Source organism: Streptomyces sp. NPDC103540 (assembly GCF_055584445.1).
Window position 1 is genome coordinate 508,702 of sequence record NZ_JBVJMA010000002.1, and the last position, 111,137, is coordinate 619,838.

Below are 111,137 nucleotides of genomic sequence, written 5' to 3' on the forward strand. Positions count from 1 at the left end.
CGTGCCGCGCCCATGGGGACGACGGGGTACGAGAAGCCGATCACGTACACGCCGCGTTCCAGGAGCAGCTCGGCCATGCGGGCGGCCTCGGCGGCGTCGCCGATCATGACGGGGGCGATGGCGTGGTCGCCGGGCAGGATCTCGAAGCCGGCCTCGGTCATCTTGGTGCGGAACAGCTTGGTGTTCTCGGCGAGGCGGTCGCGCAGGTCGCCGGCGGACTCCAGGAGGTCGAGGACCTTGAGGGAGGCGGCGGCGATGACGGGGGCGAGGGAGTTGGAGAAGAGGTACGGGCGGGAGCGCTGGCGCAGCAGGGCGACGATCTCGGCGCGGGCGGCGACGTAGCCGCCGGAGGCTCCGCCGAGGGCCTTGCCGAGGGTGCCGGTGATGATGTCGACGCGGTCCATGACGCCGTGCAGTTCGGGGGTGCCGCGGCCGCCGGGGCCGACGAAGCCGACGGCGTGGGAGTCGTCGACCATGACCATGGCGTCGTAGCGGTCGGCGAGGTCGCAGATCTCGGTGAGGGGGGCGACGTAGCCGTCCATGGAGAAGACGCCGTCGGTGACGATGAGCTTGCGGCGGGCGCCGCCGTCGGTGGCCTCCTTGAGGCGGGCCTCCAGCTCGGCCATGTCGCGGTTCGCGTAGCGGAAGCGGCGGGCCTTCGACAGGCGGATGCCGTCGATGATCGAGGCGTGGTTGAGGGCGTCGGAGATCACCGCGTCCTCGGCGCCGAGGAGGGTCTCGAAGACGCCGCCGTTGGCGTCGAAGCAGGAGGAGTAGAGGATCGTGTCCTCCTGGCCGAGGAAGGAGGACAGGCGGGCCTCCAGTTCCTTGTGGACCTCCTGGGTGCCGCAGATGAAGCGGACGGAGGCCATGCCGTAGCCCCAGCGGTCCAGGGCTTCCTTGGCGGCGGTGACGACCTCGGGGTGGTCGGCGAGTCCGAGGTAGTTGTTGGCGCAGAAGTTGAGGACCTCGCCGGGGGCGCCGCCCGCGGTGACGGCGACGGCGGCGTTCTGCGGGGTGCCGATGACGCGCTCGGGCTTGTGCAGGCCCGCGGCGCGGATCTCGTCGAGGGTGGTGCGGAGGTCTTCGCGTACGGACTCGAACATGGGCTTCGGCGTCTCCTTGTGCGGCGGAAGAGGAAGGGGGCCGGGCCCCGCGGAGGGGGGAGGGTGTGCGGGGCCCGGCCGGGGGGAGATGGTCTGTCGGTCCTTGCCGGACCTGTCGGATCCGGGGCGGTTACGCCGTCCAGTCCAGGATGATCTTGCCGCTGCGGGCGGTGGCGGCCTCGTCGAAGGCGGCCTCGAAGTCGCGGTGGGAGTAGCGGCCGGTGATGACCGGGGACAGGTCGAGCCCGCCTTCCAGGAGCACCGTCATCGCGTACCAGGTCTCGAACATCTCGCGGCCGTAGATGCCCTTGATGGTGATCATCGAGGTGACGACCTTCGCCCAGTCGACGGGGAACTCCTGGGCGGGCAGGCCCAGCATGGCGATGCGGCCGCCGTGCGTCATGTTGTCGATCATGTCGCGCATGGCCTCGGCGCGGCCGGACATCTCCAGGCCGACGTCGAAGCCCTCGCGCAGGCCGAGGCGGGCCTGCGCGTCGGCGATGGAGGTCTCGGCGACGTTGACCGCGAGGGTGGCGCCGGCCTTGCGGGCGATCTCCAGGCGCTCGGGGCTGACGTCGGTGATGACCACGTTGCGCGCGCCGGCGTGCTTGGCGACGGCGGCGGCCATGATGCCGATCGGGCCGGCGCCGGTGATCAGCACGTCCTCGCCGACGAGCGGGAAGGACAGCGCGGTGTGCACGGCGTTGCCGAAGGGGTCGAAGATGGCGGCGACGTCGAGGTTGACGGCCGTGCGGTGCACCCAGACGTTCTGCGCGGGCAGGACGACGTACTCGGCGAAGGCGCCGTCGCGGCCCACGCCGAGGCCGATGGTGCTGCGGCACAGGTGGCGGCGGCCGGCGAGGCAGTTGCGGCACTTGCCGCACACGAGGTGACCCTCACCGCTGACCAGGGCGCCGACCTCGATGTCCTGGACGTCCGTGCCGACCGCGGCGACCTCCCCGACGAACTCGTGGCCGAGGACGAGGGGGGTCTTGACGGCTCCCTGGGCCCATCCGTCCCACGAACGGATGTGCAGGTCGGTGCCGCAGATGCCGGTGCGCAGCACCTTGATCAGCACGTCGCCGGCGCCGTACTCGGGCTCGGGGACGTCCATGAGCCACAGCCCGGGCTCGGCCTTGTGCTTGACGAGTGCCTTCATGGCGGTGGCTCCAGGCGTGCGGGAGGGAGGCGTCGCGCGCGGGGGCGCGCGACGTGGTGTGTCGGGCACCAATCTGCCGAGCGGCAGGGTGATCGGTCCATCGAGACTTTCTTAAGCGGGTCGACAGCCCAGCTTCACGCCTATGCTCCTCAGGTGACGGGGCAGGGGCCTGCGGGCGGAGGCCCGGGGGCGGGTAAAAGGGGAGGTGAGGGGCGTGCCGAGTCTGCGCAGCAGGGCGCTTTCGGCCGCGCTGACGGCGGCGGGGCGGCGAAGACGGTTCGCCACGGCGGAGGCGGTACGGGCCCGGGTGGCCGAGTCCGCGCGGCGGCCGGCGTCGCATCTGCCGCCGCGGTCGTTGGGACGGGTCGCGGAGGTGTCGAGGACCTTCGTCGGGGCCTGGCCGGTGTACGACGCGGCGCCGCGCGGGCAGGAGCCGGTGGCGCGGGTGTTGTACGTGCACGGTGGCGCGTACATCAACGAGTTGGTGCGCCCGCACTGGTCGTTGATCCGGACGTTGGTGACGCGGGCCCGTGCCCGGGTGGTGGTGCCGGCGTACGTGCTGGCGCCGCGCGGGACGGCGGATCGTACGGTTCCGGTGGCGGCGGACCTGTTGAGCGGGTTGATCGAGAGCGGGGGCGCCGGCGGAACGGTGCTGATCGGTGATTCGGCGGGCGCCGGGTTGGCGCTGGCGGCCGCGCAGCGGTTGCGGGAGCGTACGGGGGCCCAGCCCTCGCGGATCGTGCTGATCTCCCCGTGGCTGGACGTGAGCATGACCCATCCGGGGCAGGCGGAGATCGAGCCCGCGGATCCGATGCTGGCCCGGCCGGGTCTGGCCGAGGCGGGTCGTCTGTACGCGGGCACGCTGGACGTGGCCGATCCCCGGGTGAGCCCGTTGCACGGTTCCTTCGCGGGCTTGGCCCCGTTGACCGTCTTCACGGGTACGCGTGACGTGCTGAGCACCGACAGCCGGGAGCTGTTGCTGCGGGCGCGGGCGGCGGGGGCCCAGGTGGAGTGGCACGAGGCGGCGGGGTTGCCGCACGCCTACCCGCTGATGCCGGTGCCGGAGGGGCGCGCGGCGCGGGAGCGGATCGTGGAGCTGATCGGGGAGACCGCGGACGACCAGTGACGGGCGCCGCCGCTTCGGGGCGGCCCCCCGGGTCACCGGTCCCGGTGTCCGCGCCCGCCCTGCCCGGCCCGCCCTGCCCGCCCGGCCCCGTCGTGGCACGCGCGCGGTCACGGCCGGGTCAGGCCGTACAGGTCATCAGCGTGCTGACCGGCCAGGCGCGGTACGCCGTCCAGTACGCCTCGTCACGGTGCGCGTCCGCCGGCGGGGTGCGGCTGGGCTGCCATCCGACGGTGCTGAAGCCCGCGTCGACGGCGGCTTCGGCGAAGTCGGCGTGCGCCCATTCGCGGTACTCGAAGTGGACCGGGGGCTCGGTGAGGAACTGGGCCCTCAGCAGGGGCGCGTCACCCTCCGGTACCCGGTCGAGGATCCGCATCCCGTACGGCGACCAGTCCACGTGCGGGTAGGCGCCGGGGTTGCGGACCAACGACAGCAGGCGTCCGCCGGGGCGCAGGTTCGCCCGGATCCCCCGGAACATGGCGTGCAGGGAGTCCCGGTCGGGGGCGTGGCTGAACAGGTACACGGCGGTGGCCAGGTCGAACGGGCCCAGCTGGGGCATGGCCGCGGCGTCGGCGACGACGTACTCGACGGAGGTGGTGCCGGCGGCGGCCGTGGCGCGGCCGTGTCGTTCGCGGGCCCGGCGGACGCGGTCGGGGCAGCTGTCGACGCCGACGGTGCGGCGGGCCCCGCCGTCGGCGAGGAAGGCGGCGGTGGCGCCGTGCCCGCAGGCCACGTCCAGGGTGTCGAGGTCACGGACCCCGCCGAGGGCGTCGAGGGCGGTGCGCAGGGTGTAGGCGTCGGCCGCGGTGAAGGCCGCCCGGGGCGCGGGGTGCGTGGACGTGTCGTGCTGCTGTCGCATGCCGGAAGCCTCCCCGGCACGGGACGGCGGGAGGACCGGGCGGGCGGTGCGTCCCCCGCACGGGGGAGGCGTTCGGGTCAGCGCGTACGGCGTACGGCGTACGACGTACGGGGCGCGGGCGGCGGGGGCCGGGGAGCGGCGGCCGGGGTGCGGTGGGCGACCCGGCCGGGGCATGCTGACTGTGTGACGGCGAGACCGGACGGCGGCGGCCCGGAGTCCGATGCCACGGCCCGGGTGTCGGCCCGCGCGGCGGTACGCGCCGTGGAGGCCGTCGGCGGCTACGCGGGCGGGGTGTACCTGCGCAGCGGCACCCGGGGGCTGCTGCTGATGGCGTCGATCACGGGGCTGCCGGACACGTTGTTCCGGCCGTGGTGGCGGATGCACGTGAACCGCCCCTACCCGGTCGCGGAGGCGTACCGGTCGGGCCAGGCGGTGCACCTGCCCGACGGCGAGGCGGCGATGCGGCGGTTCCCGCAGCTGATGGCCGGTCTGCCCTTCCCGTTCGGGTCGCTGTACGAGCCGGTGACGGCCGGGTCGGAGCGGTTCGGGGTGCTGCTGGTGCTGCGCGCGGCCACGCCGGGCGTGGCGGTCGACGCCGCCGATCGGGAACGGATGCGGGCGGCCGCCGACGAGCTGGCCGGGGAGTTGGCGGCGCTGGCGGCCGTCGGGGAGCCGGTGTCCTGGGACCGGGATCCGGTGTCGGTGCCCCTGACCGCGCCGGCCGGTGACGCGGTGGAGGCGGTGGACCGGCTGGAGGAGGTGGTGCTGTCGCTGGACCGGCAGGGCCGGATCGGCTTCGTCAACGCCGCCGCCGAGGAGCTGCTCGGGGTGGGCGCGGACGCCTTGCGGGGGCGGGTGCTGTGGGAGGCGCTGCCCTGGCTGGGGCATCCGGGGTACGAGGACCACTTCCGGGGCGTGTACCTGTCCACGGAGCCCGTGCACTTCACCGCCCGCAGGGACGCGCCGCCGGACGGCCGGGGCGCGCGCGACGGGGACGGCCGGGGCGCGCGCGACGGGCGGGACTGGGTGTCCGTCGGCCTGTACCCGGGGCCGGCCGGGCTGACGGTCACGCTCGGGCCGGCCGAGAGACCGGCGTACGTGCCCGAGTCGGTGGGGCGTCCCGGCGCGGGGCTCGGATCGCCCGCCGACCGGGCGTCGGCCCTGTACCGGCCGGTGGCGTTGGCCATCGCGCTGACGGAGGCGGTCACCGCGCGCCAGGTGTCGGCGGTGGTCACCGAGGAGCTGTTGCCGGCCTTCGGGGGACGTCAGCTGGCGATCTACCTGCTCGACGAGCGCCACCTGCACCTGGCCTGGGAGACGGGCTTCCCCCAGGGCTTCCTGAACCGCTTCGACGGGGTGGCGCTGGACGTGCGGCTGCCGGGCGTGGAGACGCTGACGACGGGGCGGCCGATCTTCTTCGAGTCGATGCAGCACCTGGCCGCCGCCTATCCGGGGATCCCGTTGGACGCCGACGTCGGCGCCCGCGCCTTCCTGCCGTTGATCGCCTCCGGTCGGCCGGTGGGGTCGTGCATCCTCGGCTTCGACCAACCGCGCGGCTTCAGCCCGGAGGAGCGTACGGTGCTCACCGCGCTGGCCGGGCTGATCGCGCAGGCGTTGGCCCGGGCCCGGCGCTACGACAGCGAGGCGGCGTTGGCCCGGGGGCTCCAGGCGGCGTTGTTGCCGCACCGGCTGCCGGTGTCGCGGGACGTGGCGACCGTCGGCCGGTACCTGCCCGGGACGGTGGGCATGGACGTGGGCGGCGACTGGTACGACGTGATCGCGACGCCCGCCGGGCCGCTGGCGCTGGTCATCGGGGACGTCCAGGGGCACGGGGTGGCCGCCGCCGCGACGATGGGTCAACTGCGCAGCGCCGTACGGGCCTTCGCGCTGACCGGCCTGACGCCCGACCAGGTCATGGGGGGTACGAACCGGCTGCTGATCGACCTGGACCCGGGCCAGTTCGCCAGTTGCTGTTACGTCCTGCTCGACCCGGTCACGGGCCGCGCCCTGGCCGTACGGGCCGGGCATCCGCAGCCGTTGTTGCGTCACGTCGACGGGCGGACCGAGGTGCTGGACCTGCCGGGCGGGGTGGTGCTCGGGGTGGACCCGGGGGCGCGGTATCCGGTGACGGAGCTGTGGCCGGAGCCGGGAGAGGTGCTCGCGCTGTACACCGACGGGCTGGTGGAGAGCCCGCACGCCGACATCGACGAGGGGGTCGAGCGGGTGCGGGCGGTGCTGTCCGAGGCACGGCCGTCCCCGCTGACGGAGACCGCCGACCGGCTGATCGCGGAGGCGGTCGCCATCACGGACCGGCCGGACGACATCGCCCTGCTGCTGGCGTCACGCACGCCGCCGGCCCCGTAGCCGCAGGGGCGGCGGGGCGGGCGGGGGCGGGGGCGACGGCGGGCGGGGCCGGTCAGGGCACGGGCGGGGCGGGCGGTCGGGGCCGGCGGGGCGGTCAGGCGGAGAGGGACGCGCCGCTGAGGACGAGGGCGGTGTTGACGAGGCCGATGTGGCTGAAGGCCTGCGGGAAGTTGCCCAGTTGGCGGCCGGCGACGGGGTCGTACTCCTCCGCGAGCAGGCCCACGTCGCTGCGTACCGCCAGCAGCTTCTCGAACAGGTCCCGCGCCTCCTTCTCCCGCCCGGTCAGGTGGAGGGCGTCCGCCAGCCAGAACGAGCAGGCCAGGAAGGCGCCCTCGTCCCCCGGCAGGCCGTCCACGGAGGCGCCTTCGGTGCTGTAGCGGCGGACGAGCCCGCTGCTGCCGAGTTCCGCCCGGACGGCGTCGACCGTGCCGATCACGCGGGGATCGTCGGGCGGCAGGAAACCGACCCTGGGGATCAGCAGGGTGGCCGCGTCCAGTTCGCGCGAGCCGTAGTACTGGGTGAAGGTGCCGCGCTCGCGGTCGTAGGCGTTCTCGCAGACCTCTCGGTGGACGGCGTCCCGCATGGTGCGCCAGCGCTCCACTTCCCCCGGCATGGACGGGTCGCGCTCCAGGGTGCGCACGGCGCGGTCGGCGGCGACCCAGGCCATCACCTTGGAGTGGGTGAAGTGGCGGCGGGGCCCGCGCACCTCCCACAGGCCCTCGTCGGGCCGGTGCCAGTTGCGTTCCAGGAAGTCGAGGAGGGCCAGCTGGATCCGCCAGGAGTGCAGCTCGGTCGGCAGCCCGTTGGTGCGGGCCAGGAAGAGGGAGTCGAGCACCTCCCCGTACACGTCGAGCTGGAGCTGGTCGACGGCCGCGTTGCCGATGCGTACGGGTGCGGAGCCGGCGTACCCGCGCAGCCAGGGCAGGTCGGTCTCGGGGATCCGGCGCTCGCCGGCGATCCCGTACATGATCTGGAGGTCGGCCGGGTCGCCGGCGACGGCGCGCAGGAGCCAGCGCCGCCAGGCGTGGGCCTCCTCCAGGTAGCCGGTGGCGAGGAGCGCGTCCAGGGTCAGGGTGGAGTCGCGCAGCCAGCAGTAGCGGTAGTCCCAGTTGCGGACGCCGCCGATCTCCTCGGGGAGCGAGGTGGTGGCGGCGGCGCAGATCCCGCCGGTGGGGGCGTAGGTGAGGGCCTTGAGGGTGATGAGGGAGCGGATCACGGCTTCCCGGTAGGGGCCGTCGTAGCGGCACCGTCCGCTCCACTCGCGCCAGTCGGCGAGGCTCTGCTCCAGCGCCTCGAACGGGTCGCAGGGCTCGGGGCGCGGCTCGTGGGAGGGGTGCCAGGTCAGGATGAACGCCACCCTCTCCCCGGGGCCGACGGTGAACTCCGAGCGGGTGCTGTTGCCCACGCCCCACGTGCGGACGCTCGGCACGCTGCGCAGCCACGCGGAGTCGGGCCCGGCGACGGCCACCCGGTCCCCGTCGCTGCGCCGGACCCAGGGGACGACGTGGCCGTAGTCGAAGCGCAGGCGCAACGTGCTGCGGACGGCGACCTGCCCGGAGATCCCCTCGACGACGCGCACGACGTCGGGCGCTTCGTCGCGTTGCGGCATGAAGTCGATGACCTTGAAGGCTCCGTCCTCGGTCTCCCAGTGGGACTCCAGGACGAGGGTGTCGTCGACGTAGGCGCGGCTCGTGCAGTGGCCCCCGTCGGGGCTGCCGACGGGGGCGATGCGCCAGTGGCCGTTCTCCTTGTCGCCGAGGAGCGAGGCGAAGCAGGCGGCCGAGTCGAAGCGGGGCAGGCACAGCCAGTCGATGGACCCGTCACGACCGACCAGGGCGCTGGTCATGAGGTCGCCGATGAGTGCGTAGTCTTCGATCGGCTGGGTGATATGCGTCATTCATCCGCTGTTCCCCCAATTTCCCGGCATCAATCAGGGCGCGGGGAGAGGGGGTGCGAGAAGGCGCGGATGCCCTCGCGCGACGGTTCGAAACCGGCTTCGAAACCGGCTTCGGAACAGGTGACGCAACCGGGCTCGGAACCGGCTTCGGAACCGGTACGCCGCCGCCCCGCGCGGGATCCCGTGTGCGGAGGGGATCCCTGGCGGGGCGGTCGGGCCGGGTGGGGTGGGGTGGGGTGGGGTCAGTTGCGGATCAGGAGGGTGAGCGCCGCCACGACGACGCCGAGGGCGAGGGCCTGGGCACCGAGGGCGAGGCGGTGGTCGCGCAGGGCCGGGACGGGCAGGAAGCGGTCGGCGGCGAGGCGGCCCGGACCGGAGAGGGTGAGGGCGGCGGCGCCGACGGTCAGCAGGAGTTCGTACTCGATGCCGGCGGGGGCGAAGAAGGAGCCCGCCCCGTGCACGGCGATGGCGTTGATCATCGTGCCGACGACCGCCGCGCCGGCGAGCGGCGTGAGGAGTCCGGCCGCGAGGCCGAGCCCGCCCAGGGTCTCCGTGAGTCCGGCGACGACGGCGAAGGTCTCGCCGGCCGGGTATCCGCTGGCCGTGAAGAACTGGCCCGTTCCGCCGATCCCGCCGCCGCCGAACCAGCCGAAGAGCTTCTGCGAGCCGTGGGCGGCCATGGTCAGGCCGAGGACGAGGCGCAGGAGCAGCAGGCCGGCGTCGTGCGCGGCCAGGGTGGTGAGGGGGGAGCCGGTGGCCGGGGTGGTGGCCGGAGCCTTCGTCTGTGTGGCGGAGGCGCTGGTCATGAGGGGGGTTCCTTCCGGTCGGCGCGGCCCGAGGGGACTGTTCAAATTCGAACCGCTCGCCACGACCCTAGCCATTCATTCAAATTCGAACAACCCCGTGTACCCTGGACGCCATGGGTGACACGAGATGGCTGGACGACCGCGAGATGCGGGCATGGAGCGGGTTTCTGGCCGCCTCCTCCCTGGTGAACCGGCGTGTCGACCAACAGCTCAAGGACGACTCCGGACTCTCGCACCCCCAGTACGAAATCCTCGTCAGGCTGGCCGCCGCGCCCGACAACGAGCTGCGGATGACCGAGCTGGCCAACGGGCTGGTGAACTCCAAGAGCGGGCTGACCTACCAGGTCACCCAGATGGAGAAGGCCGGGCTCGTCCGGCGCCGCAGCTGCCCCTCCGACGTGCGCGGCGTCTTCGCCGTCCTCACCGACGCCGGCCGCGCGCGGCTGGAGGAGGCCGCGCCCGGGCACGTGGCCGTCGTCCGGGAGATCCTCGTCGACGTGCTCACCCCGGAGCAGCTGGACGTCCTGGCCGCCGGTCTGGGCGAGGTCAGCCGCCGACTGCGGGATCAGGGCGCGTGACGGGGTAGAAACCCTTCATGGACGGAACGGTCTGGCTGATCATCATCGCGGTCCTCGCCCTCGCGGCGGCCGCGGCGGCGGCGGTGCTGCTGGTGCGGGTGTTCGCGGCGCGCAGGCTGCTGCTGGACGCGGGGATCCCGCTGCGCGACAAGGCCCTGTTCTGGGTGGCGGTCGCCTACACCGTGTCCCCCGTGGACCTGGTACCGGATCCCGTGTACCTGGACGACATCGGCGTCCTGCTGCTCGCGCTGCGATCCCTGCAGGCCGCGGCCACGGCCGCGACGGGGCGCGGCCTCGACCGGGGCGCGGACCGGGGCGCGGGTCCGTCCGCGGGTCCGTCCGCGGACCGGATCGCGTGACGGGCTCCCTTCCGGAGTGACGGCGGGGCTGCCGCCCGGGCGGCCCCGTTACACGAGTTACAGGCCGGCGAGCCCAGGCGCTGGGTGTACCGGCGGACGTGTCGGCGGGCGGTGGCAGCATGGGCGCATGGCTCATGACGATCTTGATGTGTTGTTCTCCTCCCCCGCCGCCCTGCTGACCGCCGGGCCCACCCGGGCGCGCGGGGAGGTCGCGCTCGCCGGTGGCGTCGGCCGCGAGGTGTTCTCCCAGGCCGAGGCCGTGTTCGGGCGGACGGGCGCGGAGCGCGCCGAGTTCGCCTCGCGGCTGCACTTCGCCGCGAAGGTGCTCGGGCGCGACGAGTACGCCGCCGCCGTGGAGGCGGCCGAGCCCGGCCTGCCGTGGCGGACGGTGTGGGCCTGGTGGCGCCCGGTGGGCGCACACCGGGCCGAGCCGAACCTCAGCGGGGACCGGAGCGCGGAGGTGCACGACCACGTGTCGGATCCGGCGGCGCGGCCACTGCTGAAGGTGTGGTCGCTGTGGACACCGGACCGCTGGTTCGACCTGGACACCGGCGCTCCCTGCGAGGCCCCCGCCGAGGGCTCCTACGCGGAACGCGCGGACGAGGCCGACGAAGAGGGGCCGATCCTCTTCGAGGGCGAGGAGGAGGCCTGGGCGTCGTGCTGCCCGGAGGCGTGGGAGGAGCCCGTGCCGCTGGGCGGCGGCCGGTTCCTGCTCGTCGAGGCGCGGGGGGTGTTCGTCGCCGAGCGCAACCCGACGCCGGCGGCCGGATCCCGCCCCGCCGACGACGCGGACACGGATGCGGACGCGGAGGGCGAGGCCGGCAAGGGCTCCGGGGGCGATCCGTGGTTCGTGGCGCCGGACCCGGCCGTGGCCGCCCTGGACGCGGCCCGCGTGGACGAGGTGTTCGGCGCGCGACACGTGCGGCGGACAGCCGACTCCGCGCTCCCGCGGGCCCTGACCCACGCGCCCACCCGCGCGTTGCTTACACGTGTGGGCCTGCCGGTCCACTGGGGGGCGGGGGTGACCTCCTTCGCCCTGGCCTACGACGACGCCGGTCCCCGTGAGGACGCTTCGTACGGGGCCGGCCTGCTGCACCTGGGCGACTTCGACCTCGGGTACGCCGACACGGGCCGGGTGCTGCTGCGACCGGATACGGGCGAGCTCGTCATGTCCCGGCAGGAGGGGCCGACGTTCCGCCTCGCCCGCGACGCGGAGACCTTCGTCCGCCTGCTGGAGTCCGTACGGCGGCACATGGGCTCGTGCTGGGACCCGTATCCGGGCGAGGACGGGCACGGCCACTTCCTGCGCGAGGTCACTGCCCTGGAGCCGGCCTCCGTCGCTCCCGAGGGGCCCGCGCGGGAGTTGTGGGAGCACGTGTTCGCCTCGATCACCGAGATCGGCGTCGACGGCTACTGAGTCCCGGCGCGGAAGCCGGAGCCGGACCCGGAGCCGGAGCCGTCGCGGCGGCTTCGGGTCCGGCTTCAGGTCCGGTTTCGGGTCCGGTTTCGACTCAGCGGTGTTGATCCACCAGGATCGGGTTGCCGTCCGGGTCGAGGACCAGGAAGCTGCCCGGGCCCGAAGGGGTGGACGGGTCGACCTCGGTGACGAACTCGACGCCCTGCTCCTTCAGTTCCCGCTGGAGCTCCCGCACGTCGGTGAAGGACGCGAGCGGCTGGGCGGCGCTGTCCCAGCCGGGGTTGAAGGTGAGCATGTTCTTCTCGAACATGCCCTGGAACAGGCCGATGACGTGGTCGCCGTTCTTGAGGATCAGCCAGTTGTCCGCGGGGTCCCCACCCAGGGCGACGAATCCGAGTTTCGCGTAGAACCGCCGGGACGCCTCGATGTCGCGCACGGTGAGACTGAGGGAGAACGCGCCGAGTTCCATGCCTGCTCCGTTCGCCGGCCACGCGGGGACGCCCGGTGCGGAAACACGAGTAACGCACCGACCGGACCAGTCTCCGCGCCGCCTCCGCGTTCTGCCACCCGACGGCCGCGCCCTCGCCTACCGTCGGCGGGGACGAAGCCCTCGCACCAGCGCACCGGGAGACCGCCGTGACCGAGAAGACGAAGATGCTGATCAACACCCCGGAGACCGTGGTCGCCGACGCCCTGCGCGGCATGGCCGCCGCCCACCCCGACCTGGACGTGGACGTGGCGGCCCGGATCGTCGTCCGGCGCGACGCCCGCTCCGGCGGTCGCGTCGGCGTCGTGTCCGGGGGCGGTTCGGGGCACGAGCCGCTGCACGCCGGGTTCGTGGGCCACGGCATGCTGTCGGCGGCCTGCGCCGGCGAGGTGTTCACCTCGCCCGTGCCCGACCAGATGCTGAAGGCGGCGACCGCCGTCGACGCGGGCCGGGGGGTGCTGTTCGTCGTCAAGAACTACACCGGCGACGTGCTGAACTTCGACATGGCCGCAGAACTGGCCGAGGACGAGGGCCTGCGGATCGAACAGGTGCTCGTCGACGACGACGTGGCCGTCGCCGACAGCCTCTACACGGCAGGGCGGCGCGGCACCGGCGCCACGTTGTTCGTGGAGAAGATCGCCGGGGCGGCCGCCGAGGAGGGCGCGCCGCTGGAGCACGTCTCGGCACTCGCCCGACAGGTGGTGGAGTCCTCGCGGAGCTTCGGCGTGGCGCTCGCCCCCTGCACCACCCCCGCGAAGGGCACGCCGACCTTCGACCTCCCGGCCGGCGAAATGGAGTTGGGGGTGGGCATCCACGGCGAGCCGGGACGCGAGCGCCGGCCCATGATGACCTCCCGCGAGATCGCGGAGGCGGCGGTTGCGGCCGTGCTCGACGACCTCGCGCAGTCGGGCCCGGCGGCGGGGCCGGTGCTGGCCCTGGTGAACGGGATGGGTGCGACCCCGCTCCTGGAGCTGTACGGGTTCCACGCGGAGGTGGCGCGGATCCTGGCCGAACGGGGCGTTCCGGTGGCCCGGGCCCTCGTCGGGAACTACGTCACCTCGCTCGACATGGCGGGCTGTTCGGTGAGCCTGTGCCGGGTCGACGACGAGCTGCTGCGTCTGTGGGACGCCCCGGTGCAGACCGCCGCGCTGCGCTGGGGCAGGTGACACGTTTGTCCACCGTAGGGTGGTCGCGGGACGGCCGACGGTGCGAGGCGAGGAGATCCGGTGCGTGACGCAGACTTCTTCCGGGACTGGATGGACGCCGCGACCGCGGCCGTGGAACGGGACGCCGACCGGCTGACCGAGCTCGACTCCCCCATCGGCGACGCCGACCACGGGAGCAACCTGCTGCGCGGATTCGTCGCCGTACGGGCGGCCCTGGCTGCCGCGGACCTCGCGGCCACCCCGCCCGGCAAGGTCCTCCAGCTCGCCGGCCGGACCCTGATCTCCACGGTCGGCGGCGCCTCGGGCCCCCTCTACGGGACGCTGCTGCGCCGCGCCGGCAAGGAACTCGGGGACGCCCCCGAGGTCTCCGACGAGCAGCTGCGCGCGGCCCTGGACGCGGGGGTGGAGGCGGTGGCCCGCCTGGGCGGCGCGGCGCCCGGCGACAAGACCATGCTGGACGCGCTGCTGCCCGCGGTGACGGCGCCGGCTGGCTCCTCGTACGGCGCCGCCGCGGACGCGGCCGAGGAGGGCGCGCTGGCGACCGTTCCGCTGGTCGCCCGTAAAGGTCGCGCGAGTTACCTCGGGGAGCGCAGCGTCGGGCACCAGGATCCCGGGGCGACGTCGTCCGCGTTGTTGCTGCGGGCGCTCGCGGACGTGGCCGACCGCGCGGACGGGGCCGGGGCGTGAGCGCGGCGGCCGGGCCCGGCGCCGAGGCGCGGGCGGTGGGCATCGTGCTGGTGTCCCACAGCGCGGAGGTCGCCCGGTCCGTGGCGAAGCTGGCCCGGGGGTTGGCGGCCGGGGGCGCCGTGGCTCCGGTGGCCCCGGCGGGCGGCGGGCCCGACGGCGGGCTGGGCACGAACGCGGAGGAGATCCTGACGGCCGTGGCGGCGGTGGACCGGGGCGCCGGTGTGGCGCTGCTCGCGGACCTGGGCAGTTCGGTGTTGACGGTGAAGGCGCTGCTGGAGGACGGGGACCTGCCGGCGGGGTGCCGGCTGGTGGACGCGCCGTTCCTGGAGGGGGCGGTGGCGGCGGTGGTCGCCGCGTCGGCGGGCGCCGACCTGGAGGCGGTCGCGGCGGCGGCCGGGGAGGCGTACGCCTACCGCAAGGCCTGACGGCGCTCCCCGAAGGGAACCCGCCCCCGGCCCCCGCGCGCGATACGCGCGGGGGTCGGGAGGGTTCCGTCGGGGCGTCAGCCGCGCCCGCGCAGGGTCTCGATCTCGCGGCGTTCCCGCTTGGTCGGCCGGCCCGCGCCCCTGTCGCGGATGCCGACCACGCCCGCCTCGACGACGGTGGGGGGCGGCGGGCTGTTGTCGACGTAACACTCGACGGCCACGGGCGCGCCGACCCGCTTGGTCACCGGGCGCCGGACCACGACGATCCGTTCCCGACCCGCGTGGAAGAGGCGCACCTCGTCGCCCGCCCGTACCGGTTGCGCGGGCTTGGCCCGATCGCCGTTGACCTTCACGTGGCCCGCCCGGCAAGCGGTCGCGGCCACGGAACGGGTCTTCGTGAGGCGGACGGACCAGATCCACGCGTCCACGCGTGCGGTTCCGGCCTCCGTCGCCGCCTTCTGCGTCTCTGCTTCTGCCATGCCAGGACCCTACCGATTCGGCGCGCTCGCAGCGGAACGGATTTTGGCGGATGACACAAGTCGCATGGCATCTGCAATGGAGATGCTCCCAAACGAATTGCAAATGCCGGATCAGTGCCCCTACCTTGTCGCACATGCAGTCCTACACCATCGGACAGGCGGCGCGTCTGCTGGGCGTCAGCCCGGACACGGCACGCCGCTGGGCCGACGCCGGCCGGGTCGCGACCCATCGCGACGAGGGCGGCCGTCGCCTGATCAACGGCCGCGATCTGGCCGCCTTCTCCGTCGAGGTGGGCCAAGGCGCCCACACCGAGGACGGAGAGCCCTACACCTCCGCGCGCAACGCCTTCCCCGGCATCGTCACGGCCGTCAAGCTCGGCGACGTCGCCGCCCAGGTCGAGATCCAGGCCGGTCCGCACCGGCTGGTCTCCCTGCTCACCCGCGAGGCCGTCGAGGAACTCGGCCTGGAGGTCGGCATGCAGGCCACCGCCCGCGTGAAGTCGACCAGCGTGCACATCGACCGCACCTGACCCCGGCTCGCGACCGACGGCCCGACCGACGGCCCGACCGACCGATCGCCGCCGACGCCACCGACCGCGCCGAGGCCCGACCGGCCCCCCGGCCGGCCCGGCCCCGCCCCGCCCGTACCCCGGGCGCCCCGGGCAACCACCACACGTACCGCTCGTACCGCTCGCCCCCACCCGCTCCGCCCGTCACCGGCGCGGGTCACCACCGCGCGGTCGGCACCCGCCGACCGCCGACCCGACCGAGGAGCACCCACCATGTCCATCTCCCCGAACCGCCGCCGCGCGGCAGCCGCCGTCCTCACCGCCGCGCTGCTCGTCCCGCTGTCGGCCTGCGGCAACGACGACGCCAAGAAGGACGGGGCCGCCGCCTCCCCCTCCGCCGCGAACTCCTCCTCGGCCTCCGCCGAGCCCAAGGCCGCCAACCTCACCGTCCTGGCCGCCTCCTCCCTCACCGACGTGTTCAAGACGGCCGGCGCCGCGTACGAGAAGGCCCACCCCGGCACGAAGGTCACCTTCTCCTTCGCCGGTTCGCAGGAGCTCGCCGCCCAGGTCAAGCAGGGCGCCCCCGCCGACGCGCTGGTCACCGCCGACACCAAGACCATGGACGGCCTCAAGGGCGAGACCAACGACGCCACGGTCATCGCGAAGAACCGCCTCGTGATCGCCGCCGGCAAGGACAACCCGTTCAAGATCGACGAGCTGAAGGACCTCGCCGACTCCAAGATCAAGGTCGTCCTGGCGGCGCCCGAGGTCCCGGTCGGCCGCTACAGCAAGCAGATCCTCGACGCCCAGAAGATCGAGGTGAAGCCGGTCTCGCAGGAGCCGAACGTCCGCGCCGTCCTGTCCAAGGTCGAGCTCGGCGAGGCCGACGCCGGCCTCGTCTACAAGACCGACTCCGCCAAGTCCGGCGACAAGGTCGTCACGGTCGACATCCCGGACGACCAGAACGCCGTCGCCTCCTACCCGGCCGCCACGCTCAAGCAGTCCAAGAACGCCGACGCCGCCGCCACGTTCGTGGCCTGGCTGAGCACCCCCGAGGCCCAGAAGATCCTTCAGGACGCCGGTTTCCAGAAGGCGTAGGCACGCCCGAAGGGCCCGTGGCTCGACGCGCAGGGGGACCGCCCGGTCCGGGGGGACGGGCGGTCCCCTTCCGCGCGTACGAGGTCCGGGACGGTACGCCGCCCCGCGCGGGCTCCCACCGCCCCGTACGCTCCGGTGCCGGGGCACCCGTACCGCGCACACGCCCGGACACCGCCCCGGACCGGGCCCACCCGAACGCCTCCCCGCCACGACCGACTCGCCCGCCACACCCGCCCCGTCCGCCCGCCCGCCCGCCCGCCCCGACGACACCGGCAGCCCCGGCCAGGAACCCTCATGAGCAGACCCCGCACCCGCACCCGGCCCCCCGTGACCCTGGCGCTGCCCGCGCTGCTCGCCGTCGGGTTCCTGCTGCTGCCCCTCATCGGCATCCTCACCCGCACCCAGTGGAGCGAACTGGGCGCGCACCTGACCAGCCCAGGCGTCGTCGAGGCCCTGAAGCTCTCACTGGTGGTCTCCCTCTGGGCGCTCGGCCTGTCCCTCCTCCTCGGCGTACCGCTGGCCTGGCTGCTGGCACGTGTCGACTTCAAGGGCAAGGCCCTCGTCCGCTCGCTGGTGCTGCTGCCGATGGTGCTGCCGCCGACCGTGGGCGGTGTCGCGCTGCTGCTGGGCTTCGGACGGCGAGGGCTGCTCGGGCCGTGGCTGGAGGACACCTTCGGCCTCACCCTGCCCTTCCACACCTCCGGGGCGGTGGTGGCGGCCACGTTCGTGGCGATGCCGTTCCTCGTGATCAGCCTGGAGGGTGCCCTCGGCGGCCTCAAACAGAGCTACGAGGAGACCGCCGCCTCCCTCGGCGCCTCGCCGGTCCGCGTGTTCTTCACAGTGACGCTGCCCATGGTGGGCCCCGGCCTCATCGCCGGCGCGGCCCTCACCTGGGCCCGCGCCCTGGGCGAATTCGGCGCGACCATCACCTTCGCCGGCAACCTGCCGGGCACCACCCAGACCCTGCCGCTCCAGGTGTACCTGCTGCTCCAGGACCAGCCCGAGGCCGCGACCTCGGTCTCCCTGCTGCTGCTCGCCATCGCCATGGGCGTCCTCATCGCCCTGCGCGGACGCTGGACCGGAACCCCCGTGGACCGCAGGACGGTCGCGGCGCCCCCCGTGATCGCCGAACCCCCGGTGACGTCGGAGCCCGACGCCGCCTCCCCCGACACCACGCGACGGCCGGCGGCAGGCGCGGACGCCCCGGACCCGAAGGCGTCGGCCGCCCCGAAGGCGTCGAGCGCCCCGGAGGCCGGCCGCTGGCCGCTGCACGCCGAGGTCACCGGCTTCAACGAGCTGACCCTCGACGCCGAACCCGGCACCACCATCGCCGTGGTCGGCGAGAACGGCGCGGGCAAGACCACCCTGCTGCGAGCCCTGCTGGGCCTGACCCCCCGGGCCCACGCCGTGCTCCGGCTCGGCGACACCGAGGTCACCTCCCTGCCCCCGCACAAGCGGCAGGTCGCCTGGGTGCCGCAGGACGGGGCGCTGTTCCCGCACCTCACCGCCCTCGCGAACACCGCGTACGGGTTGCGCGCCCGCCGGGTGGCACGTGCCGACGCCCGCCGCGAGGCGCAGGCCTGGCTGGACCGGCTCGGCGTCGGGCACCTCGCCGGGCGCAAGCCCGGCCAGCTCTCCGGCGGGCAGGCGCAGCGGGTGGCGCTGGCCCGGGCGCTCGCGGCGCGGCCCAGGTTGCTGCTGCTCGACGAGCCGCTGGCCGCCCTCGACCAGACGACCCGGGCGCGGGTGCGGCACACGCTGCGGACGCACCTCGCGGACTTCGGCGGGGTGTGCCTGATCGTCACGCACGACCCCGTGGAGGCGGTGTCGCTGGCGGACCGGGTGCTCGTGCTCGCCGACGGGCGGACGCTCCAGGACGCCCCGCCCGGTGAGGTGACCCGGCATCCGCGTTCGCCGTGGGTGGCACGGATGCTCGGCCGAAACGCCTGGCCGGGCACGGCCTCCGCCGAGGGCCTCGCGCTCACGGGCGGCGGGCGGCTGGTGGTGGCCGAAGCGCTGCCCGAGGGGGCGCCGGCGCTGGCGATCATCTCTCCGGAGGCGGTGTCGGTGCACCGGGAACGGCCGGGCGGCAGCCCTCGCAACGTCTGGCCCGGAACCGTACGGGAGATCACGGCGGTCGGCAGCAGGTTGCGCGTGTTGATCGGCTCCGCGGAGGCCCCCGACCTGGTCGCGGAGATCACCCCGCAGGCCGCCGCCGAACTGGGCGTTGCCGACGGCGCGGCGGTGTGGACGAGCGTGAAGGCCACCGAGGTCACCCTCGTCCGGCTGTAACACGTGTCAGGCGGGCGGAGACCACGGGCGCGCCCCGTGGCCGCCACCGGGAGACGGTCGACCGGTAACACGTGTTAAACGGCGAGGGACCCGGGCGAGAGCGTGCCCGCTGCGGCGCGTTAGTCGGCCGGTAACTCGTGTCAGACGATGGGAGGCTCCGGGGCACGCGCAACCAAGCCGCCACGGCGAGGGGTCGATTAGCAACTCGTGTCAGGCGATAAGGGCCTCGGCGCGAGGCCGTGGCCGCTGGGGAGACCCGCGCACAGGTAACACGTGTCGCCCCGGGCCGTCCGATCATCCGCCCACCTCACAGGCCTGCCCTCCGCGGCCGTCGGGGCGCGTTACTCGTGTTGCTCGGCCGGCGGATGCGGTATCGCGAACTCGCACCACACGCGTTTGCCGCCGCCCCGGGGTTCCACACCCCAGGCGTCCGCAAGGTTCTCCACCAGCATCAGGCCCCGCCCCGAGACGGCCCAGTCGCCCGCCTCGCGGCGGCGCGGCAGGGCGCTGCTGGTGTCCTCGACCTCGACGCGGATCCGACCCTCGGCGGTGAGCCGCATGCCGACGTGACCGCCGCCCTCCGTGTGGACGAGGGCGTTGGTCATCAGCTCGTCGGCGGCCAACTCGATCTCGTCGGCCCGTTCTGCGGCGCCCCAGGCCGCAGCCGCAGCCCTGATCAGGTGACGGGCCAGCGCCGGGCCCTGGGGGTCGCCGGGGCTGAGGCGTTGGCGCAGCGGGCCTCCGCCGCGCGGGGCGGGGGTGCCGCGCCGGCGCAGCACGAGCAGGGCCATGTCGTCCCCGCCGCCCGAGTCGCCGACCAGGTCGCACAGCACGTCGGCGAGTTCCTCCACGTCGAGCGGACCGTCCCGCACCGCGTCCAGGAGCTCCCGCATGCCCGTCTCGGGGTCGCCGCCGGGCCGGTCGACGAGGCCGTCGGTGCACAGGAGCAGGGTGTCGCCGGGGTGCAGCTCCAGGGTGGCGACGGGATAGCCGGGCACCGCCTCCGACCACAGCCCGGGCCACGATCCGGGCCCGTCCTGCGGTCGCGTTCCGGACGCGGCGTCCGGCCCCGGCTCGCCTGCGGCGCCGTGCGGCCCCCCTGCGTCGCCGTGCGGCTCGCCCGGGGGCAGTCCGAGCGGGAGCCCGCCCGCGACCCGTACCCGGTGGCAGCTGCCGTCGCCGCGCCGCACCACGGGGTCGAGGTGGCCGGCGCGTACCAGGAGGAGGGTGCCGGTGTTGAGGTCCAGTTCGGCGTAGGTGCAGGTGGCGAAGCGTTCGGTGGCCAGGTCCCGGAGGAAGGCGTTGGCCCGTGCCATCGCCGTGCCGGGGGTGTGGCCCTCCAGGATGTACGCGCGGAGCACGATCCGCAGCTGGCCCATGACGGCGGCGGCGTCCGTGTCGTGCCCCTCCACGTCGCCGATCATGACGCCGACCCGGCCCTCGCCGAGCGGGATCACGTCGTACCAGTCGCCGCCGATGTCCCGGCCCATGCGGGCGGCCCGGTAGCGTACGGCGATCAGTGCCCCGGGCACCTCGGGGATCCTGCGCGGCAGCATGGCGCGCTGGAGGCCCTCGGCGAGGTCGTGCTCCTGCTCGAAGAGGATCGCCCGCTGGAGGCTCTGGGCGATGCCGCTGCCGAGGGCGACGAGGACGTTGCGCTCCTCGTCGGTGAAGTCCCCGTCGCGGGTGTAGAGCAGGCCGAGGGCGCCGATGGCCCTGCCCTGGGCGATGAGGGGCAGGTAGACCCCGCTGCGCACGGACAGCGGTTCGATGTAGGGCCACAGCTGCGGGTAGCGCCGCTGGAACTCCTCCCGCGAGGCGAGGAAGACGGGCTGGAGGGTGCGTACGGCCTCGCTCATCGGCAGGCGGGCGTCGATGCGGGTGTACTCGATCTCGGGCACGTACGAACCGAGGCGGCCCTCCGCGACCAGGTGGACCCGGGCTCCGTCGACGATGCCGAGCATCACGCTGACGGCTCCGAGGTGCCCCAGCGCGTCCGGGTCCTTGAGGATGTCGGTGACGTCGTTGACGGTGCGGGCGTGCGCGAGGATCGCGGCGGTCCGCTCTACGACCCCCGTCATGCGGCGGCGCCCCTCGTCGCGCTCGCCGGTGGCTCCGGGCTCGCCCGGGTCGTGGTCGGCGTCGCGGAGGATCCCGATGACGCGGTACGCGCGGCCCTGCGGGTCCCGCAGGATGTGGCCCTGTACGTGGGTCCAGGCGGTGGAACCGTCGGGGCGGCGGGTGCGGAAGTAGGCGCCGTAGTGGCTGCGCCCGTCGGCCAGGGCCTGGGCGACGCGCCGGTCGAAGCGGGTCTCGTCGGAGGGCAGGACGCGCTCGCGCAACCCGGCGGCGGTTCCGTCGAACTCCTCCGGGCGCAGTGCGACGACCTCGAGGGCGGTCGCGTCCAGGTGCATGCGTCCGCTGTCGAGGTCCCAGTCGAAGGTGCCCATGCGGTTGAGCGCGAGGCTCAGGTCGGGCCGCGCGGGCCAGTCGACCTCGGGGGTGCGTCCCCGCTGGTCCATGAAGCCAGGGTCTCACCGTTCACCCGACTCCGGCACGCGCACCGGCCGCCGGCCCGGACCCGTCGTCCGCCCGGGGGCGCGGGACCGGGGGCACGGACCGGGACGCGCATGCCGCTCGCGGACGCGCCACGAGGCCGGTCACGAGCCTGGCGGCGAGCCGTCCTGCGGGGTGGCGTCGTGGACCAACAGGGCGATCTGCACGCGGTTGTTGAGGTCGAGGCGCGTCAGGATCCGCGAGACGTGCGTCTTCACGGTGGGCAGTGCCAGGTGGAGGCTGCGGGCGATCTCGGCGTTCGAGAGTCCGCGTCCCACCGCCAGCGCCACGTCCCGCTCGCGGGGTCCGAGCAGGTCCAGGCGGGCCCGGGCGGCCGCCTCCCGGGACCCCTGCCCGCCGTCGCCCGCCACCTGGTCCATGAGACGACGGGTGACGGCCGGCGACAGCACCGGGTCGCCGGACGCGACCGTGCGCAGCGCCGCGACGATCTCCCGGGGCGGGGTGTCCTTGAGGAGGAAACCGGCCGCGCCGGCGCGCAGGGCGCGCGCCACGTGCGCGTCGGTGTGGAAGGTGGTCAACACCAGCACTTCCGGGGCGCCTTGACGGGCGCGCAGCTCCTGCGTGGCGGTCAGTCCGTCGACGCCAGGCATCCGGATGTCCATCAGGACGACGTCGGGGCGGTGCTCGGCGACGAGCGCGGGCACCTGCGCCCCGTCGGCGGCCTCCGCGACGACGTCGATGTCGTCCGCCCCGCCCAGCATGAGGCGCAGTCCGGCGCGGACGATGGCGTCGTCGTCGACCAGCAGGACACGGATCACGCGGGTTCCTCCCCCTCGGGGCCGGTCGCCGGCCGTGGATCGGGCCAGGGTAGCCGGGCGTGCACGCGGAAGTCCGTCCCGTCGGGTCCGGCCGTCAGGTCTCCGCCCGCGAGGCGGGCCCGTTCGGCGAGGCCGATGAGTCCGTGGCCCCCGCCGGTGGCCGCGATGGCCTCGACGTCGGCGGCGGTGGCGTGGGCGGCGGGTTGTGCGGTGGGCCGGGTGGTGGTGCGGGTGTTGCGGACCTCGATGTCGAGGCCGTCTCCCGGCCCACCGGTGATCCGGATGCGGGCGGTGGCGTCGGGCGCGTGTTTGCGTACGTTCGTCAGCGCCTCCTGCACGATCCGGTACGCGGTACGCCCCACCTCGGGCGGCGGTTCCTGTCCCCGGGGCGGTCCGGTGAGCTCGACGGCCGTGCCCGCCGCCGCGGTCTCGGCCACCAGCCTTTCCAGGTCGGCCAGTTCGGGCTGGGGGCGCTCGGCGTCGGCGGGGGCGGCCCCCGCCGACGCCGGGTCCTCGCGCAGGACCCCGATGACCTGGCGCAGGTCGTCCAGCGCGAGGTGGGCGCTCTCGCGGATCACGGCGGCGGCGCGGGCGATGTCCTCCCGTGGGGCTCCCGGGTTGAACTCCAGGGCACCCGCGTGCAGGGCGAGCAGGGACAGCCGGTGTCCGAGCACGTCGTGCATCTCGCGGGCGATCTCCTCGCGGACGTCCCTGCGGGCCTGGGTTTCGGCGAGTTCGGCGCGTGCGCGCAGGGAGGTGACGAGCTGGCGGCGGGAGCGACGGAACAGGCCCCAGCCGACGGCTCCGGCCAGGAGCGCGAAGTACGTGGCGGCCGGGCCGACCCGGTCCTCGGACATGCCGGGCAGCTGCCACAGGAAGACGGGCAGCGGGGCGAAGGCCAGCGCCGCCACCCATGCGGTGGCCCGCCACGGGCGGGTCGCGGCCACGGTGAACACCGCCACCATCGCGGGGCCGGTCAGGTAGTGGGCCTGGCTGCCGGCGAGGAGGAGGACGACCGCCAGCGCCACCGGCCACCGGCGCCGCAGCAGCAGCGCTGCGCAGCCGAGGCCTCCGACGGCCTGGTCGGCGGCCCGCCAGGCGGGGCCGAGGTCCTCGGGCAGGGGGATGGACTGCGAGCTGACGGCGGCGAAGCAGGCCGCGAAGAGGATCAGGGCCAGGTCGGCGGCCCAGTCGCGGGGGGTGCGGGTGATGCGGGTAGTGCGGGTGATGCGGCGCATGGGTCCGGAATCTACGCGCGCCGGGCGCGCGGTTCGTGCTGTGGCTCCGGAACGGATACTTAAGTACGAGCGGCGGCTACCGAGGGCCGATCCGGCCGTCGGCGCCGCGCGCCTACCGTCGGGGCCATGACTTCCTCTGCTTCCAAGTCCCCCGGAGCGGCCCTGGCGGGGCTGCTCTCCTTCGTCCTCGTCGTGGGTGGCGCGAGCGGGTTGCTCCACGAGTGGCTCGGCTGGATCCACTTCATGGGCTTCGTCCGCTTCGTGGTCCCGGACGGCTACGAGGTCTTCGGCTATGTCGTCATGGTCGCGGTCGGTCTGGCGGTGGGCGCTGCGGGCGACGCCCTCACCGGGCGAGGGCGCCGCCGCTGAGCCGTGGGTCGCGCGTGCGTGCGGTGGTGACGAAGTGCGGTGGTTACTCGTGTTGCGACGGGGGGTCGGTCACCGCTCCGGCCGTGGTTTCCCGTGCGACCGTCAGCACTTGAGGGTGGTGGAGGAGGCCGCGACCGTCTCCTCCAGCGTCTTGACCTGAGGCTGGATCGCCGTCATCACGTTCTGGCCGGTGGTGTCGCCCGGCAGGTCCTCGTAGGCCTTCTTGAGGTTGTCGCCGGCGCTCTTGAGGGCGTCGCGCTTGGCCTGCTCCAGGGACTGGAGGTTGTCGCCCATCGCGTCGATGTCCTTCTTGACCGCTTCGTAGGCGTCCTTGATCTGGTCCTTCGTCGCGTTCGCGGGGTCGAGGGCGCGGAGCTTGGCGGTGTCGCCCTTGAGGCTGGAGAGGTTCGTGCACAGGGCCTGGGCAGCCTGGGTCGCCTCCTCCTTGGGGGTGGTGCTGTCGTCGGAGCAGGCGCTGAGACCGAGGGCCGCGGTGGCGCAGATCAGGGTGGTCGCCGCGAAACGCTTCATGGGGTCGTGCCTTTCTCAACTCTCAACAGGTTCCGGTGACGGGAGCCCATCGCGGGGCGAGATCATTTCTGATCAGTTCCGGACAAACTTCGCATACAGCCTCTGGTCCCGCATCTATTGATCCGCCGACTCACCCGTCAGGCCCTCCTGGGGGTGCGCCGGGCGCCCGACCCCCGTTGACTGGGCCGGACGAGCGAACGAGGAGGCGGCAGTGACACGTGTTGGCCGGGTACGAAGCATCCGCGGAGCGGTGTTCGGGGTGCTCGCGGTCGTGGTGGCCGCGGGCCTGACCGGATGCGGGGGCGATGCCCAGGAGAAGGTCACGGGCGTCGCCTCCCAGGCGGCCTCGGCGGCCTCACAGGCGGCGGACGCCCTCGATTCGGCCTCCGACACCGCACGCCGCAAGCTGAACGAGGTCAAGGACGGTGTGGACGCCAAGGACGCCGTGACGCTGGGGCAGCCGGCGACGCAGACGGACGGCCATCCCACCGTCCCCGTCACCGCCCGCAACACCACCGACTCCCCGAAGTCCTTCGCCGTCCAGGTCAACTTCCGCGACCCCGGCGGGAACCTCCTCGACACGGTCGTCGTGACCGTCACGGACGTCCCGGCCGGCCAGTCGAAGGAGGCGACCGCGCGCAGCACCCGGGGGCTGTCCGGCACGGTGAAGGCCGACGTGGGCACAGCCCTGCGCTACTGACCCCCACCCTGCCCACCCCCCTCCCCCAACCCGGTCGACACCCCGTCCCCCACCCCGGTCGACACCCGCGCCGGCCCGGAGGACGATGGAGAGGACGGGCGCCTTCCGATCAACCCCAGACCGCCGCTTCCCTGCGACGGCCGGAGGGAGAAATCCCGAGGCGGTGCGTACGGCCCTTCGAGCCGAACGGACCCTCGCGGGCCGCGACTCGCCCGTACGGAGCGGCCGTCCGTGCGCCGTCCTCCCCCGTCGCGCGGCCGTTCGCGTTCCTCCTCTCCCTCCGCCACCCCGTGAGGGAGAAGACCACCATGAACCGGTTCACCCGCAGGCAGGTCGGACGTACCACCGTCACCTCCCTGATCACGGCGTCCTTCCTCTCCGGAGGCCTGGTGGCGCTGTCACCGGCGGCCTCGGCGGCAGCGCCGAGGGCCGTCCCGACCATCGGCACCTGTACGGTCACGCCCGCCGCCGACGGGCTCAGCATCACCATCGCCGGCAGCGGCTGGGGCCCGAAAGAAGCGCTCAGGCTCAACGACGGCGAGTCCACGTTCCCCATCGACGTCCTCGCCGACGGCTCCTTCTCGCTCAAGCGCTTCCAGAAGAGCACCGACTTCACCGTGCTGCCCGACAGTGGCGGGTTCAAGAACTGCGTGGTGGCCAAGCCGGACAAGACCCAGTCGCAGAAGGACAAGGAAGAGATCCGCAAGGCCCGCGCCGACGGCTTCAAGGCGGGCGTCGCGGCCGGCAAGGAAGCGGCCCAGGAGAACTGCAAGCAGGCCAAGCCGAAGCCCCCCAAGAAGCACCCCGGACTCGTCGCCCAGGACGAAGCGGTCGAGAAGGCCTTCAACGACGCCTTCCTCGCCGGCGCCACCAGCGCCTTCGACAAGTTCTGCCACAGCGGCAGCAACCGCCACTAGGCCGGGGACGAGTGCCATGCGTACCCGAGCCGGAACGGCCCTCGTGTGTCCCCTGGCCGTCGCCTCCCTCCTCGCCCTGGGCCCGCCGGCCCTCGCCCAGACCCCGGGCTCGGGCCCTTCCGTCACCTCCGCCGTCCCGACGGGAACCTGTGTGGTGAAGCCCTCGGACGACGGCAAGACCGTGACCGTCACCGGCACCGGCTTCATCGGTACCGGCGGCGCGGCCCTGCGGGGCAACGCCCCCGGCGCCACCGTCGGCCTCGGCAACCTCGACGGCCTGAACCCGCCCGGCGTCTTCAACCTGACCGGGCTGCCCGTCACGGACTACGCCGTCCACCAGCAGAAGGGCGGAGTGATCGCCTGCCGCGAGATCCCCTCCGACAAGTCGACCAACAAGGAACTCGTCCGGGCCGCACAGGACCGCGGCTTCAAGGCGGGCGTCGCGGCCGGCAAGGAAGCGGCCCAGGAGAACTGCGAAGGGGCCAAGCCCAAACCGCCCAAGAAGCACCCCGGACTCGTCGCCCAGGACGAGGCCGTCGAGAAGGCCTTCAACGACGCCTTCCTCGCCGGCGCCACCACCGCCTTCAACGCGTTCTGCCGCAGCGGGCGGTGAACGCCCGCGCGTCCGCAGCGCCGGACCCGGTCTACGGGTTGTCACCGCCGCCGGAAGGCGGTGCGGACGACGGCCCGGACGGCGGCGCCGAAGCCGGTTCGGAGGCCGGTTCGGAGGCCGGATCCGAAGCGGGGTCGGACGCGGGATCGGAAGCGGGGTCGGAGGGCGGAGCCGACGAGGAGTCCGCGTCCGACGGGGTGTCGGAAGGAGGAGCGTCCGAGCCGCCGTCGGAAGGGCTCCCGCTGTCGTCGGGCGACGGACGATCGACGTCGCGGTCGCCGTCCTCGGCGGACGGTGAGGTGCTCACCGGCGGCGGGCTGCTCTTCCCGGGCAGCCGGGACGGCGGGGGCGACGGCGGAGGGGGGATCACGGGAGGGACGACGGGCGGTTCCACGGGCTTGTCGCGCTCCGGCTTCGCCCCCTTCTCCCGTTCGTACCAACGGTCGTCCTGGTGGTCGTAGATCATGATCTTGTTGATGACGGTCACGGACGGGGCGATCACGACCACGCGCGCGGGCTGGTACGAGGCCCAGGGCCGCCCCTGGCGCTTCGGGTCGGGCGGCAGCGCCACCGGGGCACCGAGCGGGTTCCCGCACGCGCACCGCACCCTCGGCACGCCCCGGTCATCCACGAGCACGGCCGTACCGGCCTGGAGGACGGCCTGGTAGGCGGTGGGCCGGCCGTCGCGGAATCCGTGGTTGGTTACACGCGTGTCCACGCGCAGTTGGACCGGCGTCAGCGAACGCAGGTAGCCGGGGACGGAGGCCACCCTGATGCCGAGGGCCTCGGCGAAGGCCGTGTTCTTGGCGGGCTGCGCCGTCAGGACGGTGATCTGCTTTTCCACGTCGCAGCTGGCGACGTCCTTCGTGCCGCCGTAGAGGCCGGGAGAGGAGCCGCTGACGCTGCGCGTGCCGGCCGGGGTGGAGGTGGGCGTCGGCCCCGGCGGGGCCTCGGGCACGGGGGTGGCCTGCCGGGTGGCGGTGGACTCGGTGAAGGGGTCCGGACCGGCGTCGGAAGCGGGCTGGAGGAACACCTCGGCCCCGGCCCGCCGCGTGCCCCCGCCGTCGGGCCGGGTCAGTACGACGACGAGGGCCACGACGGCCGCGAGGGCCACCGCCACCGTCGCCAGTCGTGGCACCGAACGCCACCAGGGCCCGGGCGAACCCCCGCCGGCTCCTCCGGGCGGCCCGGCGGGCGGTGGCGGGGGCGGGGGGCCGCCCGGGGTGCCCTGCCCGCCGCCGGAGAGGGGACCGGAGGGGGGCCCGCTGGGCCGTCCGGGGGTACCGGGTCCCCCGGACCCCGAAGGCCGCGCGGAACCCGAGGAACCCGAGGAGTCCCCGGGGCCCGAAGAGCCCGTGGGGCCCGGGGGTCCGGGGGGCTGTTCGCCGGAGGGTTGCGTGGTCACGTCACTGCCCTTCCTCCCGGGCGCCGCGGGGGCCCGATGGAACGTACTCGGCGGGATGCACTCGGCGGGGCGCCCGGGTCTCCCGGGAGCGACGGACGGCGGGGGCGGGCGGCCGGCCACCGGTCGGCCTGACGACGGTCGGTCCGGCCGTCGTCCGGCCGTCGCCCGTCCGGCCGTCGCCCGTCGTCCGGTCGTCCGGCCGTCGCCCGTCCGCCGTCCGGCCGTCGCCCGTCGTCAGGCCGACCGGTGGCCGGCCGCCCGGCGCTTACACGTGTGACGTACTCCGACGGACCACCCGTCCCGCACCCTGGCGACCATTGAGCGCCGTCCGGGTGGTGACCGCAAGCCGAGGATGCCTACGGTTGACGGGTGAGCCCTACCTCTCCGAAGGCCTGGGGCGACGCCCTGGTGGCCGTCGTCGCCGGCTTCGCGGTGATGACCGCGGTGGCCGCCGCGGGCCTGGCCTTCGCCGGCTCGGGCGAACTGCCGGCCGGAGCCTTCCCCCGCGTCGTGGCGGCGGTCGTCGTGATGGCCGCCGGCGGCGCGATCGAGGTCACCGGCGACGCCGGCCCCCTGGCCGGGGCGGATGTGAGCCTCTCCGTGCTGCCGCTGTCGGTGAGTCTGGCGGGCGCGCTCGTCACCGGCTGCCTGTTCCTGCGCCCGATGCGTCACCACGCGGTGGTCCGACCCGGTGAACTCCTGGCCCGCGTCGCCCGTACGGTCGCGCTCTGGGCGGTCCTGCTCGTCGTCTTCGCGCTCCTGGCCCGCCGGACCTTCGGGCTCACCGGCGGCGACTCCCCGATCGGCGAGATCGGCGAGATCATCGACGCCACCCCCACGGTCGGCTTCCGCGCGGACGTGCCCGCCACCCTCGGCTTCGGGCTGCTGTGGATCCTCGGCCTGCTGCTGATCGCCCTCTTGGTGTCCCGCCGCGCGCCGCTCCCCGCCGGACTGCTGCGCTTCCACACCGCCGTCCGCCCGGCCGCCTTCGCGACGGCCGTGCTGCTCCTGGCGTACGTGGTCGTCGGCGCGGTCGCCGGGCTGGTGGTGGCCCTCACCCAGGGGCACGCCGCCCGCACCCTGGCCGTGGTCCTGCTCGGCCTGCCGAACCTCGCCTGGCTCGCCCTCACCGTCGGCTTCGGCGGTGCCTGGCAGGGCCGGGTGGAGGGGCCGTTCGGATTGCCGATGCCGCAGCTGCTGGACCGCGTCGTGCGCGGCCCGGAGCTGTCCACGGTCGACGTGGCCGGCCTCGCCCGGCAGGACGCCCGGGCGTGGTGGCTGGTCGTGTCGGCCGCCGTGCTGTTGCTCGGCGCGGGTGTCCTCGCCGCCGTACGCTCCCCCGCGCGGGTCCCCGCCTGGCGGCACGCGCTGCACCTGGCGGTGGCCCTCGCCCTGGCCACGCTCACGGTCTGTCTGCTGGCCCGCGTCCAGGCCCAGTTCGGCCTGTCCGTCCTCGGCATCGGGGACGTCGGCGGTCTCGGCGGCTCCGTCGAACTGACGCCGCTCCTGTGGCGCACCACCGCGCTCGCCCTCCTGTGGGGGGCGGTGGCGGGATTCCTCGGAGCCCTGCTCGCACGCCCCCTGCGCCACCGCGGCCGGGTCGCACCGCCCTCCGCCCCGGACCGAACCTGACGTACGGACCCCGAACGGACCCTGACACCGGACCGCACCCGACACCGAACCGGACCCCGCCCGCCACCCCACCCTCTACCCCGCCCCGCGCCCCCGGAAGAGCGGCAGCGCCCAACCCGGCGGCTCCGGCGGCGCTCCCCCGACCGCCACACCCGCCGCACCCGCCGCGCCCGCCGCTCCCCCGACCGCCGTACCGGCCCGGCGCAGGGCGGCGGTGAACTCCAGGCAGCTCGCCCACCGCTCCTCCGGCGCCTTCGCCAGGGCCTTGGCCAGCACCGCGTCGACCGCCCCCGCGAGTTCCGGCCGCCGGGCGCCGACCGGGGGCGGCGGGTCGTACTGGTGCGCCCAGAGCAGGGCCAGGTCGTCGTCGCGCCGGAACGGCGGTCCGCCGGCCAGCATCTCGTGGACCACGCACCCGAGGCTGTAGACGTCGCAGCGGCCGTCCACGGGCTTGCCGGCGATCTGCTCGGGCGCCACGTAGTCCAGGGTGCCGACGAACTGCCCGACGCTGGTGAACCCCGTCAGCGACAGGGACTTCTTCGTCAGTCCGAAGTCCGTCAGGTACACGTGCTCGGGGTGTTCGCTGTCGGTGCCCTCCGCCACGAGGATGTTGCCCGGTTTGACGTCCCGGTGCACGAGGTCGTGGTCGTGGGCGGCGTCGAGGGCCGAGGCGACCTGTCCGGCGATGCGGGCGGCGGTGTCCACCGGCAGGGGCCCGGTCCGGTCCAGCAGGGCGCGCAGGTCCTGGCCGGGGACGTAGCGCATGGCGATGTAGAGCAGGCCCTCCGCCTCGCCCGCCTCGAAGACGGGGACGATGTGCGGGTGGTCGATGGCGGCGGCCACCTTCGACTCGTGGGCGAAACGCCGGCGGAAGTCGTCGTTGCGGGCGAGTTCGGGCGCCAGCACCTTCAGCGCCACCGTACGGTCCAGGCGCAGGTCACGGGCCCGGTAGACGACGGCCATGCCGCCGCGGCCGATCTCGCCCTCGACGAGGTAGCCGGCGATCCGGCGTCCCGCGGGGTCCGCGGGACGCCCGCCGAGCGGGTCGGCGGCGCCCATCAGCGTCCTCCCGGCTCGGGCCGCCGCGCGACGCGGGTCGGCTCGTGGGGCACGTCCCGTCCGCCCCGGGGCGTCTCCCCGACGCCCGTGTCGCCCCGCGCGCCGGAATCGACCCCGCCCGGCCCCTGCCCCTGCCCCGACCACTGACCCTGACCCGGCCCCGGCTCGGGCCCCGCCTCCGCCGGGTCCGCGAGGACGGCGTAGGTCTGCGGTCGGCCGCCGCCGTCCGCGTACAGCCAGCGCCCCGTCGTGTCGTCGTAGACCCATACGGATTCCCCGTCGATGACGATGCCGGCGCGCAGGCCCGTCACGGCCGCCCGGAAGGCCCCGCCCTCGCCGCGCGCGGCCGTGCGGTAGCGCTCCAGCACGTCCGCGGTGCGGGTGAGGAGCGGTGCGGGGTCCTCGGCGCGCGCGAGGGGCCGTCCGGTGGTCGGCGGGGGCTGCGGTACCGCCACCAGGAGGCGACCGTCGACCCAGGCGGACCACCCGTTGGCGCAGAGGACCTCCCCCCAGTCGCCGCGTCGCGCCAGCAGCCGTACGGGCAGGAAGGGGTCCAGGGAGGCGGTGGGTCGCGAGACGTCGGGGCCCTCCCAGGCGGGGAGCCCGTCCCCGGGTACGACGTGGGTGGGGCGGAAGTCGGTGCCGGGGTCCGCCGGGTCGCTCATCGGGGCGGCCTACTTGCGCATGATCGCGGGCTCGTGCCGCCGCAGCAGCCACGCGACCAGCAGTCCGAACAGCACGGACAGGGCGACGAGCATGCCCATGTTCAGCAGCCAGACGCCGCCGGAGTGGGCGAAGAGGGGGTCGTCGGTGAGGGGGCCGGGGACGATCCGGGCGAGGTCGATGGTTCCGGCCATCGCGCCGAGTGCCCAGCGCGCGGGGACGAACCAGGCCAGTTGTTCGATGACGGGGACGCCCGCGAGCTGGAGGAGGGCTCCGCAGAAGACCACCTGCACGATGGCGAGGAGGACCAGCAGGGGCATGGTGACCTCCTCCTTCGTGACGAGGGCGGAGACCAGCAGTCCGAGCATCATGGCCGTGAAGGAGAGCAGGGCGACGGCCAGGGTGATCTCGACGAGCGGTGGGAGGAAGACCCCCGAGGCCTGCGGGAGGCTCGATCTCACGCCGAAGAGGCCGACGAGGGTGAGGACCACGGCCTGGGCGACGGTGATGGTTCCGAGGACCACGACCTTGGACATCAGGTAGGCGGATCTGGACAGTCCCACGGCGCGCTCGCGCCGGTAGATGACGCGTTCCTTGACGAGTTCGCGCACGGCGTTGGCCGCGCCCGTCAGTACGCCGCCCACGCACAGGATGAGCAGGGCGTTCATCGCGGTCTCCCGCGTGAGGGTGCCGCCGGCCAGGGCGCGGGCCATGGCTCCCATCACGAACGGCAGCGCGATCATGATGGCGAGGAAGGTCCGGTCGGCGCCGAGGGCGGCGGCGTAGCGGCGGACCAGGGTGGACAGTTGGGAGCCCCAGCTCTGTGCCTTGGGCGGGGCGGGGGCGAAGCCGGCGGGGCCGGGCGGGGTGGCGTCGGCGCGGCGGCGGGCGGCGGCGCCCGCCACGTAGGCGCGGTACTGGGGGGAGGCTGCGTACTGGCCGGCCCAGTCGCGGTCCTGTTGGTTCTCGAAGGCCTCGAAGGCCTCGGGCCACTGGGTGAAGCCGAAGAAGTCGAGGGTCTCGTCGGGGGGGCCGAACCAGGCGATGCGGCCTCCGGGGGCCAGGACCAGCAGGCGGTCGCAGACCTCGAGGCTCAGCACGCTGTGGGTGACGACGATGACGGTGCGGCCGTCGTCGGCGAGGCCGCGCAGCATGTGCATGACGGAGCGGTCCATGCCGGGGTCGAGTCCGGAGGTCGGTTCGTCGAGGAAGAGCAGGGAGGGCTTGGTGAGCAGTTCGAGGGCCACGGATACGCGTTTGCGCTGGCCTCCGGAGAGGCTGTGGATGGGCTGGTCGACTCGTTGCAGGAGGCCGAGTTCGGCGATGACCTCGTCGACGCGGGCCTGGCGTTCGGCCTTGGCGGTGTCCTGGGGGAAGCGCAGTTCGGCGGCGTAGGTCAGGGCGCGGCGGACGGTGAGCTGGGAGTGCAGGATGTCGTCCTGGGGGACGAGGCCGATGCGGCTGCGCAGTTCGGCGTAGTCGCGGTAGAGGTCGCGGCCGTCGTAGAGGACGGTGCCGTGGTCGGCGGGTCGCAGGCCGGTGAGGGCGCCGAGGAGGGTGGACTTGCCGGCGCCGCTGGGTCCGACGACGGCGAGCAGGCATTTCGCGCCGACGGGGAAGGAGACGTGGTCGAGGAGGGTCTTGCGGCCGTGGTCGACGGCGACGGCGAGGTCCTGGACGTCGAGGGAGACCTCGCCGGTGTCCACGTACTCCTGGAGCTGGTCGCCGACCAGGCAGAAGGCGGAGCGGCCGATGCCGACGATGTCCCCCTCGCCGATGCGGGCCCGTTCGACGGGGGCGCCGTTGAGGTAGGTGCCGTTGTGGCTGCCGACGTCGACGATCTCGAAGGTGCCGTCGGTGAGGGCGTACAGCTCGGCGTGCCGGCGGGAGACGACGAGGTCGTCGATGACGAGGTCGTTGCCGGGGTCGCGGCCGATGCGCAGGGCGGTCCGGGCCGGCAAGGGTCGGATGTGGGTGGGGTCGCGGAAGGTGCCGGTGAGGGAGGGATGGGAGACGCGGGAGGGGCGGGAGGTACGGGAGGCGGAGGCCGGGGTGGCCGGGGCGGCCGGGGCGGCCGCCGAAGGCGAGGCGGAGGCCGGGGCGGCCGGGGTGGCCGCCGAAGGCGAGGCGGAGGCCGGGGCGGCGGGGGCGGCCGAGGTGCGGGAAGTCGAGGCACGGCCGACGAGGAGGGCGCGCGGGCCGTCCTCGACGCTGCCGAAGCGCAGTTCGCTGCCGGGGCCGACGGTCCACGCGTGGACGCGGTGTCCGTCGGCCCAGGTGCCGTTGGTGCTGTTCTCGTCCTCGACGGTCCAGTGGTCGCCCTCGGGGCGCAGGACCGCGTGGTGCCAGGAGACGCGGGCGTCGTCGAGGCAGATCTCGCAGAGGGGGTCTCTGCCGACGTGATAGGTGCGTCCCGGACTCATCTCGGTGGAGCCGCCGGCGGTCTCCAGGACGAGTTCGGGCGCGGTCGGCACACCGGGGCGCTGGACCATGCACAGATTTTCCCACGATCCGCCCACGCCGGCATAACAGCAGGTCAGAGCGCTCTTATAGGTAATGACAACGGTCCCCGTTGCAGCCTTTGCCGTTCCGCTCGCGGTGCGCTTCACTTCACGCGTCGGAACCGAACAGACGGGGGATGGATGCGATGAGCGGGTACGGGCACGGGACGCGGGACCACGACGGGTCCCACGACCACGAGGGGTCCCAGAACCACGACGGGCACGACCACGACGGGCACGGCCACGACGGCCACGACGGCGGTCGCGGTCACGACGGCCACGGGCACGCCGGGCACAGCCACGGCGTGGATCCGGACGCCGACCGCCGGTGGCTCGCGATCGCGCTCGGCCTCATCGGGGGCTTCATGGCCATCGAGGTGGTCATCGGCGTGATGGCCCATTCGCTGGCGCTGATCTCCGACGCCGCGCACATGCTCACCGACGCCGTCTCGATCGTCCTGGCCCTGATCGCGATGCGGCTGGCGGCCCGTCCGGCGCGCGGCGGCTTCACCTTCGGGCTCAAGCGCGCGGAGATACTCTCGGCCCAGGCGAACGGGCTGACACTGTTGCTGCTGGCGGTGTGGCTGGCGTACGAGGCGGTACGACGGTTGCTGGATCCCCCTCCGGTCGAGGGCGGGCTGGTCCTGGTCACCGCGCTGGCGGGAATCGTCGTGAACGTGGCGGCGGCCTGGTGCATCTCGCGGGCGAACCGTTCCTCGCTGGCCGTCGAGGGCGCCTACCAGCACATCCTCAACGACCTGTTCGCGTTCATCGGGACGGCCGTATCCGGTCTGATCGTGGTGACCACCGGCTTCGTCCAGGCCGACGCGATCGCCACCCTCGTGGTGGTGGTGCTGATGGTGAAGGCCGGCTACGGGCTCGTGCGGGAGTCCGGACGGATCTTCCTGGAGGCCGCTCCGGCGCACCTGGACCCGGACGCGGTCGGTGACCGGCTCGTGCACCACCCGCCGGTGACCGAGGTCCACGACCTGCACATATGGACGATCACCTCCGGGCAGGCGGCCCTGTCCGCGCACGTCCTGGTGGAGCCGGCGGGCGACTGCCACGCCGTACGCCGCGACCTGGAGCGGATGCTGGCGAAGCAGTACGGGATCACCCACACGACCCTCCAGGTGGACCACGTCCAGGACGCGCTGCTGTCGGTGGGGCGGCCCGGCGAGGCGGGCGTGGACGACGGTGACGGGCACTGCGCCGAGGCCCACGGCCCCGTCCACCGCCAGGGCCCGCACGCGCACTGACCCGGGAGCCCCGCGCGGGGTAGGCGGAGCTCCCGGCGGGGGATACATGGAGCCATGACCGGACCGAAGAGGTACAGGCGCAGTGCCGGACTGTTGCTGTTCCGCCGCACCGGGGACCCGTCGGCGGGGCGGGACGGCCCGGCCGGCCCGGGGTTCGAGGTGCTGCTCGGGCACATGGGCGGTCCGCTGTGGGCGGGGCGCGACGGCGGGAGCTGGGTGATCCCCAAGGGCGAGTACGGGCCGGACGAGGCGCCCCGGGACGCGGCCCGTCGCGAGTTCGCCGAGGAGTTGGGGTTGCCGCCGCCGGAGGGCCCGTACCTGCCGCTGGACGACGTACGGCTCAGCAGCGGGAAACTGGTGACGGTGTGGGCGGTGGAGGGCGATCTCGATCCGGCCCTGATGGTGCCGGGGACCTTCACGATGGAGTGGCCGCCGCACTCCGGGCGGGAGCGGGAGTTCCCGGAGTTGGACCGGGTGGCGTGGTTCACCCCCGAGACCGCCCGAAATAAGCTGATGATCGGGCAAATGCCCTTTCTGGACAGGTTGTTGGCATTACTGGACGGTTGACCCGACCTTTACTTGCCAACAAACCCCACGTGCATGGACATTGCACATATGACGAACGTCGTGCTGGTGGGAACCCTGGACACCAAGGGTGTCGAGTACGGCTGGCTGCGCGAGCGACTGCTGCGCGCCGGCGTCGAGGTGGTACTGGTCGATACGGGGATCATGGGAGAACCCCGTGTGCCCGCGGACGTGCCGCGCGACGCGGTGGCACGGGCCGCGGGAACGGAACTGTCACGCCTGCGCACGGACGCCGACCGGGGCGCGGCCGTGACGACGATGGCACGGGGGGCCGAAGCGGTCCTCTTACGCCTGCACGCCGAGGGCCGGCTGCACGGGGTGCTCGCCATAGGCGGCAGCGGGGGCACCTCGATCGCGACACGGGCGATGCGGGCCCTGCCGCTGGGCGTGCCGAAGCTGATGGTCTCCTCCATGGCCTCCGGGGACGTCGCCCCGTACGTCGGCTCCGCGGACATCACGATGATGTACAGCGTGGTGGACATCGCCGGGATCAACAGCGTCTCGGCCCCGGTCCTGACCAACGCCGTGGAGGCCATCGCCGGGATGGCCCGGGGCTACGCGCGGTCCGGGCCGGAACGCCGGCGCGCGACCCGGCTCGGGGCGGGCGGGAGACCGCTGGTCGCGGCGAGCATGGCGGGCGTGACCACCCTGGGCGTGGACGCGGCCCGGGAGCGGCTGACGGAACTCGGCTACGAGGTACTGGTCTTCCACGTCAGCGGCGCCGGAGGCCGCACGCTGGAGAAGCTGGCCGGTCAGGGCGTGTTCGCCGGGGTGTTGGACCTGACCCTCAGCGAACTCGCCGACGACCTGTGCGGCGGGATCCTCACGGCCGGACCGGACCGGCTCAGCGCGGCCGGGCGGGCCGGGATCCCGCAGGTGGTCAGCCTGGGGGCGCTGGACATGGTGAAGTTCGGGCCGCTGGAGACCCTGCCCGAACGGGCCCGCTACCGACGGGTTCGCGTCCACAACCCGTCGATCACGGTGATCCGTACGACCGAGTCGGAGTGCGCGGAACTGGGCCGCCGGGTGGCCGCCAAGCTGCGGGCGGCGACGGGGCCGACCGCCGTCTGCCTGCCGCTGCGCGGACTGTCCACGCTGGGCGCGCCCGGCGGGCCGTACCACGACCCGGGCGCGGACCGGGCGCTGTTCACGGCGCTGCGGGACGGGCTGCGGGGCAGTGCGGCCACGCTGTACGACTACGACACGCACATCAACGACCCGGCGTTCGGGCGGGCCGCCGCAGATCGGTTGCACGCGATGATCGGCGCGGTGTCGGCCGCCGCCTGAGCCCGCGCGCCGTCCGTCCGCGCCCTCTCGCCTCCCGTCCCGAGGCGTCCCGAGGCCTCGCGAGGCGCCACGAGGCCTCGCGAGGCGTACCGCCCCGGACCCGACGCTCCGTCCGATGTCACACTCCGGTGACGTCCGCGGTGGTTGGGAACCGGCCGTGGCGGAAACCACGTCACAAGGGGGTGGCTGGTCGGGGGACGACCGGCCGGCCGCCCGCGGGTGGTCCGGGACGCCACGGACGGGGGCGAACGATGAGCGACGGCTGGACGGTACCGGGGTACAGCGAGGTCCGCGAGCTCGGCGCGGGCGGCAGCGGCCGCGTCGTGCTCGCCGTCCACGACCTCACCGGGACGGCGGTGGCGGTGAAGTACCTCTCCGACCGACTGCGGGAGGACCCGGCCTTCGTACGGGAGTTCCGGGCGGAGGCCCGGCTGCTCGGCGGGCTGGTCTCCCCGTACGTGGTGGGGTTGTACGAGTACGTGGAGGCGCCGAACGGCGCCGCGATCGTGATGGAACTGGTCGACGGCGTCTCGCTGCGCGCGGTGCTGCGGGAGTCCGGTCCGGCCGACGCCGAAGCGGCGCTGGTCGTCCTCAAGGGTTCCCTGCTGGGGTTGGCGGCGGCGCACCGGGCGGGCGTCGTGCACCGCGACTACAAGCCGGAGAACGTGCTCGTCGCGCCGGACGGTTCCTCGAAGCTGGTGGACTTCGGCATCGCGGCGGGGCGCGGCGACACCCCCGGGGTGGCGGGCACCCCCGCCTACATGGCTCCGGAGCAGTGGCAGGGCCGGCCCGCCTCGCCGACCGCGGACGTGTACGCGGCCACCGCCACCTTCTTCGAGTTCCTGACGGGACGAAAGCCCTACGACGGGACCAACTTCGCGGAGTTGGCCGTCCAGCACATCGAGGCGCCCGTTCCGGAGACCGAGGCGCCGGAGGCCGTGCGTCCGCTGATCCGGCGTGGTCTGGCCAAGAGCCCGGAGCAGCGGCCGGAGAACGCCGAGGCGTTCGTGGCGGAGCTGGAGCGGATCGCGGTGGCGGCGTACGGGCCGCAGTGGGAGGAGCGCGGGCAGCGCAAGCTCGCCGCGCTCGCCGCGCTGCTGCCCCTGCTGTTCCCGTCGGCCGGGGCCGCCTCGGCGGGCACCACGGCGGTGGCGCAGACCTCGATCGGCACCTCGGGTTGGGCGCCGGGGCGCGGCGGCTGGTTCGCGTCGGGGCTCGCGCTGGTGTTGGGGGCGCTGCTGGTCCTGACGACCGACGCGATCGGGGGTACGCCGCCGCAGTCGTCGGCGATCAGCTCGTTCGCCACGACGAGCCCGGCCCCGCCGGGAGCCGGGCCGAACGCCTCCCCGTCCGGCTCTCCGTCCGCGCCGGTCTCGCCCTCGCCGGGGCCGTCCGCGTCGCCGTCGGCGTCACCGACGCACTCCCCCACGCCGACCGCCTCGGCCTCGCCCTCCCCCACGGCGAGTCCGACGGCGAAGCCGACCGTGACCTGGACGACGACGCCGACGCCCACCCACACCCCCACCCACTCGACGCCGACGCCGTCGCCGTCGCCGACCCTGCGCGTCACCAAGCTGGACGTCTCGCTGCGGCCCGGGGTCTACCGGGGCGAGGCGACGGTGTCGCTGGCGACGCAGGGGTCGGGGCCGGTCACGGTCGTCCTGGAGTGGTTCCTGGGCGAGCGGCAGGGGGACCTCTCCGTGCCGGACGGGCGGGACACCGTCGTCGTCCAGGCCGGTTCCCTGGCCACGGTGGTGCAGAGCCACTCCTTCACCCGGGGGCGCGGCTGCTTCGGCGCGGTCCGCGTCACCACCAAGCCCGCCGCCGGGAACGTGTCGGCGTCGGACTCTCGGCCGCTGCCGCGCTGCCAGGACCAGGAGCCCCCACGATGAGCGACCCCAGGGCCCCGCAGGGGGACGACGACTACAGCGCCACCGTCCTCGGCAGTCACTGGTTCACGGGACCGCCGCCTCCGCGGGACGCCGCCCCGGACCGGGTGGAGGGGTCGGTGTTGCGCTTCGGGCCGGGGGTGACGGCGGCCATGCCGGCGCCGTTCCCGCTGGTGGCGGGCCCGCCCGTGCCCGTCCGGCGGCGCGGTGGCGGGTGGCGGCGCTACACCCTGGCCGTGGTGGTGTTGGCGGCGGTGCTCGGATACCTGGGCTGGCAGCGGTTCGGGCCGGGCGTCGAGGTGCGGGCGGTGTCGGTGGCCACCGCGCCCGACGGACCGGGCTGCGACGGGACGGCCGACGTGGTCGCCGTCGTACGGACCAACGGGCGCCCCGGCACCCTGACCTACCGCTGGGTGCGCAGCGACGGCACGCGCTCGGAGGAGCTCACCGAGCGCGTGCCGGGCGGGCGCGACCAGGCCACCCTGCACCTGCTGTGGACCTTCCACGGTACGGGCGCCTACGCGGCGCGCGCGGAGCTGCAGTTGCTCACCCCGGACCGGCTGACGGCCGCCACGGAGTTCACCTACCGCTGCCGCCCGTAGCCGCAGCGTCCGAGCCGGTCCGCGGGCGCGCGGGTGGTCGGGGGGCGGGAGTCGGGGGTCGGGGGTCGGGGGTCGGGGGTCGGGGCGGAGGCGGTCAGCGTGCCGCGGCGCCGGGGACGCGGATCACGGCGAGGCCGCCGTCGAGGTCGACGCGGGAGTGCGGCGGGGCGCCGTCCTCCTCGTCGTCGCGCAGGACGAGGGCGCTCTGGCGTTCCTTCAGTTCGTTCTGCTTGCCGGGCGAGAAGCTCGCGTGCAGTTGCTCGAAGCCGGTGGCGGAGATCTGGCCCTGGCGGCCGTTCCACCGCCAGGGCAGGAGTCCGGCGCGGCCCGCGCGGACGAGCGCCAGGTCGAGGAAGGCCATCGCGGTGAGCAGCAGCGCCAGTCCCGGCAGGGTCATGAAGACGACGAATCCCATGGGGCGACGGTAACCCGGTCGGCCGTTCGGCGGGGAGGGCGGGGCGGGGGCGGTCCTTTCGGCCGGGGTGGGTGTGGCCGCCCGGCCGAGGTGCGGGCGGGGGCCCGCTGGTTGACTCGTAGAGGTCGAGGAGGGTGCGCAGGGCGCCCTCCGACACAGGTACGCGTCACGTTCCAGCCGGCGATCACCCCAACCGGAACGTGGCCGTCCGCGCGGGCACCCACGCCGCGCGGGAGGCCCGCAGCCGCTTTGGGGAGTGGCTGCGGGCCGTTCTCGTCTTCACGTGTAACCGTCCCCCGCCTCTTCACGTGTAACCGTCCCCCGCCGCAACCGGGGGACGGGGATCAGGACCGCGCGTGCGCGGTGATGTCGGCCTCGAACTCCGTGGTCATCTCCGGGGTCACGGTGGGCCGGCACTGGGCCACGGCCGCGAGGTAGTCCCGCGTCGTCGCCCCCGGCTGCGCGGCGGCCGCTCCGCGCGCGCCCACCGCCTCCAGGTCCCGTTCGAAGGAGACCTGGGCGGCGGTCCGCGCCGCGTGCTCGATGTCGGCCGGGGTGAACAGCTCCGTCGCCGCGACCAGCTCCGCCACCTCCACGTCCTGGCGGCCGGCCGTGTAGCGCGACCAGATCGCGGCGCGGGCGGCGGCGTCCGGGGTGCCGATGGGGATCAGGTAGTCGAAGCGGCCGGGCCGCAGGAAGGCCGGGTCGAGGGAGCGGATGGAGTTGGTGGCGCACACCAACAGCCGTTCGTCGCCCTCGCGGAAGCGGGGTATCAGCTTGAGCAGCTCGTTCGTCACCCCGTGCATCCCGCCCGGGTGCGCGGGCTCGCCGCGCACGGGCGCGATCTCCTCGACCTCGTCGATGAAGACGAGCACCCGCTCCAGCTCGGCGATCCGGGCGAACGCGTCGCGCAGGGCGGTGGCCAGGTTCCCGCCGTCGGCCAGCCGGGAGGGCAGCAGTTCGACGAAGGGCCAGCCGAGGCGGGAGGCGATGGCGCGGGCGAAGGTGGTCTTGCCGGTGCCGGGCGGGCCGAAGAGGGCGATGGCGCGCGGGGGTCGCACCCCGTGCGCGGCCGCCCGTTCCGGTTCGGCGAGCGGCAGCACCACGCGGCGCTCGATGAGGTCCTTCTCCGTCTCCATGCCGGCGACCTTGGCCCACAGGTCCCCCTGGAGGAAGCGACCGCCGAGGTCGTCGAGGAGGCCGGCCGCCGGGCCGTGCAGCGGCTCGGTCTTCTCGAAGTAGGCGACGGCCGGTTGGCGCGTGTAACCGGCGTTCAGGAGGCCTTCGCCGAGGAGGTCCTCCTCGGGCAGCACGTAGGCGATCCGGCCGACGCGCGCGGCGATGAGCCTGCGCTCCAGCTCCACGAGCAGGGCGCTGGCCAGTCCGCGACCGCGCCAGCCGGCGGCGATGGCGATGCGCATGACCCACGCCCGCTCCCCCGTCACGCAGGCGAGCGCCGCTCCGATCGGCACGCCTTGGTGGACGGCGACCACGCAGGGCTGGCGGTCGGTGAGCGCGCTGATGCACTCGGCGAGGGAGAAGACGGACTCCTGGCCGAGCTCGGCCGTGGTGTCTATGAGATGGACCACTGCCGCGAGATCGCTCTCGCGGTAGTCGTGGATGAGCCAGTTCACCGGGTACCGCCCCTCGTTCGTGCTCCTGCGGCGAGGCTAGGGGCCGCCGGTCCCGCCGCTCACGCTCCGTCGTGCACAACAGCGGGTCCGGAAGTCCGCCGCCGCGTCCATAGACTGGGATCTTCCGCCGAAGCCGCACACCGAGGACCCGGGCACCTTCATGAGTTCCGACATATCCGACGGCCCCCCGACCCACATACCGGGCGGTCGCTCGGGCAGAAGCCCGGGCGGCCGCGGGCGACACCTCGTGTGGCTGCTCCCCGTGCTGTGGACCCTCGCCCTCGGAGCGTGGGGGCTGTCGCGGCAGGACAGCGTGTGGCGCGACGAGGCGGCGACCTGGCAGGTGGCCGGTCGTACGCCCGGCGAGATCTGGGCCATGCTCGGCAACGTCGACGCCGTGCACGGCCTGTACTACCTGCTGATGCACCTCGTCTTCGAGGTGTTCGGCGCGAGCACGACGACGCTGCGCCTGCCGTCCGTGCTCGCGATCGCCGGCGCCGCCGCGTGCGTGGCCGTCCTCGGGCGCCGTCTGGCGGGCCCCTGGGCGGGCCTGGCCGGCGGGCTCGCCCTCGGGCTGCTGCCCGCCGTGCAGTTCCACCTCCAGGAGGGCCGCCCCTACGCGCTGGTCGCGGCGGGCGCCGGCCTGTCGACCCTGCTGCTGGTGTCGCTGCTGCGTCCCGCGGCCGGTGGGCGCGCGGGGCCGCGCTGGGCGGCGTACGGGCTCGTCGTGCTGGTGTGCGCCCTGCTGAACTGGCTGTCGCTGCTGATCCTGCCCGCGCACGCGGCGACCCTGTGGTGGGTACGGGCCCGGCGCGGGGTGTGGCTGCGCTGGTCGGCGTACGGGGCGGGGGCGGTGGCGGGCGCCGCCCCGCTGATCCTCTTCAGCCGGGGCCAGTCGGACCAGGTGTCGTGGATCCCCGCGACCACCTGGCACATGATGATCGGCCCCGCGATCCTCTTCGCGATCGGCGGCCTGGCGGCCCTGGCCGACCGTCCGGACCGCGCCCGGGTGTCGGCGTCGGCGGTCGGGCTTCCCCTGTTGGTGGTGCCGCAGCTGGGGCTGATCGGGCTGTCCCTCGTACGACCGCTGTACCTGGACCGGTACGTGCTCTTCGGCATGCTGGGGCTCGCCCTGCTGATCGGCGCCGCGCTGGGCGCCGCCGTACGGGCCTGCGCGCCCCGTTTCCCGAGGGCGTCGGCGCTGCTCGTCCCGGGCGTGGTCGGGGTGTCGGTGCTGGCGCTGCTGCCGGTGCAGCTCGGCAAGCGGGCCCCGGCGAGCCGGGTCGACGACGTCCTGTCGGTGGCCTCCGAGGTGGCCCGGCTGAAGCGGGACGGGGACGCGGTGGTGTTCGTGCCGGCCGCCCGGCGGGACACCGCCCTGGTGTCCCCGCGGGCCTTCACGGGCCTGGCGGACGTGGCGCTCGCCGAGAGCCCGGCGGCGTCGGCCACCCTGAAGGGCGTGGAGGACGAGGACCCGGCCGCGCTCCGCTCCGCCCTCCTGGCCCATTCGCGGATCCTGCTGATCGCGGACGCGGCCCGGGTGGCGAAACCGCCGGCCGCCGCCCGGGACCGGGTCAAGACGGCGGTCCTGCGCGAGCGCTTCACCCCGGTGGAGGAGCACGAGACGCGCGGGCGCCGGGTGACGCTGTACGAACGCCGCGGCTGATCCCGGCCGCCCCGGACCCGGCCGCCCGCCCCAGGCCCGGCCGCCGGCCCGGGAAGCCCCGCCCCGGGCGCCGGGCCCGGATTCACAGCCGATTCACATGGACCACCGGGCTCCGGTCACAGGTTCGCCGGGGAGGCTCGGTGCATGATCCAAACCAACCTCCCCCGGCGGGCGGCCCGGATCCTGCTCGCGCTGACCGCGGTGGCCGCGCTCGTGAGCGTGGACGTCCCGGACGCCCGCGCCGTACCGCCCCTCGGCGTCACCGCCGAGGCGCCGCCCGACACGACCTCCGCGCGCGTCGGCGCGCTGTTCGCGGGCGGCCTGGACGGCGGACACTTCTGCACCGCCGCCGTGGTGCGCGGCGCGGGCCGCGACCTGATCGCCACCGCCGCGCACTGCCTCGACCACCCGGACTCCACCGTGTTCGCGCCGGGCTACCGCGACGGGAAGGCCCCGTACGGGGTGTGGCGGCTGGACCGGGTGTACGTGTCCCCCGGCTGGACCGACGGGGAGGACCCCGACGACGACATCGCCTTCGCGACCCTCGTCCCGCGCGACGGGGTGCGCGTGGAGGATCTCGTCGGCGGTTTCCCGGTGGCCGCCGAGCAGCCGGACGACGTGACGGTGACCGTCCTCGGCTACCCGAGCGACCGGGAGGCGCCGCTGCGCTGCGCGAACTCCACCTCCCTGTTCTCGGACACCCAGCGGCGCGTCGACTGCCCCGAGCTGAGCGGCGGCACCAGCGGCAGCCCGTGGCTGGCGGACGGCGCGCTGGCGGGGGTGCTGGGCGGCCACGAGGGCGGGGGCACGGTCCCGGAGGTCTCCTACAGCGCCGTCATGGGAGAGGCGGCGCGGCGCCTGTACCGGGACGCGGCGGCCGCCGGCTGAGCGGTACGGGACCGCCCGCACCCGGGGCGGCGCACCGTGGGGCCGGCCCACCCGGACCGGAGCACCGTGGGGCCGGAGCACCGTGGGGCCGGCCCACCCGGGCCGGAGCACCCGGGTCGGGCCCCGGGGCCGACTCCCGGCGCGTCCCGCGTGCGGGCTACTCCGCGAGGACGCCCGCGGCCTCGAACCACGTCGGCTCGTCGCGCATCGCCCGATGGATCCGGTCGAGGGCGAAGGACCCCATGGGCGGCAGGGCGTCCGTGTCGAACCAGGCCACCTCCAGCGACTCCTCGTCGTTGACCCGCGCCCGGCCCCCGACGGCCCGGCACCGGAAGGTGATGTCCTGGAACTGGCAGACGTCGCCGTTCGGGTAGACGACCGGTCGCTGCATCTGGACGAGGACGACCCGTTCGGGCACGCACCGCACGGCGGTCTCCTCGTGGACCTCGCGCACCGCGGTCTCGGCGGGCTGCTCGCCCGGTTCGGCGATCCCGCCGATCACGGACCACTCGCCGTTGTCGGTCCGGCGCCCGAGCAGGACCCGGCCCGCGTCGTCGAAGACGACGGCGGACACGGCAGGCAGCAGGAGCAGCCGCTGCCCGGCGTGGGCGCGGATGGCGCGGATGAACTCGGGTGTGGACATGCCCCGACCCTACGAGACCACGGGACCCTACGCGTCCGTCCGGCGCGCCCCCGTCCGGCGGACCAGGACCCACCCGAGGCCGACGGCGGCGACCAGCAGCAGCGCGTACTCGGGCAGCGGGCCCAGGCGGGTGGCGGGGGTCTGCGTCGAGCGGAGCGGGATCTCGGAGACCAGCGCGTCAGCGGTGAACAGCTTCGTCTGCGAGACGACCGTGCCGTCGGGCCGGATGACCGCGCTGACCCCGCTGGTGACGGGCACCAGGACGGTCCGGCTGTGCTCGACGGCCCGGATGCGGTCCATGGCGAGCTGCTGGTAGGTCATCTCGGTGCGGCCGAAGGTGGCGTTGTTGCTGGGGACGGCGATGACCTGGGCGCCGGCGCGGACCGTGGAGCGGACCGCGTCGTCGAAGGCCGCCTCGTAGCAGGTGACCATGCCGACGCCGGTGCCCGCCATGTCGAACACGCCCGGCTCCTTGCCGGGACCGAAGTCGCGGCGGACGCGGTCCACGTCGGAGCTGAACAGCCGGACGAAGGAACGCATCGGGATGCGCTCGCCGAAGGGCTGGATCTTGCGCTTGTCGTAGGTGGCCGTGGGGCCCTTGACCGGGTCCCACAGGATCATCGTGTTGCGCAGCGGTCCCGTCTCCGGGGCCAGCACGGAGCCGATCGCGACGGGCACGCCGATGGCCTTCACGGCACGGTCGATGACGGCGTGGGCGTCGGGCTGCGTGTACGGGTCGATGTCGGAGGAGTTCTCGGGCCAGACGACGAGGTCGGGCTTGGTGGCGCGGCCCGCCTTGACGTCCTCGGCGAGCTGGATCGTCCGGTTGGCGTGGTTGTCGAGGACCTGGCGGCGCTGCGCGTTGAAGTCGAAGCCGGCGCGCGGCACGTTGCCCTGGATCACCGCGGCGACGGCCGTGCCGTCCTCGTCGGCCACGGAGACCAGCGGTCGGGCGGCGAGGGCCACGCCGATCGGGGCGACGACGGACAGGGCGGCGACGGCCGCGGTGCTGCGGCGGGGGTGGTCGCGGGCGACGCGCAGGGCCTCGTAGAGGCCGAAGCCGCACAGGGCGACGGCGAAGGAGAGCAGCGGGGTGCCGCCGAGCGCGGCGAGGGGGGTGAAGACGCCGTCGGCCTGGCCGAAGGCGAGCTTGCCCCAGGAGAAGCCGCCGAACGGCGCCCGGGCGCGCAGGGCCTCGCTCGCGACCCAGACGGCCGCGCCCCACAGGGGCCAGGCGGGCAGCCGGCCGACGAGGGCGATGCCGAGGCCGGCGAGTCCGATCAGCGCGGCTTCGAGGGTGACGAGCGCCAGCCAGGGCACCGGGCCGACGCCCTCGCCGGTCCAGACGAGCAGCGGCAGCAGGTAGCCGAGGCCGAAGACGAAGCCGAGTCCGAAGCCCGCGCGGGCGCGGCGGCCGCGCAGGCAGCCGGCCAGCAGCGCGAGGGCGAAGGGGGCCAGCCACCACAGGGGGCGGGGCGGGAAGCTGACGTAGAGCAGCACGCCGGCGAGCGCGGCGAGGACGGTCCGCAGGGCCCAGGCGCCCTTGCGCGGGGCGCGGGTCCCGCCGCTCGTGGCGTCGTGCGCGCGCGGGCCCCCGTCCGGGTCTTCGCTCCGGCTCCCGGGGCCGCCCGGGTGTTGGTTCGCGGGATCCGCCTGGGCTCGACCGGCGGCCCCGGAGGGCTCGCTTCCGGCGGCGCGGGTGACACTGCTGCTCATCTGGCGGAGTGTACGTCCCCGCACGCCGAGGACCGGTAAGGAGGCGTCGTGGCGGTCAGCGGGCGAGGGCGCGCAGGTGCGCGCGCAGGACGCGGACGGCGCTCTCGGCGTCGTCGACGGTCACCGTGAACACCTTGCCGTCGCCGAGGCCGAGCCGGACGCCCTCTCCGCGCCGGACGATCACGGCGGTGCCCTTCTCGGGGCGCCAGCGGCAGCCCCAGCCGCCCCACTGCTGCGGGGTGATGCGCGGGACGAACTCGGCCGAGACGACCTGGTCGAGGCGGATGGTGCGGCGCGGCAGTCCGATGTGGCCGCAGCGCACGGTCAGGGACTCGGAGTCGATGGTGACGGCCACGTGCACGAAGGCGAGGGTTCCGAAGAGGATCAGCAGGCCGGCGGCGAGGCAGCCGATCACGGCCATGAGGAGGGCGACGACGCCGCCGTTCCAGGAGTGGTCGACGGCGAGCTCGATCCCGAGCGCCAGGCAGGCGGCACCGGCCACCGCCAGCAGCCACTGCGCGCGGTTGGAGGCCCGGCCGGTCCACAGGGGACCCGGGGGGTGCGCCGTCATGTCCAGCAGCGTACTCACCTTCCGCATGGACGCCACCGCCTCTACGCCACTCGGGCGCATCGTGCCGCTTCTGGCCGGTTCGTGATACTTCAGGCCGAGTCAGGCTGGTTCAGGCCGATCGGGCTGCTTCGGGCACGGGGCGCCTTCCCCCGTAGACCTCGACCAAACTTCAGCTCACCGGTCCGAACCGCCCCCTCTCGGCCGCTCAGCCCGGCAGCAGCCGCACCAGGGCGTCGCGCAGGGCGGGTCGGCGGGTCGAAACGAGCCGGTGCAGGCTCCGGGAGCCGAAGGCGACGCGTTGCGCGCTGCGGCGGCGCTCGGTGTCGTAGGCGCGCAGCGCGGCGGGGAGCCCGGCCGCTCCGTGTTCGGCGACGGCCCGCGTGAGGGCCTCGGCGTCGAGCAGGGCGGTGCAGGCGCCCTGCCCGAGGTTGGGGGTCATGGCGTGGGCGGCGTCTCCGACGAGGGCGAAGCGACCGCCGGTGACGAAGGTGGGCAGGGCCGGGTGGAGGTGGCGCATGCCGTACCGGATCCAGGTGCTCGGGTCGGTGCGCGCGAGCAGGCGCGGGACCGGGTCGTGCCAGCCGGCGAAGGCGGCCCGCACCTCGTCGGGGGTGCCGGCGGGGAGGGTCGCGTACCAGTTGGTGCGGCCGGGCTCCACCGGGGTCATGCCGAAGAACCGGCCCGCGCCCCAGGTCTCGCCGTGGATCGACGTCTCGAAGTCCGCGATGCCGATCCAGGCGGTCGTGCCCACGGCACGGACCCGGGAGCGCGCGCCGAGCCGGGCGTCGAAGCGGGCACGGCGGACGGCGCTGTGGATGCCGTCCGCGCCGACGACGAGGTCGGCCCCGCCCTCCCGGGCGGCGAGGTCGGTGACACGGTGTCCGTAGCCGACGCGCGGGCCGCCGAGCCGCTCCAGCTCGGCGAGCAACGCGTCGATCAGGTGGGGCCGGGAGACGAGCAGCTCGGGCCGGCCGGCCCGGCGCTCGATCCGCTCCAGCGGGAGCGCGGCGAGCACGCGGCCGTCGGGGCGACGGATGTGCGCGGTGCGGTACGGCACGGCCCGCTCCCGGAGGGCGTCGCCGAGCCCCAGGCGGTCGAGGGCGCCCTGCGCGGTCGGGTGGATGCCGAAGGCGGTGCCGTAGCGCTCGGGGGCGGCCCGCCCTTCCAGCACGGTCACCGACCAGCCCGCCCGGCGCAGCCCGACGGCGGTGGCCAGTCCGCCGACCCCCGCACCGACGACGAGCGCCCGACCCGTCCCGACCCCGCTGTTCACGGCTCCCATGGCACGCCTCCGCCCGCTCGCCATCCCCGATGGGCACCACACCTGCGGTACCCCATCTGTGGTACCACGGGTGTGGTTATGCTGGCAACGTGAACCATGACCGCAGGGGCAGGCTGTGCGACGCCGCCATGGGCGTGCTCGCGGAGGCGGGCGGTCGGGGACTGACCCACCGCGCCGTCGACGCCGCCGCCGGGGTGCCCGTGGGCACCGCCAAGAACTACTTCCCGACCCGCGACGCACTGCTGCGGGCCGTCGCCGAGCGCTGCCTGGAGCGGTACCGCGAACTGTCCGAACGCCTCGCCGGATCCGGCCCGGGGCCGTCCGGGCGGGCCGGACTCGCCACCTTCCTCGCCGACCTGCTGCGCGACGTCGCCGGGCCGGGGCGCACGCGCGTACTGGCGTACCTGGAGCTCCGGACCGAGGCCACCCGACGCCCCTGGCTCACGGACCTGCTGGACCCCATCGCCGCGTCGGACTTCGCGGCGTACGGACACCTGCTGGCGGCGGCCGGACTGCCCGCCGGGGAGGACCGGGCCCGCGCGCTGACGCTCGCCCTGCACGGCGCCGTGCCGCACCTGCTGGCGGGCACCCCGCACACCCTGGCCGCGGCCGGGCTCGACGACCCGGACGCCTTCACGCACGCCCTGCTGGCCACCGTGTGCCCCGAGGGCTCCGGACCCGCCGCGTGACCGCGCGCACGCCGACCCGGCTCGACCGGGCCGAGGGCGCCGTCCTCGGCTCCGCGGTGGGCGACGCCCTGGGCGCCCCCTACGAGTTCGGCCCCGCCGGGGCCCTGTCCGAGCGCGGCGCGGAGATGCGCGCCGGCGGCGGCTGGGACCCGGGCGAGGCCACCGACGACACGCAGATGGCGGTCCTGGTCGGCGAATCCCTGCTGGAGCGGGGCGGGCTCGACCTGCCCGACGTCTTCGCGCGGTTCCGGCGCTGGGCGGCGGGTTCGCCGAAGGACATCGGCCTCCAGACCGAGGACGTGCTGAGCGGTGGCGCGCCCTGGGACCTGGCAGCGGCGCTGCACTTCCAGGTCAACGCCCGGGCGGCCGGCAACGGTTCCCTGATGCGGGCCTCGACCTCGGCCGTGTACTTCGCCCCGGCCGGGCGGGAGGCGACCATGGACGCCGCCCGGCGGATCGCGGCCCTCACCCACGGGGACCGGGCGGCCTGGGAGGGCACCGCCGTCCTCCACGAGCTGGTACGGATCGCCCTGGACGGGGGTGACCCCGTGGCCGCCCTGCCGGACGTGCTCGACGCCGTGCACCCGGGACACCGCGAGCGGTACGCCGTCGTGCTCGACCCCGCCTGGCACCCCGACCGGGCCACCGAGTTCAACGGGGCCGTGTGGCCCTGCCTGGGCTCGGCGGTGTGGGCGCTGCGCACCACGTCCGGGTTCGCGCAGGCCGTACGGGCCGCCGTGGACCTGGGCGGTGACACCGACACCGTCGCGGCCGTGACCGGAACCCTGGCCGGGGCGGTGTACGGGGCCGCGGACGTTCCCGCCGCCTGGACGGCCCCGTTACACGTGCCGCTGCCCGGGTTCGACGGACGGGTACTGGACGCGGACGCGCTGCGGACGCTCGCGCGACGCCTCGCGCACGGGCCGGGCTGAGGCTCCGGCCCGGCCCGGGACCCCCGGGCCGGCCGGGAACCGGGGACGTTGCCGCCGTCTCGACGGCCCCGTTACACGTGCCGCTGCCCGGATTCGGCAAGCGGGTGCTGGACGCGGACGCCCTGCGGACGCTCGCGCGACGCCTCGCGCACGGGCCGGGCTGAGGCTCCGGCCCGGCCCGGGACGCCAGGGCCGGGCGGGAACCGGGGCGGGGTGGGCGCCGGGGCAGGGCGGGAACCGGGGACGGCCGGCGCCGAGGCGGGTGGCGGAGCCGCGCGGGCCGGGCCGGGTGGGGGCGGTCAGCCGCAGCCGCAGCCGCCGCAGCCCCCTCCGCCGCAGCCTCCGTCGCCTCCGCACCCGCCCCCGGTGCCGGTACCGGCGGCGGTACCGGTCGCCGTCGCGCGGGTGGTCCTGCGGCGCCGGCTCGACTCCCACTCCTCCCGCTCGCGCACCTGACGCAGCGCCCGGTGGGAGATCCCGGCCGGGGTCCACGGGCCCAACCGGTGGCGCCGGCGCGGCGACAGGGGCGCGGCCGTGACGCAGGCGCGGATGCCGGAGCCCGACCCGTCGTGGACGGCGTACTCCAGGATGATCTCGACGCCCTCGCGGGGCTCCCCGTACAGCACCGCCTCGAAGGGCTCGCGCAGGGCGTCGACGTCGTGCAGCCCCGCTCCCGGCCGGCCGTCGGCCCAACCGGCCAGGAGCCGCCCCCCGGCCAGGGTGTCGTCCTCGCGGGGGCGGCAGGAGATCAGGGGCCGGCCGGTGGTGTCGTCGGCGTCGGGGTAGAGCCACAGGTGCCCGGACGGCTCGGCCCGTACGCCGACCACCAGCGCGGGCAGGCCCGCGCGGTACGGGCGGCGCGAGGCCCGGTCGGCGCTCCAGCCCCGCCCCAGGAGGGTGGTGCCGACGGCCAGCAGCGCCAGGCTCACCGTCTGCTGGCCCACCGCGTCGTACGGGAGAGCGGCCCCGCGCGCGGTCAGGTCCTCGACGATCCCGTCGACGAGGACGCCGACCCCGGCCAGGCAGAGGAACGCCCCGCCGGTGACGGCGCGCATGCCGCGGCGGTCGTGGCCGCGCGGCATGCGGTCCGGTGGCGCGAAGCGGGCCGGACCGGCCGCCGCGCGGGCGATCCGCTCCTGCCGGCGGCGGGACCACAGGCGCAGCAGGGCGCCCGTAAGGGCCCACAGGGACAGGGCGGCCAGCAGCAGGGCGTCGACCCGGCCGGAGGGGAGGTCCGGCGCCGATCGCGCGAGGAGCGCCGCGGCGGACACGGCGGCCGCGACCGGCAGGTACCGGTACCAGAGCGGCAGGAGCACCGAAAGGGCCGTCAGGAAGTGGTCGTTCCAGGTCGTTCCGACCGCGTCCGCCGAGCCTCCCGCCCACGGGGCCAGGGCGAGGACGACGGCCACCGGGATCGCGAGGAACCAACTCCCGGCGAGGGGCGCGAAGATGATCGGTACGAGCGCCCGGCGCCACCGTTCGGCCTCCGGAACTCCCCAGGCACGTACGTCACTTGCCGGTTTCACGCCGGCGGGAAGGTGCTTGGCGTAGGCCATCATGCGCCCAGTATGGGAGCGCGGGGCCGGCGACGGAACGGGGTGGTCGGGCGGTTCGCCAGGCGGCCTTCCCGGCGCTCCCACGCCCCCCGGCCCGGTGGGGGTCCCCGGTCAGCGGCCGACGGCGGCGTCGTGCGCGAGTTCCGCGATGAGGCGTCCCTCCGCATAGCCGAGGGCGGCGGCGGGCAGGGCGGAGGGGCGTCCGCTGAGCAACACGGTCAGGGTGCCCGTCGCGGGCAGTTCGGGCGCGGGGGCCACGCCGATCCGGCGCAGCGCCTGTACGGCGACGGCCTCGGCGGAACCGTGGTACACCGGCTGCGCTCCCCCGGTGCGCTCCGCGATGGCGGCCCGGATGGGTTCCTCGACGAGTTCGTAGTGCGTGCAGCCGAGCACCACGTCCGTGACGTCGGACGGGGTGAGGGCGGCGGCGGCGGCCACGGCCCGGACGACGGCCTCCTCGTCGCCGTGTTCCACGGCGTCGGCGAGTCCGGGGCAGGGCACCTCGGTGACGGCGGCACCGGCGGCGAACTCGCGGATCAGACCGCGCTGGTACGGGCTGCCCGTGGTGGCGGGGGTGGCCCAGATCGCCACCCGGCCGCCGGCCGCGGCGGCGGGCTTGATCGCCGGGACGGTGCCGATGACGGGGATGTCGGGCTCCAGGTCGGCCCGCAGGGTCTCCAGGGAGTGCACGGAGGCGGTGTTGCAGGCCACGATCAGGGCGTCGGGACGCAGGGCCGCGGCGGCCCGCGCGACGCCCCGGGCGCGCTCGGTGAGGTCGGCGGGGGTGCGCGGCCCCCAGGGCATGCCGTCCGGGTCGGACGACAGCAGCAGATCGGCGTCGGGCCGCAGCCGACGCGTCGCGGCGGCCGCAGCGAGGAGGCCGATTCCCGAGTCCATGAGCGCGATCTTCACCTGGTCACCTTAATCGACGCCCCCCTCACCCCCCAGCGCACCGACCCCGCAGCATCACAACGAATCGGTACAAACATTCCCACAACGCCGCCCGATCCGGCCGCGCCGTGAGCGCCGCGTCCGCGACAGCGCCCACGCCGTTCGGCACACTGCCGCCATGGGCCTCCTCCTCGTCGCCGCCTACGCCTCCCTCGCCGTCTGGCTCTGGCTCACCCTCGCCCAGGGCATGTTCTGGCGCACCGACGTCCGCCTCCCCCCGCGCACCGCGCCCGCCCACTGGCCGTCCGTCGCCATCGTGGTGCCCGCCCGGGACGAGGCCGAGGTGCTGCCGCACAGCCTGCCCTCCCTGCTCACCCAGGACTATCCCGGCGAGGCCGAGGTGGTCCTCGTGGACGACGGCAGCACGGACGGCACCTCCGAGCTGGCCGTCCGCCTCGCCTCCGAGTACCCCGGGCTGCCCCTCACGGTGATCTCCTCCCCCGGCGAACCGCCGGCCGACTGGACCGGGAAGCTGTGGGCGCTGCGGTACGGCATCGCCCACGCCCGTCGCGCCCACGCCGACGAACCCGACTACCTCCTGCTCACCGACGCCGACATCGCCCACGAACCCGACAGCCTGCGCGAGCTCGTCTCCGCCGCGACCTCCGCCCGCCTCGACCTCGTCTCTCAGATGGCGCGACTGCGGGTGGTCGACTTCTGGGAGCGGCTCGTCGTCCCCGCGTTCGTCTACTTCTTCGCCCAGCTGTACCCCTTCCGCCGGATCAACCGGCCCGCCTCCCGCACCGCCGCGGCCGCCGGCGGCTGCGTGCTGCTGCGCACCGAGGTCGCCGTCCGCGCCGGGATCCCGGACTCCATCCGGCAGGCCGTCATCGACGACGTGTCGCTCGCCCGCGCGGTCAAGGACGCGGGCGGTCGGATCTGGCTGGGGCTGGCGGAGCGGGTCGACAGCGTGCGCCCGTACCCGCGGCTGGTGGACCTGTGGCGGATGGTGTCGCGCAGCGCGTACGCGCAACTGCGCCACCGGCCGTCGCTGCTGTCCGGGACGGTGGCGGGGCTGTGCCTGGTGTACCTCGTGCCGCCGGTCGCCCTGTTCGTCGGACTCGCCTCGGGGCGGGCCGCCCTCGCGTGGGCCGGCGCGCTCGCCTGGCTGTTGATGGCCGGGACGTACCTGCCGATGCTGCGCTACCACCGCCGCTCCCCCGCGCTCGCCCCGCTGCTTCCGTTCACGGCGCTGCTGTACCTGTTGATGACCGTCGACTCGGCGGTGCGGCACTACCGGGGGCGGGGGGCGGCCTGGAAGGGCCGTACCTATGCCCGTCCCGGCGACGCGTGAAACCCGCGGGTGATCACCGTGCGTACGTCATCCGAGGTCACGCGGGCGTGACGACGCGTCGACGACAACAGGGTGTAACGACCAACCGGTGAGTACGAGTAGGAACAAGCCGGTGCGCAAGTGGCGAATCGTGCACGTGAACGTCTGGTGAAAGGTGTGGCGCTGACCTGGGAATATGCAGGTCAGGGCGGGGTTGACGGCACCTCGCTATGGACCCCGTGAAGTCGTGGGCTTAACTTAGGTCCCATGACCTCCCCCCGCTCCACTTATGGCGGCGGTTACTACTCCGCGCCCTCCTTCCCGGACACCCCCATCTACGACTCCCTCGTCGCCGAACGCGGGACTCCGCAGATCGCCCCGATCCGCGTTCCGGCCGCCTACGAGTCGCCCAGTGCCGGTTACTCGAGCGGTGGTTACCTGCCGGCCCTCCCTTCCGCTTTGCCCGCACTGCCGCCCGCCATGCCCCAGCAGCAGCAGGCGCAGGGGTACGGCTACCCGTACCCCCAGCACCAGGCTCCGCAGCAGCAGATGCCCGCGCCGATGGGCATGCCGATGCCGATGCCCCTCCAGCACGCGCCGGCGCCGTACATCCCGCAGCAGCAGCCGGTGCCGGCCCGCGTCGGGTACGCACCCCAGCCCCAGCCGCAGCAGCCCCGTCCGGTCGCCGCGGGCGGCTACGAGGCGATGCGCCCCGCCGCCCCGCGCCCCGTGGCGTCCGCGGCGCAGGTCCCCTCGTACGAGGATCCGTACGGTCGGGGCCACCAGGGCCGCGGCTACTGACGTGACGTGACGCGCGGGGCCCTGTGTGCCCTGCGCGAAACACCCTGGGGTCGGGGGCGGGGCGGCTGTCACAATGCCCCCATGCCGAACTTGTACGTCCATTCCCTCCACGTCCACCCCGTGAAGTCCCTCGCCGGCACCGCACCCGACGAGGCGCTCGTGGAGTCGTGGGGGCCGGCCGGCGACCGGCGCTGGGCCGTCGTCGACACCGAGGGCGCGGTCATCACGCAACGCCAGCAGGCGCGGCTGGCGTTGGCCTCCGCGCGTCCGCTGGACGGCGGAGGCGTCGCCCTGTCGGCGCCCGGCATGCCCGACCTGGTCGTGGAGGTGCCGGAACCGGGCCCGCTGGAGCCGGTGGTCCTGTTCGGCAAGAAGGTCGAGACCGTGGTCGCGGCGTCCGCCGCCGCCGACTGGTTCAGCGCGTACCTCGGGGTACCCGCGCGCCTGGTGCACATGGACGATCCGGCCGTACGCCGCCCCGTGGACCCGCGCTACGCGCTGCCCGGCGAGACCGTCAGCCTCGCCGACGGCTACCCGCTGCTGGCGGCCACCCTCGCCTCGCTGGACGCCCTCAACGCGTGGATCGCCGAGGGCGACGACCCGCAGGAGGGCCCCCTGCCCATGAACCGGTTCCGCCCCAATCTGGTGGTGGCCGGCGCCGAGGCCTGGGCCGAGGACCACTGGCGGCGCATCGCGATCGGCGACGCCGTCTTCCGCGGCGTCCGCGAATGCGGTCGCTGCGTCGTGACCACCACCGACCAGGCCACGGCCGAGCGCGGGCGCGAACCGCTGAAGACCCTGGCGAAGCACCGCCGGATCGGGAAGTCGCTGGCCTTCGGGCGGCAGCTGGTGCCCGTCACCCCCGGCACGGTGCGGGTGGGCGACGAGGTGCGGATCCTGGAGTAGTCGCGTCCCGTCGACGGACGCCGCATCCGAACACACCCAACGCACCGGACACACGGGGCACACGGGGCACACGGGGCACACGGGACGGAAGGCCCGGCCGGGGGTCCTCCGGCTGGAGGAGCGCTCGGGCACGCCTTGACCACGGCGGGCCGGATCACCCCTTCGGGGGGCTCCGGGTGTCCACTGGAACCAACGGACCGGGCGGGGCCGTTGCAGCGATCAGGACGTGTGACCGGCCCCGGGGCGTGTGCACCGGATCGGGTGACGGACGTCCGCGCGTCCCGGAATGCGCGTCCACCGGGCATGCGGAAGGCTAGGACGCGCAGGCAGACCAGTGACTCGCAGCGGCAGGGGGAGCCGGACGGTGCGAACGGCAATGGGAGTGTGGCGGTGGCGGCGGAACCCGCTGCGCCGGCGCACCGATCTCTTCGAGGCGTGGGTGGCGTTCGCCGCGCTGGTCTGCTTCCTGCTGGTGGCTCCGGCCGTCGGCTGGGTCGCCGGCCTCCAAGTGGACGGGACGCTCCAGCGGGCCGCGCGCGAGCAGCGGCACGAGCGCTACCTCGTGCCGGCCGTGGTGGTCCGGCCCGCCGCGGGCGCGGTCGCCGGATCGGCGACCGACCCGTCGGCGCAGCGCCAGTCCCCGGAGCGGACGCGGATCGTCGCCTCCTGGACGGCGCCCGACGGCAGCAGTCACCAGGGGACGGTGCCGGCGGCGGAGGAACCACCGCGCCCCGGCGACCGGTTCCGCATATGGACCGACATCCGCGGTCGCCTCGTCGGGCAACCGCTCGACCCCTCCTCCGCGTCCTTCCACGCGGGCGTGGCCGGCCTGGCCGCCGCGCTGACGGCGGCGGCTCTGGTGGAGACGGTCCGACGATTGGTCGTACGACGCCTCATGCATCGGCGGTACACGCGCCTGGACCGCGCGTGGGCCGCCGCCGGGCCCGACTGGGGTCGGGCGGGTGCGGGCAGCTGACCTGGCCACTCACCGGCCCCGCGCGCGCTACCGTGGCCCGTGGGGCCGCTTCGGCCCCTTCGGCGGCTGTGAACGGCTCCGGTCGCTCCGGCCGCTCAGGCAACACGAGTACGAGGGTGGGGGCACGAGCGCACCATGGCTCAGGGCACGGTCCAGTTGACGCACGGCGGGGCCTCGCGGTGGCGGCGTCGCTCCGGTGAGTATCCGACGCTGAGCGCGGCGCTGGCCGTCGCGGGCGACGGCGACGTGCTGTCGATCGCCCCCGGCACCTACCGGGAGAACCTGGTCCTGCGCCATGCCGTCACCCTGCGCGGGCCCGAGGGGAGCGTCGCCGGATCCGTGCGCATCGCCCCGCTCGACGGGGTGGCGCTGACGGTGCGCGCCTCGGCCGTCGTACGGGACCTGTACCTGGAGGGGGCGGACCGGGCGGCGCCCGCGCTGCTCGTGGAGGACGGCTCGCCGGAGCTCACGGACCTGCGCGTGCACACCCGTTCGTCGGCCGGCGTCGAGGTGCGCGGCGGGGCCCGCCCGCTGGTGCGCCGCTGCACGGTGGAGAATCCCGCCGGGGTCGGGATCCTCGTCCTCGACGGCGGCGGAGGGGTGTTCGAGGAGTGCGAGGTGGTGGCGGCCGGTCAGGCCGGGGTCGCGGTGCACGGCGGGCACCCCCGGCTGGAGCGCTGCCGCGTCCACCACGCCACGGGCGCGGGGATCTCCGTGACGGGCGAGGGTTCGGGGTTGGAGGCCCTGGGCTGCGAGGTGTACGAGATCAACGGCGCCGGTGTGCGGATCGCGGCGCGCGGCACGGCGAGCCTCACGGACTGCTCGGTGCACCGCACCTCGGCCGACGGGGTCACCCTGGACACCGACGCGGTCCTCTCCCTCACCGGCTGCGACATCCACGACATCCCGGAGAACGCCGTCGACCTGCGCGCCCGTTCGGTGCTGACGCTCGGTCGCACCACGGTCCGCCGCTTCGGGCGCAACGGGCTGTCGGTGTGGGACCCGGGTACGCGGGTCGAGGCCGAGTCCTGCGAGATCCACGACAGCACGGGCGACTACCCGGCGGTGTGGATCAGCGACGGGGCGACGGCCTCGCTGGAGGCCTGTCGTGTACGGGACGTTCCCGACGCGGTGTTCGTGCTGGACCGCGGATCGCGGGCCGACGTGGTCGACAGCGACCTCTCCCAGGTGCGCAACACCGCCGTGTCGGTGAGCGACGGGGCCACGGCCCGGGTGGCGGACTGCCGGATCCGCGAGGCGGGCACGGGCGCCTGGTTCCGCGACCACGGCAGCGGCGGCACGATGACCGACTGTGCCATCGACGCCGTGCAGACCGGGGTGATCGTCACCAAGGGCGCCGATCCGGTCCTGGAGCGGTGCACGGTGACCTCGCCGGCCGAAGCGGGCTTCTACGTGTCCGCCGGCGGCCGGGGCACCTTCACGGCCTGCCGGGTCGGCGACAGTTCGGGCTTCGGCTTCCACGTCATCGACGGTTGCCGCACCGTCCTGGACCGGTGCCACACCGAGCGTTGCGCGCGCGGGGGCTACGAGTTCTCGGAGGACGGCCCGCGGGCCGAGGGGTGCACCGCCGACGGCTCCGGCCCGCGGTTCGCCTCCCAGGTCGCGGGCGCCGCCCCCGCGGGCGGCCCGGCGGGTGAGCGTCCCGGGATCCGTACGGTCACGGCGGCGTCGGGCGCCGCGGCGGACCGACCGGTGCCCGTCCCGCGCGCCACCGACCTGCCCCCGACCGCGCCCGCTCCCGCTCCCGTCGTGGAGGCCGGGGAGAGCGCGGCCCCCGGTGCCGGCGAGGTGCTGGGTCGGCTCGACGCGCTGGTCGGGCTGGACAGCGTCAAGCGCGAGGTGCGGGCCCTGACCGACATGATCGAGGTGGGCCGCAGGCGTCTGCGGGCGGGCCTGAAGGCGGCCTCGGTCCGCCGGCACCTGGTGTTCACGGGCGCTCCCGGCACGGGCAAGACCACCGTGGCCCGGCTGTACGGCGAGATCCTCGCCTCCCTGGGGGCGTTGGAGCGCGGCCACCTGGTGGAGGTGTCCCGGGTGGACCTGGTCGGGGAGCACATCGGTTCCACCGCCATCCGTACGCAGGAGGCCTTCGACCGGGCGCGCGGCGGGGTGCTGTTCATCGACGAGGCGTACGCGCTGGCTCCGGAGGACTCGGGGCGGGACTTCGGGCGCGAGGCCATCGACACGCTGGTGAAGCTGATGGAGGACCACCGGGACGCCGTGGTGGTCATCGTCGCCGGGTACACGGCGGAGATGGAGCGGTTCCTGACCGTCAATCCGGGGGTGGCCTCGCGGTTCTCCCGGACCATCACCTTCGGGGACTACGGGCCCGAGGAGCTGTTGCGGATCGTGGAGCAGCAGGCGGAGGAGCACGAGTACCGGCTGGGCGAGGGGACGGCTCGGGCCCTGCTGGGGTACTTCACCCGGCTGCCGAAGGGTCCGGCCTTCGGGAACGGCCGGACCGCCCGGCAGACGTTCGAGTCGATGGTCGAGCGGCACGCGGGGCGGGTGGCGCAGCTGGCCGATCCGAGCACGGACGAGCTCACCCTCCTGTTCCCGACGGACCTTCCGGACCTGCCGGACCTGCCGGTGGCGGCGGGGGCGCCGATGACGTCGACGGGTGCGGCGGACGCGGCGGACATGGCTCCGGTGACGGCGCCCCGCTGATCCGCTGACCGGGGAGCTCCTTGGGCCCCGGCGCCCCGTCGCCCCGCGCGGCGGCGGCCAACCGTGCGAGGAGCAGGTCCCGTTCGACGGTGAACAGCGGATCGGCCTGGTAGTCGGCGTGCCCGAGGATCGGCGCGGGCAGCGGATGGCGGACGCTCCGGCCGTAGGCGAGCGGATCGGCGAGCGGTCCCCGGTCGACGCGGGCCCCGGGGCCCCCGGCGGTGGTGGCGACGGGTCCGCCGATGGGGTCGGTGGCCCGCCACAGGTTGCGCCAGCAGTCGAGGTCCCGGTGGAGGGCGGCGAGGGGACCGGGGCCGAAGTAGGCGGGGAACCAGCGGCCGTAGAGCCGCGCCAGCGGCGAACCGTACGTCAGCAGGGCGACGCGGCCGCGCGTCCGCGGCGGCAGTTGCCAGACGGCGGCGGCCGCGAGGACGCTGCCCTGGGAGTGGCCCGAGATGACGAGCCGGCCCCCGGTCTCGGCGGTCCAGCCGGTCATGCGCCAGGTGAGGTCGGGGACGGCACGCTCGGCGTAGCAGGGCGGGGCGAAGGGGTGCGCGGCGCGCGGCCAGAAGGTGCCGACGTCCCACAGGATGCCGATGGTGCGGCGGGCGGCGGGGTCGCGGTAGGCGCGGCGGCCCCAGGCGACGAACAGGGCGATGCCGAGGCCGATCAGCCAGGAGCCGGTGTCCTGGGCCGCGCGGGCGGCACCTTCCACGAGCGGGTGGGTGCCGCGCGCCGCCTCGCCCGGCACCTGTCCGGTGAGGCGGGCGCCGGCGAGGGCGCCCGCGCCGAGGAGCAGGGTGAGGACGCACAGCGTCCCGACGAACCAGGGTGCGGAGTCGGTGAGTCCGGCGGTGGCCCGCGCCGCGGCGATGCGCCGGCTACGGGCGGGGTCGGGCCGCTCGCCCGGGTACGCGGCGGCCACGCCGGCGGCGGTGCGGCGGCCGGTCCGGACCGCCCGGATGCCGACGCACAGCGCGGGCACGGTCAGGGCGAGCAGCAACGGCGGCAGGACGGCCGCCTGCCAGGACAGCACCACGGGCGGCCCGGGCAGCGGGGTTCCGGCCATGCCGGGGGTGGCTCCCCCGTCGAGCCAGTCGGCGACGCGCTGCGCGACGCCCCCGGACATGACCCCGCCGAGCGCGCAGCCGAGCAGGGCAACGGCGGGCCCGCCCAGGCCCCCGAGCGCCGCGCCGGAGCCCGGCCCGGCGCGGCGTCCCCGGCCGGCGCGGCGTCCCCGGCCGGCGCGGCGTCCCCGGCCGGCGCGGTGTCCCCGGCCGGCGCGGTGCAGGCGGGCCGCGCAGGCCGCGAGGGCGAGCACGCAGCAGCCCTGGCCGAACATCAGCGCCCCGAACGCGAAGTCGCCCGGGAGCCGTCCGGCCGAGGTCCAATGAGGGCGGGGCCAGGCGGCGTACAGGAGCACGGCGGCGAGGACCGCGAGGGAGGTGCCGGGCAGCAGGGTCACGGCGGCCCGGTCGAGTCGGTGGTCGGGGCGCGCCTCGGTGCGGCCGCGCCGGCAGACGACCCCGACGACGATGACGGCCCCCGCCACGATCAGGAGTTGCACGGTCCAGCCGACGGTCTGGAGGGCGGCGCCCGTGTCGGGGGCGCCCCGGTCGTGCCGGACGGTGGGGGCGGCGACCGCGGCGGCCACGGTGAGCAGTCCGGCGGCGGTGTGCGCCGCGCGCAGCCGGGCCACGATCCGGCGGCCGTACCAGAACCCGGGGCGGCCGAGCGCGGGACCGCGACCGTCGGTGTCGGTGTCGGTGTCGGCGTCGGCGTCGGCGTCGGCGTCGGCGTCGGCGTCGGCCGCCTCGGGGTCCGGCGCTCCGGACGCGGGCGGCGGCTGGGACTCGTAGGCGCTCCAGGTCCGGTTGGAGAGGTACCAGAGCAGCCCCGTCAGGGCCGCCGGGACCAGGGCGGCGAGCGCCAGCCGCCGCCCCGGCTGTCCCCACCGGCCGTCGGGCCGGAGGAACCCGAGCCCGGAGCGGGAGCCGGCGCAGGCGGTGTTCCCCGCGCACTGCCAGGCGAGGAGGTCGAGGGCGACCTCGCAGGCGGCGGCGACCAGCAGCACGGTGAGGCTGAGCGCGAGCAGGCGTACGAGGAGGCCGTACGCGCGCACCGCGCGCGCCGGCGCCCCGCCCGGCCCGGCGGCGGGGCGGGCCCAGTGCGCGAGGTTGGCGACCATGAAGGGCAGGAGCAGCAGCCACAGCGCGCGGGCGCCGTTGCCGGAGGTGAGGCGGGACCAGCAGTAGGCCTCGGGCACGGGCCGGTCGGCGTATCGCTCCGGACGGGCCTCGGCGTCGGCGTCCTCGGCCCGGCGGAACAGGGCGGCGACGGAGTCCCCGCCGACCCGGACCGGGTGCGGATCGCCGAGCAACTCCCCCGGGGGCGCTCCGGCGACGCCGTGGACCAGCAGTTCGAGGGCGAGGGGCGGGGCGGACCCGGCGGAGGGGGCCGGAGCGGAGGAGGGCGAGGGGAAGGCAGCGGGGAACGGGGAGGGAGCGGGGAACGGGGAGGGTTCGCCGGCGGGATCCGACATCGGAGCCTCCGCACGTGGGGAGTGGCAGGGCCTGGGCGGCTCCACCAGGATCCCGTGCCGCGCCGACGCTGCCCAGACCCCGTACGCGTGACGGCGCGGCCCGCGCGCCGGGCCCCGGTCGGCCCCGGTCGGGCCCCCGGCCGGATCCGCCGCCCGATCCCCGTTCCGGTGCGGACAACTGACGGAACGCCGGCTAAGGTGACCCGGCACCGCGCCACACCACCCATCCGCACCGCATCCCAGGGGGTTCCACCATGGTCCGCCGACTCCGCCCCGTGGAGCTGGACTTCATCGCCGCCGCGCCCGTGCGCCTGGAGTTCGAGGCCCTCGTCGCGGCCTCCCCGCAGGACGTGTACCGGGCCCTCGCGCAGGAGGTGACGGGCTGGCCGCGGTGGTTCCGGGCGATCACGCTGGCCCGGCCGACGCACGGCGGCGCGGGCCGGGAGATCCGGTTGGTGGGCGGCGTCCGGTTCCGGGAGACCGTGATGGCCCGCGAACCGGGACGGCGGTACTCCTACCGCGTCGACGAGACCAACCTGCCCGGCGTACGGGCCCTGTTGGAGGACTGGCGGCTGACCCCGGAGCACGGGCCGCAGGCGGGCGGCGCCGGCCCGGACGCGGGCGGGACCCGCGTCCGGTGGACGTTCGCCGCCGACGGCCCGGCCGCGTTCCGTCTGGCGCTGACCGCCGCCCGCCCGGGACTCGGGCACTCCTTCCGCGGCGCGGTCCGCGCGCTGGACCGGCGGATCGCCGCGCGGGGGGCCGGGGCGCGGTGAGGACGGCGCCCGCGACGGTCGGGGCGGGCCGTTACGACAGCGGGTGCTTCGGGATCGACTTCGCCCAGCCTCCCGCCGTCCACACCCTCACCCGGAACTCGTGGAGGGTCGACGGCGGGCCCTCCGCGTGGTGCACCGACCCGCAGCGGGCGCAGTACCACCCCTTGGACCAGACCCGGTCGGCGGCGGCCCGGCCGGTCCGGGTACGGCGGCGCCAGGAGGCCATGGAGAGTTGGAAGGCGCCGATCGCCAGCAGGCCGAGGGCGAACGCGGTCGCCGAGACCGTGCCCACCAGCGGGTGGAGGGGGGTTTCCGGGGCCGGGTGGTCGCCGAGGCCCGCGGTCGCGGCGCGCCGGGCGGCCGCCACGTGGTGGCGGTTCGCCGCGACCAGCCACCAGACGAACGTCCCGGCGGCGGCGAACAGCAGGCTCGCGCCCAGGCAGGCCGTCCCGCCGTTCTCGGGCTCGGGCGGGTGCGGGGCCAGGGCGCGGGCGAGGGCCGCGTCCCTGCGCGTGGTTGTGACCGTCGGTCGGCCGTCGGACCCGGCGTCCGTCTCCTCGCGGCGCGTGGCCCGGGCCTCCAGGTGGGCGGCGGGCACACCCGTCACCCGGTCCGCCCGGCCGCAGCGCGGGCAGGGCGGGACCGCCCCGCCGTCCGGCGCGCCGTCACCCGCCGTGCCGTCGCTCCCGCCCCCGTCGACCACCGTCATGCCGCCCCGCCCCCCGGCTTCGGCGCGCACGCGCCGGACGCCCGGAGCGTAGTCGGCAGCACCGCGGCCCGACAGGGCGTGGCGGGTGAACAGGAGGCGAGCGGAGGGGGAGCGGGGCTCTGCGGAGCGCGAGCCGGAGGCCACGGACCGTCAGGCGGCCGCTTCGACCGCCGGTCGACCCGCCGCTTCGACCGCCGGTCGACCCGCCGCCTCGACCGCCCCTCAGACCGTCGGTTCGACCCAGTCGCCCGTCGTCAGCAGCGTCTCCAGCGTCTTCGCGTACGGGGTGATGTCGAGGCCCTGCGCCGCGAGCCACTCGTCGGAGTAGTACTTGTCGAGGTAGCGGTCGCCCGGGTCGCACAGCAGGGTCACGACGCTGCCCGTCCGGCCTTCGGCCACCATCTCCGAGACGATCTTCAGCGCGCTCCACAGGCCCGTGCCGGTCGAGCCGCCCGCCTTGCGGCCGATGGCCGCTTCGAGGGCGCGGCAGGCGGCGACGCTCGCCGCGTCCGGGACCCGCATCATGCGGTCGATGGCGCCGGGCACGAAGCTGGGTTCCATCCGGGGGCGCCCGATGCCCTCGATGCGCGATCCGCAGTCGCTGCTCGCGTGCGGGTCGTGGCGCGTCCAGCCGTCGAAAAAACAGGAGTTCTCCGGGTCCGGGACGCAGACGCGGGTGTCGTGCTGCATGTAGTGCACGTAGCGGGCGATGGTCGCGGAGGTGCCGCCGGTGCCGGCGGTCGCGACGATCCAGGTGGGCTCGGGGTACCGCTCCAGGCGCAGCTGCTGGTAAATCGATTCTGCGATGTTGTTGTTGCCGCGCCAGTCCGTGGCGCGCTCCGCGTACGTGAACTGGTCCATGTAGTGGCCGCCGGTGCGGGCGGCGAGGTCGGCGGACTCCTCGTACATCTTCATCGGGTCGTCGACGAAGTGGCAGGCGCCGCCGTGGAATTCGATCAGCCGGCACTTCTCGGGGCTGGTGGTGCGCGGCATGACCGCGATGAACGGGACGCCGATGAGCTTGGCGAAGTAGGCCTCGGAGACGGCGGTGGAGCCGCTGGAGGCCTCGATGACGGGGCGGTCGGGACGCACCCAGCCGTTGCACAGCGCGTAGAGGAACAGGGAGCGGGCCAGGCGGTGCTTCAGGGAGCCCGTCGGGTGCGTGGACTCGTCCTTGAGGTAGAGGTCGATACCCCATTCCTCGGGGAGGGGAAAGCGCAGCAGGTGGGTGTCGGCGGAGCGGTTGGCGTCCGCCTGGACCTTGCGCACGGCCTCCTTGAGCCAGGCTCGGTAGTCCGCGTCGCTGCGGTCGACGTCGATCGTCGTCACCGCGTTCGAGGCCGTTTTACCGGTGGTGCCGGTGGTGCTCATGCGCCTTGCTCCCTTGTCCGTTCCATGGCCCCCTCTTTCGCAATGTACCCCCCTCACCTGCGCAAACGGATACTTTGGGTTTCCATGCGGATTGCTTTCGGTGGCGTTCGGTTGCACGTGGGGCGACGGTGGGTGACCCTTGTGGTGGGCTACCGAGGGTGCAGCACCCGTAACACTGATATCGGGGAGTCGCAGCCGTGATCAGTCATTCCCGTAGGCACTGCGTCGTGGAACTGCAGGCCTTGCCGGTGCGGATCGGACAGATCCGCAGAATCGTTTCTGCACAACTGCGCCACTGGCAGCTCGATCCGCTCGTCGACCGGGCCGCGCTCGGCGTGACGGAGCTGCTGAGCAACGTCCACCGACATGCGCAGCCCGACAAGGTGTGCAGGGTCGAGATCGAACTCCGCCTCGGCCGGGTCACCGTGTCGGTGCACGACAGCGATCCGCGACTGCCCGTACGGCACGAGGCCGGCGCCCTGGAGACCTCGGGGCGCGGGCTGGCGCTCGTCGAGGCGCTGAGCGAGGCCTGGGGGGCGCGGCCCCTGGAGGGCGCGCCGGGCAAGTCGGTGTGGTTCTCGCTGCGGGCCGCCCCCGCCCCCGGCCCGCAGGGGACCGCGGTCCGCATCGACGCCGTGGTGCCCGTACGAGAACCCGCCCGGCCCGTGCCCGTCGCCGTCGACGCGCGGCCCCTCTCGACCGGCGTGCCGGTGTCGGCCTCGGTCGGCCCCGGGCCCGGCTGACTCCCCCGGAGCCGGGGCGGTTCCCCGGTCCGCGCGCTCCCGCGCCCCGCCCGCCGGCGGGGGCGACCGGGGTCGACCGCGGCCGGTGTCAGGCAGCCGTGCCCAGCGTTCCGAGCGGGTCGTCCAGCACCGGCTGCCAGGCCAGCTCGGCGGCCCCGACCAGGCTGTTGTGGTCGAGGGTGCACGGCAGGATCGGCACTCCCCCGCTGCGCCCCCACAGGCTGCGGTCCGCGACCACCGCGCGCAGCCGTTCCGGGTCGGCGTACAGCAGTTCCTGGTGCAGGCCGCCCAGGATGATCCGGTCCGGGTTGAGGATGTTGACCAGGCCGGCGAGCCCCAGGCCCAGGCGGTCGATGAGCTCCTCGGCGGCGGTGCGCACCGCCGCCGAGGCGTACTCGGTGCGCAGCAGGTCGCGGGCCTGCTGGAGGAGGGACACCTCGGGGCCGGGGGTGCGGCCGGCCGCCGTCAGGAAGGCCAGCGGGTCGGCCTCGACGTCCAGGCAGCCGCGTCCGCCGCAGTGGCAGGGGCGACCCTCCGGGTTCACGGTGAGGTGGCCGACCTCCAGGGCCAGGCCGGCGCTGCCGCTGTGCAGGCGGCCGTCCAGGACCAGCGCGCCGCCGACTCCCCGGTGGCCGGTGGCCACGCACAGCAGGTGCTGGGCGCTGCGGCCGGCGCCGTGGCGGTGCTCGGCCAGGGCCGCCAGGTTGACGTCGTTGCCGGTCAGGGCCGGTCCGTCGATGCCGGCGGCCTTCACCCGCTCGGCGAAGATGTCCCGTACGGGAGAACCGGCCGGCCAGGCCAGGTGCAGCGGGTTGAGGGCGGTGCCGTCCGGCTCCGCGACCGCCGAGGGCACCGCGAGGCCGGCGCCGACGCAGCGCCGCCCGGTCTCGGCGAGCAGCTCGGCGCCCGCCTCGACGACGGCCCCGAGGACCTGCGCGGGGTCGGCGGAGACGGTCATCTTGCCGGGCGCGGTGGCCACGATCCGCCCGCCGAGGCCCACGAGCGCGGCCCGGAACCCGTCGGGGTGCACCTGGGCGGCGAGCGCCACCGGACCGTTCTCGTCCACCGCGAGGCGGTGGGAGGGGCGGCCCTGCGTGCCTCCGGCGCCGCCGGGGCGGGAGTCCACGCGGATCAGGCCGAGCGCCTCCAGTTCGGCGGCGACCGCGCCGGCGGTGGCCCGGGTGACGCCGAGCTCGGCGGTCAGGACGGCGCGGGTCGGGGCCCTGCCGGTGTGCACCAGCTCCAGGGCCGGGCCGAGCGCTCCGCGACCGCGTTCCAGCCGGCTGCGCGCGGAGGCCGCCGAGGCCGCGGACGCGGACCCGGGGGGCGAAGCCGCGGACGCCCCGGACCCCGCCGGGCCGGAGGACACCTCGGACACATCCCCGCCCCTCGGCGGGACCCCGTTGCCGTTCATGACATGGATCCTCGCATGATCGGGAGGTCTCGGGCGCCGCCCTACGGGTCCAGGCCGCCCACCCGCAGTGTGATGTTCAGCCGCCCGGTCAGGCCGAGGCCCGCCGGCCCGGTCCCGGGCATGACCCTCGGCACCCCGTGGTGGGCCGCCCGCGCGGGCCCGCCGAAGACGAACAGGTCCCCGCTGCGCAGCTCGACGTCCCGGTACGGTCGCCCGCGCGTGGCGGTGTTGCCGAAGCGGAACACGCAGGAGTCGCCGAGGCTCAGGGACACCACCGGGGCCGGGGAGCGTTCGTCGGCGTCCCGGTGCATGCCCATGCGGGAGTCGCCCCGGTAGAAGTTGATCAGGGCGATGTCGTACTCCTCCCCGCCCGGCGGGGGCGTCCCGTAGGCGGCGGTGACGGCCTCGCGCCCCAGTTCGGCGAGCCAGGCCGGCATCGGTTTGACGGGGGCCCCGTCGCCGTCGACGGCGGTGCGGGCGTAGCCGTACGGGTACCAGTGCCGGCCCAGGCACACCTGGCGGGCGGTCATCATGCCGCCGCCCGGGGTGTGGACCGTGCGCAGTCCGGCGGGCGGGCGGGCCCACTCCCGACAGGCGTCGAGCAGCTCGCGTTGGCGGCGCGGGCCCAGCCAGTCGGGCACGTGCACGGCGCCCGGCGCGATCTCTTCGCGCCCGCGCGCGAAGAGCTCCGGGAAGGGCTCCGCGAAGGGCTCGGCGAAGGGTTCCGGGAAGAGTTCACCATCCACCCCTCCATTGTCGGGCGGGCTGCCGGCAGACTCACGACATGAAGATCACGGAATATGTGGAGACGCTCGCGAGGGAAGGCGAGCTGCTCGCCGAGGCGGCCGAACGGGCCGGTACGGAAGCGGCGGTGTCGACCTGTCCCGAGTGGCGGGTCGGCGATCTGCTGCGGCACACGGGGGCGGTGCACCGCTGGGCGACCGGGTTCGTGGCGGACGCCCGGGTCGAGCCGGTGGAGTTCCCCGACCCGCCGGAGCTCGTCGGCGCGGAGCTGACGTCCTGGTTCCGGGAGGGGCACGCGACTCTGGTCGACACCCTGTCCCGGGCCCCGCGGGACGTGGCGTGCTGGACGTTCCTGCCGACGGCGCCGCCGTCCCCGCTGGCGTTCTGGGCGCGCCGGCAGGCGCACGAGACGACCGTGCACCGCTTCGACGCCGAGTCCGCTCTCGGCGGGGTCTTCGGCCCGGTGGACGCGGCGTTCGCGGAGGACGGCGTCGACGAGCTGCTGACCGGCTTCCACGCCCGGCCGCGCAGCCGGGTGCGTACGGAGGAACCCCGCGTGCTGCGGGTGCGGGCCCGCGACACGGGCGCGGTGTGGACGGTGCACCTGTCGAAGGAGCCGGCCCGCACGGTGCGCGGGGACACGGGGGAACCCGCGGACTGCGAGGTGAGCGGCGACGCGGCGTGGCTGTACGCCGCCCTGTGGAACCGCCTGCCGCTGACGGGCCCGGGCGTCACCGGCGACGCCGCCACGGCCCGCCTGTGGATCGAGACGTCGGGCATCTGAACCGGCCTTTTCCGGACGATCGGCGCGGGTCTCGCTTGTGGGGGCCGGCGGGCGGGGTGAGACTGCCCCGCATGGACAGCAGCGAGGCGGCGCGGCGGGACGCGGTGACCGTCGAGATCGGGTACGCGTTCGTCACGGGCTGCCTCGCCGCCGCCGTGGTCTTCGCCGCCCTCTATGGCGTCGCGTGGGCCCTGCCGCTGCCGGCCCGCACGGACGGGACGGCGATGGCGGTGAGCGGCGTCCTGGCCGGCGCGGCCTTCCTGGCGCGGGTCGGGCGCGTGCTGTGGCGGTTCGACCGCACGGGATCGGACAGCGCGGGATCCGACCGTGCGGGATCCGACCGTGCGGGATCCGACGGCGCGGGTCCCGGTCCCGGTCCCGGGCCCGGCGGGTGCGACGGTCAGCCGAGCGTGGAGGCGTAGCCGGTCTGGGCGCCGAACTTCCACGTCGGAGCGGCGTTCCACGGGTTGGGCATGACGGTGTCCGTCGCGTAGGCGTAGCCGGCGCCCCGGTCGAAGGCGGTGCGCAGGGTCGCCCGCATCGCGGGGTCGTCGGGGACCTCGTGGACGAGGTGCCAGAACGCGGTGCCGGTCGGGTCGAGTTCGGTGCCCGGGCGGTAGCCGGACTCGGCGTCGAACACGTTGCCGCCGCGCCAACCGTCGGTCGTGTACGCCGCGTAGGTGTCCTCGTAGGTCACGAAGATGTCGGCGGTGCGGTGGCCGGGCTCCAGGTAGCAGTCGGCGATGGCGGTGCCCGGGTTGTTCACGACCAGGTCGGTCGCGGTGGGATCGACCGCCCGCATCGCGTCCTGGACGTGGCGGCGCAGGGCGGCGTAGTGGTCGCGGGTGGCGTTGTCGGGGCCGCAGTCGCGGCTGACGACGTCGAAGAAGATGCCGTCGACGTGCAGCCGCCGGTCCTTCCCGAGGGGTTTGAGGTAGTTGTCGACGGAGGCCTTGACGGCCTCCGGGTCCCGCTTGCCGTGGTCGGTGTGGACGTAGCCGAGGACCTTGGTCCGCTCGCCGGTGGCGGTGGTGCCGGCGCGCAGGGCGTCGGCGCGCGCCCGCCAGGCCGCGTCGAAGGGGGCGTCGCCGTTGCCCGGGTTCAGGACGACGAGGGAGGCGGCGGGGCCGGTGGCCGTCACGTCGGTCAGCATGGGGGCGTCGGCCCAGACGTAGGCGGGGACGCCGATCTCCAGGCCGCGCACGCCGGGCGGCCGGGGCGTGGGGGTCACCGTCGGGGGCGCGGCGGGGGCCGGTAACGCGGTCCTGGACGGAGGCGGGGACGGGGAGGGGGTCGCGGAGGGGCGCGCCGCGGCGGGCACGCCGGTTGCGGTGGGGGTGCGGAAACCTTCCGCCACGGCGATGACCGCGGGAACCGAGGCGACGAGCAACGCGGTCAACAGGACGGCGTACAGGACCTTCACGGCACGGGGGCGGACCACGGGCGTTTCCTCCGGCGACGGGACGGTCGGATGACGGGGCGGGGCGGCGCGGGGCGGCGCGGTGGGGGGATCCGTCGAGAGTAGACGCGCGGAAAGTCGATGAACGGCGAACCATCAGGATTGGTGTGAGGAACAGACAAGCGAACCGTCACACGAGGGGCAGGCCGACCTCCCGCCCCAGCCGGTCCGCCGCGTACGCGAAGAAGGCGTCCCGCTCCTCCACCACCCGCTCGAACTGGCCGAACAGCTCGAAGGAGATCAGCCCGATCAGCTGCGCCCACGTCGCGACCAGGGCCGCCACGACCTCCGGCGGCAGGCCTTCGGCGAAGTCCGCGGCCATCCGCCGGGCCTCGGGGCGCAGGTCCCCGGGCAGGGGCGGCAGGGCGAGGCCGCGGCCGGCGTGGGCCGCGCGCAGGATGCCGATGAAGGTCTCGGCGGCGCGGGAGGCGGGGCCGACGGTGTCGAGGGGCGCGCTGTAGCCGGGGACGGGGGACCCGTAGATGAGGGCGTACTCGTGCGGATGGGCCAGGGCCCACCCGCGGATCGCCGTGCAGACCGCGAGCCAGCGGGCGCGCGGCGGGGCCCCCGCGGCGAGGGCCTCGGCGTCGGCGGCCTCCGCGACGGCGCCCACGCTGTCGTAGGCGTCGATGATCAGCGCGGTCAGCAGCTCGTCGCGGCTCGGGAAGTAGCGGTAGAGGGCGGAGGAGACCATGCCGAGCTCGCGGGCGACGGCGCGCAGCGAGAGTTTCGCCGCCCCCTCGGCCGCGAGCGCGCGGCGCGCCTCGTCCTTGATGGCGGCGGTGACCTCGATACGGGCCCGTTCCCTGGCTCCTCGCACGGTACTCATGCGGTGCAGTGTGCCAGGCGTGCAGAGCACCGCCCAACTTTCGGAGCACCGAACCATTCCGAGAGCACTGCTCTTGTTTTGGTGCACCGATCCGTGCACACTGGTCTCAAGCGAGAGCACCGCTCTCCCACTGCCCTCGGAGGCCATCGTGAACGCGCCCACCCCCACCCCCCACTACGTCCGGGCCGGCGCGGTCGGCGTCCGCTTCAACTCCCTCGTGGGCAAGCTCGCCCGCCTCGGCATCAGCCTCGCCGGCACCGCCGAGCTGTCGGTGCGCGGCCGCACCTCCGGCCGGATGCAGCGGATACCGGTCAACCCGCACGAGTACGACGGCGCGCGTTACCTGGTCTCGGCCCGCGGCCACTCCCAGTGGGTGCGCAACATGCGGGTGGCGGGCGGCGGGGAGCTGCGCGTCGGCCGCCGGGTGCGCACGTTCACGGCGACCGAGATCACCGACCCGGAGCGGAAGGCGGTCGTGCTGCGCGCCTACCTGGAGAAGTGGGGCTGGGAGGTGAACCGGTTCTTCCAGGGGGTCACCGCGAAGTCCTCGGACGCCGAACTCCGCAAGGCCTGCGCCGACCACCCCGTCTTCCTCATCACGGTCGAGCGGTGACCCCGGACGCACCGCCCGCCGCACCGCACGCCGCCAGGCCCGCCGCCCCGCGCGCGCCCCGCACACGCCCCGAACGCCCACCGCCCGGCGCGGTGGCGCGCCCCCGACGCGCGTCGCGCGCCGTGGACGGCCTCCGGGCCGGGCGGTGGGTCGAGTCGGGCGGTAGGTCGGGGCGGGCGGTGGGTCGGGGCGGGTCGGCAGCGGAAACGAGCGCCCGTCGGACGCGTCAGGCGTCGGTCCGGCCGTCGCGCGCCTGCCGGGCGTCCAGCAGGTGCAGTGCCTTGCGCGCCAGCGGGTAGGTGCGGACCAGGTCCGCCAGGGTCGTCGCACCCCGCGTGATCCGGGCGAACGCCAACCAGGCCGGTCGCAGACCGGTGATCGCCGCGTGCAGCATCCCCGGTCGGGCCTCGAACACCGTCAGCATCCGCTTGCCCACGGCCATTTCCACACCGAGTCCGGCCTTGATCGCGAAGGCGTAGTTCAGCGCCTGGCGCCGCGCGTCCACCGCGTCCTGCGCCTCGGAGATCTTCGCGGCCCACTCCCCCGCGAGGCGCCCCGAGCGCAGCGCGAAGGAGATGCCCTCCCTCGTCCACGGCTCCAGCAGCCCGGCCGCGTCCCCCGCCACCAGGACCCGACCGCGCGACAGCGGCGAGTCCGGCTTGCGGCACCGCGTCAGGTGCCCGGAGGAGACGGCCGGCTCGAACCCGGCGAGGCCCAGTCGGGCGATGAAGTCGTCCAGGTAGCGCTTGGTGGCGGCGCCGTCGCCCTTGGCGGAGATGACGCCCACGGTGAGGGTGTCCCCCTTGGGGAAGACCCAGCCGTAACTGCCGGGCAGCGGGCCCCAGTCGATGAGGACGCGCCCCTTCCAGTCCTCGGCCACCGTCGCCGGCACCGGGATCTCCGCCTCCAGACCCAGGTCGACCTGGTCCATCTCCACCCCGACGTGCGCGCCGATGCGACTCGCGCTGCCGTCCGCGCCGACGACGGCGCGGGCGAGCACCGTCTCGCCGTCCGCCAGGACCACCGCGACCGTGCGCCGGTCGGGCACCGCGGCGCCGTGCTGCTCGACGCGGGTGACGGCCGTCCCGGTGCGCACCGTCGCGCCGGCCTTCTCGGCCTCGGCGACCAGCGCGGCGTCGAACTCGGGCCGGTTGATGAGCCCGAAGAGCATGCCCTTCGAGCGGCGCGTGCGGGTCAGCTTCCCGTTCAGGGAGAAGGTGACCGCGTTGACGCGGTCGCGGAAGGGCAGGACGAAGCCCGGCGGCAGGGCGTCGCGCGAGGGGCCGATGATGCCGCCGCCGCAGGTCTTGTAGCGCGGCAGTTCGGCCTTCTCCAGCAGCAGGACGCGCCGACCGGCCTCCGCCGCCGCGTGCGCCGCCGAGGCGCCCGCCGGTCCGGCGCCGACCACCACGACGTCCCACACCTCGCCGGTCGCCCCGGCCGCGTCCGCCGGCGCGGCCGCCGCGGCCTCCTCGGGACCGGTCCCGGCGACGGGCCCGCCGTCCCGCGCACCGTCCGTCGTCGCGGCGTCCTTCGCCGTGCCGTCGGTCGTCGCGCCGTGCGCCGCGGCGCCGTCCGTCGTACCGCCCCCCGGGCCGCCTTCCGTGCCGCCTTCCGTGCCGTCCGCCGCTGCGGGCGCCGTCCCCTCGTCCGCCCCCTGAGCGGCCTGCTCTGCGCTTGCGCCGTGTACGTCGTCGTCGCTGCTCACGATGTGCTGCTGCTCCTGATCACGCGGTTGCTCGGATGCCGTGGAAATCCTACGGCGCGAGTGGGACCGGACCCTCTGTGCGAGGATCGTTGCCGGCTTCACCTTGTTTTCCGCCGTACGGGGACCGCCGTACCGCGACCGCGCAGTACCGCCGTACCGCCGTACCCCGGCACCCATACAACGTCGCACCCACGAGGAGCGTGCCCATGTCCCAGAATCCGATCGCCGAGACCATCGCCTCGCTGATGCCCCGCGCCAAGGCGGAGCTGGCCGAGTTGGTGGCCTTCCAGTCGGTCGCGGACTGGGCGCAGTTCCCCAAGAGCGAGAGCGAGGCCGCCGCGGCCTGGGTGGCCGACGCCCTGCGCGTCGAGGGCTTCCGGGACGTGGCGCTGCTCGACACCCCCGACGGCACCCAGTCCGTGTACGGCTTCCTGCCCGGCCCCGAGGGCGCCCCGACCGTACTGCTGTACGCGCACTACGACGTGCAGCCGCCGCTGGACGACGCCGCCTGGATCTCCCCCGCCTTCGAGCTGACCGAGCGCGACGGCCGTTGGTACGGGCGCGGCGCCGCCGACTGCAAGGGCGGGTTCATCATGCACCTGCTGGCGCTGCGCGCCCTGAAGGCCAACGGCGGGATCCCGGTCTCCGTGAAGGTGATCGTGGAGGGCTCGGAGGAGCAGGGCACCGGCGGTCTCCAGCAGTACGCCGAGGCGCACCCGGAGTTGCTGGCCGCCGACACCATCGTCATCGGCGACGCGGGCAACTTCCGCCTCGGCCTGCCGACGGTCACGGCCACCCTGCGCGGCATGACCCTGATCAAGGTCAAGATCGACACGCTGGGCGGCAACCTGCACTCGGGCATGTTCGGCGGTGTCGCCCCCGACGCGCTGGCCGCGCTGGTGCAGTTGCTCGCGTCGCTGCGTTCGGCCGACGGTTCCACGACGGTGGACGGCCTGGCCTCGGACGCCGTGTGGGAGGGCCTGCAGTACCCGGAGGAGGACTTCCGCGCGGACGCGAAGGTGCTGGACGGCGTCGAGCTCATCGGTGAGGGCACCATCGCCGACCGGCTCTGGGCCCGCCCCGCCGTCACCGTCCTCGGCATCGACTGCCCGCCGGTGATCGGCGCGACCCCGTCCGTGCACGCGAGCGCCGGCGCGCTGATCAGCCTGCGCGTGCCGCCGGGCGTGGACACCGGCGAGGCGATCAAGCTGCTGGAGGCGCACCTGGTGGCGCACACCCCGTGGAAGGCCCGCCTGGAGCTGGAGGTCGTCGGCCAGGGCCAGCCGTTCCAGGCCGACACGACGAGCCCGGCGTACGCCTCGATGGCGGCGGCGATGAGCGTCGCCTACCCCGGCCAGGAGATGCAGGTCAGCGGCATGGGCGGGTCGATCCCGCTGTGCAACACCCTGACCTCGCTCTACCCGGGCGCGGAGATGCTGCTGATCGGGCTGAGCGAGCCGGAGGCGCAGATCCACGCGGTGAACGAGAGCGTGTCCCCGCAGGAGCTGGAGCGGCTGTCGGTCGCGGAGGCCCTGTTCCTGGTGAACTACGCCGAGTCCAAGCGCGGCTGACACCCGCCCGCGGAAGGGGATTTCGCCCCGGGCGCACTGCGCCCAGGGCGTAGTCCGCTCCCGGTGAAGTCACGCGCGCGGAGCCGGTTCGGGCGTCTACGTTCCCCGCTATGGACCTCGTAGAACTGCTCCCGGACCGGCTCCACATGCTCCGCTTCCCGATCGGCCAGGCCTACCTCTGGCGGGACGGCGAAGCCCTCACCCTCATCGACGCCGGCCACGCCGGATCGGCCGGCGCGATCGAGGAGGCGATACGTTCCCTCGGGTCGCGGCCCGAAGGGTTGGAGCGGATCGTCCTGACGCACTGCCACCGTGACCACGTGGGCGCCGCCGGGGAACTGGCCGCCCGCTGGGGCGCGCGGGTGTGGGCGCACCGGCTGGACGCGCCCGTGGTCCGCGGCGAACTGCCCGTGCCCGAGCCGGTGCTGCTGGACTGGGAGGTCCCGCTGTACGCGCACGGCCTGACGGTTCCGCTGGCGCCGCCGACCCCGGTGGACCGGGAGTTGGAGGACGGCGAGGTGCTGCCGTTCGGCGACGGGGCGGTGGTGGTCCACGCACCGGGACACACTCCGGGCAGCATCGGCGTGCACCTGCCCCGGCACGGGGTCCTGTTCACCGGTGACTGCGTCGCGGGCGTGGGTCAAGTGATGCTGGGCGTGTTCAACGTGGACCGCGCGCGGGCCGTCGCGTCGTTCCGCCGCCTGGCCGAACTCGCGCCGTCCGTGGCCTGCTTCGGGCACGGCGACCCGTGGGTGACGGACACCGCGGAAACCCTCCTCGGCGCGGTGAAGGCCACCGAGGAGGCCGAGGCGACCGCGGCCGCGGCCCCCGAAGCCGCGGGCTGAGTCCGAGGCGGGGGGCAGGGGCCCGGGGCCGTCGAGAGGCGGGTCCGCCGGCGGGGCGTTCAGCTCTGCGGCTTGGCCCGGACGTGCATCCGCTCGCCCTGTCGCCCGAACAGGCTGAGGACCTCCACGGGCCGCCCGTCCGCGCTGCTGAACCAGTGGGGCACGCGGGTGTCGAACTCGGCCGCCTCGCCGGGCCCGAGCACGAGATCGTGCTCGGCGAGGACCAGCCGGAGCTTCCCGTCGAGCACGTACAGCCACTCGTAGCCCTCGTGCGTCCGGCGGTCGGGCTCCGAGCCCCGGTCGGTGATGATCATCTTGTACGCCTGGAGGGGCCCCGGGGTCCGGGTCAGCGGGACGACGGTCCCCCCGTGGGGCAGCGGATGCGGCTTCAGGCGGACCCGCGGGTCCCCGACCTCGGGCGCGCCCACCAGGTCGTCGAGCGGCACCCGGTAGGCGCCCGCGAGCGGCAGCAGCAACTCCAGACTGGGGCGGCGTTGACCGGACTCCAGCCGGGAGAGGGTGCTCTTGGAGATGCCGGTCTCCTCGGAGAGCGCCGCCAGGGTGAGCCCCCGCTGGGCGCGCAACCGCTTGAGCCGGGGTGCGACCTCGTCCAGTACCGACTGATAGGGCTCCGGTGTGTCCATGCGGGCATTCCACCCCGGTTTCCCGGAATCGGCAACACAAGTTGCCAGACCTTCGGGCGGGGCCGCACCCTCCCGGCATGACGACACACGCGCACCACGCCCCGGCCGGACGCCACGGCCACGACTCCGGCCACGACTCCGGCCATGACGGCCCGGTCGACGGACACGCCGCCCCCGCGCACGCCCACGGCCACGGCCACGGCGACCACGCAGACCTCGACTGGTCGGTGCTCGCCGACCACCTGGAGACCGGCGCCGAACTGCACCTCCCGGCCCACCGCCGCATCGCCGACCAGCTGGGCGCGCTCTTCGGCCCGGACCGGCCGGTGCGCCGCGTCCTCGACATCGGCAGCGGGCCCGGCGTGATGACCTGCCTGCTCGCCGAGACCTTCCCGCACGCCGAGGCCGTCGCCGTGGACGGCAGCGCCGCGCTGCTGGACCGCACCCTGGCCCGCGCCGACCGGCTGGGCCTGGCCGGCCGGGTCACCGCCCGCCACGCGCGCCTGCCCGAGGACCTGTCCGGGGACGGCGGCGTCGGCACCGCCGACCTCGTGTGGACCAGCAAGACCGTGCACCACCTCGGGGACCAGCAGGCCGCGCTGGACACGCTGGCCGGCGCCCTGCGGCCGGGCGGGGTGCTCGCCGTCGCGGAGGGCGGGCTGCCGATGCGGTTCCTGCCGCGTGACATCGGCGTGGGCCGGCCGGGGCTCCAGTCCCGGCTGGACGCCGCCCACGAGCGGTCCTTCCAGGACATGCGGGAGTCCCTCCCCGGGAGCACTCCCGTCGTCGAGGACTGGGCGGCCATGCTCCGCCGCGCCGGGCTGGGCGACGTACGCTCCTTCACGGCCCTGGTGGACGTGCCCGCCCCGCTGGACGACGCCGGCCGGGCCTTCCTGCACCTCCAGTTGAGCCGGCTGCGCGAGAACACGGGCGGATTCCTGGACGCGGAGGACCTGAGGACCCTCGACGTGCTGGTGGATCCCGCGTCGGAGGCGGGCGTGCTGCTGCGCCCCGACGTCTTCCTGCTGTCCGCCGTCACGGTCCACACCGGCGTACGGCCGCACGACGGTGCGCGGCGGGCCGCCTCGTGAGACGCCCCGACGCGAACCCCGACGCGAACCCCGCCACGGCGCCGGCCACGCCGCCGGCGGCCGGGGCCCGGCCCGCGTCGGCGCGGTGGGCGTTGGCCGCGCTCGCCCTGTCCGCGCTGCTGTCCTCGCTCGGCGCCGGCATCGCGAACGTCGCGCTCCCCTCCCTGGCACGGGAGTTCTCCGCGTCCTTCCAGGGGGTGCAGTGGGTGGTCCTCGCGTACCTCCTCACCGTCACCGGCCTGATCGTCGGGGCGGGACGCCTCGGTGACCTGCTCGGGCGCCGCCGGCTGCTGTCGGCCGGGATCGCCCTCTTCACGGCCGCGTCCGTCCTGTGCGGCCTCGCCCCCACCCTCGGGCTGCTGATCGCGGCCCGGGCGGCGCAGGGGGTCGGGGCGGCCGTGATGATGGCGCTGACCATGGCGTTCGTCGGCGGGACCGTCCCCCGCGAGGCCACCGGGCGGGCCATGGGGATCCTGGGCACGACCTCGGCGGTCGGCACCGCGCTGGGCCCCTCCCTGGGCGGACTGTTGCTCGCCGGCCCCGGCTGGCGGGCGATCTTCCTCGTCCAGGTGCCGCTCGGCGTCCTGGCGTTCCTCCTGGTGCGCCGCCGGCTGCCCGCCGACGCCCCGGCGCCCCGCGCCGACGGCCGGCCCCGCTTCGACCACGCGGGCACCCTGGTCCTCGCCGCGACGCTGGCCGCGTACGCGCTGGCCCTGGCCCCGGGCGGGGGCGTCTCCGGGCCGATGGTGTGGGCGTTGTCGGCGGTGGCGCTGTGCGGGGCGGTGGTGTTCGTACGCGTCGAGGCGCGGGCGGCGGCGGCGCTGGTGCGGCCGGCGGCCTTCCGCGACCCGGAGCTGAGCGCGGGGCTGGCCATGAGCGCGCTCGTGTCGACCGTGGTGATGGCCACGATGGTGGTCGGCCCCTTCCACCTGTCGCGGGCGTTGGGGCTGGACGCCGCCCTCACCGGCCTCGCCCTGTCGGTGGGTCCGCTCGTCGCGGCGTTGACCGGTGTCCCGGCCGGGCGTCTGACCGACCGGTTCGGCGCCCGGCGGACGACGGTCGCCGGGCTGCTGGTCATGGTCGCCGGTGCCTGCCTGCTCGCGGCGGCCTCCCCGAGGCTCGGCGTTGCCGGTCACCTGGCCCCGCTGGCCCTGCTCACGTGCGGCTACGCCGTGTTCCAGACGGCGAACAACGCCGCCGTGATGGCGGACGTCCCGGCGGACCGGCGGGGCGTGGTCTCGGGGCTGCTCAACCTGTCGCGCAACCTCGGACTCATCACCGGCGCCTCGGCCATGGGCGCCGTGTTCGCCCTGGCCTCGGGCGCGGCGGACGTCACGACGGCGGGGCCGGGCGCCGTCGCCGCCGGTACGCGGGTCACGTACGCGGTGGCGGCGGCCCTGATCGCCGTCGCGCTCGCGGTGTGCGCGGGAGCCCGGACGAGGGCCCGCCGGCGCCCGCGGCCCTCGTGACCACGGCACGGGGCGGCAGCGCGGCCCGGGCGGCCGCGACCCCCGGACCGCGCGCAGGGCAGGCGGGCGGGCACGTCTCGCCCCCGTGGCCGAGGGCCACGGCGCGGCCCGGGCGGCCCCGACCCGAGCACCGCACGGCCCGCACGGCCCGCACGGCCCGCGCGACCCGGCAGGCGGACGAAGGCCTCCCGGCCCGCGTCAGGGTGTGGGCCGGCCCGCCTCCAGGTACAGCGGGCGGCCGCGTTCCCGGGCGCGCAGCGCCCCCCGCAGGCGCTCGAAGCGGTGCGGCGGCAGCAGTTCGGCGGCCTCCGCCTCCGTGACGAACCGCCAGGCCCGCAGCTCCGGGCCGGGCAGGCGCAGTCGGGCGATCTGCGCGGGCGTCGGCCGGCCGCCGTCGAAGAGCAACCGCAGCCCCCCGTACGCCGGCGGGCAGGGCGGCTCCCAGTCGACCACGAGCAGGTCCGGTTCCCGGTCCAGGGTCAGGCCGAGCTCCTCCTCGACCTCGCGCACGCCCGCCCGGGTCGGCGCCTCGCCCGCCTCCACGACGCCGCCGGGGAACTCCCAGCCCGGCTTGTACGTCGGATCCACCAGCAGCACCCGGTCCGCGTCGTCGAAGAGCAGCACCCCCGAGGCCACCGTCTCGCGCGTCGGCTCCGGGGTCTGCACGATGTCGCAGGCCGGCGCCGTGCCGGACCGTAGGGCCTCGGCGATCCGCTCCGCCGTCTCGCGGACCGTGAGCTGCCCGTTGTCGATGACGTGCGCGTCGGCGCTCAGCCAGCCGAAGGCCTGTCGGTAGGCGGGGATGTGGTCGTACGCCCACTGTCTGACCCGGACGTCGACCGTCTCGGGCGCCCCGGGCTCCCGACGGGTGGCGATCCGCTCCCGCAGGATCGTTTCCGCCGGTGCGAGCAGCACGTGCCGCACGGCGATCCGGCGGGCCGCGAGCCCGCCGAAGATCTCGTCGCGGTACTCCTGGCGCAGCAGGGTCATCGGCACCACCAGCACGCCGCCCACCTCCGCCAGCAGCGCCGCCGCCCCGTCCACGACGAGGCGGCGCCAACTCGGCAGGTCCTGGTAGTCCGTGACCTCGGCACGGCGTTCGTCCGGCAGGATCCGCATCAGCACGTCGCCGATGAACTCCGGGTCGAACAGGGTGCCGTCCGGCAGAAGTCCGGTCAGTTCGCGGGCCGTGCTGCTCTTCCCGGCGCCGAACGTGCCGTTGATCCAGACAATCACGTCTACCCCTCTCCCGATGGCTCGCCTGCGAAGCCCCCAGTGGCTTGCCCGCACCACCCTGCCACGGAAACCCGCGCACCGGACGAGTGCTTATCCTCAAGGTCAGGGCCCTGCCCCAACCGTCGTCCGCCACCGCCGTCCCGGAGGTTTCCCCACCGTGCCGCACAGCCGCCGCCCGTCCGAGCCCCGATACGGCAACCGGCCGACCATGAAGGACGTGGCGGCCCGGGCGGGTGTGGGCCTCAAGACGGTCTCCCGGGTCGTCAACGGCGAGCCGGGGGTGACCCCCGACACCGAGCACCGGGTCCAGGAGGCCATCGAGGCCCTCGGGTTCCGCCGCAACGACAGCGCCCGCGTGCTGCGCAAGGGGCGTACCGCGACGGTGGGTCTGGTCCTCGAGGACCTCGCGGACCCCTTCTACGGTCCCCTGAACCGGGCCGTCGAGGAGGTGGCCCGCACGCACGGCGCGCTGCTGATCAACGGGTCCAGCGCGGAGGACCCGGACCGCGAGCGGGAGTTGGCCTTGGCCCTGTGCGCCCGCCGGGTGGACGGGCTGATCGTGATCCCGGCCGGGGACGACCACCGCTACCTGGAGCCGGAGATCCGGGCCGGGGTGGCCATGGTGTTCGTGGACCGTCCGGCCGGCCGGATCGACGCGGACGTGGTGCTGTCGGACAGCTTCGGCGGCGCCCGCGACGGGGTGGCCCACCTGATCGCGGGCGGGCACCGCCGGATCGGATTCATCGGTGACCAGCCGCACATCCACACCGCGACGGAACGACTGCGCGGCTACCGGGCGGCGATGGCGGACGCGGACCTGCCGGTGGACCCCTCCTGGGTGTCGGTGGGCTCCACGGCCCCCCAGCGGGTGTCGGGGGCGGCCCGCGCGATGCTCGAAGGCCCGGAGCCGGTGACCGCGTTCTTCGCCGGCAACAACCGGGTGACGGTCACCGTGGTACGGGTCCTCGCGGACCGGGACCGGCCGGTGGCGCTGGTCGGCTTCGACGACTTCGAGCTCGCCGACCTGCTGCGCCCCGGGGTGACGGTGGTCGCCCAGGACGCCGCCGCGCTGGGCCGGGTGGCCACGGACCGGCTCTTCCAGCGGCTGGCCGGCGCCGACCTGCCCCCGGCCCGGATCGAGCTCCCGACCCGCCTGATCCCGCGCGGCTCGGGCGAACTCCCCCCGGCGGAGCCGACGTCGTAGCGCTACGCCGCCCCGCCGCCGCCCACCAGCAGGTCGCCGAGGGGGCTGCGCCGGTACAGGACCAGCCGCCCGTCACGGGCCCGCGCCAACAGACCGGCGGCGTACAGCACCCGCAGGTGCTGGGACACGGCGCTCGGGGTGACCCGGAAGCGGCGGGCGATCTCCACCGTGGGCAGCGGCTCGTCGAGGAGGCGGAGCATCCGCGCCCTGGGGGCTCCGAGCAGGGCGTCCAGCGCGGACGCGTCGGCCGTCGGCGCCGGATCCCACAGCGTCGCCACCCCCCGGCTGGGATACACGAGCAGGGGAGGCTCCTCGGGGCTCACCGGGGGCGCGGGCTTGTGCGCGAACACCGAGGGGACCAGGAGCAGTCCCCGGCCGTGCGCCTCGACGTGGTGGGCGGCGAGCATCCGGTCGACGTACAGGACGCCGTCGTGCCAGCGCAGGTTGGGGTGCATCCCGGCGAACAGCCGGCGGGCCCCGCCCACGGCCAGTTGCCGGGCGCGGTAGGTCATGTCGGCCTCCAGCAGCGTCCGCATCCGGGGCCACAGCGGCCGGACGGCGACCTCCCAGTAGTCGCGCAGCACGTCGCAGACGGCGTCGCGCAGGGCGGCGACCCGCGCCGGGTCCGCGCGGGCGGCGTCCGCGAGCGGCGCGGGGAGGGGGTCCGGGGCGTACGCGGCGATCAGGTCCCGTCGGACCAGGTCGGGCGGGGTGGCGCGGACACCGGCCAGTTCCTCCTCGAACGCCGGGTCGAAGTCGGCCGGTCGGGGCGTCAGGAAGTCCGGCAGGGTGAGGCGCGGCGCGACCAGGGACGTCAACAGCCGGCCGTCGAGGACGTCGAGGCGGGCCAGGACGGAGGCGCGCCACGGCAGGTGGAGGGCCGAGAGGCCCGGCTCGCGGAGCACGCGCAGGCTGAAGACCGTCTCGCCCAACGGGGAGAGGGCGAACCGCGTGTCGGCGAGGTCCTCGACGCCGAGCCCGAAACTGATCATTAAGCATCACGCTACATCGATTGGCCGCGGGGCCCGGGTGCCGTGGACTCGACGCATGACACGAACAGCGGCCCCGCGGGCCGAGTTGGGGCGGGGAACCGTCCTGGTCCTGGCGTTGACCTGCGCCGTGGCCGTCGGGAACATCTACTTCCCGCAGGCGATCGGCCCCCTGATCGCGACGGGTCTGGACGTCTCCCCCGACACCGCCTCGCTCGTGGTGACGGCCACCCAGGTCGGTTACACGCTCGGGATGTTCCTGCTGGTCCCGCTCGGCGACCGGCTGCCGCACCGGCCGTACCTGGTGACCCTGCTCGCCCTCTCCGGCGCGGCCCTGCTCGCGGCGGGCTGCGCACCCGCGCTGCCGTTCCTCGTCGCCGCCGGCGTCTGCGTCGGCGTCTCGACCGTGGCCGCGCAGATCATCGCCCCGATGGCCGCCGGGCTGGTGGCCCCGGATCGGCGGGGCGCGGTGATGGGGACCCTGCTGAGCGGGTCCATCGGCGGCATGCTGCTCGCCCGTACGTTCAGCTCGACGCTCGGGGAGCGGCTGGGGTGGCGGGCCCCGTACCTGGCGGCGGCGGTCGTGGTCCTGCTCCTCGCGGGCGTCCTGGCCCGCGCGCTGCCGGCCACGCCCCCTCCCCCGCCCCGCCCGTACCGGACGCTGCTGACGGACGCGCCGCGGCTGCTGCGCGCGGAGCCCGAACTGCGCCGTTCCTGCCTCTACCAGGCGTCGGTCTTCGGGGCCTTCTCGGCCGTCTGGACCTGCCTGGCGCTGCTGCTGACCGGTCCGACGTACGGGATGGACACCCGGGCGGTGGGGATGCTCGCCCTGGTCGGCGCGGTGACGATGCTGTGCACCCCGCTCGCCGGGCGGTGGGTGGACCGGCGCGGTCCCGACGGGATGAACCTCGCCTGCCTGATCGGCGTCCTGCTCTCGGCCGGCGTCCTCGCCGGGGGCGTCGCGGGCGGTGCGTGGGGGCTGTTCGCGCTGACGGCGGGCACACTGCTGCTCGACGTGGCGTTGCAGTGCGGGACGGTCGCCAACCAGGCCCGGGTCTTCGCCGTGCGCCCCGATGCCCGGGGCCGGCTCAACACGGCGTACATGACCTGCGCCTACCTGGGCGGAAGTGCCGGTTCCTGGCTGGGCGTGCGCATCCACGGGTTCGCCGGGTGGGCGGGGGTGTGCGCGTTCGTGGCGGTGCTCGCCGTGCTCGCCCTGGGCCGGCACCTGTCGGGGCCGGCCGCGCGGCGGGCCCGGTCCGGGAAGGACGGGGCCCGTCCGGAAGGGTCCCGGACGGGCCGTGCGCCGGCGCGCGGCGGGGCCGGGTGACCCGGCGCCGCGCGCCCCGCGGGGTCAGCAGGTGGCGGTCAGGGTCGCCGAGCGGCGCGGGATGGCGAAGGCGTCCAGTTCGGCGCGGGTCAGGCCGGTGAGGGAGGTGACCTCCTCGATGCCGACGGCGCCGCAGTCCAGGCCGCGGACCAGGTAGCCGGCGAGGGCCTTGGCGGTGGCCGGCTCGTCCATCACGTCGCCCTCGATCTTGGCGACGTACGCCTTGAGGCGGGCGGCGGCGGCCTCCAGGCCCTCGCGGTAGAAGGTGAAGACGGCCGCGTAGCGGGTCGGGAGGTGGCCCGGGTGCATGTCCCAGCCCTGGTAGTAGGCGCGGGCCAGGGCGCGGCGGGTGAGGCCGTAGTGCAGCTTCCAGGCCTCGTGGACCTTCTCGGTGGTGCCGATCGGCAGCACGTTGGTGGAGCCGTCGGAGACCCGTACGCCGGTGCCAGCGGCCGCGACCTGCATGATCGCCTTGGCGTGGTCGGCGGCGGGGTGGTCGCTGGCCTGGTAGGCGGCGGAGACGCCGACGCACGCGCTGTAGTCGAAGGTGCCGTAGTGCAGGCCGGTGGCGCGGCCCTGGGAGGCCTCGATCATGCGGGCGACCGTGGCGGTGCCGTCGGAGGCGAGGATGGACTGGCTGGTCTCGATCTGGATCTCGAAGCCGATGCGGCCGGGGCGCAGGCCGCGGGAGGACTCGAAGGCCTCCAGGAGCTTGACGAACGCGGAGACCTGCTCGGCGTAGGTCACCTTGGGCAGGGTCAGGACGAGGTTGTCCGGGAGGCCGCCGTGGGCGAGGAGGCCGGAGAGGAAGACGTCGGTGGTGCGGATGCCGCGGTCGCGGACGTTGGACTCCATGCACTTCATGCGGATGCCCATGTAGGGGGCGTTGGTGCCGTTGGAGTACGCCTCGGAGATCAGCCGGGCGGCGCGGGCGGCCGCCTGGTCCTCCTCCTCGTCGGAGCGGACGCCGAAGCCGTCCTCGAAGTCGACGCGGAGGTCCTCGATCGGCTCGCTCAGGAGCTTGGCGCGGACGCGGTCGTAGACGGGGCCGGCCAGTTCGTCGGAGATGCCGAGGACCTTGGCGAAGGTGGCGGCGTCCGGGGCGTGCTCGTCGAGGGCGGCCAGGGCCTGGTCCCCCCAGGAGCGGATGGTGTCGGCCGCGAAGACGTCGCCGGGGACGTAGACGGTGTGGATGGGCTGACGGGTGCCGGGGTCGCCCGGGTAGTGACGCGCGAGTTCCGCGTCCACCGGCGCCAGGGAGGCGCTGATGCCCTCGCTGACCGCGCCTGCGAGGCTCGTCGCCACCTTCTCCTGCTGACCCATCGTGCACTCTCCTCTTTTCCGCTTCACGGAAGCTTAGATCCGCATAGCAGAATTTAGTCACGGGGTTCCGCTCAGTCAATGGTCCCCCCGCCGTCCCGGCCCAACGAGCCGGGGCCGTGTGGTGACAATCACCACACGGCCCCGCGGACGACACACGCGCTGGTCAGGACGGGGCCCCCGCCGCAGGCGCCCCGATACGACGCAGGGCCTCCCGGGCGGCGCGGACACGATCGTCCGCCCCGGCCCGGAAGGCCCTCGCGTCTGCGTTCGGGAGCCGGCGGTGAGCGCCGGCCCCGGGCGCCACTAGCCCTTGCGGGCCTTGATCTCGGCGGTCAGCTGCGGGACGACCTCGAAGAGGTCGCCGACCACGCCGTAGTCGACCAGGTCGAAGATCGGGGCCTCGGCGTCCTTGTTGACGGCCACGATGGTCTTCGAGGTCTGCATGCCGGCCCGGTGCTGGATCGCGCCCGAGATGCCGGAGGCGATGTACAGCTGCGGGGAGACCGACTTGCCGGTCTGGCCGACCTGGTTGGTGTGCGGGTACCAACCGGCGTCGACGGCGGCGCGGGAGGCGCCGACGGCGGCACCGAGGGAGTCCGCGAGCTCCTCGATGATCGCGAAGTTCTCGGCACCGTTGACGCCGCGGCCACCGGAGACCACGATCGCGGCCTCGGTCAGCTCGGGGCGACCCGTCGACTCGCGCGGGGTGCGCGAGACGACCTTGGTGCCGGTGGCCAGGGCGCCGAAGGTCACGGCGAGCGCCTCGACGGCGCCGGCGGCCGGAGCGGCCTCGACCGGGGCCGAGTTCGGCTTCACGGTGATGACCGGGGTGCCCTTGGACACGCGGGACTTGGTGGTGAACGACGCGGCGAAGGCGGCCTGGGTCGCGACCGGACCCTCGTCACCGGCCTCCAGGTCGACGGCGTCGGTGATGATGCCGGAGCCGATGCGCAGCGCCAGGCGGGCGGCGATCTCCTTGCCCTCGGCGGAGGACGGGACCAGGACGGCGGCCGGGGACACGGCGTCGTACGCGGCCTGGAGCGCGTCCACCTTCGGTACCACGAGGTAGTCGGTGAACTCGGGGGCGTCGGCGGTGAGCACCTTGACGGCACCGTGCTCGGCGAGCACGGCGGCGGTGGCGTCCGCACCGGCGCCGAGGGCGACGGCGACGGGCTCGCCGATGCGACGGGCCAGCGTCAGCAGCTCGAGGGTGGGCTTGCGGACGGCACCGTCCACGTGGTCGACGTAGACGAGAACTTCAGCCATGGGACTGCTCTCCTGCTGTTGCGAAGTATCCGGGGACGTGAGGGGGCGGCGGAGGTTCTAGATGAACTTCTGGCCGGCCAGGAACTCGGCCAGCTGCTTGCCGCCCTCGCCCTCGTCCTTGACGATCGTGCCCGCGGTGCGGGCCGGGCGCTGCGCCGCGGAGTCGACCGCGGTCCAGGCGCCTTCGAGGCCGACCTCGTCGGACTCCAGGTCCAGGTCGGACAGGTCCCAGGACTCCACCGGCTTCTTCTTGGCGGCCATGATGCCCTTGAAGGACGGGTAGCGGGCCTCGCCCGACTGGTCCGTCACGGAGACGAGCGCCGGGAGGGAGGCCTCCAGCTGCTCGCTCGCGGAGTCGCCGTCGCGGCGGCCCGTCACGGTGCCGTCCTCGACCTTGACCTCGGAGAGCAGGGTGACCTGCGGGACGCCCAGGCGCTCGGCGAGGATGGCCGGGAGGACGCCCATGGTGCCGTCGGTCGAGGCCATGCCCGTGAGGACCAGGTCGTAGCCCGCCTTCTCGATGGCCTTGGCGAGCACGAGCGAGGTACCCATGACGTCGGTGCCGTGGAGGTCGTCGTCCTCGACGTGGATGGCCTTGTCGGCACCCATCGACAGCGCCTTGCGCAGCGCGTCCTTGGCGTCCTCGGGGCCGACGGTCAGAACGGTGATCTCCGCGTCGTCCGCCTCGTCGGCGATCTGCAGCGCCTGCTCGACGGCGTACTCGTCGAGCTCCGACAGCAGGCCGTCGACGTCGTCGCGGTTCACGGTCAGGTCCTCGGTGAACTGCCGGTCGCCGGTGGCGTCGGGCACGTACTTCACACAGACAACGATCCTCAGGCTCACGCCGGCTCTCCTACCGCATCGTCTTTTAACTGGTACCGCCTTGTGAAGGCAGCATAGGCGCCTTGTGGGGCGGATCCCGGTCGGGGCGGGCCGCGCTCCGAAGGGAATGTTACTCGTCAGTACACAGTGGGTCTTCCCCGCTGGCAAGGCCGGCGAACTGTGATCTGGCCAACGCCGCCCGAACCCTCCCCAGCAGGGACGATTCAGTCGCGCAACGCGTTGAAGCGCCCCTGGTGGTACAGCAGCGGGCGGCCCTCGCCGGCGGGGTCCCCGGCCACGGCCTCGGCGATCACCACCCGGTGGGCGCCGGCCGGCACCCGGGCCACCACGCGGCACACCAGCCACGCCAGCACCCCGTCGAGCAGCGGGACCCCGTGCGGCCCGTCCGTCCACGCGGTGCCCGGGCCGAAGCGGTCGGCTCCGCTGCGCGAGAAGAGGCCGGCCAGCTCCCGTTGGTGCTCGCCGAGTATGTGGACCCCCAGGTGCTCGCTGTCGCGTACGGCCGGCCAACTGGAGGACCCGGTGCCGATGGTGAACGAGAGCAGTGGCGGGTCGGCGGAGACCGAGTTGAGCGAGGTGGCGGTGAAGCCGACCGGCCGGCCCCCGCTCTCGGCGGTGATCACGGCCACACCGGCCGCGTGGCGCCGGAAGACGGAGCGGAGCAGCTCGGGCGAACCGGGCAGGGCCGGGCGGCCCTCGTCGAAGGGGGCGGGCGGGGCCATCGGGACCGTGGGGGCCGTCATGGGAGGACTTCCTTCTGCCGCGAAAGGCGCGGACGCGATCGGGGATCGGGGGCCGGGGGCGTTCAGTGATCCCAACAGCGCGCGCTCGCGTGGCGGACGAGGTCCACATGGACCCGCCCGTAAAGCAGGAGTTCATACCGCATGCGGCCAGCCTGGCGATCTCACGCGTACACAGTCAAGCCGCAGCGGTCAGATGTCAGGCGCGTCACGCTGCGTACGGGCGCGCGCACCGGGGTACGGCACTCCTGCGGGCGCCGCCGCCGGAGCCCGCCCGGCCCCGCCGCGCCCCGCCGTCCCGCGCCCCGCCGCACCGGCACCGCCGCGCCTCGCGGGGCTCAGACCGCCGCGCCCAGGGCCGCGATCACGTCCGCTTTGCGCGGCATCCCCTCCGCCCTGCGCACGATCCGACCGGCGGCGTCCAGGACGAGGACGGTCGGGGTCTTCTCGACGGCCAGGGCCCGCACCAGTTCCAGGTTCGCCTCGGCGTCGATCTCGATGTGCTCGACCCCGTCCACCATGGCCGCCACCTCCGCGAGGATCCGTCGGGTCGCCGCGCAGGGCCGGCAGAAGGCGCTGGAGAACTGGACCAGGCTGGCCCGCTCCCCCGGCGCCCGACCCAGCTCGACGGCGCCCAACGGCCCGTGCCCGCCGGCGCCCGCCGCGTCCGGTTCCTGTCCCCGCACACCCACTCCTGTCTACGCTTCCCTTGTGCACGTACCCACCCGACCCTCGCCGGCCGGTGCCCCGGACGCGAGCGCCCCCGCGGCGCCCCGCGTTCCCGGCGCGCGGTCGCGCGTGACGAGAATCTCCCCGACCGGGGGCCCGCGGACTGGCCACCGGGCCCGGTTTGGGGCACGATCCCCATGGTCGCGTACCTACGCTGCCGTAACTTCCGGCCGGGAGCACCTCCCCAGGCAGAAAGCGGGGTCTCCCCATCATGGCTGAGCTCGTCTATCCCCCAGTGATCGGTGCCGCGCACACGCTCTTCCGCGCGCTCGACATCCGGATCGACATGAAGGGCACCGAGCACATCCCGCGCAAGGGCGGTGCGGTCCTCGTGTCGAACCACATCGGCTACCTCGACTTCATCTTCGCCGGCCTGACGGCCCGCCCGCAGAAGCGCCTGGTCCGCTTCATGGCCAAGGAGTCGGTGTTCCGGCACAAGGTGTCGGGCCCGCTGATGCGCGCGATGAAGCACATCCCGGTGGACCGCGAGCAGGGCGAGTCGGCGTACCGGCACGCCCTGGACTCGCTGCGGGCCGGGGAGATCATCGGGGTGTTCCCGGAGGCGACGATCTCCCAGTCGTTCACCCTCAAGAGCTTCAAGTCGGGCGCCGCGCGCATGGCCCAGGAGGCCGGCGTCCCGCTGATCCCGGTGGCGCTGTGGGGCACCCAGCGGCTGTGGACCAAGGGCCGCCCGAAGAACCTCAAGCGCAGCCACATCCCGGTGACGATGCGGGTCGGCGAGCCGCTGGAGGCCCCGGGCGACCAGTACGCGGGCGCGATCACCCGCCGGCTGCGCGAGCGCGTCCAGGAGCTGCTGGACGCCGCCCAGGCCGCCTACCCGGCCAAGCCGCAGGGCCCGGCGGACTCCTGGTGGCTCCCGGCCCACCTGGGGGGCACCGCCCCGACCGCCGCGCAGGTGCGCGAGGCCGGCTGACCGTTCGGCCCGGCGCGGCGACGATCCCGGCCGCGGGATCGTCGCCGCGCCGCGTCCGGCGGCCCCTCCGGTGCGCGGAGCGGGTGGTCCACGGCGTGCTCCGGCGGCGCGAAGGCGTACGCCGCGTCGATCCGACAACGTTGTCCACCGTCGCTTTGCCGCCTGCCGGCGCACGGCCCCGCCCCGTACCCTCCGAAAGGGGCAGCCCGCCGGCGCACGCCGGTCCGGGGCACGAGGGGGACGGGGATGGCGATGGGCGGCTTCGGCCGGTATCTGGGGGCGGCCCTGGCCGCGCGGTTCGCCTCCGAGGGCATGGGCATGGCGGTGGTGCTGCTCGCGCTGGAGCGCACCGGCAGCGCCGCCCACGGGGCGTTCGTCCTCACCGCCTGGCTGGCGCCGAACGTCCTGGCGGCGCCGCCGGCGGGCGTACTGGCCACCCGCACGCGCCGGCCCCGGCTGTTCTACCCGGGGGCGCTGGCCGGGTTCACGGTGGCCGTGGCGACGCTCTCCGTGCTGCTGGGGCGGGCCCCGACGCCGGTGGTGCTCGCGGTGGCGGTCCTGGGCGGCACCTGCGGGCCGATGGTGACGGGCGGGCTGTCGAGCCTGGTCGCGGGGCTGTTGCCGGAGGGGCCGCGGCGGGAGCGGGCCTACGGCTGGGACGCGTCCACGTACAACGCGGCGGCGGTGACCGCGCCCGCGGTCGTCGGCCTGACGGCCGCGTACGCCTCGGCGGCGCAGGCCATGCTGGCGCTCGCCCTCTCGGGGACCCTGGCCGTGGCCCTGGCGGCCACGCTCCCGTACGAGGACCGGGGCGCGGGTCCCTCCCGGGAGGGATCCCGGGTCGGGCTCGGCGCGGGGCTGGCGGCCCTGTGGCGGGTGCGGGAGCTGCGGGCCGTCACCTCGGCGACGACCCTGGCCTTCGTCGGCGTCGGGGCGCTGACCACGACGTCCGTCCTGCTGGCCCGGGGCCTCGGCAGCCCGGGCGGCGGCGGGGTGCTGGTGACGTCCTTCGCGGTGGGCGCGCTGGCGGGTTCCCTGACGCTGGGCCGGATGACCTCCGTCGCCCCGGGTCGGATGGCGTGCGGGGCGATGGCGGCCACCGGGGTGGCGCTGGCCGGGGCCGCGTTCGCGCCGTCGCTGCCCTTGACGGCCGTGCTGTTCGCGCTGGCGGGGGTGTGCGACGGACCGCTGTTGACGGCCACGCTGCGGATCCGCTCGGAGTTCGCCCCGCCGGGGACCCGGGCCCAGGTGTTCACCCTCGGGGCCGGGCTGAAGGTGACGGCGGCTTCCGCGGGCGCCGCCCTGGTGGGGCTGGCGGCCGCCGCGCCGGCGTGGACGCTGCTGCTCGGGATCGCCGGCCTGCAGCTCGCGGGGGCCGCGCTGCACGCGCTGGTGGCGCCGCGCGGACCCGTACGGGCGGCGGCGCGGACGCGAGGGGCGGCTACAGGTCCTTCGGCAGGCGCCCCCACAGCTCCCGCCGGTCCGCGGACTCCCGGAGCGCCGTGAGGGTGGCGGGATGCGGGGCGGCGTACACCCCGGGGTGGTCGACCTCGCCCAGTTCGGGGCGCACGGGGAAGGCGAGGCGTTCCTCGTCGAGGTCGAAGCGCGCGTCGACGCCGGGCCGGTTGCCCCGCGGGTCCACCCGGGACCAGCGGTCGGCTCCGGGCAGGCGCAGGGCGACGAGCCCGTGGAGCAGGGGGTCGGTGCCGTCGTCCTCGGTGAGCCGCTGGTAGCACAGGCCCGCCGGGATGCCCTGGGCGCGCAGGAGGGCGACGAGGGCGTGGGACTTGGCGTGGCAGATGCCGTTGCGGGTGGCCAGCACGTCGGAGGCGCGCCAGGTCACGCCGGGGTCGCCGGAGTCCGCGGAGTGCGGGATGGTGTCGCGGACGAATTCGAAGGCCACTTTGGCGTATGAATATGCGTCGCCGGTGGCGGACCAGAGGGCGTCCGCGGTGTCCTGCACCCGTGGGTGCCAGTGGTCGATCGCCCCGTCCGATGCCAAGTAGGCATGGATGTCCGGGTTCTGTTGGATCAGCTGCATACCCGGGAGCATAGGCATGCCACCGAGCGTAGATCAATAGATTTACGCTCGGTGGCATACCTATTCAGCCTGGGTGGTGGATCCGGCGCCTAGCGCGCCAGCTCCTCCTTCAGCGCCTGGAGGAAGCCGTCGACGTCCTCCTCCTGGGTGTCGTAGCCGCACATCCAGCGGACGTGGCCCTCGGCCTCGTCCCAGAAGTAGAAGCGGTAGCGCTGCTGGAGCCTGCGCGACACCTCGTGCGGCAGCTTGGCGAACACCGCGTTGGCCTGCACCGGGTAGAGGATCTCCACCCCGTCGGTCTCGCGCACCCCGGCCGCCAGCCGCTGCGCCATCGCGTTGGCCTGGCGGGCGTTGCGCAGCCACAGGTCCTTCGCGAGCAGGGCCTCCAACTGCACCGACACGAAGCGCATCTTCGACGCGAGCTGCATCGACATCTTGCGGACGTGCTTCATCTGCCGGACGGCGTCCGGGTTGACGACGACGACGGCCTCGCCGAACATCATGCCGTTCTTGGTGCCGCCGTAGGACAGCACGTCCACGCCGACCGTGTTGGTGAAGGTCCGCATCGGCACGTCGAGGGAGGCGGCGGCGTTGGCGATCCGCGCGCCGTCGAGGTGCACCTTCATGCCCAGGCCGTGGGCGTGCTCGCAGATGGCCCGGATCTCGTCCGGGGTGTAGACCGTGCCGAGTTCCGTGTTCTGGGTGATCGAGACGACCTGGGGCATCGCGCGGTGCTCGTCCTCGAAGCCCCAGGCCTCCTGGTCGATCAGCTCGGGGGTGAGCTTGCCGTCCGGGGTGGGCACCGCGAGCAGCTTCAGCCCGGCCATCCGCTCCGGCGCGCCGCCCTCGTCCACGTTGATGTGGGCGGTCTTGGCGCAGATCACGGCGCCCCAGCGGTCCGTCATCGCCTGGAGGGCGGTGACGTTCGCGCCGGTGCCGTTGAAGACCGGGAAGGCCTCGGCGTAGGGGCCGAAGTGGCTGCGGAAGACCTTCTGGAGGTGCTCGGTGTACTCGTCCTCGCCGTAGGCGACCTGGTGGCCGCCGTTGGCGAGCGCGATGGCCTCCAGGATCTCCGGATGCACCCCCGCGTAGTTGTCGCTCGCGAAACCCCGCACCGCCGGGTCGTGGTGGCGGCGGGCATCGGTCCTCACGGTTGCGGAGTGAGCCACAGACGCTGTCCGTTCACATCGGAGGCGGGCCGCTCCCACACGCCGGCGATGGCCTCGGCCAGCTCCTCGACGTCGGTGAAGCCCGCGAACTTCGCATTGGGTCGCTCGGCGCGCATCGCGTCGTGGACCAGTGCCTTGATGACCAGGATCGCAGCCGCCGCCCGCGGACCGTCCTCGCCCCCCGCCTTGCGGAAGGAGTCCGCCATCGCGAGCGTCCAGGCCTCGGCCGCCGCCTTGCCGGCGTTGTACGCGGCGTTGTTGGCGACCGGCTTGTGCGCGCCGGACTGGCTGATGAGGACGTACCGGCCGAGGTCGCTGCGCAGCAGTCCGTCGTGGAAGGCGAGCGAGGTGTGCTGGACGGTGCGGATCAGGAGCTTCTCCAGGAAGTCCCAGTCCGCGAGGTCCACGTCGGTGAAGGTCTTGCTGCCGCGCCAGCCGCCCACGAGGTGGACGAGGCCGTCGACGCGACCGAACTCCTTCTCGGTGCGTTCGGCCCAGGCCTTGGTGGCCTCCAGGTCGAGCAGGTCGACGGTGTCACCGGTGACGGTGGCGCCGCCGTGGGCGTAGCGGGCGGCGTCGACGGCTTCGGCGAGGCGCGAGGCGTCGGCGTCGGAGGCCACCACCGTGGCACCGGCCTCGGCGAGGCGCATCAGCGTGGCGCGGCCGGCGGGGCCGCCGGCCCCGGCCACCGCGACCACCGCTCCGTGGAGCCTTCCGTTGCCGTTCCCGGAGCCGTTCATCGGTGCAGCCTCCTGTGGGCGAGTGCTCACGCGGCGGCCCGCTCGGCCGTCTCGGCGTTCTGGGCGGTGATGCCCTTGGTCGAGGCGATCACGCCCTTGAGCTTCTTGGCGAGGGCCTCATAGAACATGCTGAGCGGAAACTCGTCGGGAAGCACGTCGTCCACCAGCTTGCGCGGCGGCTGCGACAGGTCGAGGGCGTCGGCGCCCTTGGCCCACTTGGAGCCCGGGTGCGGGGCGAGGTAGGTGGAGACCAGCTCGTAGGCCTTGAACCAGTGGACGAGCTTCGGGCGGTCGATGCCCGCGCGGTAGAGGTCCTCGATCTCGGCGCAGAGCTGGTTGGTGACCTGCGGGGCGCGCATCCAGTCGATCTTCAGCTTGTTGTCCGTCCAGCGCACCACGTCGTGCTTGTGGAGGTACGCGAAGAGGAGCTGGCCGCCGAGGCCGTCGTAGTTGCGGTTGCGGTCGCCGGAGACCGGGAAGCGGAACATCCGGTCGAAGAGGACGGCGTACTGGACGTCGCGGCCGTGCTCGTTGCCCTCGGACTCCAGCTTCACGGCCTCCTTGAAGGCGGTGAGGTCACAGCGCAGCTCCTCCAGGCCGTACATCCAGAACGGCTGGCGCTGCTTGATCATGAAGGGGTCGAACGGCAGGTCGCCGTGGCTGTGGGTGCGGTCGTGGACCATGTCCCACAGGACGAAGGCCTTCTCGCAGCGCTCCTGGTCCTCGACCATCTTCGCGATGTCCTCGGGCAGCTCGATGCCCAGGATGTCGACGGCGGCCTCGGTCACCTTGCGGTAGCGGGCGGCCTCGCGGTCGCAGAAGATGCCGCCCCAGGTGAAGCGCTCGGGGGCCTCGCGCACGGCGATGGTCTCCGGGAAGAGCACCGCGGAGTGGGTGTCGTAGCCCGGGGTGAAGTCCTCGAAGGTGATGCCGAGGAAGAGCGGGTTGTCGTAGCGCGTGCGCTCCAGCTCGGCGAGCCACTCGGGCCACACCATCTTCAGCACGACGGCCTCGAGGTTGCGGTCGAGGTTGCCGTTCTGGGTGTACATCGGGAAGACGACGAGGTGCTGGAGGCCGTCGGCGCGCTCGGCGGCCGGGTGGAAGGCCAGCAGGGAGTCGAGGAAATCCGGCACGCGGAAGCCGTCGGCGACCCACTTGCGCAGGTCGGAGACGAGCGCGCGGTGGTAGGCGGCGCCGTGCGGCAGCAGCGGCGACAGCGCCTCGACGCCGGTGACGACGCGCTCCACGGCGGCCGCGACGACGGACGGGGCGGGGGCGCCCTCCGCCTCGAAGTCGATGGAGCCGTCCGTGGCCTGCCAGGGGCGGATCTCCTCCACGGCGGCCTTGAGCTCGGGCCACGCCGGGTGGTCGACCACCCGCGCACCAGCAGCCGTCAGAGCAGCGCCAGTACCCGGCACAAGAGTTTCCGTCATGTCACTTCCTCCACAGGAGAACCTCACGTCAAGACAGCGTATGCATGCGAGGCTCTCCTACTCAAGAGGGAACTCGGGAAAATATCCTGCGCCACCCCCATCTTTACCGAAAGTCTTCCCGTCACTCAGGGTGGAAGCCGTGACTCCGCCCCGTATACCCCCCCTCAGCCCCTCGGGCCCGCGACCGACCCTCCCGAGCCCCTGAAGTGCGGAATCACCTTCTCCCCCCACTGCCGAAGCGTCTCCAGCGCCGCCTCCTGCGGGACGGTGCCCATCTGGATCAGGCACATCACCTCGTCCGCGCCCGCCTCCCGCAACCGCTCCACGTACGCCACGGCCTCCTCCGCCCCGCCGTACGCGTGGTCGGCGTTGAAGGTGGCCGTGGCGGTGGGCCGTACGGGAATGTCCTGCTCGTGCAGCCGGGCCACCACCTGCTCAGCCGCCCGGCGCATCTCCGCCGCCTCGTCGGCGCCGGCCACCACCGCCTCGTCCGGCACCCCCGCTCCGCCGTACCAGTGCCCGATGGACTGGGCGAAGAAGCGCTGGCCCCGCACCCCGATGCGGCGCGCCTCCTCGGCGTCGTCGAGGACGATGGTGGGGCAGAGCACCGCGAAGTGGTCGTTGACCACGGTGGAGACGAAGCGCGAGCCGTCGCGGGCCGCGCGGGCGGCGTCGTAGACGGACCGCATCGCGGCGATCGACTCCGGCCCCGCGAAGCCCATCACCAGCGCCCCGATCCCCAGCTCGGCGGCCTGCCTCAGGGTCTCCCCGCGACTGCACGCGAGGAAGAGGGGCGGATGCGGCCACTGCGCGGGGCGCGGCAGGATCGGGTGGGGGTCGATGTCCAGCAACGGTCCGTGGTACTCCAGCTCCTCCTCCCGCCAGGCCCGGCCGATGACGCGGAGCGCCTCCTCCACCTCTGCCGTGGTGCGCGCCGGATCCACCCCGCACAGGGAGGTCTCCTGCGCGGTGCCGCCGCGTCCGGCCCCGAGGTCGAGCCGCCCGCCGGAGAGCAGGTCGAGCATCGCGGCGCGCTCGGCGACGCGGACAGGATGGTTGAAGTTGAAGGGCATGCACACGACGCCGTGCCCAATGCGTATGGTGTGCGTCCGGGCCGCGACCCAGGTGAGGAAGATCTCCGGGGCGCTCATGTGCGCGTACCACTTCAGCGAGTGGTGCTCGACGGCCCAGATCCGGTCGAATCCCATGCGTTCGGCGAGCACCGCCTGCTCGACGCAGTCGCGGATGACCTGGTGTTCGCGTTCCACGGTCGGGTCGGCCAGCTGAGCTTCGAAGATGACGGAGAACTTCACGATGCCTCCAGGGATGCGTTCCGTGCCCGGTCTTACTTCTATTAGGAATATGACTAGTAGTCAGCCCTCGAAGAAGCAAGACCTTCCACCGACCGCATGGGCGGTTCTCGGCCTGTTGTCGTTCCCGGGCGAGCGCACCGGATACGAGCTGAAGAAGTGGGCCGACTCCTCCCTGCGCTTCTTCTACTGGTCACCCGCGATCAGTCAGATCTACGCCGAACTGCGCCGCCTGGAGGAGCGCGGCTACGCGGCCTCCACCCGCTCGGGCCCCGAGGAGACGCGCACCAAGCGCCGCTACGGCATCACCGAGGCGGGCCGCGCGGCCCTCGCCGACTGGGCCCGCGACACCGCCGAGGCCGGCCCGCCGGTGCTCAAGCACGGTCTCCTGCTGCGGGTCTGGCTGGGCCACCTGGCCGAACCCGAACGGCTGCGGGCGATGGTCACCGACCACATGGAGCGGACCCGGGGCGAACTGGCCGCCGTGCGCGAGGCCATGGCGCACGCGGCGGGCGTGCCGGAGTGGAGCTTCCCGACGCTGGCCCTGCGCTGGAGCGAGCGGCAGCACCTGGCGGAGCTGGAGCTCGCCGAGGCCCTCCTCGCGGACCTCGCCGAGCTCGTGACGGCCGGGTTCCCGGACACCCCGACCCCCTCCGACACCTCCGGCCCCTCGGGTGCCGGCGGCTCCGCGGGCGTGCCGCGTCAAGCCACGGGGGACGCGCCCACGCCCGGGTGACGCGCCGGCGCGACCGCGGCCCGCCGGGCGTCGTACGACCCTGGCGGGAAGCGGCCGGACGGCTTCCGCGAGCCCCCGCACGGCCGGTCCCCCCGCGGGCGCGGCGCACTAGCATGCGTCCTCACCGCGCGCGGCCGGTCGGGACACCGCGACCGCGCGGAGCCGCCGTCGACGGAAGCGAGAGAACCTTGACTTTCCTCACCATCGGTCACCGCGGGGTCATGGGTGTCGAGCCTGAGAACACCCTGCGGTCGTTCGTCCACGCGGAACGCTGCGGGATGGACGTCATCGCACTGGACGTCCGTCTCAGCAAGGACGGCGCCCTCGTCGTCCTGCACGACGCCGAAGTGGACCGCACCACCGACGGCGCGGGCGCCGTCGCCGACCTGACCCTGGCCGAGCTGCGGGCGCTGGACGCCGGCGCGGGCGAGCGCGTACCGGTCCTGGAGGAGGTGGTGGACGCGGTCCGCACCCCGCTCCAGGTGGCGGCCCAGGACCCGGCCGCCGCCGGGGCCCTCGCCGCCTCGATCGGGCGCCTCGACCTGACCTCCCGCGTGGAGGTGGCCTCCCGGGACGCCGCCGTGCTCGCCCTCGTGGCCGAGCGGGCACCGGGCGTACGGACCACTCTGCGGGTGCCCGGGCACGGCGAGGACGTCGTGGAGCGGGGGTTGGCCGCCGGCGCGCGGACCCTGGCCCTGGACCTGCGCCGGATCACGCTGGAGACGGTGGAGTCGGCGCACGCGGCGGGACTGCGCGTGACGGGGTGGACGGTCGATTCCCTGGACCAGTTGCGCCTGGCGCGGGCGCTCCAACTCGACGGCGCGGCCACGGGCCTCCCGGAGATCCGCAGCACGGGCCGCTTCACGGCCTGAGCGGCCTGGGCGCCCTGAGCGTCGCGCGTGAGGCGGCGGGCCCGGGCGGGAGCGCCGTCAGAGTTCCTTGACGAGCGTCTCGAAGGCGAGGTCGTCGCGCAGCGGCACCCCGAAGCGCTCGTCGCCGTAGGGGAAGGGGCTCAGTTCGCCGGTGCGCCGGTAGCCGCGGCGCACGTAGTAGGCGATGAGCTCCTCCCGTACGTTCACCACCGTCATCCGCATCTCCTTCGCGTCCCAGGTCTCGCGGGCGCGGCGCTCGGCCTCGGCGAGGATCTCCTTGCCGAGACCGGCGCCCTGGAGACCGGGGCGCACCGCGAACATGCCGAAGTACACGTGGTCGCCGCGGTGGGCGGTGTGGCAGCAGGCGACGAGCTCGCCGGCGCGCTCGACGACGAGCAGCAGGCTTTCCGTGTCCCGGACGATCTCGCCGACGCCCTGCGCGTCGGTGCGCTGACCGTCCAGGAGGTCGGCCTCGGTGGTCCAGCCGGCGCGGCTGGCGTCCCCCCGGTAGGCGGACTCCACGAGCGCCACCAACGCCGGTACGTCGGCCTCCACTGCGCTGCGGTAACTGAGGGCGGCGGGCTGCGCGGTCGACATCGGGTGGACTCCGTTCGGTGCGGCGGCACGTGATCATGCCGCGTCTGGCACCCCGAGCCTAACGGGGATCGCGGTCGGGTCGGCGTGAAGGGGAGCGCAGGGGGAATCCCTTCCGGTGACGCCGACGAACCGGGAGGTTCCGCCGTGCACGGTCCCGCGATGCCCCTCTCCCTCCTCTCCCCCCTCGCCGTCAGCGCCTGGCTGGTGGTGGTGCTGTGCGCCGTGAGCGGTACGTACTGTCTGCTGCGGGCGCGCAGAGCGGACGGGGCGGCGCGCGGCGCGGCCGCGGGCGAGGCGGTGATGGGCCTGGCGATGGCCGCGATGGCCGTCCCGTTCGGGACCGGGCAGTGGGGCGCGCGGGTGCTCGCGGTGGTGTGCTGTGGTGCGGTGGCGCACGCGCTGTGGCTGCTGCGCGGGGACCCGCGCCACGCGCACCACGCGCACCATCTCGTCGGCTCGCTGGCGATGGCGTACATGGCGGCCTTGGCGCTGTCCGCGGGCGCGGGGCACGGGCACGGCCGCGGGGGGCTGCCCGCGGTGACGGGCGCGCTGCTCGTCTACTACGCGGCCTACGTCCTGCTCGGCGGGGCCCGGCTGGTGACCGTCGGGGGCGTCGTCCCGAGGCCGGCGACGCCGGGCGGCGGCGGGACGGGCGGCGGCGCCGTCGGGAGTGCCGTCGCGGGGGCCGGGGAGCTGACGCGGGCCTGCCGACTGGCCATGGGCACAGGGATGTTGGTGATGCTGCTCGGCATGTGAGGGGCGGCGAAACGCCCCTCCGACGTGTCCTGCGTCACCAAAACCCCGTGGGCGTACCCGTTGGCGACGCCGCGCTCATAGGCTGGCGGACATGATGGTCCCCGCCGTTCTCCTGCTGCTCGGCGCACTGACCGCGGTGCTCGCCCCCCGTCTGCTGTCCCGGGCCGAGTGGCCCGAGCGCGAACCGGTCGTCGCGTTGTGGGTGTGGCAGTGCGTGGTGGGTGCGACGCTGCTGTGCCTGGCGCTGTCCATGCTGCTGAGCGCGGCCGCCGCCTGGCAGGCCGTACGGGGACGACTGTTCGCGGTGGCCCCGCACGGCGTGGTCGACGCGTACGCGCTCGGCGCGGCCGGCGGCCCCTGGGCGACGGCCACGGCCCTGGCGCTGGCCGGCGGGGGCCTGTGGACCGCCGCCATGCTGACGCGGGAGGTGCTGCGGGCCCGGGCCAGGCGCCGTGCGCGGGGCGCCGAACTGCGCCTGCGCGCGCCGCTGTTGCCGGGCGAGGACCCGGGGCAGGCCCGGCTGGTGGTGCTGGAGGGACCGCGTCCGGAGGCCTGGTGGCAGCCGGGGTCCGCGCCGCGCCTGGTGGTGACCACGGCGGCCCTGGGCCGACTCAAGGGGAGCCAGCTCGACGCCGTGCTGGCGCACGAGCAGGGGCACGTGGCGGCCCGGCACGACTGGCTGCTGCACTGTTCGCGGGCGCTGTCGCGGGGGTTCCCGCAGGTCCCGGTGTTCGCGGCGTTCGAGGCCGAGATGCACCGGCTGGTGGAGCTGGCCGCCGACGACGTCGCCTCGCGGCGCTACGGGCGCCTCACGATCGCCCTGGCGTTGGTCGGGCTGAACGAGGACCGGGGCGTCTTCGACCCCTGCCACCCGCAGGCCCACGTGCCGCAGCGGGTGCGGCGGCTGCTGTCGGCGGCCCCCCGGCTGTCGGCCGGCCGCCGGCTGCGGCTGACCGCGCTGGCCACCCTGGTCCCGGCCGTACCGCTGCTGGTGGCCTTCGTACCCGGGCTCAGCGCCCTGCGGTAGCCACCGCGTCCCGCGGCAGCCGCCGGGCGCGGCGGGACCGACCGACCGATCCGGAATGCGCCGCCCGGCGGGGGCGAGGGCTCCCGCGCGCCGTGACCCCGGGCGTGTCGCGGGCCGGGTGCTGCGAAGATCGAGTGCATGCGGAGCACAGTTGCGTCCAGGACCGGGGTGGGCTGCGCCCTGCTCGCCGTCGCGTTGACCGCCCTCGTCGCGGTCCGGTGGCCGCCGTTGATCGGCGTCGACGAGGGGATCGCGGGGAGCCTGCACGCGCACGCCGTCACCCACCCGGACGTCACCCGGGCCATGCGGTTGCTCAGTGACTGGGTGTGGGACCCCTGGACCATGCGGGCCCTGGCGACGGCGGCCGTCGGGTGGCTGTGGTGGCGCGGGGACCGGGTGCGCGCGCTGTGCGTGGCGGCGGCGACGCTGGTGGCCTCGGCGGTGCAGCAGGGACTGAAGGCCGCGGTCGGACGGGATCGCCCGCAGTGGCCGGACCCGGTGGATTCGGCGCATTACGCCGCCTACCCGTCGGGGCACGCGATGACGGCGACGGTGGTGTGCGGGCTGCTGCTGTGGCTGGTGCCCGCGGGGACGTCGAGGCTCGCGGTGGGCGCGGCGTGGGCGGTGGCGTCCGTGTCGGTGCTCGGGGTCGGTTTCACCCGGCTGTACCTCGGCGTGCACTGGCTCTCGGACGTACTGGCCGGCTGGCTGCTGGGCGTGGCCCTGGTGGTGGCGACGGTGTTCGGATGTGCCTGCCTGGGGCGATCCCCCGCGTCGCCCCAGGCAGACGACTCCGTGCGCTGAGTATATTGGCTCCGAGCCAGTCAACGCAGGAGTAAGCATGGTCCCGCGCAGCGCATCGGTCAATGAAGAATTGCGCAGACGTTCCCGGGAGCGACTGCTGGAGGCCACGGTCGAACTGGTCGACGAACGCGGCTACGAGGCGACCAAGCTCGGCGACATCGCCGATCGGGCGGGCGCGGCCCGCGGCCTGGTGTCCTACTACTTCCCCGGCAAGCGGCAGCTCCTCCAGTCGGCCGTGCACCGTCTGATGCACCTGACGCTGGAGGCGGCCCTGGAGGCCGAGCCGCGCACCGAGGACGGGCGCGAGCGCCTCGCGCGGGCGATCGACGCGATCCTGGGGCTGGCCCGGGACCGTCCCCGGCTGATGCGCACGCACATGGCGGGGATCCTCCAGGCGGACGGTTTCATCCGGTGCCCGGAGCAGCAGCGGCTCGCCCACCTGCTGCGGGACACCGTGGAGCGGTACGGCTCGACGGACGTGGACACGGACTACCCGCTGCTGCGGGCCCTGCTGATGGGGGCGGTGGTGGCGGTGCTGCTGCCGGGGGCGCCGATGCCGGCGTCCCGGCTGCGGGCGGAGCTGTTCCAACGCTACGGATTGGACTGGGACCTCGGCGTCCCGCCCGGCGGGGAGCCGCCGGGCGGGAGCGTCGTCGCGGGCTGAGCCTCACGGATCGGGCGTCGGCGCCGGTCGGGCGCCGTCGCTCGCGCGTCAGCGGTGGTCGGGCGTCAGCGGTAGTCGGGCTGGGTCTGTACGTTGAGGCGGTCCATCCAGACCCACTTGGCGCTCTCGGTGCGCCAGTCGCGGAGCTTCAGCACGTCGAGCCCCTTGACGATGTCGTTCGAATAGATGTGTCCGTTGTAGTAGTACGCCGACCAGGAGCCGCCGAGGCCGAGTGCGTCGGTGGTCAGCGGGCCGCGCTCGAAGTAGGCGATCTCCTTGGGACGGCTGGAGTCGGTGAACTCCCAGACCGAGACGCCGCCCTGGTACCAGGCCTGCACCATGATGTCCCGGCCGCCGCCGACGGGGATCAGCGAGCCGTTGTGGGCGACGCAGTTCTCCGTCTCGGCCTGGTGGCGCGGGATCTTGAAGTAGCTCTTGAAGACGAGCTTGCGGGCGTCGCCGCGGCCGGTGATCTCGTAGATGCCGTCGGCTCCCCGGTCGGGGCCGGTGGCCGCGTCGCAGGTGGCGCCGGTGCCGCCGCCCAGCTCGTCGGTGAAGACCACCTTGTTCGCGCGTTCGTTGAAGGTGGCGGAGTGCCAGAAGGCGAAGTTGACGTTGTCCTGGACCCGGTCGATGACCCGCGGCTGTTCGGGCCGGCTGATGTCGAAGAGGATGCCGTCGCCCATGCAGGCGCCGGCGGCGAGGTTCTTCGAGGGCAGGACGGTGATGTCGTGGCAGCCGGTGGTCTTCGAGACGCCGGGGTTGGCGGGGGCGCCCGGGTTGCCGCCGTCGGGGAAGAGCACCGGGAAGCCGACGACGGCGGCCCGCGTCGGGTCCTTCTTCGGGACCTTGACGACGGAGATGCCGTCGTGCGGCGGCTTGCAGTCCGGGTAGGCCTCGTTCGGCGAGTACGAGGCGACGTAGACGTACACGTCCTTGGCGCCCGGCACCAGGGTGTGGGTGTGGGAGCCGCAGGCCGTCTCGACGGACTTCACGTACTTGGGGTTCCGCTTGTCCTTGATGTCGAAGATCTTGATGCCCTCCCACGAGGACTTCTCCGTGGCGGGCTGCGAGACGCTGTTGCAGGAGTCGTCGCTGCGCGAGGAGTCGGTGGAGAGGAACAGCAGGTCGCCCAGGACGGAGACGTCGTTCTGGCCCCCGGGGCACAGGACCCGGCTGACGACCTTGGGGGCCTTGGGGTTGGCGATGTCGTAGATCGTGAAGCCGTCGTAGTTGCCCGCGTAGGCGTACCGGCCCTGGAAGGCCAGGTCGGTGTTGATGCCGTCCGGGTTGGCGCTGGGGACGTTGGCCAGCAGTTCGATGTTGCGGCTGTGGACGATCTCGTCCTTGCCGGGGATCTCGCCGGGCGCGAGGTCGCGGCCCGCGGCGGGGGCGGCGTCCTGCCGGGATCCGGCGCCCGGGGACAGGTCGCCGGGGTCGGGGGTGGCCGACGCCGGTCCGGCGCCGACCAGCAGGGTCGTGAGGAGTCCGGCGGCCGCCAGGGCCACCCCCAGACTCCGGCGGCGCACTCTGACGGTGTGCAACGAGGTCACTGTGCCTCCCGTGGGGGCCCGCGCGTTTCGTTCCTCGTGGGAACGGAACCTGGACCCCGGCAGTATCTTCCTTTCCATGGACATGGCACATGCGTTACTCGGCCGATTCCTGGGGGCGGCCCTGGCCGCCGGACTCCTCCTGACCCTCGCCGGCTGCCGGGACGACGGCGCCGGCGCACGGGACGCGCGCGAGGGCGGGGCCGTGGTGGTCGCGCCCGGTCGACCCGGCGAGCCGGCGCGCACCCTCTCGCCCGAACAGGCCGCCCGGGAGCGGCCCGACGACAGTCCCAACGCCGCCGACCTGACCTACGTCCGCCACATGATCGAACACCACCGCCAGGCCCTGACGATGAGCGCGCTCGCGCCCGAGCGGGCCTCCGCGGAGGCCGTGCGCCGGCTCGCCGAGCGGATCACGACCGCGCAGCGGCCCGAGATCGAGGCCATGAGCCGGTGGCTCGACCGCCACCCCGGACCCACCCCCGACGCGGGCGCCCACGACCACTCCCCCATGCCCGGCATGGCGACGCCCGCGCAGCTGGAGGAGCTGACGGGCGCCCGCGGGGCGGACTTCGACCGGCTGTTCCTGCGGCTGATGACCACCCATCACGAGGGTGCGCTGAAGATGGCGGGCGAGGCGCTCGCGGCCGGCAACAACGTGGCCGTCGAGGAGATGGCCACCGAGCTGGTGGCCACGCAGACCGCCGAGATCCACCGGATGCGCGCGATGGGCTGACGGGCGCGGTGGCCGGTGCCATGCTGGGAACACCTGCGGGAGGAGCTCCGCCGTGCTTCGTGTGGCCGTCGTCGGTTCGGGCCCCAGCGGGGTCTACGCCGCCCAGAGCCTGGTCCTCCAGCGTGAGGTGCCGGGCGTGCGGGTCGATGTGCTGGACCGGCTCCCGGCCCCGTACGGACTGGTGCGCTACGGGGTGGCACCCGACCACGAGAAGATCAAATCGCTGACCGGAAATCTACGGTCGGTCCTGGAGGACGAGCGGATCCGCTTCCTCGGCGACGTGGAGGTCGGCGGCGCGGCCCTGTCCACCGCCCGGCTGCTGGAACTGTACGACGCGGTGGTCTACTGCGTGGGCGCGGCGCGCGACAGACGGCTGGACGTCCCCGGCGAGGACCTGGCCGGCGTGCACTCGGCGACGGCGTTCGTGTCCTGGTACAGCGGACACCCGGACGCCGCCCCCTTCGACCTGACGGGCGTGCGCTCGGCGGTGGTGGTCGGCGCCGGGAACGTGGCGGTGGACGTGACCCGGATCCTGGCGCGCGGCGTCCCGGAGCTGGAGCCCACCGACATGCCGCACCCGGCGCTGGGCGTCCTGGCCGCGAGCGGGGTGCGCGAGGTGTCGATGGTGGCCCGGCGCGGCCCCTCGCAGGGACGTTTCACCACCAAGGAGCTGCGGGAACTGGGCACCCTGCCCGGGGTCGGCGTCACGGTGGACCGGTCCGAGGCCGCCCTCGATCCCGCGTACGCCGACCCGGACGCGGCGGCGGCGCTGCCCGCCGTCGCCCGGCGCAACCTTGAGGTGCTGCGGGGCTGGGCGCAGGCCGGGGCCGACGGGTCGGCGGCCGGGTCGGCGCGCCGGATCGCCCTGCGGTTCCACCTGCGGCCCGTCGAGGTGCTGGCCGGGCCGGACGGCCGGGTCCGCGCGGTCCGCTTCGAGCGGACCGCGCCGGACGGCCGCGGCGGGGTGGTCGGCACCGGCGCCCACGAGGACGTCGAGGCCCAGCTCGTCCTGCGCTCGGTGGGCTACCTGGGCGTTCCGCTGCCCGGCCTGCCCTTCGACGCCGCCCGGGGTACGGTCCCGCACGCGGCGGGCCGGGTCCTGCGCGCGGGCCGGGTGTCGGTGGGCGAGTACGTCGCGGGGTGGATCAAGCGGGGGCCGACCGGAGTGATCGGCACCAACCGCCCCTGCGCCAAGGAGACCGTCTCCTCGCTGCTCCAGGACGCGGGGGCGCTGGCCGCCCGTCACGGACCGGCCGGGGACCCGCTGGACGCCCTGCGGGCGGCGGGGCTGCGGCCGGTGGAATGGCCGGGCTGGCTGGCCATCGAGGCGGCCGAGGAGCGGCTGGGCCGCTCGTTGGGCCGCCGTTCGGTGAAGATCCCCGACTGGGCGGGGCTCAGGGGCGCGGCGGGACGTGCCTAGCCGGCCCGCACGGCGGCGGTCCGGGGCTCGGGGAGGGGCGCCCGGTCAGCAGCCGCCGCAGTTGTAGTAGATGACGTCCCAGTGGTTGCCCTCGTCGGCGTACACGTTGCCCGAGCCCGACTTCCACTGCGGGGCTCCGTCACCGGGGCGGGCGCCGATGGGCGTGAAGGTGTTCTTGATGTACGAGTTCAGGCAGGAGGCCTTCCCGAAGTCCAGCTTGTAGCCGTTCCAGTGGGAGTAGGTGCCGCCCGCGTGGCCCGTCTCCGTGCCTCCGGTGATGTTCAGCGAGCAGCCGCTCGCGCTCTTCAGCGTCTGCGCGGCCTTCGCGGTGTCGAGGTTGAGCTGCTCGAAGGAGGTGCAGTTGGGGTTGTTGCGGTCGGAGCAGTTGCCCGAGGAGGACCAGGTGATCCCGGACTGGCGGAACATCGACGTCGCGGTGGCGTGGCTGATCTTGCCGGCCGCGTGGGCTTCGCCGGCGGCCGTCAGGACGCCGAAGCCGGGCGCGAGGAGCGCCGCGGCGATGAGGGCGAGCACGGTGACCAGGGAGCGGAGGAAGGGGCGCGGGCGGAGGGATCGGGGCGAGGAAGTGGGCACGGACGGCTCCTCGGTGTCGGTGACCGTACGGACACGGCGATCGTCCCGCACCCGCTCGGGCCGCCACCAGGGCAGGTCTCGGCCACCGGTCGGCGTCAGTCGGTGGAGGTCGCCTCCGCCGTGCGGGCCTCCTCGGCGGCGGCCGCGGCCAGGACGCTGTCGAGCAGGTCGGGGAAGAGGGCCTGGAGGTCGGCGCGGCGCAGGCCGTTCATCTTGGCGGTGCCCCGGTAGGTCTGGCGGATGACGCCGCTCTCGCGCAGGACCCGGAAGTGGTGGGTGGTCGTGGACTTCGTGACCGGGAGGACAAAGTACGAACAGGCCAGCTCCGCCTCCGAGGCGGCGAGGTCGCGCACGATGCGCAGCCGGATCGGGTCGGAGAGGGCGTGCAGGACGCCCTCCAGCCGGATCCCGTCCGGTTCGGGGTGCGGGAGGGCTCGGGCCGTGTCACGTTCCGTCATGTTCTGCTCCGCTCCGTCGGCTTGCCCGGGCCGGCCCTGCCGGGGGTTCCATCGTACGAGAACCGTCGTAGGACCGGGGTGGGTGAAGGGGGGCGACCCGGGGGCGGTGCCGGCGCCCCCGGGTCGCGCGTCGCTCACCAGGAGCGGTGGTACTGGTCCGGGACCGGGATCTCGGCGCCCAGTTCACGGGCGGCCCGGCGGGCCCAGTAGGGGTCGCGCAGGAGTTCCCGGCCGAGCACGACGGCGTCGGCCTCGCCGTCGGCGAGGATCTTCTCGGCCTGGCGCGGTTCGGTGATGAGGCCGACGGCGGAGGCGGGCAGGCCGGTCTCCTTCTTGACGCGGGCCGCGAAGGGCACCTGGTAGCCGGGACCGACGGGGATCTTGACGTGCGGGGCGAGGCCGCCCGTGGACACGTCGAGCAGGTCCACGCCGTGTTCCCGCAGGACGTCGGCGAACCGGACGGTCTCGTCGGCCGTCCAGCCGTCGCCGTCCAGCCAGTCGGTGGCGGAGATCCGGAAGAGCAGCGGGAGCTCCTCGGGCCACACGGCGCGGATCGCGTCGACGACCTCGACGGCGAAGCGGGTGCGGTTCTCGAAGGAGCCGCCGTAGGAGTCGGTGCGGCGGTTGGAGTGCGGGGAGAGGAACTCGCCGATGAGGTAGCCGTGGGCGCCGTGGACCTCCAGCACCTCGTAGCCGGCGGCCAGCGCCCGCTCGGCGGCGGCCGCGAACTGCCCGGTGATCTCGTGGATCTCCTCGACGGTCAGCTCGTGCGGTACGGGGTGGGCCTCGGAGAAGGGCAGGGGGCTGGGGGCGCTGGGCCGCCAGCCGTGCTCCTCGGGGCCGACGGGGCTGCCGCCCTTCCAGGTGCGGTCCGTGGACCCCTTGCGGCCGCTGTGACCGATCTGGATGCCCGGGACGGTGCCCTGCGACTTGAGGAAGGCGGTGATCCGGCGCAGGGCCTCGACCTGGGTGTCGTTCCAGATGCCGAGGTCGTAGGGGCTGATGCGCCCCTCCGGGGAAATGGCGGTGGCCTCCTGGATGATCAGGCCGGTGCCGCCGGTGGCGCGGGCCGCGTAGTGGGTGAAGTGCCACTCGTGGGCCACGCCCGCGTTCGGGCCGAAGGCCTCGGCGCTGTACTGGCACATCGGGGCCATCCAGATCCGGTTCGGGATGGTCACCGAACGGAGGGTGTAGGGCTGGAACAGGGCGGCAGCGGCGGGCGCAGCACTCATGGGGAGTCTCCAGATGTGACCGGACACGCACCGGGGATCGGCGCTAAGTACGAGAACCACCGTACTACGAAATCCCTCGTAGTACGAGAGATCCCGTACAAAGAATGCCGTCGTTCGCGCGCCGCCTCCGCCGCACTGTCGGCGCGCGGGTGCACACTGGCCGGACAGCTGTCGTCTTGAACCAGATGAGCCCGATTGTCCGGAGGTGTCGACCATGACCGATCTGCTGCTGCTCGCGGGAACCCGCAAGGGGCTGTTCATCGGCCGGCGGCGGGGCGAGGGCCCGTGGGAGTTCGACGGTCCGCACTTCAACGCCCAGGCCGTGTCGGCGGTCGCCTTCGACGGGCGCGGACCCACGCCCCGGATCCTGGTCGGCGGCGACAGCTCCCACTGGGGGCCCTCCGTCTTCACCTCGGACGACCTGGGGGCGACGTGGCGGGAGCCGGCCGCTCCGGCCGTGCGCTTCCCGGCGGACACCGGGGCCTCCCTGGAGCGCGTCTGGCAATTGCACCCGGCGGGCCCCGAGGCCCCCGACGTGGTCTACGCCGGCACGGAACCGGCGGCCCTGTTCCGCTCCACCGACCGGGGGGAGTCCTTCGAGCTGGTCCGACCGCTGTGGGAGCACCCGACCCGCTCCGAGTGGGTACCGGGCGGTGGCGGCGAGGGCCTGCACACGGTGATCACCGATCCCACCGATCCGGACGCCGTCACGGTGGCCGTCTCCACCGCCGGCGTCTTCCGCACCCTGGACGGCGGAGCGAGCTGGGCGCCCTCCAACCACGGGGTCTCGGCGGTGTTCCTGCCGGACCCCCGCCCGGAGTTCGGCCAGTGCGTGCACAAGATCGCCCAGGACGCGGGGAACCCTGACCGGCTCTACCTCCAGAACCACTGGGGCGTGTACCGCAGCGACGACGCGGGGGCGCGCTGGACCGACATCGGCGCGGGACTGCCCTCCGACTTCGGCTTCGCGGTCGCCGCCCACCCCCACCACCCCGACACCGCCTACGTCTTCCCCCTCAACGCCGACTCCGACCGGGTCCCCGCGGAACACCGCTGCCGGGTCTTCCGCACCCGCGACGCGGGCGCCGCCTGGGAACCGCTGTCACGGGGCCTGCCGGACGAGGACCACTACGGCACCGTCCTGCGCGACGCCCTGTGCACGGACGACGCGGACCCGGCCGGGATCTACTTCGGCAACCGCAACGGCGAGCTGTACGCGAGCCACGACGACGGCGACAGCTGGCGGCTGCTGGCGGGGCACCTGCCCGACGTCCTGTGCGTACGGGCGGCCGTCCTGCGCTGAGCCCCCGCGCGGGCGCAGGACGGCGGCGTTGTCCGTGTGGGCCAGTAGAGTGATCAACCATGGCAGCACGACCGTTGAACGAGATCGTCGAGCCGGGCTGGGCCCGGGCTCTGGAGCCGGTGGCGACGCAGATCGCCGCGATGGGCGACTTCCTGCGCGCCGAGGTCGCGGCGGGGCGCACCTACCTCCCGTCGGGGGCGAACGTGCTGCGCGCGTTCCAGCAGCCCTTCGACGAGGTGAGGGTGCTGATCGTCGGACAGGACCCGTACCCCACCCCGGGGCACGCGATGGGGCTGTCCTTCTCCGTCGCGCCCGAGGTGCGGCCGGTGCCGCCGAGCCTGGACAACATCTTCCGCGAGATGCACACCGACCTCGGGCTGCCCCGCCCGGTCAACGGCGACCTGACGCCCTGGACGCGACAGGGCGTCCTGCTGCTGAACCGCGCGCTGACCACCGCGCCGCGCAAGACCGGCGGCCACCGGGGCAAGGGCTGGGAGGCGGTCACCGAACAGGCGATCCGCGCCCTGGCCGCGCGCGGCAAGCCGCTGGTGTCGGTGCTGTGGGGACGTGACGCACGCAACCTGCGGCCGTTGCTGGGCGAGCTGCCGGCCGTGGAATCCGTGCACCCCTCCCCCATGTCCGCCGGGAACGGCTTCTTCGGCTCGCGACCCTTCAGTCGGGTCAACGACCTGCTGCAACGCCAGGGCGCGCAGCCCGTCGACTGGACCCTGCCCTCGGTCAGTTGAACCGTATATGACATTGCACGGCGGTATTCAGTGGTCATTCACCGGATAAATACGGACAGATGCCGCCTGACCAGGCCCTGCCCGAACACCCGGTTCCGATAAGCCAGTAGCATGCGGCGCCATGAGCTCCCCCACTGGGCCCGCAAACGGCCTGCCCGTACGAATGCCGCGACCCCGCCAGACGGGGCGGCACCGCCGACCCGAGCCCGCGGTGGCGCCCGAGGGCGCCCCCGCGCTGGTGCTCGCCGTGCCCGGTGCCCCCTCGGCCGCCTCGCGGGGGCTCGCGGAAGAGATCCTCAGCATCGGCCGCTCCGAGCTGCCGGGCCTGGACGCCCGCATCGGCTACCTGGAGGGCGACGACTCCCAGGGCTCCGAGTTCCCCTCGCTGTCCGGCGTCCTGACCGCCGTGGCGGACGAGCGGAACGCCCGCGCCGAGTTCGCCCGCGCGGCGGGCCACGAGGTGCCCGCGCCCACCGGCCCGGACGCCGTCGTGGTGCCCCTGCTGGTCGGCCCGGACGGCGACCTGCTGCGCCGGGTGCGCCAGGCGCTGATGGACTCCTCCGCCGCCGCCGAGCTGGCCGACGTGCTCGGCCCGCACCCGCTGCTCGCCGAGGGCCTGCACGTGCGGCTGTCGGAGGCCGGCCTGGCCCGCGCCGACCGCGCCCGCCTGTTCACCGTGGCCACCGCCGCGGACGGCATCATCCTCGCCACCACCGGCGGCGAGGAGGCCGTCCAGGCCGCCGGCATCACCGGCATGCTGCTGGCCGCCCGACTCGCCGTGCCGGTGATGGCCGCCGCGCTGGACCAGGAGGGCTCGGTGGCCGCCGTCGCCGCCGAGCTGCGCGGTTCCGGTTCGACCCAGCTGGCCCTGGCCCCGTACCTGATCGGCCCCGAGGCGGCCGACGGGCTGCTGGACACCGCCTGCAAGGAGGCCGACTGTTCGGCGGCCGAGGTGCTCGGCGCCTACCCGGCCCTCGGCAAGCTCGCGGTCGCGCAGTTCAGCGCCGCCCTCGGCATCACCCTGAACGCCGCCGCGCACTGACGCGCGCACCCCTACGGCGAGGGCCCGCACCCGGTACGTCCGGGGACGGGCCCTCGCCGCGTTCGGGGCGCCCGCCGGGGGACGCCACGCGGACGCCCTTCAGTCGAACACCACGCAGGTGGCGGCCGGGGCGGGCAGCGCGCCCGCGCGGTGCGGCCGACCGGTGTCCGGGTCCACGTCGAACCAGACGACCTCCCCGGACCGCTCGTTGGCCGCGTACAGCCGACGTCCCGAGGGGTCGACGGCGAGGTCGCGCGGCCAGGCCCCGCCGCTCGCGGTCGTGTCGGTGAGCCGGGGCTCCTCCGGGTCGTCGACCAGGGAGAAGGTGACCAGGGTGTCGGTGCCGCGCACGGCCGCCCACAGGAAGCGGCCGTCCGGCGAGGCCACGATCGCCGAGGGATAGGCCCGCACGCCCCCTGGAGCGCCCCCAGGGGCGACCGGAACCTCGCGGACCGGTTCCAGCCGCCCGGAGGTCGCCTCCCAGCGGCAGACGGTCAGCTGCGGCTCCAGCTCGTGCAGTACGTAGACCGCCCCGCCCGCGGGGTGGAAGGTCAGGTGGCGCGGGCCGGTCCCGGGGCGCAGGGCGACCTCGGCGTGCGGGCGCGGGGCGCCGTCGGCCGGGTCGAGCGCCAGGACCCGTACCGAGTCGGTGCCGAGGTCCACGGCCAGCGCCCAACGGCCGGTGGGGTCGGGCAGCACCTGGTGGGCGTGCGGGCCCTCCTGCCGGTCCGGGTCGGGACCCGAGCCCTCGTGGGCGAGGATCGAGGCGGGGCCCGACGGCAGCCCCTCGGCATCCAGCGGCAGACTGCTGACGTCGCCGGACGTGTAGTTGGCGGTGAGCAACCGGTCCCCCGCCAGGCCGAGGTGGGTGGGGCCGGCGCCACCGACGGGGACGGCAGCGCCCAGGGGGGCGAGTCCCCCGCCGGTGGTCCGGAAGGCCCCCACCGCCCCCGGGGCGGTCTCGCTCACGGCGTAGAGCACGCCCCGGCGCCGGTCGAGCGCCAGGTACGACGGGTCC

At 74.6% G+C, this 111,137-nt stretch carries 103 protein-coding genes and 1 pseudogene (2 of these 104 only partly in view); 54 read left to right on the top strand and 50 right to left on the bottom strand.

From position 1 onward, the window contains the following. Positions 1–1,106: the 5' portion of a glycine C-acetyltransferase gene (locus tag ACZ6ZI_RS06875; RefSeq protein WP_363054169.1), read on the bottom strand. 103 nt of this gene lie to the left of the window's left edge; only the first 1,106 of its 1,209 coding nucleotides appear in the window; the start codon lies at positions 1,104–1,106; the stop codon falls past the left edge of the window. Between the two features lie 130 nt (positions 1,107–1,236). Further along, positions 1,237–2,265 (bottom strand): L-threonine 3-dehydrogenase, encoded by a 1,029-nt coding sequence (tdh, locus tag ACZ6ZI_RS06880; protein ID WP_363054170.1) that lies wholly within the window; start codon positions 2,263–2,265, stop codon positions 1,237–1,239. A 214-nt stretch (positions 2,266–2,479) separates the two neighbouring features. Between tdh and ACZ6ZI_RS06885 the strand changes: the two genes are divergently transcribed. Continuing rightward, entirely contained in the window at positions 2,480–3,391 is a 912-nt protein-coding gene (locus ACZ6ZI_RS06885; protein ID WP_469517075.1) for an alpha/beta hydrolase fold domain-containing protein, read from the top strand. A 118-nt stretch (positions 3,392–3,509) separates the two neighbouring features. Here the strand turns inward: ACZ6ZI_RS06885 and ACZ6ZI_RS06890 are convergent, their stop codons facing one another. Then, positions 3,510–4,247 carry a class I SAM-dependent methyltransferase gene (locus tag ACZ6ZI_RS06890; RefSeq protein WP_469517078.1) on the bottom strand — a complete coding sequence of 246 codons (738 nt, stop codon included), beginning with the start codon at positions 4,245–4,247 and terminating at the stop codon, positions 3,510–3,512. A gap of 183 nt (positions 4,248–4,430) precedes the next feature. On the opposite strand from ACZ6ZI_RS06890, the gene ACZ6ZI_RS06895 reads away from it, so the two are divergent. Then, entirely contained in the window at positions 4,431–6,611 is a 2,181-nt protein-coding gene (locus ACZ6ZI_RS06895) for a PP2C family protein-serine/threonine phosphatase (protein WP_469517081.1), read from the top strand. A gap of 94 nt (positions 6,612–6,705) precedes the next feature. On the opposite strand, the gene ACZ6ZI_RS06900 is transcribed toward ACZ6ZI_RS06895, so the two are convergent. Both ACZ6ZI_RS06900 and ACZ6ZI_RS06905 read right to left on the bottom strand, forming a co-directional pair. Next, a complete protein-coding gene (locus ACZ6ZI_RS06900) occupies positions 6,706–8,499 on the bottom strand; it encodes a glycoside hydrolase family 15 protein (RefSeq protein ID WP_469517668.1) in 1,794 nt (597 codons plus the stop codon). 251 nt (positions 8,500–8,750) lie between these two features. Next, entirely contained in the window at positions 8,751–9,314 is a 564-nt protein-coding gene (locus ACZ6ZI_RS06905) for a DoxX family protein (RefSeq protein WP_469517084.1), read from the bottom strand. Between the two features lie 113 nt (positions 9,315–9,427). On the opposite strand from ACZ6ZI_RS06905, the gene ACZ6ZI_RS06910 reads away from it, so the two are divergent. From ACZ6ZI_RS06910 to ACZ6ZI_RS06920, 3 genes are all read left to right on the top strand, one after another. After that, entirely contained in the window at positions 9,428–9,892 is a 465-nt protein-coding gene (locus ACZ6ZI_RS06910; protein ID WP_469517087.1) for a MarR family winged helix-turn-helix transcriptional regulator, read from the top strand. Between the two features lie 17 nt (positions 9,893–9,909). Next, a complete protein-coding gene (locus ACZ6ZI_RS06915; RefSeq protein WP_469517090.1) occupies positions 9,910–10,251 on the top strand; it encodes a YkvA family protein in 342 nt (113 codons plus the stop codon). A gap of 127 nt (positions 10,252–10,378) precedes the next feature. Next, the gene (locus ACZ6ZI_RS06920) at positions 10,379–11,668 is read left to right on the top strand and encodes an SUKH-4 family immunity protein (protein ID WP_469517094.1); all 1,290 of its coding nucleotides are present in this window, start codon (positions 10,379–10,381) and stop codon (positions 11,666–11,668) included. Positions 11,669–11,762: 94 nt separating this feature from the next. On the opposite strand, the gene ACZ6ZI_RS06925 is transcribed toward ACZ6ZI_RS06920, so the two are convergent. Next, positions 11,763–12,137 carry a VOC family protein gene (locus ACZ6ZI_RS06925; RefSeq protein WP_469517097.1) on the bottom strand — a complete coding sequence of 125 codons (375 nt, stop codon included), beginning with the start codon at positions 12,135–12,137 and terminating at the stop codon, positions 11,763–11,765. Between the two features lie 185 nt (positions 12,138–12,322). Here ACZ6ZI_RS06925 and dhaK point away from each other — a divergent pair, with 185 nt between their 5' ends. Genes dhaK through ACZ6ZI_RS06940 form a run of 3 tightly spaced genes read left to right on the top strand, consistent with a single transcriptional unit; the run spans position 12,323 to position 14,433 of the window. Then, positions 12,323–13,321: a dihydroxyacetone kinase subunit DhaK gene (dhaK, locus tag ACZ6ZI_RS06930; RefSeq protein ID WP_469517671.1), complete on the top strand. Its 999-nt coding sequence runs from the start codon at positions 12,323–12,325 to the stop codon at positions 13,319–13,321. Positions 13,322–13,381: 60 nt separating this feature from the next. Then, the gene (gene dhaL, locus ACZ6ZI_RS06935) at positions 13,382–14,008 is read left to right on the top strand and encodes a dihydroxyacetone kinase subunit DhaL (RefSeq protein WP_469517100.1); all 627 of its coding nucleotides are present in this window, start codon (positions 13,382–13,384) and stop codon (positions 14,006–14,008) included. After that, the gene (locus ACZ6ZI_RS06940; RefSeq protein WP_469517103.1) at positions 14,005–14,433 is read left to right on the top strand and encodes a PTS sugar transporter subunit IIA domain-containing protein; all 429 of its coding nucleotides are present in this window, start codon (positions 14,005–14,007) and stop codon (positions 14,431–14,433) included. The genes dhaL and ACZ6ZI_RS06940 overlap by 4 nt, the downstream gene beginning before the upstream one ends. Before the next feature lie 77 nt (positions 14,434–14,510). Here the strand turns inward: ACZ6ZI_RS06940 and ACZ6ZI_RS06945 are convergent, their stop codons facing one another. Continuing rightward, complete coding sequence (locus ACZ6ZI_RS06945) at positions 14,511–14,912, bottom strand: RNA-binding S4 domain-containing protein (RefSeq protein WP_469517106.1); 402 nt, start codon at positions 14,910–14,912, stop codon at positions 14,511–14,513. A gap of 134 nt (positions 14,913–15,046) precedes the next feature. On the opposite strand from ACZ6ZI_RS06945, the gene ACZ6ZI_RS06950 reads away from it, so the two are divergent. From ACZ6ZI_RS06950 to ACZ6ZI_RS06960, 3 genes are all read left to right on the top strand, one after another. Continuing rightward, positions 15,047–15,442 carry a TOBE domain-containing protein gene (locus tag ACZ6ZI_RS06950; RefSeq protein ID WP_363054182.1) on the top strand — a complete coding sequence of 132 codons (396 nt, stop codon included), beginning with the start codon at positions 15,047–15,049 and terminating at the stop codon, positions 15,440–15,442. A 252-nt stretch (positions 15,443–15,694) separates the two neighbouring features. After that, the gene (gene modA / locus ACZ6ZI_RS06955) at positions 15,695–16,519 is read left to right on the top strand and encodes a molybdate ABC transporter substrate-binding protein (protein WP_363054183.1); all 825 of its coding nucleotides are present in this window, start codon (positions 15,695–15,697) and stop codon (positions 16,517–16,519) included. A gap of 294 nt (positions 16,520–16,813) precedes the next feature. Then, positions 16,814–18,811: an ABC transporter permease gene (locus ACZ6ZI_RS06960; protein WP_469517111.1), complete on the top strand. Its 1,998-nt coding sequence runs from the start codon at positions 16,814–16,816 to the stop codon at positions 18,809–18,811. A gap of 341 nt (positions 18,812–19,152) precedes the next feature. Here the strand turns inward: ACZ6ZI_RS06960 and ACZ6ZI_RS06965 are convergent, their stop codons facing one another. From ACZ6ZI_RS06965 to ACZ6ZI_RS06975, 3 genes are all read right to left on the bottom strand, one after another. Next, on the bottom strand, positions 19,153–21,333 hold the full coding sequence (locus ACZ6ZI_RS06965) for a SpoIIE family protein phosphatase (protein ID WP_469517114.1): 2,181 nt from the start codon (positions 21,331–21,333) through the stop codon (positions 19,153–19,155). A gap of 138 nt (positions 21,334–21,471) precedes the next feature. Next, a complete protein-coding gene (locus ACZ6ZI_RS06970; protein WP_469517117.1) occupies positions 21,472–22,146 on the bottom strand; it encodes a response regulator in 675 nt (224 codons plus the stop codon). Further along, positions 22,143–23,384, bottom strand: coding sequence for a sensor histidine kinase (locus ACZ6ZI_RS06975; protein ID WP_469517120.1), 1,242 nt, complete (start codon positions 23,382–23,384; stop codon positions 22,143–22,145). Before ACZ6ZI_RS06975 ends, ACZ6ZI_RS06970 begins: the two co-directional genes overlap by 4 nt. A gap of 126 nt (positions 23,385–23,510) precedes the next feature. Here ACZ6ZI_RS06975 and ACZ6ZI_RS06980 point away from each other — a divergent pair, with 126 nt between their 5' ends. Beyond that, the gene (locus ACZ6ZI_RS06980) at positions 23,511–23,753 is read left to right on the top strand and encodes a hypothetical protein (protein WP_469517123.1); all 243 of its coding nucleotides are present in this window, start codon (positions 23,511–23,513) and stop codon (positions 23,751–23,753) included. 102 nt (positions 23,754–23,855) lie between these two features. On the opposite strand, the gene ACZ6ZI_RS06985 is transcribed toward ACZ6ZI_RS06980, so the two are convergent. Continuing rightward, complete coding sequence (locus tag ACZ6ZI_RS06985) at positions 23,856–24,284, bottom strand: hypothetical protein (RefSeq protein WP_469517125.1); 429 nt, start codon at positions 24,282–24,284, stop codon at positions 23,856–23,858. Between the two features lie 211 nt (positions 24,285–24,495). On the opposite strand from ACZ6ZI_RS06985, the gene ACZ6ZI_RS06990 reads away from it, so the two are divergent. From ACZ6ZI_RS06990 to ACZ6ZI_RS07000, 3 genes are all read left to right on the top strand, one after another. Next, a complete protein-coding gene (locus tag ACZ6ZI_RS06990; RefSeq protein WP_469517128.1) occupies positions 24,496–24,984 on the top strand; it encodes an FxLYD domain-containing protein in 489 nt (162 codons plus the stop codon). A gap of 308 nt (positions 24,985–25,292) precedes the next feature. Beyond that, positions 25,293–25,901, top strand: coding sequence for a hypothetical protein (locus tag ACZ6ZI_RS06995; RefSeq protein ID WP_469517131.1), 609 nt, complete (start codon positions 25,293–25,295; stop codon positions 25,899–25,901). 16 nt (positions 25,902–25,917) lie between these two features. Further along, on the top strand, positions 25,918–26,514 hold the full coding sequence (locus ACZ6ZI_RS07000; protein WP_469517134.1) for a hypothetical protein: 597 nt from the start codon (positions 25,918–25,920) through the stop codon (positions 26,512–26,514). Positions 26,515–26,545: 31 nt separating this feature from the next. Here ACZ6ZI_RS07000 and ACZ6ZI_RS07005 read toward each other — a convergent pair whose 3' ends face one another. Then, on the bottom strand, positions 26,546–27,652 hold the full coding sequence (locus tag ACZ6ZI_RS07005; RefSeq protein ID WP_469517137.1) for a DUF6777 domain-containing protein: 1,107 nt from the start codon (positions 27,650–27,652) through the stop codon (positions 26,546–26,548). A 636-nt stretch (positions 27,653–28,288) separates the two neighbouring features. Between ACZ6ZI_RS07005 and ACZ6ZI_RS07010 the strand changes: the two genes are divergently transcribed. Next, a complete protein-coding gene (locus ACZ6ZI_RS07010) occupies positions 28,289–29,551 on the top strand; it encodes a streptophobe family protein (RefSeq protein ID WP_469517139.1) in 1,263 nt (420 codons plus the stop codon). Positions 29,552–29,626: 75 nt separating this feature from the next. Here the strand turns inward: ACZ6ZI_RS07010 and ACZ6ZI_RS07015 are convergent, their stop codons facing one another. The 3 genes from ACZ6ZI_RS07015 to ACZ6ZI_RS07025 are packed head-to-tail and all read right to left on the bottom strand — an operon-like array spanning position 29,627 to position 33,765. After that, positions 29,627–30,610: a serine/threonine-protein kinase gene (locus ACZ6ZI_RS07015; protein WP_469517142.1), complete on the bottom strand. Its 984-nt coding sequence runs from the start codon at positions 30,608–30,610 to the stop codon at positions 29,627–29,629. After that, entirely contained in the window at positions 30,610–31,275 is a 666-nt protein-coding gene (locus tag ACZ6ZI_RS07020) for a hypothetical protein (RefSeq protein WP_469517145.1), read from the bottom strand. Before ACZ6ZI_RS07020 ends, ACZ6ZI_RS07015 begins: the two co-directional genes overlap by 1 nt. Before the next feature lie 9 nt (positions 31,276–31,284). Continuing rightward, positions 31,285–33,765, bottom strand: coding sequence for an ABC transporter ATP-binding protein/permease (locus ACZ6ZI_RS07025; protein WP_469517148.1), 2,481 nt, complete (start codon positions 33,763–33,765; stop codon positions 31,285–31,287). 155 nt (positions 33,766–33,920) lie between these two features. On the opposite strand from ACZ6ZI_RS07025, the gene ACZ6ZI_RS07030 reads away from it, so the two are divergent. From ACZ6ZI_RS07030 to ACZ6ZI_RS07050, 5 genes are all read left to right on the top strand, one after another. Next, entirely contained in the window at positions 33,921–35,033 is a 1,113-nt protein-coding gene (locus tag ACZ6ZI_RS07030; RefSeq protein ID WP_469517151.1) for a cation diffusion facilitator family transporter, read from the top strand. Between the two features lie 54 nt (positions 35,034–35,087). After that, a complete protein-coding gene (locus tag ACZ6ZI_RS07035; protein WP_469517154.1) occupies positions 35,088–35,600 on the top strand; it encodes an NUDIX hydrolase in 513 nt (170 codons plus the stop codon). Positions 35,601–35,648: 48 nt separating this feature from the next. Next, on the top strand, positions 35,649–36,905 hold the full coding sequence (locus tag ACZ6ZI_RS07040; RefSeq protein ID WP_469517157.1) for a Tm-1-like ATP-binding domain-containing protein: 1,257 nt from the start codon (positions 35,649–35,651) through the stop codon (positions 36,903–36,905). Positions 36,906–37,156: 251 nt separating this feature from the next. After that, positions 37,157–38,797 (top strand): serine/threonine-protein kinase, encoded by a 1,641-nt coding sequence (locus tag ACZ6ZI_RS07045; protein ID WP_469517159.1) that lies wholly within the window; start codon positions 37,157–37,159, stop codon positions 38,795–38,797. Further along, positions 38,794–39,396: a hypothetical protein gene (locus tag ACZ6ZI_RS07050; protein ID WP_469517162.1), complete on the top strand. Its 603-nt coding sequence runs from the start codon at positions 38,794–38,796 to the stop codon at positions 39,394–39,396. The genes ACZ6ZI_RS07045 and ACZ6ZI_RS07050 overlap by 4 nt, the downstream gene beginning before the upstream one ends. Before the next feature lie 94 nt (positions 39,397–39,490). On the opposite strand, the gene ACZ6ZI_RS07055 is transcribed toward ACZ6ZI_RS07050, so the two are convergent. Together ACZ6ZI_RS07055 and ACZ6ZI_RS07060 are read right to left on the bottom strand one after the other, a co-directional pair. Continuing rightward, a complete protein-coding gene (locus ACZ6ZI_RS07055) occupies positions 39,491–39,811 on the bottom strand; it encodes a DUF6191 domain-containing protein (RefSeq protein WP_363054203.1) in 321 nt (106 codons plus the stop codon). 344 nt (positions 39,812–40,155) lie between these two features. Further along, complete coding sequence (locus ACZ6ZI_RS07060) at positions 40,156–41,445, bottom strand: ATP-binding protein (RefSeq protein ID WP_469517166.1); 1,290 nt, start codon at positions 41,443–41,445, stop codon at positions 40,156–40,158. A gap of 160 nt (positions 41,446–41,605) precedes the next feature. Here ACZ6ZI_RS07060 and ACZ6ZI_RS07065 point away from each other — a divergent pair, with 160 nt between their 5' ends. Both ACZ6ZI_RS07065 and ACZ6ZI_RS07070 read left to right on the top strand, forming a co-directional pair. After that, positions 41,606–43,111 (top strand): glycosyltransferase family 39 protein, encoded by a 1,506-nt coding sequence (locus ACZ6ZI_RS07065; RefSeq protein ID WP_469517169.1) that lies wholly within the window; start codon positions 41,606–41,608, stop codon positions 43,109–43,111. A 144-nt stretch (positions 43,112–43,255) separates the two neighbouring features. Continuing rightward, a complete protein-coding gene (locus tag ACZ6ZI_RS07070; RefSeq protein WP_469517174.1) occupies positions 43,256–43,999 on the top strand; it encodes a trypsin-like serine peptidase in 744 nt (247 codons plus the stop codon). A gap of 157 nt (positions 44,000–44,156) precedes the next feature. On the opposite strand, the gene ACZ6ZI_RS07075 is transcribed toward ACZ6ZI_RS07070, so the two are convergent. The 4 genes from ACZ6ZI_RS07075 to ACZ6ZI_RS07090 form a co-directional block, all read right to left on the bottom strand. Continuing rightward, positions 44,157–44,642, bottom strand: coding sequence for an NUDIX hydrolase (locus ACZ6ZI_RS07075; RefSeq protein ID WP_469517177.1), 486 nt, complete (start codon positions 44,640–44,642; stop codon positions 44,157–44,159). Positions 44,643–44,669: 27 nt separating this feature from the next. After that, a complete protein-coding gene (gene lnt / locus ACZ6ZI_RS07080; RefSeq protein ID WP_469517180.1) occupies positions 44,670–46,358 on the bottom strand; it encodes an apolipoprotein N-acyltransferase in 1,689 nt (562 codons plus the stop codon). 55 nt (positions 46,359–46,413) lie between these two features. Next, a complete protein-coding gene (locus tag ACZ6ZI_RS07085; protein ID WP_469517183.1) occupies positions 46,414–46,929 on the bottom strand; it encodes a hypothetical protein in 516 nt (171 codons plus the stop codon). 205 nt (positions 46,930–47,134) lie between these two features. Further along, positions 47,135–48,211: an FAD-dependent oxidoreductase gene (locus ACZ6ZI_RS07090; RefSeq protein WP_469517186.1), complete on the bottom strand. Its 1,077-nt coding sequence runs from the start codon at positions 48,209–48,211 to the stop codon at positions 47,135–47,137. An 89-nt stretch (positions 48,212–48,300) separates the two neighbouring features. Here ACZ6ZI_RS07090 and ACZ6ZI_RS07095 point away from each other — a divergent pair, with 89 nt between their 5' ends. Next, positions 48,301–48,900 (top strand): TetR/AcrR family transcriptional regulator, encoded by a 600-nt coding sequence (locus tag ACZ6ZI_RS07095; protein ID WP_469517188.1) that lies wholly within the window; start codon positions 48,301–48,303, stop codon positions 48,898–48,900. Further along, positions 48,897–49,832, top strand: a complete 936-nt coding sequence (locus ACZ6ZI_RS07100) for an ADP-ribosylglycohydrolase family protein (protein WP_469517190.1) — start codon at positions 48,897–48,899, stop codon at positions 49,830–49,832. Before ACZ6ZI_RS07095 ends, ACZ6ZI_RS07100 begins: the two co-directional genes overlap by 4 nt. Before the next feature lie 299 nt (positions 49,833–50,131). Here the strand turns inward: ACZ6ZI_RS07100 and ACZ6ZI_RS07105 are convergent, their stop codons facing one another. Next, a complete protein-coding gene (locus ACZ6ZI_RS07105; RefSeq protein ID WP_469517193.1) occupies positions 50,132–51,391 on the bottom strand; it encodes a hypothetical protein in 1,260 nt (419 codons plus the stop codon). 108 nt (positions 51,392–51,499) lie between these two features. Further along, entirely contained in the window at positions 51,500–52,300 is an 801-nt protein-coding gene (locus ACZ6ZI_RS07110) for a glutamate racemase (RefSeq protein ID WP_469517195.1), read from the bottom strand. 157 nt (positions 52,301–52,457) lie between these two features. Between ACZ6ZI_RS07110 and ACZ6ZI_RS07115 the strand changes: the two genes are divergently transcribed. The 5 genes and pseudogenes from ACZ6ZI_RS07115 to ACZ6ZI_RS07135 all read left to right on the top strand — a co-directional run. Beyond that, positions 52,458–53,633 (top strand): glycosyltransferase, encoded by a 1,176-nt coding sequence (locus tag ACZ6ZI_RS07115; RefSeq protein ID WP_469517198.1) that lies wholly within the window; start codon positions 52,458–52,460, stop codon positions 53,631–53,633. A gap of 246 nt (positions 53,634–53,879) precedes the next feature. Beyond that, positions 53,880–54,413 (top strand): DUF6643 family protein, encoded by a 534-nt coding sequence (locus ACZ6ZI_RS07120; RefSeq protein WP_469517200.1) that lies wholly within the window; start codon positions 53,880–53,882, stop codon positions 54,411–54,413. 81 nt (positions 54,414–54,494) lie between these two features. Beyond that, positions 54,495–55,319, top strand: a complete 825-nt coding sequence (locus ACZ6ZI_RS07125) for an MOSC domain-containing protein (protein WP_469517202.1) — start codon at positions 54,495–54,497, stop codon at positions 55,317–55,319. A gap of 364 nt (positions 55,320–55,683) precedes the next feature. Further along, a complete protein-coding gene (locus ACZ6ZI_RS07130) occupies positions 55,684–56,295 on the top strand; it encodes an Rv1733c family protein (protein WP_469517207.1) in 612 nt (203 codons plus the stop codon). A gap of 135 nt (positions 56,296–56,430) precedes the next feature. Further along, positions 56,431–58,896: pseudogene (locus ACZ6ZI_RS07135) on the top strand (right-handed parallel beta-helix repeat-containing protein); the annotation flags it as partial. Here ACZ6ZI_RS07135 and ACZ6ZI_RS07140 read toward each other — a convergent pair. Continuing rightward, positions 58,859–61,525, bottom strand: coding sequence for a hypothetical protein (locus tag ACZ6ZI_RS07140; protein WP_469517209.1), 2,667 nt, complete (start codon positions 61,523–61,525; stop codon positions 58,859–58,861). The pseudogene ACZ6ZI_RS07135 and the gene ACZ6ZI_RS07140 sit on opposite strands and share 38 nt — an antisense overlap. A 254-nt stretch (positions 61,526–61,779) precedes the next feature. Between ACZ6ZI_RS07140 and ACZ6ZI_RS07145 the strand changes: the two genes are divergently transcribed. Continuing rightward, on the top strand, positions 61,780–62,301 hold the full coding sequence (locus ACZ6ZI_RS07145; RefSeq protein WP_469517212.1) for an SRPBCC family protein: 522 nt from the start codon (positions 61,780–61,782) through the stop codon (positions 62,299–62,301). A gap of 31 nt (positions 62,302–62,332) precedes the next feature. Here the strand turns inward: ACZ6ZI_RS07145 and ACZ6ZI_RS07150 are convergent, their stop codons facing one another. Next, a complete protein-coding gene (locus tag ACZ6ZI_RS07150; RefSeq protein WP_469517215.1) occupies positions 62,333–63,010 on the bottom strand; it encodes a hypothetical protein in 678 nt (225 codons plus the stop codon). A 222-nt stretch (positions 63,011–63,232) separates the two neighbouring features. Beyond that, complete coding sequence (cds1, locus tag ACZ6ZI_RS07155) at positions 63,233–64,381, bottom strand: L-cysteine desulfhydrase Cds1 (protein ID WP_469517217.1); 1,149 nt, start codon at positions 64,379–64,381, stop codon at positions 63,233–63,235. Between the two features lie 197 nt (positions 64,382–64,578). Here cds1 and ACZ6ZI_RS07160 point away from each other — a divergent pair, with 197 nt between their 5' ends. Then, positions 64,579–65,124, top strand: a complete 546-nt coding sequence (locus ACZ6ZI_RS07160) for an ATP-binding protein (protein ID WP_469517219.1) — start codon at positions 64,579–64,581, stop codon at positions 65,122–65,124. 88 nt (positions 65,125–65,212) lie between these two features. On the opposite strand, the gene ACZ6ZI_RS07165 is transcribed toward ACZ6ZI_RS07160, so the two are convergent. Together ACZ6ZI_RS07165 and ACZ6ZI_RS07170 are read right to left on the bottom strand one after the other, a co-directional pair. Further along, positions 65,213–66,538 (bottom strand): ROK family protein, encoded by a 1,326-nt coding sequence (locus ACZ6ZI_RS07165; protein WP_469517222.1) that lies wholly within the window; start codon positions 66,536–66,538, stop codon positions 65,213–65,215. Between the two features lie 41 nt (positions 66,539–66,579). After that, positions 66,580–67,284 (bottom strand): alpha-ketoglutarate-dependent dioxygenase AlkB family protein, encoded by a 705-nt coding sequence (locus ACZ6ZI_RS07170; protein WP_469517224.1) that lies wholly within the window; start codon positions 67,282–67,284, stop codon positions 66,580–66,582. Positions 67,285–67,322: 38 nt separating this feature from the next. Between ACZ6ZI_RS07170 and ACZ6ZI_RS07175 the strand changes: the two genes are divergently transcribed. Continuing rightward, positions 67,323–68,066, top strand: coding sequence for a maleylpyruvate isomerase family mycothiol-dependent enzyme (locus tag ACZ6ZI_RS07175; protein ID WP_469517227.1), 744 nt, complete (start codon positions 67,323–67,325; stop codon positions 68,064–68,066). 71 nt (positions 68,067–68,137) lie between these two features. Further along, positions 68,138–68,488, top strand: coding sequence for a DUF6332 family protein (locus tag ACZ6ZI_RS07180; RefSeq protein ID WP_469517229.1), 351 nt, complete (start codon positions 68,138–68,140; stop codon positions 68,486–68,488). Here the strand turns inward: ACZ6ZI_RS07180 and ACZ6ZI_RS07185 are convergent. Together ACZ6ZI_RS07185 and ACZ6ZI_RS07190 are read right to left on the bottom strand one after the other, a co-directional pair. Beyond that, positions 68,467–69,507: a spherulation-specific family 4 protein gene (locus tag ACZ6ZI_RS07185; protein WP_469517231.1), complete on the bottom strand. Its 1,041-nt coding sequence runs from the start codon at positions 69,505–69,507 to the stop codon at positions 68,467–68,469. The two genes, ACZ6ZI_RS07180 and ACZ6ZI_RS07185, sit on opposite strands and share 22 nt — an antisense overlap. A gap of 148 nt (positions 69,508–69,655) precedes the next feature. Further along, a complete protein-coding gene (locus tag ACZ6ZI_RS07190) occupies positions 69,656–70,354 on the bottom strand; it encodes a TetR/AcrR family transcriptional regulator (protein WP_469517234.1) in 699 nt (232 codons plus the stop codon). 148 nt (positions 70,355–70,502) lie between these two features. On the opposite strand from ACZ6ZI_RS07190, the gene ACZ6ZI_RS07195 reads away from it, so the two are divergent. Beyond that, complete coding sequence (locus ACZ6ZI_RS07195; RefSeq protein ID WP_469517237.1) at positions 70,503–70,967, top strand: nitroreductase/quinone reductase family protein; 465 nt, start codon at positions 70,503–70,505, stop codon at positions 70,965–70,967. 226 nt (positions 70,968–71,193) lie between these two features. Here the strand turns inward: ACZ6ZI_RS07195 and ACZ6ZI_RS07200 are convergent, their stop codons facing one another. Next, positions 71,194–72,390: a geranylgeranyl reductase family protein gene (locus ACZ6ZI_RS07200; protein ID WP_469517675.1), complete on the bottom strand. Its 1,197-nt coding sequence runs from the start codon at positions 72,388–72,390 to the stop codon at positions 71,194–71,196. A 491-nt stretch (positions 72,391–72,881) separates the two neighbouring features. Between ACZ6ZI_RS07200 and ACZ6ZI_RS07205 the strand changes: the two genes are divergently transcribed. Then, complete coding sequence (locus ACZ6ZI_RS07205) at positions 72,882–74,246, top strand: M20/M25/M40 family metallo-hydrolase (RefSeq protein ID WP_469517240.1); 1,365 nt, start codon at positions 72,882–72,884, stop codon at positions 74,244–74,246. Positions 74,247–74,356: 110 nt separating this feature from the next. Further along, positions 74,357–75,091, top strand: a complete 735-nt coding sequence (locus ACZ6ZI_RS07210) for an MBL fold metallo-hydrolase (protein WP_469517243.1) — start codon at positions 74,357–74,359, stop codon at positions 75,089–75,091. A 59-nt stretch (positions 75,092–75,150) separates the two neighbouring features. On the opposite strand, the gene ACZ6ZI_RS07215 is transcribed toward ACZ6ZI_RS07210, so the two are convergent. Continuing rightward, the gene (locus ACZ6ZI_RS07215; RefSeq protein WP_363054230.1) at positions 75,151–75,735 is read right to left on the bottom strand and encodes a helix-turn-helix domain-containing protein; all 585 of its coding nucleotides are present in this window, start codon (positions 75,733–75,735) and stop codon (positions 75,151–75,153) included. Positions 75,736–75,812: 77 nt separating this feature from the next. On the opposite strand from ACZ6ZI_RS07215, the gene ACZ6ZI_RS07220 reads away from it, so the two are divergent. Beyond that, complete coding sequence (locus ACZ6ZI_RS07220) at positions 75,813–76,826, top strand: class I SAM-dependent methyltransferase (RefSeq protein WP_469517247.1); 1,014 nt, start codon at positions 75,813–75,815, stop codon at positions 76,824–76,826. After that, positions 76,823–78,295 (top strand): MFS transporter, encoded by a 1,473-nt coding sequence (locus ACZ6ZI_RS07225; RefSeq protein WP_469517250.1) that lies wholly within the window; start codon positions 76,823–76,825, stop codon positions 78,293–78,295. The genes ACZ6ZI_RS07220 and ACZ6ZI_RS07225 overlap by 4 nt, the downstream gene beginning before the upstream one ends. Positions 78,296–78,493: 198 nt before the next feature. Here the strand turns inward: ACZ6ZI_RS07225 and ACZ6ZI_RS07230 are convergent, their stop codons facing one another. Continuing rightward, positions 78,494–79,531 (bottom strand): NUDIX hydrolase, encoded by a 1,038-nt coding sequence (locus tag ACZ6ZI_RS07230; protein ID WP_469517253.1) that lies wholly within the window; start codon positions 79,529–79,531, stop codon positions 78,494–78,496. Positions 79,532–79,739: 208 nt separating this feature from the next. Between ACZ6ZI_RS07230 and ACZ6ZI_RS07235 the strand changes: the two genes are divergently transcribed. Next, positions 79,740–80,735, top strand: coding sequence for a LacI family DNA-binding transcriptional regulator (locus ACZ6ZI_RS07235; protein WP_469517678.1), 996 nt, complete (start codon positions 79,740–79,742; stop codon positions 80,733–80,735). A gap of 2 nt (positions 80,736–80,737) precedes the next feature. Here ACZ6ZI_RS07235 and ACZ6ZI_RS07240 read toward each other — a convergent pair whose 3' ends face one another. Then, positions 80,738–81,727 carry an ArsR/SmtB family transcription factor gene (locus tag ACZ6ZI_RS07240; RefSeq protein ID WP_469517256.1) on the bottom strand — a complete coding sequence of 330 codons (990 nt, stop codon included), beginning with the start codon at positions 81,725–81,727 and terminating at the stop codon, positions 80,738–80,740. A gap of 55 nt (positions 81,728–81,782) precedes the next feature. Here ACZ6ZI_RS07240 and ACZ6ZI_RS07245 point away from each other — a divergent pair, with 55 nt between their 5' ends. Next, on the top strand, positions 81,783–83,054 hold the full coding sequence (locus ACZ6ZI_RS07245) for an MFS transporter (protein ID WP_469517259.1): 1,272 nt from the start codon (positions 81,783–81,785) through the stop codon (positions 83,052–83,054). A 24-nt stretch (positions 83,055–83,078) separates the two neighbouring features. Here ACZ6ZI_RS07245 and ACZ6ZI_RS07250 read toward each other — a convergent pair whose 3' ends face one another. The 5 genes from ACZ6ZI_RS07250 to ACZ6ZI_RS07270 all read right to left on the bottom strand — a co-directional run bounded on the left by ACZ6ZI_RS07250 (position 83,079) and on the right by ACZ6ZI_RS07270 (position 87,912). Continuing rightward, positions 83,079–84,377 carry a DUF6986 family protein gene (locus ACZ6ZI_RS07250; protein ID WP_469517262.1) on the bottom strand — a complete coding sequence of 433 codons (1,299 nt, stop codon included), beginning with the start codon at positions 84,375–84,377 and terminating at the stop codon, positions 83,079–83,081. Positions 84,378–84,680: 303 nt separating this feature from the next. Then, positions 84,681–85,643, bottom strand: a complete 963-nt coding sequence (locus ACZ6ZI_RS07255; RefSeq protein WP_363054237.1) for an electron transfer flavoprotein subunit alpha/FixB family protein — start codon at positions 85,641–85,643, stop codon at positions 84,681–84,683. Positions 85,644–85,700: 57 nt separating this feature from the next. Further along, positions 85,701–86,486, bottom strand: a complete 786-nt coding sequence (locus tag ACZ6ZI_RS07260) for an electron transfer flavoprotein subunit beta/FixA family protein (protein WP_363054238.1) — start codon at positions 86,484–86,486, stop codon at positions 85,701–85,703. A 203-nt stretch (positions 86,487–86,689) separates the two neighbouring features. Next, the gene (locus ACZ6ZI_RS07265; RefSeq protein ID WP_363054296.1) at positions 86,690–87,208 is read right to left on the bottom strand and encodes a flavin reductase family protein; all 519 of its coding nucleotides are present in this window, start codon (positions 87,206–87,208) and stop codon (positions 86,690–86,692) included. Between the two features lie 356 nt (positions 87,209–87,564). Further along, positions 87,565–87,912 (bottom strand): thioredoxin family protein, encoded by a 348-nt coding sequence (locus tag ACZ6ZI_RS07270; protein WP_469517266.1) that lies wholly within the window; start codon positions 87,910–87,912, stop codon positions 87,565–87,567. A 254-nt stretch (positions 87,913–88,166) separates the two neighbouring features. Between ACZ6ZI_RS07270 and ACZ6ZI_RS07275 the strand changes: the two genes are divergently transcribed. Together ACZ6ZI_RS07275 and ACZ6ZI_RS07280 are read left to right on the top strand one after the other, a co-directional pair. Beyond that, positions 88,167–88,889, top strand: a complete 723-nt coding sequence (locus tag ACZ6ZI_RS07275) for a lysophospholipid acyltransferase family protein (protein WP_469517269.1) — start codon at positions 88,167–88,169, stop codon at positions 88,887–88,889. 252 nt (positions 88,890–89,141) lie between these two features. Further along, on the top strand, positions 89,142–90,395 hold the full coding sequence (locus ACZ6ZI_RS07280; RefSeq protein WP_469517682.1) for an MFS transporter: 1,254 nt from the start codon (positions 89,142–89,144) through the stop codon (positions 90,393–90,395). Here the strand turns inward: ACZ6ZI_RS07280 and ACZ6ZI_RS07285 are convergent. The 5 genes from ACZ6ZI_RS07285 to ACZ6ZI_RS07305 form a co-directional block, all read right to left on the bottom strand. Then, on the bottom strand, positions 90,331–90,930 hold the full coding sequence (locus ACZ6ZI_RS07285) for a transglutaminase-like domain-containing protein (protein WP_469517272.1): 600 nt from the start codon (positions 90,928–90,930) through the stop codon (positions 90,331–90,333). The two genes, ACZ6ZI_RS07280 and ACZ6ZI_RS07285, sit on opposite strands and share 65 nt — an antisense overlap. An 89-nt stretch (positions 90,931–91,019) precedes the next feature. After that, the gene (locus ACZ6ZI_RS07290; RefSeq protein WP_469517275.1) at positions 91,020–92,081 is read right to left on the bottom strand and encodes a threonine aldolase family protein; all 1,062 of its coding nucleotides are present in this window, start codon (positions 92,079–92,081) and stop codon (positions 91,020–91,022) included. Continuing rightward, positions 92,078–92,839: an SDR family NAD(P)-dependent oxidoreductase gene (locus ACZ6ZI_RS07295; protein WP_469517278.1), complete on the bottom strand. Its 762-nt coding sequence runs from the start codon at positions 92,837–92,839 to the stop codon at positions 92,078–92,080. The genes ACZ6ZI_RS07290 and ACZ6ZI_RS07295 overlap by 4 nt, the downstream gene beginning before the upstream one ends. Positions 92,840–92,865: 26 nt before the next feature. Next, a complete protein-coding gene (locus ACZ6ZI_RS07300; RefSeq protein WP_469517280.1) occupies positions 92,866–94,272 on the bottom strand; it encodes a DUF6421 family protein in 1,407 nt (468 codons plus the stop codon). 164 nt (positions 94,273–94,436) lie between these two features. Further along, positions 94,437–95,585, bottom strand: coding sequence for an LLM class flavin-dependent oxidoreductase (locus ACZ6ZI_RS07305; RefSeq protein WP_469517283.1), 1,149 nt, complete (start codon positions 95,583–95,585; stop codon positions 94,437–94,439). Between the two features lie 49 nt (positions 95,586–95,634). Here ACZ6ZI_RS07305 and ACZ6ZI_RS07310 point away from each other — a divergent pair, with 49 nt between their 5' ends. Both ACZ6ZI_RS07310 and ACZ6ZI_RS07315 read left to right on the top strand, forming a co-directional pair. After that, on the top strand, positions 95,635–96,318 hold the full coding sequence (locus tag ACZ6ZI_RS07310) for a PadR family transcriptional regulator (protein WP_469517286.1): 684 nt from the start codon (positions 95,635–95,637) through the stop codon (positions 96,316–96,318). 188 nt (positions 96,319–96,506) lie between these two features. Next, entirely contained in the window at positions 96,507–97,190 is a 684-nt protein-coding gene (locus tag ACZ6ZI_RS07315; protein WP_469517288.1) for a glycerophosphodiester phosphodiesterase, read from the top strand. 57 nt (positions 97,191–97,247) lie between these two features. Here ACZ6ZI_RS07315 and ACZ6ZI_RS07320 read toward each other — a convergent pair whose 3' ends face one another. Continuing rightward, a complete protein-coding gene (locus ACZ6ZI_RS07320; protein WP_469517292.1) occupies positions 97,248–97,787 on the bottom strand; it encodes a GNAT family N-acetyltransferase in 540 nt (179 codons plus the stop codon). Between the two features lie 159 nt (positions 97,788–97,946). Here ACZ6ZI_RS07320 and ACZ6ZI_RS07325 point away from each other — a divergent pair, with 159 nt between their 5' ends. The 4 genes from ACZ6ZI_RS07325 (at position 97,947) to ACZ6ZI_RS07340 (ending at position 101,038) form a co-directional block, all read left to right on the top strand. Further along, positions 97,947–98,543: a DUF5134 domain-containing protein gene (locus ACZ6ZI_RS07325; protein WP_469517295.1), complete on the top strand. Its 597-nt coding sequence runs from the start codon at positions 97,947–97,949 to the stop codon at positions 98,541–98,543. A gap of 91 nt (positions 98,544–98,634) precedes the next feature. Further along, entirely contained in the window at positions 98,635–99,570 is a 936-nt protein-coding gene (locus tag ACZ6ZI_RS07330) for a M56 family metallopeptidase (RefSeq protein WP_363054251.1), read from the top strand. Positions 99,571–99,708: 138 nt separating this feature from the next. Beyond that, a complete protein-coding gene (locus tag ACZ6ZI_RS07335; RefSeq protein ID WP_469517299.1) occupies positions 99,709–100,374 on the top strand; it encodes a phosphatase PAP2 family protein in 666 nt (221 codons plus the stop codon). A 37-nt stretch (positions 100,375–100,411) separates the two neighbouring features. Next, positions 100,412–101,038 (top strand): TetR/AcrR family transcriptional regulator, encoded by a 627-nt coding sequence (locus tag ACZ6ZI_RS07340; RefSeq protein ID WP_363054253.1) that lies wholly within the window; start codon positions 100,412–100,414, stop codon positions 101,036–101,038. 65 nt (positions 101,039–101,103) lie between these two features. Here ACZ6ZI_RS07340 and ACZ6ZI_RS07345 read toward each other — a convergent pair whose 3' ends face one another. After that, a complete protein-coding gene (locus ACZ6ZI_RS07345; protein WP_469517302.1) occupies positions 101,104–102,591 on the bottom strand; it encodes an LVIVD repeat-containing protein in 1,488 nt (495 codons plus the stop codon). Positions 102,592–102,667: 76 nt separating this feature from the next. Between ACZ6ZI_RS07345 and ACZ6ZI_RS07350 the strand changes: the two genes are divergently transcribed. Together ACZ6ZI_RS07350 and ACZ6ZI_RS07355 are read left to right on the top strand one after the other, a co-directional pair. Then, positions 102,668–103,324 carry a DUF305 domain-containing protein gene (locus ACZ6ZI_RS07350; protein ID WP_469517305.1) on the top strand — a complete coding sequence of 219 codons (657 nt, stop codon included), beginning with the start codon at positions 102,668–102,670 and terminating at the stop codon, positions 103,322–103,324. Positions 103,325–103,376: 52 nt separating this feature from the next. Beyond that, a complete protein-coding gene (locus ACZ6ZI_RS07355) occupies positions 103,377–104,744 on the top strand; it encodes an FAD-dependent oxidoreductase (RefSeq protein WP_469517308.1) in 1,368 nt (455 codons plus the stop codon). 45 nt (positions 104,745–104,789) lie between these two features. On the opposite strand, the gene ACZ6ZI_RS07360 is transcribed toward ACZ6ZI_RS07355, so the two are convergent. The 3 genes from ACZ6ZI_RS07360 to ACZ6ZI_RS07370 form a co-directional block, all read right to left on the bottom strand. Then, positions 104,790–105,338, bottom strand: coding sequence for a hypothetical protein (locus tag ACZ6ZI_RS07360; protein ID WP_469517311.1), 549 nt, complete (start codon positions 105,336–105,338; stop codon positions 104,790–104,792). Positions 105,339–105,433: 95 nt separating this feature from the next. Continuing rightward, entirely contained in the window at positions 105,434–105,796 is a 363-nt protein-coding gene (locus ACZ6ZI_RS07365; protein WP_469517314.1) for an ArsR/SmtB family transcription factor, read from the bottom strand. Positions 105,797–105,930: 134 nt separating this feature from the next. Beyond that, entirely contained in the window at positions 105,931–107,028 is a 1,098-nt protein-coding gene (locus ACZ6ZI_RS07370; RefSeq protein ID WP_469517318.1) for an NADH:flavin oxidoreductase/NADH oxidase, read from the bottom strand. A gap of 214 nt (positions 107,029–107,242) precedes the next feature. Here ACZ6ZI_RS07370 and ACZ6ZI_RS07375 point away from each other — a divergent pair, with 214 nt between their 5' ends. The 3 genes from ACZ6ZI_RS07375 (at position 107,243) to ACZ6ZI_RS07385 (ending at position 110,119) form a co-directional block, all read left to right on the top strand. Further along, the gene (locus ACZ6ZI_RS07375) at positions 107,243–108,331 is read left to right on the top strand and encodes a WD40/YVTN/BNR-like repeat-containing protein (protein WP_469517321.1); all 1,089 of its coding nucleotides are present in this window, start codon (positions 107,243–107,245) and stop codon (positions 108,329–108,331) included. A 59-nt stretch (positions 108,332–108,390) separates the two neighbouring features. Beyond that, positions 108,391–109,077 carry a uracil-DNA glycosylase gene (locus ACZ6ZI_RS07380; RefSeq protein ID WP_363054261.1) on the top strand — a complete coding sequence of 229 codons (687 nt, stop codon included), beginning with the start codon at positions 108,391–108,393 and terminating at the stop codon, positions 109,075–109,077. A gap of 121 nt (positions 109,078–109,198) precedes the next feature. Continuing rightward, the gene (locus ACZ6ZI_RS07385; protein WP_363054262.1) at positions 109,199–110,119 is read left to right on the top strand and encodes a sirohydrochlorin chelatase; all 921 of its coding nucleotides are present in this window, start codon (positions 109,199–109,201) and stop codon (positions 110,117–110,119) included. Positions 110,120–110,218: 99 nt separating this feature from the next. On the opposite strand, the gene ACZ6ZI_RS07390 is transcribed toward ACZ6ZI_RS07385, so the two are convergent. Beyond that, positions 110,219–111,137 carry the 3' portion of a lactonase family protein gene (locus tag ACZ6ZI_RS07390; RefSeq protein ID WP_469517327.1) on the bottom strand. Its footprint extends 167 nt past the window's final position, so only the last 919 of its 1,086 coding nucleotides appear in the window; the start codon falls outside the window, past its right edge — the gene reads right to left on this strand; its stop codon occupies positions 110,219–110,221.

Coding starts and splice junctions, on each gene's coding strand:
- ACZ6ZI_RS07125 (WP_469517202.1), top strand. CDS start 54,495: ATGCCGAACTTGTACGTCCATTCCCTCCACGTCCACCCCGTGAAGTCC.
- ACZ6ZI_RS07020 (WP_469517145.1), bottom strand. CDS start 31,275: ATGAGCGACCCGGCGGACCCCGGCACCGACTTCCGCCCCACCCACGTC.
- ACZ6ZI_RS07280 (WP_469517682.1), top strand. CDS start 89,142: ATGGGCGGCTTCGGCCGGTATCTGGGGGCGGCCCTGGCCGCGCGGTTC.
- ACZ6ZI_RS07055 (WP_363054203.1), bottom strand. CDS start 39,811: ATGGGATTCGTCGTCTTCATGACCCTGCCGGGACTGGCGCTGCTGCTC.
- ACZ6ZI_RS07300 (WP_469517280.1), bottom strand. CDS start 94,272: ATGACGGAAACTCTTGTGCCGGGTACTGGCGCTGCTCTGACGGCTGCT.
- ACZ6ZI_RS06985 (WP_469517125.1), bottom strand. CDS start 24,284: ATGAAGCGTTTCGCGGCGACCACCCTGATCTGCGCCACCGCGGCCCTC.
- ACZ6ZI_RS07145 (WP_469517212.1), top strand. CDS start 61,780: ATGGTCCGCCGACTCCGCCCCGTGGAGCTGGACTTCATCGCCGCCGCG.
- ACZ6ZI_RS06965 (WP_469517114.1), bottom strand. CDS start 21,333: ATGGACCAGCGGGGACGCACCCCCGAGGTCGACTGGCCCGCGCGGCCC.
- ACZ6ZI_RS07140 (WP_469517209.1), bottom strand. CDS start 61,525: ATGTCGGATCCCGCCGGCGAACCCTCCCCGTTCCCCGCTCCCTCCCCG.
- ACZ6ZI_RS07090 (WP_469517186.1), bottom strand. CDS start 48,211: ATGGGAGCCGTGAACAGCGGGGTCGGGACGGGTCGGGCGCTCGTCGTC.
- ACZ6ZI_RS07220 (WP_469517247.1), top strand. CDS start 75,813: ATGACGACACACGCGCACCACGCCCCGGCCGGACGCCACGGCCACGAC.
- ACZ6ZI_RS07190 (WP_469517234.1), bottom strand. CDS start 70,354: ATGAGTACCGTGCGAGGAGCCAGGGAACGGGCCCGTATCGAGGTCACC.
- ACZ6ZI_RS07175 (WP_469517227.1), top strand. CDS start 67,323: ATGAAGATCACGGAATATGTGGAGACGCTCGCGAGGGAAGGCGAGCTG.
- ACZ6ZI_RS07325 (WP_469517295.1), top strand. CDS start 97,947: ATGCCCCTCTCCCTCCTCTCCCCCCTCGCCGTCAGCGCCTGGCTGGTG.
- ACZ6ZI_RS07375 (WP_469517321.1), top strand. CDS start 107,243: ATGACCGATCTGCTGCTGCTCGCGGGAACCCGCAAGGGGCTGTTCATC.
- ACZ6ZI_RS07255 (WP_363054237.1), bottom strand. CDS start 85,643: ATGGCTGAAGTTCTCGTCTACGTCGACCACGTGGACGGTGCCGTCCGC.
- ACZ6ZI_RS07250 (WP_469517262.1), bottom strand. CDS start 84,377: ATGGGTCAGCAGGAGAAGGTGGCGACGAGCCTCGCAGGCGCGGTCAGC.
- ACZ6ZI_RS07370 (WP_469517318.1), bottom strand. CDS start 107,028: ATGAGTGCTGCGCCCGCCGCTGCCGCCCTGTTCCAGCCCTACACCCTC.
- cds1 (WP_469517217.1), bottom strand. CDS start 64,381: ATGAGCACCACCGGCACCACCGGTAAAACGGCCTCGAACGCGGTGACG.
- ACZ6ZI_RS07045 (WP_469517159.1), top strand. CDS start 37,157: ATGAGCGACGGCTGGACGGTACCGGGGTACAGCGAGGTCCGCGAGCTC.
- ACZ6ZI_RS07115 (WP_469517198.1), top strand. CDS start 52,458: ATGGGCCTCCTCCTCGTCGCCGCCTACGCCTCCCTCGCCGTCTGGCTC.
- ACZ6ZI_RS07295 (WP_469517278.1), bottom strand. CDS start 92,839: ATGAACGGCTCCGGGAACGGCAACGGAAGGCTCCACGGAGCGGTGGTC.
- ACZ6ZI_RS07050 (WP_469517162.1), top strand. CDS start 38,794: ATGAGCGACCCCAGGGCCCCGCAGGGGGACGACGACTACAGCGCCACC.
- ACZ6ZI_RS07120 (WP_469517200.1), top strand. CDS start 53,880: ATGACCTCCCCCCGCTCCACTTATGGCGGCGGTTACTACTCCGCGCCC.
- ACZ6ZI_RS07240 (WP_469517256.1), bottom strand. CDS start 81,727: ATGATCAGTTTCGGGCTCGGCGTCGAGGACCTCGCCGACACGCGGTTC.
- ACZ6ZI_RS07075 (WP_469517177.1), bottom strand. CDS start 44,642: ATGTCCACACCCGAGTTCATCCGCGCCATCCGCGCCCACGCCGGGCAG.
- ACZ6ZI_RS07330 (WP_363054251.1), top strand. CDS start 98,635: ATGATGGTCCCCGCCGTTCTCCTGCTGCTCGGCGCACTGACCGCGGTG.
- ACZ6ZI_RS06925 (WP_469517097.1), bottom strand. CDS start 12,137: ATGGAACTCGGCGCGTTCTCCCTCAGTCTCACCGTGCGCGACATCGAG.
- ACZ6ZI_RS07320 (WP_469517292.1), bottom strand. CDS start 97,787: ATGTCGACCGCGCAGCCCGCCGCCCTCAGTTACCGCAGCGCAGTGGAG.
- ACZ6ZI_RS06905 (WP_469517084.1), bottom strand. CDS start 9,314: ATGACCAGCGCCTCCGCCACACAGACGAAGGCTCCGGCCACCACCCCG.
- ACZ6ZI_RS07040 (WP_469517157.1), top strand. CDS start 35,649: ATGACGAACGTCGTGCTGGTGGGAACCCTGGACACCAAGGGTGTCGAG.
- ACZ6ZI_RS07030 (WP_469517151.1), top strand. CDS start 33,921: ATGAGCGGGTACGGGCACGGGACGCGGGACCACGACGGGTCCCACGAC.
- ACZ6ZI_RS06980 (WP_469517123.1), top strand. CDS start 23,511: ATGACTTCCTCTGCTTCCAAGTCCCCCGGAGCGGCCCTGGCGGGGCTG.
- ACZ6ZI_RS06890 (WP_469517078.1), bottom strand. CDS start 4,247: ATGCGACAGCAGCACGACACGTCCACGCACCCCGCGCCCCGGGCGGCC.
- ACZ6ZI_RS07070 (WP_469517174.1), top strand. CDS start 43,256: ATGATCCAAACCAACCTCCCCCGGCGGGCGGCCCGGATCCTGCTCGCG.
- ACZ6ZI_RS06960 (WP_469517111.1), top strand. CDS start 16,814: ATGAGCAGACCCCGCACCCGCACCCGGCCCCCCGTGACCCTGGCGCTG.
- ACZ6ZI_RS07385 (WP_363054262.1), top strand. CDS start 109,199: ATGAGCTCCCCCACTGGGCCCGCAAACGGCCTGCCCGTACGAATGCCG.
- ACZ6ZI_RS07210 (WP_469517243.1), top strand. CDS start 74,357: ATGGACCTCGTAGAACTGCTCCCGGACCGGCTCCACATGCTCCGCTTC.
- ACZ6ZI_RS06910 (WP_469517087.1), top strand. CDS start 9,428: ATGGGTGACACGAGATGGCTGGACGACCGCGAGATGCGGGCATGGAGC.
- ACZ6ZI_RS06950 (WP_363054182.1), top strand. CDS start 15,047: ATGCAGTCCTACACCATCGGACAGGCGGCGCGTCTGCTGGGCGTCAGC.
- ACZ6ZI_RS07180 (WP_469517229.1), top strand. CDS start 68,138: ATGGACAGCAGCGAGGCGGCGCGGCGGGACGCGGTGACCGTCGAGATC.
- ACZ6ZI_RS07065 (WP_469517169.1), top strand. CDS start 41,606: ATGAGTTCCGACATATCCGACGGCCCCCCGACCCACATACCGGGCGGT.
- ACZ6ZI_RS07015 (WP_469517142.1), bottom strand. CDS start 30,610: ATGGGCGCCGCCGACCCGCTCGGCGGGCGTCCCGCGGACCCCGCGGGA.
- ACZ6ZI_RS07310 (WP_469517286.1), top strand. CDS start 95,635: ATGACTAGTAGTCAGCCCTCGAAGAAGCAAGACCTTCCACCGACCGCA.
- ACZ6ZI_RS07350 (WP_469517305.1), top strand. CDS start 102,668: ATGGACATGGCACATGCGTTACTCGGCCGATTCCTGGGGGCGGCCCTG.
- ACZ6ZI_RS06915 (WP_469517090.1), top strand. CDS start 9,910: ATGGACGGAACGGTCTGGCTGATCATCATCGCGGTCCTCGCCCTCGCG.
- ACZ6ZI_RS07205 (WP_469517240.1), top strand. CDS start 72,882: ATGTCCCAGAATCCGATCGCCGAGACCATCGCCTCGCTGATGCCCCGC.
- ACZ6ZI_RS06975 (WP_469517120.1), bottom strand. CDS start 23,384: ATGCGCCGCATCACCCGCACTACCCGCATCACCCGCACCCCCCGCGAC.
- modA (WP_363054183.1), top strand. CDS start 15,695: ATGTCCATCTCCCCGAACCGCCGCCGCGCGGCAGCCGCCGTCCTCACC.
- ACZ6ZI_RS07035 (WP_469517154.1), top strand. CDS start 35,088: ATGACCGGACCGAAGAGGTACAGGCGCAGTGCCGGACTGTTGCTGTTC.
- ACZ6ZI_RS07000 (WP_469517134.1), top strand. CDS start 25,918: ATGCGTACCCGAGCCGGAACGGCCCTCGTGTGTCCCCTGGCCGTCGCC.
- ACZ6ZI_RS07275 (WP_469517269.1), top strand. CDS start 88,167: ATGGCTGAGCTCGTCTATCCCCCAGTGATCGGTGCCGCGCACACGCTC.
- ACZ6ZI_RS07265 (WP_363054296.1), bottom strand. CDS start 87,208: ATGGCCCCGCCCGCCCCCTTCGACGAGGGCCGCCCGGCCCTGCCCGGT.
- ACZ6ZI_RS07245 (WP_469517259.1), top strand. CDS start 81,783: ATGACACGAACAGCGGCCCCGCGGGCCGAGTTGGGGCGGGGAACCGTC.
- dhaK (WP_469517671.1), top strand. CDS start 12,323: ATGCTGATCAACACCCCGGAGACCGTGGTCGCCGACGCCCTGCGCGGC.
- tdh (WP_363054170.1), bottom strand. CDS start 2,265: ATGAAGGCACTCGTCAAGCACAAGGCCGAGCCCGGGCTGTGGCTCATG.
- ACZ6ZI_RS07340 (WP_363054253.1), top strand. CDS start 100,412: ATGGTCCCGCGCAGCGCATCGGTCAATGAAGAATTGCGCAGACGTTCC.
- ACZ6ZI_RS07235 (WP_469517678.1), top strand. CDS start 79,740: ATGAAGGACGTGGCGGCCCGGGCGGGTGTGGGCCTCAAGACGGTCTCC.
- ACZ6ZI_RS07380 (WP_363054261.1), top strand. CDS start 108,391: ATGGCAGCACGACCGTTGAACGAGATCGTCGAGCCGGGCTGGGCCCGG.
- ACZ6ZI_RS07365 (WP_469517314.1), bottom strand. CDS start 105,796: ATGACGGAACGTGACACGGCCCGAGCCCTCCCGCACCCCGAACCGGAC.
- lnt (WP_469517180.1), bottom strand. CDS start 46,358: ATGAGCAGCAGTGTCACCCGCGCCGCCGGAAGCGAGCCCTCCGGGGCC.
- ACZ6ZI_RS07105 (WP_469517193.1), bottom strand. CDS start 51,391: ATGATGGCCTACGCCAAGCACCTTCCCGCCGGCGTGAAACCGGCAAGT.
- ACZ6ZI_RS06995 (WP_469517131.1), top strand. CDS start 25,293: ATGAACCGGTTCACCCGCAGGCAGGTCGGACGTACCACCGTCACCTCC.
- ACZ6ZI_RS07085 (WP_469517183.1), bottom strand. CDS start 46,929: ATGACGGCGCACCCCCCGGGTCCCCTGTGGACCGGCCGGGCCTCCAAC.
- ACZ6ZI_RS07285 (WP_469517272.1), bottom strand. CDS start 90,930: ATGCAGCTGATCCAACAGAACCCGGACATCCATGCCTACTTGGCATCG.
- ACZ6ZI_RS06945 (WP_469517106.1), bottom strand. CDS start 14,912: ATGGCAGAAGCAGAGACGCAGAAGGCGGCGACGGAGGCCGGAACCGCA.
- ACZ6ZI_RS07335 (WP_469517299.1), top strand. CDS start 99,709: ATGCGGAGCACAGTTGCGTCCAGGACCGGGGTGGGCTGCGCCCTGCTC.
- ACZ6ZI_RS07165 (WP_469517222.1), bottom strand. CDS start 66,538: ATGAACGGCAACGGGGTCCCGCCGAGGGGCGGGGATGTGTCCGAGGTG.
- ACZ6ZI_RS06920 (WP_469517094.1), top strand. CDS start 10,379: ATGGCTCATGACGATCTTGATGTGTTGTTCTCCTCCCCCGCCGCCCTG.
- ACZ6ZI_RS07215 (WP_363054230.1), bottom strand. CDS start 75,735: ATGGACACACCGGAGCCCTATCAGTCGGTACTGGACGAGGTCGCACCC.
- ACZ6ZI_RS07025 (WP_469517148.1), bottom strand. CDS start 33,765: ATGGTCCAGCGCCCCGGTGTGCCGACCGCGCCCGAACTCGTCCTGGAG.
- ACZ6ZI_RS07150 (WP_469517215.1), bottom strand. CDS start 63,010: ATGACGGTGGTCGACGGGGGCGGGAGCGACGGCACGGCGGGTGACGGC.